The 112,066-nt window shown below is 62.2% G+C and carries 108 protein-coding genes, 3 tRNA genes, 1 other RNA gene and 2 pseudogenes (2 of these 114 only partly in view); 49 read left to right on the forward strand and 65 right to left on the reverse strand.

The window, feature by feature from the left end; genetic code table 11:
• From FFS13_RS05615 to rsmI, 7 genes are all read right to left on the reverse strand, one after another.
• Positions 1 to 942 carry the 5' portion of a UDP-N-acetylmuramoyl-L-alanyl-D-glutamate--2,6-diaminopimelate ligase gene (locus FFS13_RS05615; RefSeq protein WP_137818127.1) on the reverse strand. It extends 522 nt beyond the left edge of the window, so only the first 942 of its 1,464 coding nucleotides appear in the window; the start codon lies at positions 940 to 942; its stop codon lies off the left edge, out of view.
• Complete coding sequence (locus FFS13_RS05620) at positions 942 to 2,669, reverse strand: penicillin-binding protein 2 (protein WP_137818300.1); 1,728 nt, start codon at positions 2,667 to 2,669, stop codon at positions 942 to 944. The genes FFS13_RS05615 and FFS13_RS05620 overlap by 1 nt, the downstream gene beginning before the upstream one ends.
• Entirely contained in the window at positions 2,669 to 2,962 is a 294-nt protein-coding gene (gene ftsL / locus FFS13_RS05625) for a cell division protein FtsL (RefSeq protein WP_137818128.1), read from the reverse strand. The genes FFS13_RS05620 and ftsL overlap by 1 nt, the downstream gene beginning before the upstream one ends.
• Positions 2,959 to 3,900, reverse strand: coding sequence for a 16S rRNA (cytosine(1402)-N(4))-methyltransferase RsmH (gene rsmH, locus FFS13_RS05630; protein ID WP_137818129.1), 942 nt, complete (start codon positions 3,898 to 3,900; stop codon positions 2,959 to 2,961). The genes ftsL and rsmH overlap by 4 nt, the downstream gene beginning before the upstream one ends.
• A 2-nt stretch (positions 3,901 to 3,902) precedes the next feature.
• Positions 3,903 to 4,358 (reverse strand): division/cell wall cluster transcriptional repressor MraZ, encoded by a 456-nt coding sequence (gene mraZ / locus FFS13_RS05635; RefSeq protein WP_137818301.1) that lies wholly within the window; start codon positions 4,356 to 4,358, stop codon positions 3,903 to 3,905.
• Positions 4,359 to 4,666: 308 nt separating this feature from the next.
• An RNA gene (gene rnpB / locus FFS13_RS05640) (RNase P RNA component class A) lies at positions 4,667 to 5,046 on the reverse strand.
• A gap of 92 nt (positions 5,047 to 5,138) precedes the next feature.
• Positions 5,139 to 5,996, reverse strand: a complete 858-nt coding sequence (rsmI, locus tag FFS13_RS05645) for a 16S rRNA (cytidine(1402)-2'-O)-methyltransferase (protein WP_171006434.1) — start codon at positions 5,994 to 5,996, stop codon at positions 5,139 to 5,141.
• A gap of 142 nt (positions 5,997 to 6,138) precedes the next feature.
• On the opposite strand from rsmI, the gene FFS13_RS05650 reads away from it, so the two are divergent.
• From FFS13_RS05650 to FFS13_RS05665, 4 genes are all read left to right on the forward strand, one after another.
• On the forward strand, positions 6,139 to 7,950 hold the full coding sequence (locus FFS13_RS05650) for a penicillin-binding protein activator (protein ID WP_137818131.1): 1,812 nt from the start codon (positions 6,139 to 6,141) through the stop codon (positions 7,948 to 7,950).
• Positions 7,947 to 8,321 (forward strand): YraN family protein, encoded by a 375-nt coding sequence (locus FFS13_RS05655; RefSeq protein ID WP_137818132.1) that lies wholly within the window; start codon positions 7,947 to 7,949, stop codon positions 8,319 to 8,321. The genes FFS13_RS05650 and FFS13_RS05655 overlap by 4 nt, the downstream gene beginning before the upstream one ends.
• A 230-nt stretch (positions 8,322 to 8,551) precedes the next feature.
• Positions 8,552 to 9,145 (forward strand): phosphoheptose isomerase, encoded by a 594-nt coding sequence (locus FFS13_RS05660; RefSeq protein WP_137818133.1) that lies wholly within the window; start codon positions 8,552 to 8,554, stop codon positions 9,143 to 9,145.
• Positions 9,142 to 9,675, forward strand: a complete 534-nt coding sequence (locus tag FFS13_RS05665) for a BON domain-containing protein (RefSeq protein WP_137818134.1) — start codon at positions 9,142 to 9,144, stop codon at positions 9,673 to 9,675. The genes FFS13_RS05660 and FFS13_RS05665 overlap by 4 nt, the downstream gene beginning before the upstream one ends.
• 49 nt (positions 9,676 to 9,724) lie before the next feature.
• Here FFS13_RS05665 and FFS13_RS05670 read toward each other — a convergent pair whose 3' ends face one another.
• The 7 genes from FFS13_RS05670 to rplM all read right to left on the reverse strand — a co-directional run bounded on the left by FFS13_RS05670 (position 9,725) and on the right by rplM (position 14,546).
• Complete coding sequence (locus FFS13_RS05670) at positions 9,725 to 10,138, reverse strand: ClpXP protease specificity-enhancing factor (protein ID WP_137818135.1); 414 nt, start codon at positions 10,136 to 10,138, stop codon at positions 9,725 to 9,727.
• 23 nt (positions 10,139 to 10,161) lie between these two features.
• Positions 10,162 to 10,779, reverse strand: a complete 618-nt coding sequence (locus FFS13_RS05675) for a glutathione S-transferase N-terminal domain-containing protein (protein ID WP_137818136.1) — start codon at positions 10,777 to 10,779, stop codon at positions 10,162 to 10,164.
• A 91-nt stretch (positions 10,780 to 10,870) separates the two neighbouring features.
• Positions 10,871 to 11,653 carry a cytochrome c1 gene (locus FFS13_RS05680; RefSeq protein WP_137818137.1) on the reverse strand — a complete coding sequence of 261 codons (783 nt, stop codon included), beginning with the start codon at positions 11,651 to 11,653 and terminating at the stop codon, positions 10,871 to 10,873.
• A complete protein-coding gene (locus FFS13_RS05685; RefSeq protein ID WP_137818138.1) occupies positions 11,653 to 12,864 on the reverse strand; it encodes a cytochrome bc complex cytochrome b subunit in 1,212 nt (403 codons plus the stop codon). Before FFS13_RS05685 ends, FFS13_RS05680 begins: the two co-directional genes overlap by 1 nt.
• On the reverse strand, positions 12,864 to 13,457 hold the full coding sequence (petA, locus tag FFS13_RS05690) for a ubiquinol-cytochrome c reductase iron-sulfur subunit (protein WP_137818139.1): 594 nt from the start codon (positions 13,455 to 13,457) through the stop codon (positions 12,864 to 12,866). Before petA ends, FFS13_RS05685 begins: the two co-directional genes overlap by 1 nt.
• A 253-nt stretch (positions 13,458 to 13,710) precedes the next feature.
• Positions 13,711 to 14,103 (reverse strand): 30S ribosomal protein S9, encoded by a 393-nt coding sequence (rpsI, locus tag FFS13_RS05695; RefSeq protein ID WP_122452435.1) that lies wholly within the window; start codon positions 14,101 to 14,103, stop codon positions 13,711 to 13,713.
• Between the two features lie 14 nt (positions 14,104 to 14,117).
• Positions 14,118 to 14,546, reverse strand: coding sequence for a 50S ribosomal protein L13 (gene rplM, locus FFS13_RS05700; protein ID WP_119952216.1), 429 nt, complete (start codon positions 14,544 to 14,546; stop codon positions 14,118 to 14,120).
• 235 nt (positions 14,547 to 14,781) lie between these two features.
• On the opposite strand from rplM, the pseudogene FFS13_RS19995 reads away from it, so the two are divergent.
• Positions 14,782 to 14,856 (forward strand): annotated as a pseudogene (locus FFS13_RS19995) (hypothetical protein); the annotation flags it as partial.
• Between the two features lie 43 nt (positions 14,857 to 14,899).
• Here FFS13_RS19995 and FFS13_RS05705 read toward each other — a convergent pair.
• A complete protein-coding gene (locus FFS13_RS05705) occupies positions 14,900 to 16,036 on the reverse strand; it encodes an acyl-CoA dehydrogenase family protein (RefSeq protein WP_137818140.1) in 1,137 nt (378 codons plus the stop codon).
• 249 nt (positions 16,037 to 16,285) lie between these two features.
• On the opposite strand from FFS13_RS05705, the gene FFS13_RS05710 reads away from it, so the two are divergent.
• Complete coding sequence (locus FFS13_RS05710; RefSeq protein WP_171006435.1) at positions 16,286 to 17,191, forward strand: GlxA family transcriptional regulator; 906 nt, start codon at positions 16,286 to 16,288, stop codon at positions 17,189 to 17,191.
• Positions 17,192 to 17,271: 80 nt separating this feature from the next.
• Entirely contained in the window at positions 17,272 to 18,237 is a 966-nt protein-coding gene (locus FFS13_RS05715) for a hypothetical protein (protein ID WP_137818142.1), read from the forward strand.
• Positions 18,238 to 18,293: 56 nt separating this feature from the next.
• On the opposite strand, the gene zapE is transcribed toward FFS13_RS05715, so the two are convergent.
• From zapE to FFS13_RS05730, 3 genes are all read right to left on the reverse strand, one after another.
• Positions 18,294 to 19,388: a cell division protein ZapE gene (gene zapE / locus FFS13_RS05720; protein ID WP_137818143.1), complete on the reverse strand. Its 1,095-nt coding sequence runs from the start codon at positions 19,386 to 19,388 to the stop codon at positions 18,294 to 18,296.
• Between the two features lie 91 nt (positions 19,389 to 19,479).
• Positions 19,480 to 20,829, reverse strand: coding sequence for a tryptophan--tRNA ligase (locus FFS13_RS05725; protein WP_137818144.1), 1,350 nt, complete (start codon positions 20,827 to 20,829; stop codon positions 19,480 to 19,482).
• A gap of 39 nt (positions 20,830 to 20,868) precedes the next feature.
• Positions 20,869 to 21,504, reverse strand: coding sequence for an alpha/beta hydrolase (locus FFS13_RS05730; RefSeq protein WP_256657826.1), 636 nt, complete (start codon positions 21,502 to 21,504; stop codon positions 20,869 to 20,871).
• A gap of 275 nt (positions 21,505 to 21,779) precedes the next feature.
• Here FFS13_RS05730 and FFS13_RS05735 point away from each other — a divergent pair, with 275 nt between their 5' ends.
• Positions 21,780 to 22,214 (forward strand): YhcB family protein, encoded by a 435-nt coding sequence (locus FFS13_RS05735; RefSeq protein WP_137818146.1) that lies wholly within the window; start codon positions 21,780 to 21,782, stop codon positions 22,212 to 22,214.
• Positions 22,215 to 22,305: 91 nt separating this feature from the next.
• On the opposite strand, the gene cysN is transcribed toward FFS13_RS05735, so the two are convergent.
• From cysN to FFS13_RS05750, 3 genes are all read right to left on the reverse strand, one after another.
• Complete coding sequence (gene cysN / locus FFS13_RS05740; protein ID WP_137818147.1) at positions 22,306 to 24,204, reverse strand: sulfate adenylyltransferase subunit CysN; 1,899 nt, start codon at positions 24,202 to 24,204, stop codon at positions 22,306 to 22,308.
• A 1-nt stretch (position 24,205) separates the two neighbouring features.
• Positions 24,206 to 25,123: a sulfate adenylyltransferase subunit CysD gene (gene cysD / locus FFS13_RS05745; RefSeq protein WP_137818148.1), complete on the reverse strand. Its 918-nt coding sequence runs from the start codon at positions 25,121 to 25,123 to the stop codon at positions 24,206 to 24,208.
• A 134-nt stretch (positions 25,124 to 25,257) separates the two neighbouring features.
• Entirely contained in the window at positions 25,258 to 26,016 is a 759-nt protein-coding gene (locus tag FFS13_RS05750) for a Nif3-like dinuclear metal center hexameric protein (RefSeq protein WP_137818149.1), read from the reverse strand.
• 112 nt (positions 26,017 to 26,128) lie between these two features.
• Between FFS13_RS05750 and algW the strand changes: the two genes are divergently transcribed.
• Positions 26,129 to 27,283 carry a Do family serine endopeptidase AlgW gene (gene algW / locus FFS13_RS05755; protein WP_137818150.1) on the forward strand — a complete coding sequence of 385 codons (1,155 nt, stop codon included), beginning with the start codon at positions 26,129 to 26,131 and terminating at the stop codon, positions 27,281 to 27,283.
• Positions 27,284 to 27,330: 47 nt separating this feature from the next.
• Here algW and hisC read toward each other — a convergent pair whose 3' ends face one another.
• The 10 genes from hisC to FFS13_RS05805 all read right to left on the reverse strand — a co-directional run bounded on the left by hisC (position 27,331) and on the right by FFS13_RS05805 (position 35,359).
• Positions 27,331 to 28,389, reverse strand: a complete 1,059-nt coding sequence (gene hisC / locus FFS13_RS05760) for a histidinol-phosphate transaminase (RefSeq protein WP_137818151.1) — start codon at positions 28,387 to 28,389, stop codon at positions 27,331 to 27,333.
• 3 nt (positions 28,390 to 28,392) lie between these two features.
• On the reverse strand, positions 28,393 to 29,721 hold the full coding sequence (hisD, locus tag FFS13_RS05765) for a histidinol dehydrogenase (RefSeq protein WP_137818152.1): 1,329 nt from the start codon (positions 29,719 to 29,721) through the stop codon (positions 28,393 to 28,395).
• 174 nt (positions 29,722 to 29,895) lie between these two features.
• The gene (gene hisG / locus FFS13_RS05770) at positions 29,896 to 30,522 is read right to left on the reverse strand and encodes an ATP phosphoribosyltransferase (RefSeq protein ID WP_119952231.1); all 627 of its coding nucleotides are present in this window, start codon (positions 30,520 to 30,522) and stop codon (positions 29,896 to 29,898) included.
• A gap of 156 nt (positions 30,523 to 30,678) precedes the next feature.
• Complete coding sequence (gene murA, locus FFS13_RS05775; protein WP_137818153.1) at positions 30,679 to 31,944, reverse strand: UDP-N-acetylglucosamine 1-carboxyvinyltransferase; 1,266 nt, start codon at positions 31,942 to 31,944, stop codon at positions 30,679 to 30,681.
• A gap of 22 nt (positions 31,945 to 31,966) precedes the next feature.
• A complete protein-coding gene (locus tag FFS13_RS05780) occupies positions 31,967 to 32,206 on the reverse strand; it encodes a BolA family protein (RefSeq protein ID WP_137818154.1) in 240 nt (79 codons plus the stop codon).
• Between the two features lie 110 nt (positions 32,207 to 32,316).
• Positions 32,317 to 32,625, reverse strand: coding sequence for a lipid asymmetry maintenance protein MlaB (locus FFS13_RS05785; RefSeq protein ID WP_137818155.1), 309 nt, complete (start codon positions 32,623 to 32,625; stop codon positions 32,317 to 32,319).
• Positions 32,618 to 33,271, reverse strand: a complete 654-nt coding sequence (locus FFS13_RS05790) for a phospholipid-binding protein MlaC (RefSeq protein ID WP_137818156.1) — start codon at positions 33,269 to 33,271, stop codon at positions 32,618 to 32,620. Before FFS13_RS05790 ends, FFS13_RS05785 begins: the two co-directional genes overlap by 8 nt.
• 11 nt (positions 33,272 to 33,282) lie before the next feature.
• Entirely contained in the window at positions 33,283 to 33,750 is a 468-nt protein-coding gene (gene mlaD / locus FFS13_RS05795; RefSeq protein ID WP_137818157.1) for an outer membrane lipid asymmetry maintenance protein MlaD, read from the reverse strand.
• Positions 33,750 to 34,550 (reverse strand): lipid asymmetry maintenance ABC transporter permease subunit MlaE, encoded by an 801-nt coding sequence (mlaE, locus tag FFS13_RS05800; protein ID WP_137818158.1) that lies wholly within the window; start codon positions 34,548 to 34,550, stop codon positions 33,750 to 33,752. The genes mlaD and mlaE overlap by 1 nt, the downstream gene beginning before the upstream one ends.
• Entirely contained in the window at positions 34,550 to 35,359 is an 810-nt protein-coding gene (locus FFS13_RS05805) for an ATP-binding cassette domain-containing protein (RefSeq protein ID WP_137818159.1), read from the reverse strand. The genes mlaE and FFS13_RS05805 overlap by 1 nt, the downstream gene beginning before the upstream one ends.
• A 244-nt stretch (positions 35,360 to 35,603) precedes the next feature.
• Here FFS13_RS05805 and FFS13_RS05810 point away from each other — a divergent pair, with 244 nt between their 5' ends.
• From FFS13_RS05810 to FFS13_RS05855, 10 genes are all read left to right on the forward strand, one after another.
• Positions 35,604 to 36,578: a KpsF/GutQ family sugar-phosphate isomerase gene (locus FFS13_RS05810; protein WP_137818160.1), complete on the forward strand. Its 975-nt coding sequence runs from the start codon at positions 35,604 to 35,606 to the stop codon at positions 36,576 to 36,578.
• Between the two features lie 14 nt (positions 36,579 to 36,592).
• Positions 36,593 to 37,117, forward strand: coding sequence for an HAD family hydrolase (locus FFS13_RS05815; protein ID WP_256657830.1), 525 nt, complete (start codon positions 36,593 to 36,595; stop codon positions 37,115 to 37,117).
• 8 nt (positions 37,118 to 37,125) lie between these two features.
• On the forward strand, positions 37,126 to 37,695 hold the full coding sequence (gene lptC, locus FFS13_RS05820; protein WP_137818162.1) for an LPS export ABC transporter periplasmic protein LptC: 570 nt from the start codon (positions 37,126 to 37,128) through the stop codon (positions 37,693 to 37,695).
• Positions 37,682 to 38,239 (forward strand): lipopolysaccharide transport periplasmic protein LptA, encoded by a 558-nt coding sequence (gene lptA / locus FFS13_RS05825; protein WP_137818163.1) that lies wholly within the window; start codon positions 37,682 to 37,684, stop codon positions 38,237 to 38,239. The genes lptC and lptA overlap by 14 nt, the downstream gene beginning before the upstream one ends.
• Positions 38,239 to 38,964 carry an LPS export ABC transporter ATP-binding protein gene (gene lptB / locus FFS13_RS05830; protein WP_137818164.1) on the forward strand — a complete coding sequence of 242 codons (726 nt, stop codon included), beginning with the start codon at positions 38,239 to 38,241 and terminating at the stop codon, positions 38,962 to 38,964. Before lptA ends, lptB begins: the two co-directional genes overlap by 1 nt.
• A gap of 146 nt (positions 38,965 to 39,110) precedes the next feature.
• On the forward strand, positions 39,111 to 40,619 hold the full coding sequence (locus FFS13_RS05835) for an RNA polymerase factor sigma-54 (protein ID WP_137818165.1): 1,509 nt from the start codon (positions 39,111 to 39,113) through the stop codon (positions 40,617 to 40,619).
• 83 nt (positions 40,620 to 40,702) lie between these two features.
• Entirely contained in the window at positions 40,703 to 41,011 is a 309-nt protein-coding gene (gene hpf, locus FFS13_RS05840; protein ID WP_137818166.1) for a ribosome hibernation-promoting factor, HPF/YfiA family, read from the forward strand.
• 15 nt (positions 41,012 to 41,026) lie between these two features.
• Positions 41,027 to 41,491 carry a PTS IIA-like nitrogen regulatory protein PtsN gene (gene ptsN, locus FFS13_RS05845; RefSeq protein ID WP_137818167.1) on the forward strand — a complete coding sequence of 155 codons (465 nt, stop codon included), beginning with the start codon at positions 41,027 to 41,029 and terminating at the stop codon, positions 41,489 to 41,491.
• Positions 41,492 to 41,510: 19 nt separating this feature from the next.
• On the forward strand, positions 41,511 to 42,365 hold the full coding sequence (rapZ, locus tag FFS13_RS05850) for an RNase adapter RapZ (RefSeq protein ID WP_137818168.1): 855 nt from the start codon (positions 41,511 to 41,513) through the stop codon (positions 42,363 to 42,365).
• Between the two features lie 19 nt (positions 42,366 to 42,384).
• A complete protein-coding gene (locus tag FFS13_RS05855; RefSeq protein ID WP_137818169.1) occupies positions 42,385 to 42,657 on the forward strand; it encodes an HPr family phosphocarrier protein in 273 nt (90 codons plus the stop codon).
• Between the two features lie 53 nt (positions 42,658 to 42,710).
• On the opposite strand, the gene pmbA is transcribed toward FFS13_RS05855, so the two are convergent.
• The gene (gene pmbA / locus FFS13_RS05860; protein ID WP_137818170.1) at positions 42,711 to 44,057 is read right to left on the reverse strand and encodes a metalloprotease PmbA; all 1,347 of its coding nucleotides are present in this window, start codon (positions 44,055 to 44,057) and stop codon (positions 42,711 to 42,713) included.
• A gap of 237 nt (positions 44,058 to 44,294) precedes the next feature.
• Between pmbA and yjgA the strand changes: the two genes are divergently transcribed.
• On the forward strand, positions 44,295 to 44,813 hold the full coding sequence (gene yjgA, locus FFS13_RS05865) for a ribosome biogenesis factor YjgA (protein WP_137818171.1): 519 nt from the start codon (positions 44,295 to 44,297) through the stop codon (positions 44,811 to 44,813).
• A 53-nt stretch (positions 44,814 to 44,866) separates the two neighbouring features.
• Here yjgA and tldD read toward each other — a convergent pair whose 3' ends face one another.
• From tldD to mreB, 8 genes are all read right to left on the reverse strand, one after another.
• Positions 44,867 to 46,324, reverse strand: a complete 1,458-nt coding sequence (tldD, locus tag FFS13_RS05870; RefSeq protein WP_137818172.1) for a metalloprotease TldD — start codon at positions 46,322 to 46,324, stop codon at positions 44,867 to 44,869.
• A gap of 26 nt (positions 46,325 to 46,350) precedes the next feature.
• A complete protein-coding gene (locus FFS13_RS05875) occupies positions 46,351 to 47,190 on the reverse strand; it encodes a carbon-nitrogen hydrolase family protein (protein ID WP_137818173.1) in 840 nt (279 codons plus the stop codon).
• Positions 47,191 to 47,245: 55 nt separating this feature from the next.
• On the reverse strand, positions 47,246 to 51,073 hold the full coding sequence (locus tag FFS13_RS05880; protein ID WP_137818174.1) for a YhdP family protein: 3,828 nt from the start codon (positions 51,071 to 51,073) through the stop codon (positions 47,246 to 47,248).
• Between the two features lie 68 nt (positions 51,074 to 51,141).
• Complete coding sequence (rng, locus tag FFS13_RS05885; RefSeq protein ID WP_137818175.1) at positions 51,142 to 52,599, reverse strand: ribonuclease G; 1,458 nt, start codon at positions 52,597 to 52,599, stop codon at positions 51,142 to 51,144.
• Positions 52,596 to 53,198 carry a nucleoside triphosphate pyrophosphatase gene (locus FFS13_RS05890; RefSeq protein WP_137818176.1) on the reverse strand — a complete coding sequence of 201 codons (603 nt, stop codon included), beginning with the start codon at positions 53,196 to 53,198 and terminating at the stop codon, positions 52,596 to 52,598. Before FFS13_RS05890 ends, rng begins: the two co-directional genes overlap by 4 nt.
• A 55-nt stretch (positions 53,199 to 53,253) precedes the next feature.
• Positions 53,254 to 53,745 (reverse strand): rod shape-determining protein MreD, encoded by a 492-nt coding sequence (gene mreD / locus FFS13_RS05895; protein WP_137818177.1) that lies wholly within the window; start codon positions 53,743 to 53,745, stop codon positions 53,254 to 53,256.
• Positions 53,742 to 54,692, reverse strand: coding sequence for a rod shape-determining protein MreC (gene mreC, locus FFS13_RS05900; protein WP_371922936.1), 951 nt, complete (start codon positions 54,690 to 54,692; stop codon positions 53,742 to 53,744). The genes mreD and mreC overlap by 4 nt, the downstream gene beginning before the upstream one ends.
• Before the next feature lie 275 nt (positions 54,693 to 54,967).
• On the reverse strand, positions 54,968 to 56,005 hold the full coding sequence (gene mreB, locus FFS13_RS05905; RefSeq protein WP_137818179.1) for a rod shape-determining protein MreB: 1,038 nt from the start codon (positions 56,003 to 56,005) through the stop codon (positions 54,968 to 54,970).
• 238 nt (positions 56,006 to 56,243) lie between these two features.
• On the opposite strand from mreB, the gene gatC reads away from it, so the two are divergent.
• From gatC to FFS13_RS05930, 5 genes are read left to right on the forward strand one after another with little or no spacing between them, the layout of a single operon-like run.
• Positions 56,244 to 56,531, forward strand: a complete 288-nt coding sequence (gatC, locus tag FFS13_RS05910; RefSeq protein ID WP_137818180.1) for an Asp-tRNA(Asn)/Glu-tRNA(Gln) amidotransferase subunit GatC — start codon at positions 56,244 to 56,246, stop codon at positions 56,529 to 56,531.
• 5 nt (positions 56,532 to 56,536) lie between these two features.
• Positions 56,537 to 57,988 (forward strand): Asp-tRNA(Asn)/Glu-tRNA(Gln) amidotransferase subunit GatA, encoded by a 1,452-nt coding sequence (gatA, locus tag FFS13_RS05915; protein WP_137818181.1) that lies wholly within the window; start codon positions 56,537 to 56,539, stop codon positions 57,986 to 57,988.
• A 12-nt stretch (positions 57,989 to 58,000) separates the two neighbouring features.
• Positions 58,001 to 59,446: an Asp-tRNA(Asn)/Glu-tRNA(Gln) amidotransferase subunit GatB gene (gatB, locus tag FFS13_RS05920; protein ID WP_137818182.1), complete on the forward strand. Its 1,446-nt coding sequence runs from the start codon at positions 58,001 to 58,003 to the stop codon at positions 59,444 to 59,446.
• Positions 59,447 to 59,506: 60 nt separating this feature from the next.
• A complete protein-coding gene (locus tag FFS13_RS05925; protein ID WP_137818183.1) occupies positions 59,507 to 59,896 on the forward strand; it encodes a septal ring lytic transglycosylase RlpA family protein in 390 nt (129 codons plus the stop codon).
• 13 nt (positions 59,897 to 59,909) lie between these two features.
• Positions 59,910 to 60,293 (forward strand): carboxymuconolactone decarboxylase family protein, encoded by a 384-nt coding sequence (locus FFS13_RS05930; protein ID WP_137818184.1) that lies wholly within the window; start codon positions 59,910 to 59,912, stop codon positions 60,291 to 60,293.
• Between the two features lie 12 nt (positions 60,294 to 60,305).
• On the opposite strand, the gene FFS13_RS05935 is transcribed toward FFS13_RS05930, so the two are convergent.
• The 4 genes from FFS13_RS05935 to FFS13_RS05950 all read right to left on the reverse strand — a co-directional run bounded on the left by FFS13_RS05935 (position 60,306) and on the right by FFS13_RS05950 (position 65,025).
• Positions 60,306 to 61,247 (reverse strand): AEC family transporter, encoded by a 942-nt coding sequence (locus FFS13_RS05935; RefSeq protein WP_137818185.1) that lies wholly within the window; start codon positions 61,245 to 61,247, stop codon positions 60,306 to 60,308.
• 133 nt (positions 61,248 to 61,380) lie between these two features.
• Complete coding sequence (locus FFS13_RS05940; protein ID WP_137818186.1) at positions 61,381 to 63,117, reverse strand: ABC transporter ATP-binding protein/permease; 1,737 nt, start codon at positions 63,115 to 63,117, stop codon at positions 61,381 to 61,383.
• A gap of 88 nt (positions 63,118 to 63,205) precedes the next feature.
• Positions 63,206 to 63,766, reverse strand: a complete 561-nt coding sequence (locus FFS13_RS05945; protein ID WP_137818187.1) for a response regulator transcription factor — start codon at positions 63,764 to 63,766, stop codon at positions 63,206 to 63,208.
• An 11-nt stretch (positions 63,767 to 63,777) separates the two neighbouring features.
• A complete protein-coding gene (locus tag FFS13_RS05950) occupies positions 63,778 to 65,025 on the reverse strand; it encodes an ATP-binding protein (RefSeq protein ID WP_137818188.1) in 1,248 nt (415 codons plus the stop codon).
• A gap of 210 nt (positions 65,026 to 65,235) precedes the next feature.
• Here FFS13_RS05950 and FFS13_RS05955 point away from each other — a divergent pair, with 210 nt between their 5' ends.
• The 7 genes from FFS13_RS05955 (at position 65,236) to FFS13_RS05985 (ending at position 73,983) form a co-directional block, all read left to right on the forward strand.
• Positions 65,236 to 65,952, forward strand: a complete 717-nt coding sequence (locus FFS13_RS05955; RefSeq protein WP_137818189.1) for an SIMPL domain-containing protein — start codon at positions 65,236 to 65,238, stop codon at positions 65,950 to 65,952.
• Positions 65,953 to 66,302: 350 nt separating this feature from the next.
• The gene (locus tag FFS13_RS05960) at positions 66,303 to 67,904 is read left to right on the forward strand and encodes an ABC transporter substrate-binding protein (RefSeq protein WP_137818190.1); all 1,602 of its coding nucleotides are present in this window, start codon (positions 66,303 to 66,305) and stop codon (positions 67,902 to 67,904) included.
• A gap of 157 nt (positions 67,905 to 68,061) precedes the next feature.
• Complete coding sequence (locus FFS13_RS05965; RefSeq protein ID WP_137818191.1) at positions 68,062 to 69,663, forward strand: ABC transporter substrate-binding protein; 1,602 nt, start codon at positions 68,062 to 68,064, stop codon at positions 69,661 to 69,663.
• Positions 69,664 to 69,810: 147 nt separating this feature from the next.
• Positions 69,811 to 70,821: an ABC transporter permease subunit gene (locus tag FFS13_RS05970; protein ID WP_137818192.1), complete on the forward strand. Its 1,011-nt coding sequence runs from the start codon at positions 69,811 to 69,813 to the stop codon at positions 70,819 to 70,821.
• A gap of 154 nt (positions 70,822 to 70,975) precedes the next feature.
• Positions 70,976 to 71,881, forward strand: a complete 906-nt coding sequence (locus FFS13_RS05975) for an ABC transporter permease subunit (RefSeq protein ID WP_137818193.1) — start codon at positions 70,976 to 70,978, stop codon at positions 71,879 to 71,881.
• Positions 71,882 to 72,016: 135 nt separating this feature from the next.
• Positions 72,017 to 73,003 (forward strand): ABC transporter ATP-binding protein, encoded by a 987-nt coding sequence (locus FFS13_RS05980; protein WP_137818194.1) that lies wholly within the window; start codon positions 72,017 to 72,019, stop codon positions 73,001 to 73,003.
• Positions 73,000 to 73,983 carry a peptide ABC transporter ATP-binding protein gene (locus tag FFS13_RS05985; RefSeq protein WP_137818195.1) on the forward strand — a complete coding sequence of 328 codons (984 nt, stop codon included), beginning with the start codon at positions 73,000 to 73,002 and terminating at the stop codon, positions 73,981 to 73,983. Before FFS13_RS05980 ends, FFS13_RS05985 begins: the two co-directional genes overlap by 4 nt.
• A 197-nt stretch (positions 73,984 to 74,180) precedes the next feature.
• On the opposite strand, the gene FFS13_RS05990 is transcribed toward FFS13_RS05985, so the two are convergent.
• From FFS13_RS05990 to FFS13_RS06020, 7 genes are all read right to left on the reverse strand, one after another.
• On the reverse strand, positions 74,181 to 75,101 hold the full coding sequence (locus FFS13_RS05990) for a biotin-dependent carboxyltransferase family protein (RefSeq protein WP_137818196.1): 921 nt from the start codon (positions 75,099 to 75,101) through the stop codon (positions 74,181 to 74,183).
• On the reverse strand, positions 75,098 to 75,775 hold the full coding sequence (gene pxpB / locus FFS13_RS05995; protein ID WP_171006428.1) for a 5-oxoprolinase subunit PxpB: 678 nt from the start codon (positions 75,773 to 75,775) through the stop codon (positions 75,098 to 75,100). The genes FFS13_RS05990 and pxpB overlap by 4 nt, the downstream gene beginning before the upstream one ends.
• Positions 75,776 to 75,782: 7 nt before the next feature.
• Complete coding sequence (locus FFS13_RS06000) at positions 75,783 to 76,526, reverse strand: 5-oxoprolinase subunit PxpA (RefSeq protein WP_137818197.1); 744 nt, start codon at positions 76,524 to 76,526, stop codon at positions 75,783 to 75,785.
• Positions 76,527 to 76,730: 204 nt separating this feature from the next.
• Positions 76,731 to 79,292, reverse strand: coding sequence for a sulfite reductase flavoprotein subunit alpha (locus FFS13_RS06005; RefSeq protein ID WP_137818198.1), 2,562 nt, complete (start codon positions 79,290 to 79,292; stop codon positions 76,731 to 76,733).
• A gap of 109 nt (positions 79,293 to 79,401) precedes the next feature.
• On the reverse strand, positions 79,402 to 80,085 hold the full coding sequence (locus FFS13_RS06010) for a Fe2+-dependent dioxygenase (protein WP_137818199.1): 684 nt from the start codon (positions 80,083 to 80,085) through the stop codon (positions 79,402 to 79,404).
• A 69-nt stretch (positions 80,086 to 80,154) separates the two neighbouring features.
• Complete coding sequence (locus FFS13_RS06015; protein ID WP_137818200.1) at positions 80,155 to 82,380, reverse strand: TonB-dependent siderophore receptor; 2,226 nt, start codon at positions 82,378 to 82,380, stop codon at positions 80,155 to 80,157.
• Positions 82,381 to 82,563: 183 nt separating this feature from the next.
• Positions 82,564 to 83,727, reverse strand: a complete 1,164-nt coding sequence (locus FFS13_RS06020; RefSeq protein WP_137818201.1) for a type III PLP-dependent enzyme — start codon at positions 83,725 to 83,727, stop codon at positions 82,564 to 82,566.
• Between the two features lie 433 nt (positions 83,728 to 84,160).
• Here FFS13_RS06020 and FFS13_RS06025 point away from each other — a divergent pair, with 433 nt between their 5' ends.
• Positions 84,161 to 85,744 carry a peptide chain release factor 3 gene (locus FFS13_RS06025; protein ID WP_137818202.1) on the forward strand — a complete coding sequence of 528 codons (1,584 nt, stop codon included), beginning with the start codon at positions 84,161 to 84,163 and terminating at the stop codon, positions 85,742 to 85,744.
• A 127-nt stretch (positions 85,745 to 85,871) separates the two neighbouring features.
• Here the strand turns inward: FFS13_RS06025 and FFS13_RS06030 are convergent, their stop codons facing one another.
• Positions 85,872 to 86,234, reverse strand: a complete 363-nt coding sequence (locus FFS13_RS06030; protein ID WP_137818303.1) for an endonuclease domain-containing protein — start codon at positions 86,232 to 86,234, stop codon at positions 85,872 to 85,874.
• A 176-nt stretch (positions 86,235 to 86,410) separates the two neighbouring features.
• Here FFS13_RS06030 and FFS13_RS06035 point away from each other — a divergent pair, with 176 nt between their 5' ends.
• The gene (locus FFS13_RS06035; protein ID WP_137818203.1) at positions 86,411 to 87,187 is read left to right on the forward strand and encodes a TatD family hydrolase; all 777 of its coding nucleotides are present in this window, start codon (positions 86,411 to 86,413) and stop codon (positions 87,185 to 87,187) included.
• 91 nt (positions 87,188 to 87,278) lie between these two features.
• Positions 87,279 to 88,169 (forward strand): ROK family protein, encoded by an 891-nt coding sequence (locus tag FFS13_RS06040; protein WP_137818204.1) that lies wholly within the window; start codon positions 87,279 to 87,281, stop codon positions 88,167 to 88,169.
• A gap of 86 nt (positions 88,170 to 88,255) precedes the next feature.
• On the opposite strand, the gene ampE is transcribed toward FFS13_RS06040, so the two are convergent.
• From ampE to FFS13_RS06055, 3 genes are all read right to left on the reverse strand, one after another.
• The gene (ampE, locus tag FFS13_RS06045) at positions 88,256 to 89,092 is read right to left on the reverse strand and encodes a regulatory signaling modulator protein AmpE (protein WP_137818205.1); all 837 of its coding nucleotides are present in this window, start codon (positions 89,090 to 89,092) and stop codon (positions 88,256 to 88,258) included.
• A 12-nt stretch (positions 89,093 to 89,104) separates the two neighbouring features.
• Positions 89,105 to 89,653, reverse strand: a complete 549-nt coding sequence (gene ampD / locus FFS13_RS06050; protein ID WP_137818206.1) for a 1,6-anhydro-N-acetylmuramyl-L-alanine amidase AmpD — start codon at positions 89,651 to 89,653, stop codon at positions 89,105 to 89,107.
• Positions 89,654 to 89,762: 109 nt separating this feature from the next.
• Positions 89,763 to 92,093: a DUF1631 domain-containing protein gene (locus FFS13_RS06055; RefSeq protein ID WP_137818207.1), complete on the reverse strand. Its 2,331-nt coding sequence runs from the start codon at positions 92,091 to 92,093 to the stop codon at positions 89,763 to 89,765.
• 318 nt (positions 92,094 to 92,411) lie between these two features.
• On the opposite strand from FFS13_RS06055, the gene nadC reads away from it, so the two are divergent.
• Positions 92,412 to 93,260: a carboxylating nicotinate-nucleotide diphosphorylase gene (gene nadC, locus FFS13_RS06060; protein ID WP_137818208.1), complete on the forward strand. Its 849-nt coding sequence runs from the start codon at positions 92,412 to 92,414 to the stop codon at positions 93,258 to 93,260.
• 159 nt (positions 93,261 to 93,419) lie between these two features.
• On the opposite strand, the gene FFS13_RS06065 is transcribed toward nadC, so the two are convergent.
• Entirely contained in the window at positions 93,420 to 94,118 is a 699-nt protein-coding gene (locus FFS13_RS06065; RefSeq protein ID WP_137818209.1) for a hypothetical protein, read from the reverse strand.
• Between the two features lie 133 nt (positions 94,119 to 94,251).
• Entirely contained in the window at positions 94,252 to 94,767 is a 516-nt protein-coding gene (locus tag FFS13_RS06070; RefSeq protein WP_137818210.1) for a pilin, read from the reverse strand.
• 226 nt (positions 94,768 to 94,993) lie between these two features.
• Here FFS13_RS06070 and pilB point away from each other — a divergent pair, with 226 nt between their 5' ends.
• The 5 genes from pilB to yacG are packed head-to-tail and all read left to right on the forward strand — an operon-like array spanning position 94,994 to position 99,599.
• A complete protein-coding gene (gene pilB, locus FFS13_RS06075; RefSeq protein ID WP_137818211.1) occupies positions 94,994 to 96,697 on the forward strand; it encodes a type IV-A pilus assembly ATPase PilB in 1,704 nt (567 codons plus the stop codon).
• Positions 96,698 to 96,700: 3 nt separating this feature from the next.
• A complete protein-coding gene (locus tag FFS13_RS06080) occupies positions 96,701 to 97,918 on the forward strand; it encodes a type II secretion system F family protein (protein ID WP_137818212.1) in 1,218 nt (405 codons plus the stop codon).
• 3 nt (positions 97,919 to 97,921) lie between these two features.
• Positions 97,922 to 98,794, forward strand: a complete 873-nt coding sequence (locus FFS13_RS06085) for an A24 family peptidase (RefSeq protein WP_137818213.1) — start codon at positions 97,922 to 97,924, stop codon at positions 98,792 to 98,794.
• Positions 98,791 to 99,402, forward strand: coding sequence for a dephospho-CoA kinase (coaE, locus tag FFS13_RS06090; protein WP_137818214.1), 612 nt, complete (start codon positions 98,791 to 98,793; stop codon positions 99,400 to 99,402). The genes FFS13_RS06085 and coaE overlap by 4 nt, the downstream gene beginning before the upstream one ends.
• A complete protein-coding gene (gene yacG / locus FFS13_RS06095) occupies positions 99,399 to 99,599 on the forward strand; it encodes a DNA gyrase inhibitor YacG (RefSeq protein WP_119952301.1) in 201 nt (66 codons plus the stop codon). Before coaE ends, yacG begins: the two co-directional genes overlap by 4 nt.
• 36 nt (positions 99,600 to 99,635) lie before the next feature.
• Here yacG and FFS13_RS06100 read toward each other — a convergent pair whose 3' ends face one another.
• Together FFS13_RS06100 and FFS13_RS06105 are read right to left on the reverse strand one after the other, a co-directional pair.
• Positions 99,636 to 99,851 carry a hypothetical protein gene (locus FFS13_RS06100; protein WP_137818215.1) on the reverse strand — a complete coding sequence of 72 codons (216 nt, stop codon included), beginning with the start codon at positions 99,849 to 99,851 and terminating at the stop codon, positions 99,636 to 99,638.
• A gap of 106 nt (positions 99,852 to 99,957) precedes the next feature.
• A complete protein-coding gene (locus FFS13_RS06105; protein WP_137818216.1) occupies positions 99,958 to 100,647 on the reverse strand; it encodes an energy-coupling factor ABC transporter permease in 690 nt (229 codons plus the stop codon).
• A gap of 180 nt (positions 100,648 to 100,827) precedes the next feature.
• Between FFS13_RS06105 and FFS13_RS06110 the strand changes: the two genes are divergently transcribed.
• The 5 genes and pseudogenes from FFS13_RS06110 (at position 100,828) to FFS13_RS06130 (ending at position 103,778) form a co-directional block, all read left to right on the forward strand.
• Positions 100,828 to 101,262 (forward strand): thermonuclease family protein, encoded by a 435-nt coding sequence (locus FFS13_RS06110; RefSeq protein WP_137818217.1) that lies wholly within the window; start codon positions 100,828 to 100,830, stop codon positions 101,260 to 101,262.
• 18 nt (positions 101,263 to 101,280) lie between these two features.
• Positions 101,281 to 101,910, forward strand: coding sequence for a DUF1780 domain-containing protein (locus tag FFS13_RS06115; RefSeq protein WP_137818218.1), 630 nt, complete (start codon positions 101,281 to 101,283; stop codon positions 101,908 to 101,910).
• Positions 101,907 to 102,199: pseudogene (locus FFS13_RS06120) on the forward strand (MOSC domain-containing protein). The gene FFS13_RS06115 and the pseudogene FFS13_RS06120 overlap by 4 nt, the downstream one beginning before the upstream one ends.
• 40 nt (positions 102,200 to 102,239) lie before the next feature.
• Complete coding sequence (locus FFS13_RS06125; RefSeq protein ID WP_137818219.1) at positions 102,240 to 102,413, forward strand: DUF3094 family protein; 174 nt, start codon at positions 102,240 to 102,242, stop codon at positions 102,411 to 102,413.
• 63 nt (positions 102,414 to 102,476) lie between these two features.
• Positions 102,477 to 103,778 carry an NAD(P)/FAD-dependent oxidoreductase gene (locus tag FFS13_RS06130; protein WP_137818220.1) on the forward strand — a complete coding sequence of 434 codons (1,302 nt, stop codon included), beginning with the start codon at positions 102,477 to 102,479 and terminating at the stop codon, positions 103,776 to 103,778.
• A gap of 177 nt (positions 103,779 to 103,955) precedes the next feature.
• Here the strand turns inward: FFS13_RS06130 and FFS13_RS06135 are convergent.
• The 3 genes from FFS13_RS06135 to FFS13_RS06145 all read right to left on the reverse strand — a co-directional run bounded on the left by FFS13_RS06135 (position 103,956) and on the right by FFS13_RS06145 (position 104,199).
• Positions 103,956 to 104,031, reverse strand: a tRNA-Lys gene (locus tag FFS13_RS06135).
• 5 nt (positions 104,032 to 104,036) lie between these two features.
• A tRNA-Pro gene (locus FFS13_RS06140) sits at positions 104,037 to 104,113 on the reverse strand.
• Positions 104,114 to 104,123: 10 nt separating this feature from the next.
• Positions 104,124 to 104,199 (reverse strand) — tRNA-Asn (locus FFS13_RS06145).
• A gap of 205 nt (positions 104,200 to 104,404) precedes the next feature.
• Here FFS13_RS06145 and FFS13_RS06150 point away from each other — a divergent pair.
• Both FFS13_RS06150 and FFS13_RS06155 read left to right on the forward strand, forming a co-directional pair.
• Positions 104,405 to 106,753: a DUF1631 domain-containing protein gene (locus tag FFS13_RS06150; protein WP_137818221.1), complete on the forward strand. Its 2,349-nt coding sequence runs from the start codon at positions 104,405 to 104,407 to the stop codon at positions 106,751 to 106,753.
• Positions 106,754 to 106,762: 9 nt separating this feature from the next.
• Positions 106,763 to 107,095 carry a PilZ domain-containing protein gene (locus tag FFS13_RS06155; protein ID WP_137818222.1) on the forward strand — a complete coding sequence of 111 codons (333 nt, stop codon included), beginning with the start codon at positions 106,763 to 106,765 and terminating at the stop codon, positions 107,093 to 107,095.
• Positions 107,096 to 107,107: 12 nt separating this feature from the next.
• Here the strand turns inward: FFS13_RS06155 and clpB are convergent, their stop codons facing one another.
• The 3 genes from clpB to rluD form a co-directional block, all read right to left on the reverse strand.
• The gene (gene clpB / locus FFS13_RS06160; RefSeq protein WP_137818223.1) at positions 107,108 to 109,672 is read right to left on the reverse strand and encodes an ATP-dependent chaperone ClpB; all 2,565 of its coding nucleotides are present in this window, start codon (positions 109,670 to 109,672) and stop codon (positions 107,108 to 107,110) included.
• Positions 109,673 to 109,795: 123 nt separating this feature from the next.
• A complete protein-coding gene (gene pgeF / locus FFS13_RS06165; RefSeq protein WP_137818224.1) occupies positions 109,796 to 110,533 on the reverse strand; it encodes a peptidoglycan editing factor PgeF in 738 nt (245 codons plus the stop codon).
• A 10-nt stretch (positions 110,534 to 110,543) separates the two neighbouring features.
• The gene (rluD, locus tag FFS13_RS06170; protein ID WP_171006429.1) at positions 110,544 to 111,518 is read right to left on the reverse strand and encodes a 23S rRNA pseudouridine(1911/1915/1917) synthase RluD; all 975 of its coding nucleotides are present in this window, start codon (positions 111,516 to 111,518) and stop codon (positions 110,544 to 110,546) included.
• Positions 111,519 to 111,664: 146 nt separating this feature from the next.
• Between rluD and FFS13_RS06175 the strand changes: the two genes are divergently transcribed.
• On the forward strand, positions 111,665 to 112,066 hold the 5' end (the start) of the coding sequence (locus FFS13_RS06175) for an outer membrane protein assembly factor BamD (protein WP_137818225.1). 615 nt of this gene lie beyond the right edge of the window; only the first 402 of its 1,017 coding nucleotides appear in the window; its start codon is at positions 111,665 to 111,667; its stop codon lies beyond the right edge, outside the window.

Genomic DNA, 112,066 nt, shown 5'->3' on the forward strand with positions numbered 1-112,066 from the left:
CAGCGGGTACTCCATCCCGAGCAAGGCGCCGACCACCGCCAGCAGGTTGCTCAAGTTGAAACGCCCGAGCAGCGGGCTGCGCAGGCTGCCCTCACCTTTCGGCGTGACCAGCTTGGCGCGTACGCCGTGATCGTCGAACTGCGCTTCGCTGCAATACAGGTAAGCGCTGGGGTCTTCCAGGCTGTAGGTGATCAACCGGGACTCCTGCACCGCGGCAGCCAGTTGGCGGCCAAAGGCATCATCCAGATTCAGCACCCGGCAACGCAGACCTGGCCAGCTGAATAGCTTGGCCTTGGCCGCACCATAGGCCGCCATCGAACCGTGGTAATCCAGGTGGTCGCGCGACAGGTTGGTGAACACCGCCACATCGAACGCCAGGGCAGCGACGCGGCCTTGCTCCAGGCCGTGGGAGGACACCTCCATCGCCACCGCTCGGGCGCCGGCCTGTTTCAGGTTGGCCAGCACCGCCTGCACGCCTATCGGGTCCGGCGTGGTATGGCGACCCTGTTCCAGGGCATTGTGAAAGCCCGTCCCGAGGGTACCGACAATCCCGCAGCGCTCGCCGAAGTGATCCAGCGCCTGGGCGAGCAACTGGCTGACACTGGTCTTGCCGTTGGTGCCGGTCACGCCGACCAGATGCAAGGCGCGGCTCGGCTCACCGTAGAAACGCCCGGCAATGGCTGACAACTGCCCCGCCAGGTTCTTCAATGGAATCAACTGCGCACTGCTGGCCGTCATCACCGCTGCGCCTTCGGCTTCATAGGCCACGGCAGCGGCACCACGCGCGATGGCGTCGCTGATATGCACACGGCCATCCTGCTGGCCGCCCGGCACGGCGAGGAACAGATCGCCCGGACGCACCTTGCGGCTATCCAGGGTCAATTCGCGGATCAGCACCGAGCTTTCCGCCTCGGGCAACAACTGATTGAGCGGCATGGGCATCAGATCCGCCCTCCTTTACCAGCGCTTGCCACAGCCGTCTGAGGTACGACTGGCGGCGGCAAATTATCGGGAACGACGTTCATCAGGCGCAGGGCGCCGGCCATGACTTTGGCAAACACCGGCGCGGCGACCAGACCGCCGTAGTAACCGACTTTACTCGGCTCGTCGATCACCACCACCATGGCAATCTGCGGGTTGGAGATCGGCGCCAAGCCGGCGAAAACCGAGCGGTATTGGTTAGGCGCATAGCCGCCGCCCGGCAAGGTTTTGTGCACTGTGCCGGTCTTGCCGCCGACCTGATAGCCAGGAACCCGCGCGCGCGAAGCCGTACCGCCGTCTTCGTCGACCACGGTACGCAGCATTTGCAGCACTTCGCGGCTGATGGCCTGGTCAATCACCTGCACCGGTTGCGGCGCGCGGTCTTGACGGATCAGCGACAGTGGAATGCTGCCACCATAGTTACCGAGCACGGTGTAGGCATGTGCCAACTGCCCGGCAGTCACGGACAGGCCATAGCCGAAGGCCATGATCGAGGTTTCCAGTGGCTTCCAGACGCGGAAGTTCGGCAGGTTACCGACCCGCTCACCGGGAAAGCCGAGGCCCGTGTCCTGCCCCAGGCCGACCTGCTGCAAGATCGCGTAAAGATTTTCGCCACCGACATCCAGGGCGATTCGCGCGACCCCGACGTTGCTGGACTTCTTGATCACCCCAGTGACATCCAGCACACCGTAGTTATGCGTGTCGCGAATGGTTTTGCGGCCGACCTGCATATAGCCCGGGCGGGTATCCATCACCGTATCCGGCCGGTATTTACCCGAGGCCAGGCCCATCGCCACGGTAAACGGCTTGACCGTCGAACCGGGCTCGAACACATCGATCAGCGCCCGATTACGCATCGCCGCCGGTTGCAGGTTGCGGCGGTTATTCGGGTTGTAAGCCGGCTGATTCACCATAGCCAACACTTCGCCGGTCTTCACATCGACCATCACCAAGCTGGCAGCCTTGGAGCCGAACTCGATCATGGCGTTGCGCAGTTCACGGTGCGCCAGATACTGCAAACGCAGGTCAATCGACAACGCCAGCGCCTTGCCCGCCTTGGCGTTCTGCGTGACCTGCACATCCTTGATCAGCCGGCCGCGACGGTCTTTCAACACCTGCCGCTTACCCGGCACACCCGCCAGCCAGTCTTCGAAAGCCAGCTCGACGCCTTCTCGGCCCTTGTCATCCACATCGGTAAAGCCCACCACATGCGCGGCAACTTCACCGGCCGGGTAGAAACGGCGGAACTCTTCGATGGCGTAGACACCCGGCACCTTGAGGTCGAGCACGACCTGACCTTGCTCGGGCGTCAAGCCGCGCACCAGATACATGAACTCGCGCCCAGCGTTCTGCTCCAGACGCTGAGCTAAGGCTTTCGACTCCTGGCCAAGCGCCGCCGCCAAGGCCGGCCAACGATCACGCGCGACTTGCAGCTCTTTACCATTTGCCCACAGGGTGGTGACCGGAGTGCTGACCGCCAGAGGCTCGCCGTTGCGATCGGTAATCAAGCCGCGGTGCGCCGGAATCGGCACATGCCGCACGCTACGCGCATCACCCTGCCCCTTAAGAAAGTCATGGTCGACCACATGCAGATCAATGATCCGCCAGGCAATGGCACCCACCATCACCGCGAGCAAGGCCAGCACCACGCGAAACCGCCAGGGATAAAGTGCGCCTTCGAGCTTCATCATGGCGCCACCATGCGCACTTCGGCCGGCTCAGGAATGCGCATTTTCAGCTGCTCACTGGCCAGGGTCTCGATGCGGCTATGCGCAGTCCAGGTACTTTGCTCGAGAATCAGGCGGCCCCACTCGGCCTGCGCCTTATCACGCACGCTGAGCTCGGCATAGAGCGCATTGAGCAGCTGGCGATTCCAGTGCGCGCTGTAGGACACGGCAATCGCCGAAACCAACACGCCGACAAACAGCGCCAGCATCAGCAGGCTGCCGCCCGGCAAGGGCTTGGCGAAGGCGCGACTCACCGCAGCTTCTCCGCCACACGCATGACCGCACTGCGCGCACGCGGGTTGGCCTTCAACTCGGCCTCAGATGCGAATTGTGGCTTGCCAAGCACCTTGATCCGCGGCTCGAAGGCAGCGAAACGAACCGGCAGATCACGCGGCAGATTGTCCGCCTCGCCTTTAACATGACGCCGCATAAACAGCTTAACGATGCGGTCTTCCAGCGAGTGGAAGCTGATCACCACCAGCCGCCCACCGACCTCCAGAGCCTCCAACGCGGCATCCAGGCCACGCTCAAGGTCGCCCAACTCGTTATTCACATGAATGCGCAGGCCCTGAAACGCACGGGTCGCCGGGTTTTTGCCCTTTTCCCAAGCCGGATTAGCGACCTTGAGCACCTCGGCCAGGTCGGCCGTGCGCTCGAAACGCTGAACTTCCCGACGCTCCACGACGGCGCGAGCCATGCGCTTGGCAAAACGCTCTTCGCCATATTCCTTGAACACCCGGGCAATCTCTTCCGCGGAAGCGCTGGCGATAAAGTCAGCCGCACTAATGCCGCGAGTCGGATCCATGCGCATATCCAGCGGGCCGTCATTGAGGAAGCTAAAGCCACGCTCGGCATCATCCAACTGCGGCGAAGAAACCCCCAAATCCAGCAGCACCCCTGCCACCCGACCGGTCATATTACGCGCCGCGACTTCCTCGCCCAGCTCGGCAAAACTGCGCTGCACAACGACAAAGCGGCCGTCTTCGGCCGCCAGCGTTTCCCCAGTCGTGATCGCCTGCGGATCTTTATCAAAACCGAGCAGGCGCCCATCCGGGCCGAGCTTTTCGAGGATCAAGCGGCTATGCCCGCCGCGCCCGAAGGTGCCGTCCAGGTAGCAGCCATCCGCGCGCACGGCCAGAGCCTCAACGGCTTCGTTAAGCAGTACGGTGATGTGCTGAAAGCCGCTAGTCATAGTCACAGGATCAAATCACGCAGTTCGTCCGGCAGACCGCCGGGTTGTTTAATGGCCGCCAGGTCCGCATCAGCAACAGCGTTCCAGGCGTCCTCGTCCCACAATTGGAATTTATTCAGCTGGCCCACCAGCATCACGTGCTTGTCCAACTTGGCGTACTCACGCAAGCGCGGCGGCACCAGGAAGCGACCACTGCCGTCCAACTCCAGATCCACGGCATTGCCGATCAGCAGGCGTTGCAGGCGACGGGTTTCTTCACGCAGAGAGGGCAGTTCACGGAGCTTGGCTTCAATCAGCTCCCACTCGGGCAGCGGGTAAACGCACAGACAAGGATCGATAGCATCGATGGTGACGATGAGCTGACCATTCGAACGCGAAACGAGCTCGTCCCGATACCGACTTGGCATCGCGAGCCGCCCTTTGGCGTCGAGAGATATGGCGTTAGCTCCGCGAAACAAGGTTGCGCTCCCCCACTTTGATCGGCTGTCCATGCCTAAAAAACCCACTTCATGCCACTTCATACCACTTACACACACTATAGGAATGCGGCCACCCCACCGTCAAGGCGCGCCAAGAGGGAAAAATCCTTATAGGACGGCAATTTAGCGAACTCAGAAGGGGGTTTAGCGAGGCTTTGCGAGGTCTTTTTTAAGACAAAACTCAACGGACTCAGGGAGCTGAACTTCAAACTTAAAGTAGTTTGTTAAGAGTAAGATTTTTTCGGCATTAGAAATGCGATGCGGGAGGTGAGGCGGATAGAAAAAAGGTGGAGAGTCGATCTGTAAGCCGGGTTCTGTCGAGGACAGTCATTCCTCTACGACGGCCATCACTGGACGCCTTTAGCAACCTACCCGGATCCAGCGCGGGCCACGCCAATGGATCCCTATTTGGTCTTGCTCCGAGTGGGGTTTACCTAGCCACGCACTGTTGCCAGACGTGCGGTGCGCTCTTACCGCACCTTTTCACCCTTACCGGCGCCGAAGCGCTTAGGCGGTTATTTTCTGTGGCACTTTCCGTAGGCTCACGCCTCCCAGGCGTTACCTGGCACTCCGCCCTATGGAGCCCGGACTTTCCTCCCTTCCACTTCGCGCAGCGCCCAATAAAGAACGCGGAACGAAATGGAACAGCGACTGTCCGATCGACTCTCCGCCGCCAAGGGTAGCGATACGCGCGCGCGAGAACAAGCCCAAGCGTCTTTTGAGAAGCAAATCACATTTCCATATTGCGAAAACCCGAACCTAGCCGGAGGCTTTTTGCCGCTCCAGCGCCACCTGATAGAGCAGATTCTTGCGCACCCCGGTGATCTCCGCCGCCAGCGCCGCCGCACGCTTCAGCGGCATCTCCTGGAGCAATAGATCGAGCACTCGCAAGGACTCCGCACTCAAGGCCTCATCGCCTTCCGGTGCCTGCCAGCCCGCCACCAGCACCACGCACTCGCCACGCTGCTGATTGCTGTCGGCCTCGACCCAGGCGCGCAACTCTGCCAACGGCAGGCCCTTCAAGGTCTCGAAGGTCTTGGTCAGTTCGCGCGCCAACACGGCCATGCGCTCCCCCCCAAAGACCGCCTGCAGATCTTCCAGGCACTCCAATATTCGATGCGGCGCCTCGTAGAAAATCAGCGTGCGCGGCTCCTCTTTTACCAACTCGAGCCGGGCGCGGCGCCCCACCGCCTTTGCCGGTAAAAAACCTTCGAAGATAAAACGATCCGATGGCAAACCTGCCGCCGACAGTGCGGCGATGAGCGCACAAGGGCCAGGCACTGGCACGACGGCAATGCCTGCCGCCCGCACCTGGCGAACTAGGTGGTAGCCAGGATCGGAAATCAGCGGCGTACCGGCATCGGAAATCAGCGCGACATCCTCACCCGCCTGCAAGCGAGCCAGGAAGCGCCCACCTTCGTCGCGCTCGTTATGTTCATGACAGGCCGCCAGCGGCGTGGCAATGCCGAAATGCTGGAGCAAACGAATCGAGTGACGCGTGTCCTCGGCGGCAATCAGCGCCACGCCACGCAGCACCTTGAGCGCCCGCGCACTGATGTCATCCAGATTGCCGATGGGCGTGGCCACCACATAAAGCGTGCCGGCAGCGGAATTCAGAGCACCTGGAGCGGTCACAACGCACACCTCATGAATCACATAAAGCGCGCATTGTAGCCCGATTCACACCATCAACATCGCGCCCCCGGCGGGGCTTGGGTACAATTCGCCATTCATTTGATCAAGTATCAGGAACGCTTACATGATCGCCTGCCTGCGACCGCTCTCCGCCCTCTGCCTCGCCGGCCTGCTGGCTGCCTGTGCCAGCTCGCCCTCGTCCAGTCTTGGCGAACTGCCACGCCCCCCTGAAGCCAGTATTGAGCAGTTGCTGCAGCAGGCCACTGAAAGCCAGCCAGAGGAAGCCGCTCTGCTACGCTTAGCCGCTGCCGACCTGGCCTATAACCAGAAGGATCTGGGGCGCGCCGCCCGCATCCTTGAGCAGGTGCCATTGGATAGCTTGAAACCTGCCCAGCAGATTTTCGCCAACACCTTGGCCGCCGAACTGGCACTCGCACGCAACAAACCAAAATCCGCACTGCAAGCACTTGACCATCCAAGCCTGGGCCGCCTGAGCGAGCTACCCGTGGAACAGCAGGCGCGCACCCAACTGGTGCGTGCCCGCGCCCTTGAGGCCGATGGCCAGACGCTGGCGGCAACTCGTGAACGGATCTATATCGCACCGCTGCTCAGCGGCGAAGCCGCCAATGCCAACCATGAAGCCATCTGGGTGCTGGTCGCAGCACTGCCGCCCGAGCAACTGCAAGACAGCGGCGATGCCGACCTGACTGGCTGGTTGCAACTGGCGCAAATCTCGAAAAGCGCCGGCACCCTCGAACAACAGCAGGCCGCCATAGACACCTGGCGCCAACAAAATCCGCAGCACCCAGCCGCCCAACAACTGCCGCTCCCATTGAGCAAACTTAAAGAGCTGGCCAGCCAACCGCTGACCAAGATCGCCCTGCTGTTGCCGCAGGAAGGCCAACTGGCCTCGGTCGCTCGCGCCCTCCGCGACGGCTTCCTCGCCGCCCACTACCAAGCCCAGCAAGCCGGCCAAAACCCTCCCGCCATCGAACTGTACGACAGCTCGCAGCTGACTTCGCTGGATGACTTCTACCGTCAAGCCCAAGCCGACGGCGTACAACTGGTGGTCGGCCCGCTGGAGAAGCCACTGGTCAAACAGCTCAGCGAGCGCGAGCAACTGCCAATGACCACCCTCGCCCTCAACTACAGCGAAGCCGGCCAGGAAGGCCCAGCGCAATTGTTCCAGTTCGGTCTCGCGGCCGAAGACGAGGCCCGCGAAGCAGCCCGCCGCGCCTGGACCGACGGCATGCGCCGCGCCGTGGCGCTGGTGCCACGCGGCGAATGGGGCGACCGCGTACTCGGCGCCTTCCGCCAAAGCTGGCAAGCCGCCGGTGGCAGCCTGATCGCCGCGGAGCACGTCGACCAGCCCGTCGAACTGGCCCAGCAGATCGCCGATCTGTTCCAGCTGCGCCAGAGCGAAGCCCGCGCCAAACGCCTGCAAAGCACTCTCGGCGTAGCGATTGCCGCGCAACCGGCACGCCGTCAAGACGTCGATTTCATTTTCCTCGCCGCCACGCCGCAGCAAGCGCAGCAGATCAAACCGACTCTGGCCTTCCAATACGCCGGCGATGTCCCGGTCTACGCCACCTCTCACCTGTTTACCGGCGGCAGCAATCCGACTCAGTACCTCGACCTCAACGGCATCCGCTTTTGTGAAACGCCCTGGCTACTCGACGCCAATGATCCGCTGCGGCAACAAGTCAGCACTCAATGGCCCCAGGCGGCCGGCAGCCTGGGTAGGCTCTATGCCATGGGCGTCGACGCCTATCGCCTGGCACCGCGTCTGAGCCAGCTCAAAGCCCTGCCAGACAGTCGTGTCGACGGCCTCTCCGGCAGCCTCAGCCTGAACCCGACACAACGCATCGAACGCCAGCTCCCTTGGGCCGAGTTCCGCGACGGCCAGGTCCAGCGCCTCCCCGACAGCCTCAATTGATCGATAACAGCAGTCGTCAAACCAGCGGCCGGGCGGCCGAAGTCCTGGCCCGCCAGCACCTGGAGCAACACGGACTGCGCCTGCTGGCGCAGAATTGGCTGTGCCGGCGCGGCGAGCTCGATCTGGTCATGCTCGACGGCGATACAGTAGTATTCGTCGAAGTCCGCTACCGGCGGCATGCCGCCTGGGGCGGCGCACTGGAGAGCGTCGATGCGCGCAAGCGCGGGAAACTCGCCGCCGCCGCCGCACACTTTCTGCAACAAGAGTCGCGCTGGGCTAAACATCCCTGCCGTTTTGATGTCGTAGCCATCGGTGCCGACGGCAACCCAGCGGCACGACTGAACTGGATCCAGAACGCCTTTGACACCTGAGCAAGCCCAGCGCAATTCAGCCTGACACGATAAGAGAACTGCAGGCCCGGTCAGCACAGACGCCCCATGCGTCCCAGCTGCCTGGGCCGCGCAGAGCAAAACCCGAACTCAGCTTCGGCGACACCACAGACCCCGGTCTGCGCTTGCCGAGCGATACACCCTTGCAGCCGGTGGCCTCGGATACAAGCCTGAAGCCACCTGATCAGCCGCCACACTGAAGGTCATATCTGATGGACATGCAATCCCGTATCCGCCAGCTTTTCCAGGCCAGTATCGATACCAAACAGCACGCCATGGAAGTGCTAGTGCCATTCATTGAGCAAGGCAGCCTGGCGATGGTCCACGCCCTGCTCAACGAGGGCAAGATCCTTTCCTGCGGCAACGGCGGCTCGGCCGGCGACGCCCAACACTTCTCCTCCGAACTGCTCAATCGCTTTGAGCGCGAGCGCCCGAGCCTGCCGGCGATAGCCCTGACCACCGACAGCTCGACCATCACCTCGATCGCCAACGACTACAGCTACAACGAAGTGTTCTCCAAGCAAATCCGCGCCCTCGGTCAGCCGGGCGATGTACTGCTGGCGATCTCCACCAGCGGCAACTCGGCCAACGTGATCCAGGCCATCCAGGCGGCCCACGACCGCGAGATGGTCGTGGTCGCCCTCACCGGCCGCGACGGTGGCGGCATGGCCTCGCTGCTGCTACCAGAAGACGTGGAAATCCGCGTACCGTCGAAAGTCACCGCACGTATTCAAGAAGTCCACCTGCTGGCCATTCACTGCCTGTGCGACCTGATTGATAGCCAACTGTTTGGGAGTGAAGAATGACCCGTTCCCCGCTGATCCTAATCGCCCTGGCATTGAGCCTCGCCCTCGGCGGCTGCGGTAGCCGCAGCGTCGGCAACAAGATCGACGACCAATTCGTCGGCCCGAATGTCAGCAACAGCATTTCCCGCGCCCACGCCGATCTCAGCAGCCCGACCTCGCACATAGTGGTCAGCAGCTATAACGGCATCATCCTGCTCGCCGGCCAGACGCCGCGCAGCGAGCTGAAGGAGCGCGCCGAACAGGCCGCACGCGCGGTACAAGGCGTGCGCAAGGTGCACAATGAGCTGCAGGTTCTGCCACCGACGTCGGTTCTAGCGCGCAGCAACGACAGCCTGCTGACCACCAAGATCAAGGCGCAGATGCTCGCCGACAACGCCGTGCCCAGCTCACGTATCAAGGTGATCACCGAAAATGGCATCGTCTACCTGCTCGGCCTGGTGACCCGCATGGAAGCCGCCAGTGCCACCAGCGTGGTGCAGAGCGTGTCTGGCGTGCAGAAGGTCGTGAAACTGTTCGAGTACACCAACTGAGCAACCCGCAAGCCGCAAAAAGGCGATCCACTGGATCGCCTTTTTTATTTCACTTGACCACTTTCAGACTGGGTCGCCCACTCGGTCTGGGCGGCTCGCCACCGGACGGCCCCTCATCGTCCGGCCCGGAGTCAGGTTCTTCATCCACCACCGGCGGCTCCAGGTCGAAGACCATGCCTTGGCCGTTTTCGCGAGCATAGATCGCCAGCACAGCCGCTGCGGGGATATACAAGGTATGCGCCACCCCCCCGAAACGCCCCTCGAAGCTCACCGCTTCGTTATCCATATGCAGATGGCGCACGGCACCCGGCGAGACGTTCAGCACTATCTGGCCGTCGCTGGCAAAGCCCTGCGGCACCTGCACGTTGGGATACTCGGCATTGACCAACAGATGCGGTGTGCAATCGTTATCAACAATCCATTCGTAAAGCGCACGAATCAGATAAGGACGACTGGAGTTCATCGAAAGCTCCTTCAGCTTCAGCTTTAGCGCATATCGCGCTCGGCGCCAGACAGACTGACCTGGAAGGCCTCGCGGGCAAACTGACGCTCCATGTAATCCAGCAGCGGTTTGGCCGGCTTCGGCAACTCGATTCCTAGTTTCGGCAAGCGCCAGAGGATCGGCAACAGGCAGCAATCCACCAAACTCAGCTCATCGCTGAGAAAGTATGCCTTGTCGGCGAACAGCGGCGAAACACCCGTCAGGCTTTCACGCAGCTCCTTGCGCGCCTGAACGCGGGCCGGCTCTTTGCTGCGCGGATCGAGAATCAGGTCCACCAGCGCACACCAGTCACGCTGGATACGATGAATCAGCAGCCGGCTATTGGCTCGCGCCACCGGATAGACCGGCAACAGGGGTGGGTGCGGATAGCGTTCGTCCAGATATTCCATCACCACAGTCGATTCATACAACGCCAGATCACGATCGACCAGAGTTGGTACGCTGCCGTAGGGGTTCACCTCTATCAGCTTGGGCGGTGTGCGGCCCTGCTCGACATTGATGATCTCGGCGCTTACACCCTTCTCGGCGAGCACGATACGTACGCGATGGGAATAGTGGTCGGCGGGGTCGGAGTAACAGGCCAACCGGTTGGTCACGCCCATGGCGGTCCTCCTCGCTTGTTAAAGTTATCAGAAGCAGAAAGACGTGCGCGCCCAAAGCGGGCGCGCACGTCAACAGCGGAAATACAGCTTATTAATGCACGTCCTTCCAGAATTCGCGCTTGAGCAGGTAGGCAAACACGAAGAAGAAGGCCAGATAGAGCAGCACATAGGTACCAATGCGCTGGCTTTGCAGCTTCACCGGATTGGCCGAGTATTCCAAGAAGGTCACCAGATTCTTGACCTTCTCGTCGAACTCGGCCTCGTTCAACTTGCCGGTTTTCGGCACGATGGTCAGCTGATCACAGGCTTCATGAGTCAGCGGCGTCCCGGTCAAGGGGTCGTACTGCTTCTTGCCTTCGTCGACCACTTGCACTTGCTTGCAACCCACGACCTGGCGCCCTTGCAGGCCAACCAGCACGTTGGGCATGCCCACGTTGGGGAACACCTTGTTGTTCACACCCCAGGGACGCGCCGGGTCTTCATAGAAGTTGCGCAGATAAGTGTACAGCCAGTCGGTACCACGCACACGAGCCACCAGGGTCAGGTCGGGCGGCGCAGCGCCGAACCAGCTCTTGGCATCGGCCGGCTGCATGCCGATCTTCATCAGGTCGCCGATCTTGGCACCGGTGAACACCAGGTTGCTCAGCATCAGCTCGTGCGGAATCCCCAGATCATCGGCGACCCGCTCGTAACGCTGAAACTTGGCGCTATGGCAACCCATGCAGTAGTTGGCGAAAGTCCGCGCACCATCCTGCAGGGCAGCCTTATCGGTCAGGTCGATATCGACCTCATCCAGCGCGTGACCACCACCAGTACTGGCAAAGGCAATAGCCGGCAATACAGCGAAAATCAGTGCAGCAAATAGCTTTTTCATCAGCCAGTCACCCTTTCCGGAACCGGTTTGGTCTTCTCAAGCTTGGTGTAGAACGGCATCAGGATGAAGTACGCGAAGTACAGGAACGTACACACCTGCGACAACAGCGTCCGCTCCGGAGTCGGCGCCAGAACACCCAGCACACCGAGAATCACGAAGGAAACACAGAACACCAGCAACCAGATCTTGCTCAGCCAGCCCTTGTAGCGCATGGACTTGACCGGACTACGGTCGAGCCACGGCAGCACGAACAGCACTGCGATAGCGGCGCCCATAGCGATTACACCCATCAGCTTGTCCGGAATCGCCCGCAGAATCGCGTAGAACGGCGTGAAGTACCAAACTGGCGCAATGTGCTCGGGGGTCTTGAAAGCGTTAGCCACTTCGAAGTTGGGCTTCTCGAGGAAATAACCACCCATTTCCGGGAAGAAGAACACGATCGCGCAGAAGATAAACAGGAACACCACCACGCCGACGATATCTTTCACGGTGTAGTACGGGTGGAACGCGATACCGTCCAGCGGCACACCGTTGGCATCCTTGTGCTTCTTGATATCCACACCATCGGGGTTGTTCGAACCCACTTCGTGCAACGCCAGGATGTGCAATACCACCAGGCCAAGCACCACGATCGGCAACGCGATCACATGCAGCGCAAAGAAACGGTTCAGCGTGATCCCCGAAATCAGGTAGTCACCACGGATCCACTGGGTCAGATCGTCACCGATCACCGGAATCGCACCGAACAGCGAGATGATCACCTGGGCACCCCAGTAGGACATCTGCCCCCAAGGCAGCAGGTAGCCCATGAAGGCCTCTGCCATCAATGCCAGGTAGATCAGCATGCCGAACACCCAGACCAACTCACGCGGCTTCTGGTAGGAGCCATAGAGCAGGCCGCGGAACATGTGCAGATACACCACGATGAAGAATGCCGAAGCACCGGTCGAGTGCAGCAGACGCAAGATCCAGCCATATTCCACATCACGCATGATGTATTCGACGGAGGCGAAGGCCTCTTCCGCCGAAGGGGTGTAACTCATCGTCAGCCAGATGCCAGTGACGATTTGGTTGACCAGCACCAACAGTGCCAGGGAACCAAAGAAGTAGAAAAAGTTGAAGTTCTTCGGTGCGTAGTACTTGCTGAGATGGTCTTCCCACATCTTGGTGGCGGGAAAGCGCGCATCAACCCACTCCATGAATTTGCTCATCAGGCTTTCTCCTGGTCCACACCGATGACAATGACATCGTCCGACTCATATGAGTGCGGCGGCACTGGCAGATTCAAGGGGGCGGGCTGCGACTTGTAGACGCGACCGGCGAGGTCGTAACGAGAACCGTGGCACGGGCAGAAATAACCACCCACCCATTCGGCACCGAGATCGACTGGCGCCACTTCCGGGCGGAAGGATGGGGAGCAACCCAAGTGCGTGCAGATACCGACCAGCACCAGAATTTCCGGCTTGATCGAGCGCACTTCAGGGTCCACGTAGGTGGGCTGAGTCGATGCTTTGGATTCCGGATCGGCCAGGGTCCCCTCGATCTTGACCAGGTTACCGAGGATTTCCTCGGTACGGCGCACGATAAACACCGGCTGACCACGCCACTCAGCAATCATCTGCTGGCCAGGCTCAATCTTGCCGACATTCACCTTCACCGCCGCCCCTGCGGCCTTGGCCTTGGCACTCGGGAACCATGACCCCACGAACGGGACCGCAGCACCCACCGCTCCAGCAGCACCCACCACGGAAGTGGCCGCTACCAGGAAGCGACGTCGGCCTGCATTCACGCCGTCATTGCTCATTCAGTCGTCTCCCATCAGCTTTGTGGCCTGTTATTCAGGCATCTACTAAGTAAAAATCAAGCCGCGCAAAAAATTTGCCAAATGGTAAAGAAAAGCCCCATTTCTGACAAGGCAATTACTGGATACAAAATGGCTGAAAGCCTTGTCGGGCGCGGCATTTACCGGTGCGGCAAGTTGTCGCAACGCTAACCAGCGCCCATAAAAAACGCCCAGCTCCGAAAGGAAACTGGGCGCTTTTGAACGCAGGAGCGAATTAACGCTTCGAGTACTGCGGACGCTTACGCGCTTTACGCAGACCGACTTTCTTACGCTCAACTTCACGGGCATCGCGAGTCACGAAGCCAGCCTTACGCAGAGCAGGACGCAGAGCTTCGTCGTAGTCCATCAGGGCACGAGTGATGCCGTGGCGGATTGCACCAGCTTGACCGCTAACACCACCACCGAGAACGGTGACGTAGATGTCGAACTTCTCGACAGTCTCAGTCAGCTCCAGCGGCTGGCGAACTACCATGCGGGCAGTTTCGCGACCGAAGAAGTTTTCCAGGGTGCGGTTGTTGATCGAGATCTTGCCAGTACCTGCACGCAGGAAAACGCGAGCGGTTGCAGTCTTGCGACGGCCAGTGCCGTAATTTTGAGTCGCCGACATAATGAACTATTCCGTTAAAACTTCAGTTCTTGGGGCTGCTGAGCAGTGTGTGGGTGCACGGCACCCTTGTACACTTTCAACTTACGGTACATGTCGCGACCCAGCGGGTTCTTCGGCAGCATGCCCTTGACCGCGGTCTCGAGCACACGCTCAGGCGCCTTGGCGATCAGCTTTTCGAAGTTGATCGACTTGATGCCACCCGGGAAACCGGAGTGAGAGTAGTACATTTTGTCGGTGGTCTTAGCACCGGTCACACGCACCTGCTCGGCATTGATAACGACGATGTAGTCGCCAGTATCAACGTGCGGGGTGTATTCGGCTTTATGCTTGCCACGCAGACGGCTAGCGATTTCTGTGGCCAGACGACCCAGAGTCTGACCTGCAGCGTCGACGACAAACCAGTCGCGCTTAACAGTTTCCGGTTTAGCAGTAAAAGTTTTCATTCTTTAATAGCCTCAGGGGCCGCCCTGAAATGAGACGGCGGATCTTACTGAATAGTGCGCGCTTTGACAAGTCAAAGACAGCCAGAGACGGACGCTATCGGGGGCTCGGGTCATCACGTCCGTACGGCCAGTTCGGCAGGCTAGGCATCCCCCGCCGAAAATAGCTGCGGAATTATGCCGATTGCACGAAAAATTTCAACCTGATTCGATGCAACTTTTGCGCATGGAGATATTTATGGAACTTCGTAAGCTCGGTCGTACCGACCTGGAAGTGAGCGCTTTGTGCCTGGGCAGCATGACCTGGGGTGAGTAAAAACAGCCAGGCCTAAGCCTGGCTTTTTGCTATGCGCGCCTTACAACGAGCGCGCGATGATTTCCTTCATGATCTCGTTAGTGCCGGCATAGATCCGCTGCACCCGCGCATCCGCCCAGGCCCGCGCCACCGGATATTCCCACATGTAGCCGTAGCCACCGTGCAACTGCACACACTCATCCAAGACCTTGCACTGCAAATCGGTAGTCCAGTATTTGCACATCGCCGCGGTCGGAACGTCGAGCTTAGCTTGCAGGTGCTGCTCGAGGCAGCGATCGACGAAAACTCGCCCGATCTGCACCTCGGTGGCGATCTCCGCCAGCTTGAAACGGGTATTCTGGAAGTCACCGATGGCCTTGCCGAAGGCTTTACGCTCACGGGTGTAGTCCAGCGTCCACTGCAACGCGGCCTCGGCCGAGGCCAGGGCGCCGAGCGCCACTGTCAAACGCTCCTGCGGTAGCTCCTGCATCAGATAAGCGAAGCCCATGCCCGCCTGGCCCAACAGATTCGCCTTTGGCACCCGCACATCCTGGAAGAACAACTCGGAGGTGTCCTGCGCCTTCATGCCGACCTTCTCCAAGCGCTTGCCCTTGGCGAAGCCCGGAGTCCCCGCCTCCACCAGGAACAGACTGGTGCCCTTGGCGCCGGCCTTGGGATCGGTCTTGGCGACCACAATCACCAGATCGGCCAGATAGCCATTGGTGATAAAGGTCTTCGAGCCATTGATCACATACTCATCACCATCCAGTACGGCAGTGGTCTTCACGCCTTGCAGGTCGGAGCCCGCCCCCGGCTCGGTCATGGCGATGGCCGTGACCATCTCGCCGGAAACCAGCTTCGGCAGGTACTTATGCTTCAGCTCTTCGGAGCCGTAATGCAGGATGTACGGCGCGACGATGTCCGAGTGCAGGGAGAAACCGATGCCGCTCAGCCCCAGACGACTGATTTCCTCGATCACCACCGCGCTATAGAGAAAATCCGCGCCTATGCCGCCGTACTCCTCGGGAATATGCGAGCAGAGCATTCCGGCCTCACCGGCCTTATTCCACAGCTGACGGTCGATATGCCCATCCTTTTCCCACTGATGATGGAAAGGCACCGCCTCCTGCTCAAGGAACTTACGCACGCTGTCGCGAAAGAGCTCATGGTCAGAGCTGAACAGGGTTCTTGGGATCATGATTGCACCTGCGAGGAGACGTCTAACGCCAGGATTGGCAGGTCCAGACTGTAGGACAGTCAAACGCCCGGACGCACTGGACACATGCGACAAAAAATAAGACGATCCAGCCAGCCATTGACCACTTTCCCCTGATAAGAACAACAACCCATGCTTACCGCGCAGTCCGCCCCCCTGAAACGAGTCAGCATTCTCGCCACTGAAGGCGTGTTCGCCTCCACCCTGATGCAGGCTAAAGACTTCTTCCACATGGCCAGCCTGCGCTACGGCAGGCAACAGGGGCAGGGCCTGACACCGGCGTTCGAGATTCAACTGGTCAGCCCCGACGGCCAGCCGGTACGCAGCTTCAGCGATGTAATCCTGCCCGTGGATGGCGCGCTGGAGCCGGCCGATGTGATCATCCTCCCCGCCTACTGGGGCGACTTTGATGCGCTCTGCAGCCGCCATCCGCAAGTCCTGAGCTGGCTACGCAGTCAACACGCCGCCGGCAGCGTGCTCTGCGGCGAAGCCATGGGCGTATTCTGGATCGCCCAGGCCGGCTTGCTCGACGGCAAGGAAGCGACCACCTACTGGCGCTTCTTCCGCGAATTCGCCGAGCGCTTCCCCAAGGTGCTGCTGAATCAGGAAAAGCACCTGTCCGATGCCGACAACCTCTACTGCGCCGGCGGCACCACCTCCGCCTGCGACCTGTACATCTATTTGATCGAGCGCTTCTGCGGCGCCAGCGTCGCCCAGGCCGTAGCCCGCGACATCCTCTATGAAGTGCAACGCAACTACACGCCTGGGCGGATCGGCTTCGGCGGCCAGAAGCTGCACCAGGACGTGACCATCCTGCAGATCCAGCAGTGGCTGGAAGAACACTTCGCCGCCAAGTTTCGCTTCGAGGATGTCGCGCGCGAGCACGGCATGAGCATTCGCAACTTTATGCGGCGCTTCCAGGCCGCCACCGGCGACAAGCCGCTGCATTACCTGCAACGGCTACGGATCGAAACAGCCAAAGGCCTGCTCAGCGCCACCCGCAAGAGCATCAAGACCATCAGTTACGAGGTCGGCTACGACGACGCCAGCTTCTTCGCCCGGCTGTTCCGCCAGCACACGGAACTATCGCCCAACCAATACCGCCGGCAGTTCCAGCACAAGGACAGCCATTCCTAGGATGGGGTGGGTCGCCAGCCGCTGCGACCTATGATCGGCGCACCCCTTGCGGGAACCTCTAACAAGAACAGGTCATCGCCATGCGCCGCTATCTACTTGCCCTCCTCGCCGTCTGCAGCCTCAGCGCCGTGGCGGACGACAACTGGCAACCCTTCCCCTACGAGCAAAGCGCCTTCGACTACTCGGGCGACAAACTGCGCCAAGCCTGGCCACAGCTGATCCGTGGTTTTGGGGCCGACTATCCGTTCCCGGACGCCGCCTGGGTGGCGAGCATGGCCGCCACCTATCCGCAAGCACTGGAGCTGACCGTAACGGGCAACACCGGCTTCACCGGCAAACCGGAAGAGGCCGAGCTTTATGCCAGCAAGCTGCAAGAGGTTTGGCGCCTGATGTTTCGCGGCGATTTTGCCGAAGCGAAAAAACAGGGCCTGGCGCTCGGCGGCGGCGGGCAAATCCCGGCGATGTTCGCCCAGGTGGTGTACGCCATGTTCCTGGTAGCGAACCAGGAGGAAAAACACCGCCTGCTGGAAGAAGTGATCGACTACACCGACCAGGCCGGCAGCCTGGTACAGGCCGACACTGTTGCCCTGTTCGGCCGCGTCTATGCCAAGGCGCGCCTGGGCGAAGAGTTGTCGGTTGCGGTGGTGCTGAAACGCGGCTACACCAGCCAGATCCCCAAGGAGCTGGATGCCCTGCTGGCCAAGCAGCCGCAACAACCCTTCGCCCTCGCCCTGTATGGCGGCTATGAAGCCGGGGTGATCCGCAAGGTCGGCAAACTCGTGGGGAACATGACCTACGGAGTCAGCGCGGACAAAATGGAAACCTACTTCGCCCGCTCCTTCAAAGCCTCCGACAACCTGCCGATCGGTCACTACGAATACGCCAACGCGCTGGGTTACCTGTATGGCGAGGATGAGGAGCAGAAGATCGTCGAGCATCTCAAGCGCGCAGTGACGATCAAGCCGATCAATGCCATGGAGGCGCTGGAAGTGGCGCACGCCAAGCAGCTGCTGAAGCAATACGAGCAAAAGCTTGCGCAAAACTAAATGCGACCGAAACAAAAAAGGCTGCCCATCGGCAGCCTTTTTCATCGGCACGCACCCTAGGGCTTGTGCGCCCGCGAGAGGAACTCGTGGGACTGCATTTCCAATAGGCGACTCAGGGTCCGCTGGAACTCGAAGTTCAGCCGGCCGCCTTTGTACAGGTCCTTCAACTCGACTTCGGCCGAGAGGATCAGCTTGACGTTGCGATCGTAAAACTCGTCGACCAGGTTGATGAAGCGCCGCGCCAGGTCATCCTCGTTCACGCCCATCTGCTCGACGTTGGAGATCAGCACCGCGTGGAAAATCTTCGCCAGCTCGATGTAGTCGTTCTGGCTGCGCGGGCCATCGCACAACTCGCGAAAATCGAACCAGGCGACGTCCTCGCACACTTTGCGCGAGCGGATTTCCCGGTTTTCGATCATCAGCACTTCATTCAGCTGAGCCTGCTCGCAGTCCGGCACCAGGCTGACAAAGCTCTTGTTCAGACTGACTTCGGCGCCCTCGTTGAGCGGCCAATAGTACAGCTCGGCCTGCTCGAGGGCGCGCAGACGATAGTCGACGCCGCTGTCGACATTGACGATGCTGGTGTGCTCTTTCAGCAGGGCAATCGCCGGCAGGAAGCGCGCGCGCTGCAGACCATCCTTGTACAGGCCGTCCGGCACGATGTTCGAGGTCGCCACCAAGCTGACACCATTCTTGAATAGTTCGTCGAGCAAGGTCGCCAGGATCATCGCGTCGGTGATATCCGAGACGAAAAATTCGTCGAAGCAAATCACCCGCGTTTCCGCAGCAAAGCGCTTGGCGATCAGCGGCAACGGGTTTTTCTCACCGCTCAGGGTGGTCAGCTCTTCATGCACCCGCTTCATAAAGCGGTGGAAGTGCGTGCGGGTCTTCTGCTTGAACGGCAACGCATCGAAGAAGGTATCGACCAGATAGGTCTTGCCGCGACCGACACCGCCCCAGAAATACAGGCCCTTTACCGGCCCCGGCGATTTCGTGCCGAGCAGCTTGCCGAATAATCCGGGCTTGCTCTTCTCGCTGGCGATCAGATCATCGTAGAGCCGCTGCAGATGGCGCACGGCCGTTTCCTGCGCCGCATCATGGAAGAAATCGGGACGTTTCAGGTCCGCCTGGTATCGCGCAAGGGGAGTCATAATCGGCAGCTAGGCAACAAAAACGGGGTCGCCACTTTAGCGGCGACCCCGTTGCTTGGCAATCGGCCAGCAGTGCCGGCCGACCGATAAATCACTCCGACTGCGGTGCCAGAGCCTCGCGCAGACGCTGCATAGCGGCCTCGCAAGCAGTGGAATCGGCAAACGCCGGGCTTTCGCCAATGCTTTCAGCGTCCAGCCAGAGGGCGAACCCTTCGCCCTGCACGCGCAGATCCAGCCCACTGCCGTCCTGCAAACGCTTGCTGGCCTGACCGGCCGACTTGCCATCGGCAAAGCGCTTGGACAGCAGCAACTGTTCGCCATCGGCGGCCAACAGGCGGAAGCGGAAGCTGCCATCGTCATCGCGGAAGCTGACGAAACGTGCACCTTTGGCGGCTTTCTTCTTGCTGCCCTCGCCGACCTGCACGTTGCTGCGGAAGGAGCGCAGGCCAACGGCCTCACGCAACTCACCGAGGAACGGCGTGGCCGTCTTGCGGGCCTTCGCGGCACCGGCGAGAAGGATGTCTTCCAGGTCGGCCGGCCTCTCGATCAGCGCCTGGTAACGCTCGCGCGCCTCGCCCAGTTCGTTGTCGAGCAGCTGGAACAGGCGCTGTTTGGCTTCGCCCCAGGCCAGGCCGGCGAGCAGTTCGGCACGGAACTCCGCCTGTTGCGCCGCAGTGGCGAAGGCCTGATAGAGGGTGAACAGGTGCGAATTATCCGGATCTTTCGCCTCACCCGGAGCACGGGAGTCGGTGATGATGCGCGAGATGGCCTCCTTCAACTGCTTGGCGCTGCCAAACAGCGGGATGGTGTTGTCGTAGCTTTTCGACATCTTGCGCCCGTCGAGACCCGGCAGGGTCGCCACGCTTTCCTCGATCAAGGCCTGCGGCATGACGAAGAACTCTTTGCCCTGGCCGAACAGATGATTGAAGCGCTGGCCGATATCTCGGGCCATTTCCACGTGCTGGATCTGGTCGCGACCGACCGGCACCTTATGCGCGTTGAACATCAGAATGTCCGCAGCCATCAACACCGGATAGCTGTAGAGGCCCATGCTCACACCCGCATCCGGGTCTTCGCCGGTTTCGACGTTCTTATCCACCGAGGCCTTGTAGGCATGCGCACGATTGAGCAGGCCCTTGGCCGTCACGCAGGTCAGCAGCCAGGTCAGTTCGGGGATTTCCGGGATGTCGGACTGGCGGTAGAAGGTCACCCGCTCGGTATCCAGGCCACAGGCCAGCCAGGTGGCGGCGATCTCCAGACGCGAACGCTGAATGCGCAGCGGATCGTCGCATTTGATCAGCGCGTGGTAATCGGCGAGAAAGTAGAACGAATCCGCGTCGACCTGACGACTGGCAATGATCGCCGGGCGAATCGCCCCCGCATAATTGCCGAGGTGCGGCGTACCGCTGGTGGTGATACCGGTAAGGATACGAGTGGTCATGGCTATCGCTTATAGGGTTAGGCGCTTATCAGGCTGCAGTCAGTTCGCAAGGCGCGGCAAGACCAGATCCTTCAGTTCGGTCAGCCTGCCGTGAAAAAAGTGCCCGCATTCTGCCACTTTCAGCAACTCATGGGCACGCTCCAGGGATTCGGACCAGGCGAATACCGCTACCGGGCTGATCACTTCGTCGTTTTCCGGCTGAATCACCGTCAAGCTGCAGCGCTGGGCAAAGGCCGCATCGGCGCCGAGTCGCGTTACCGCAGGGGCGACCATAAACAGTTTATCCAGCTCAATATCCTTAGCCTCCAGACGCGCAGCCAGGGATGCCGCGACGAAGCCGCCAAAGGAAAAACCGAACAGACTCAACGGCAGTTCCGGATGCTGGGCCAGCAGCCAGTTCGCCGCGGCCTCGGCATCATCGACTTCGCCGCTCGCCATATCGTGCGCGCCGGCACTCGCCCCGACACCCCGGTAGTTGAACCGCAAGGTGGCGAAACCCGCATCGCGCGCGGTGCGCTGCAAGGTGGAGACCACCTTGTTGAGCATGGTACCGCCCTGCACCGGGTTGGGATGGCAAATCAGCGCCAGGCCTCGGGCTTCGGGCAGGTCAAGATAAAGCGCTTCCAGTGGGCCACTGGGGCCAGCGAGCAATAGAGAAACTTCACGAGTGGACAACGGGGAACTCCGTGACCCTGCACAGGGTCGACACGTCTTGGTTAAGAACCTGCTTAATCTCTGCTGCGCTTGGTGATGCGGCGTTGAAAACCGGCTCGGACTGCTCATTTACAGCTCGTAAACTCCGCGTCCTCGCCTGCTTTCGCCTTGCCTGACCTGCGCTCGCGACGAGCTTAAGCAAGTTCTAATAACTTACCTACAGGGCTTGCGTCGCGCTATACAGCGCAGGTTAGAGCCGTTAACGTAAAGCAAAGCCGTTTATAGAGGAAGGACTCGTGGAACAGACGCTCTTGGCCTGGTTACTACCGGCACTCGCCCTGCTCGCTGGCATCACCATCGGTTTCCTGGTGGCCCGCCTGGTTCCCAGCGCCGCGCCCAGCCGCACACAGCGGCAACTGGATGAGATCCAGGAACGCTTCGAAAGCTATCAGAGCGAGGTCGTGACCCACTTCAATACCACCGCCAACCTGGTGAAGAAACTCACCCAGAGTTATCAGGAAGTGCAGGAACACCTGTCCGAGGGCGCCAACCGCCTGGCCCTCGACGAGTTGACGCGCCAGCGCCTGCTCGCGGCCCTGCACAACGACGAACAGCCGGGCCCACGCGAGCGCCTGACGCCACCGAAAAGCTCCGAAGCCCCGAAGGACTATGCGCCCAAGGCGGCCGACGCTCCGGGTACGCTGGACGCGACCTTTGGCTTGAAGAAGTAAGTCGCAACGGCCATCGCCAAAACGATGGCCCAGCTGAACTGACACGCAATAAAAAGCCCCGCCGAAACGGGGCTTTTTAGTGTGCAGGCGATTAGATCGCGCCGCGGCTGCGCAACAGCTCGAGCACCAGTTTGACGCCCTCATCCAGCGAAACGCTCTGCGTATCGACCACCAGGTCGGCATTCAGCGGCACATCGTAGGGGAAGGACTCGCCGGGAATATTCTCGCCAGCGGCGGCATACAGGCCTTGCGGGTCACGCTCACGGCACGCCTGCGGCGAGGCCTGCACATAAACGGTGAGCAAGCGCTCGGCCCCGATCAGCGCCTTGGCCTGTTCGCGACCTTCCGCATCCGGCGCCACGAACGCCGCCAGGGTCAACAGACCGGCCTCATTGAACTGCCGCGCCACATGGGCGGCACGCCGCCAGTTCTCGGTACGCCCGGCACGATCCTGCGGCAAGCCCTTGTTCAGGTCGTGGCGCAGGTTCTGGCCATCCAGCACATAGACCGCGCGCCCCATATCGAACAGCTTGCGCTCCACGGCATAGGCCAGGGTGCTCTTGCCGGCACCGGACAGGCCACTGAACAGTACGGTAGCCGGCTGCTGGCCGAAACGTGCGGCACGCTCTTCGGTGGCCACATGGGCCAGCTTGCCGTGATGGCTGCCGCCTTGGGTATTCAGCGGCTCGGCGATGATCATGCCAGCGCCGACGGTGCCGTTAGTCAGGCGGTCGACGATGATGAACGCGCCCGTGGTGCGGTTGCGCTCGTAGCCATCGAGGGCGATCGGCGCATCCAGGCTGAGCTTGACCTTGGCGATCTCGTTCAGCTGCAGGCTGCTCGCCGCCCCCTCTTCCAGGGTGTTCACATCGACCTTGTGGACGATGCTGGCAATCGAGCCCGGCACATAGCTGGTGGCACGTTTGATGTCGTACTTCTTGCCCGGCAACAGCGGTTCTTCCGCCATCCACACCAGCATGGCCTCGAAGCTGTCGGTGACCCGCGGCTGGTTATCGGCATGCACCAACAGGTCGCCACGGGAGATGTCGATCTCGTCTTCCATGGTCAGGGTCACGGCCTGGCCGGGACCGGCCTGCTCCAACTCGCCGTCGAAAGTGACGATGGACTTGACCCGACTGCTCTTGCCGGACGGCAGCACCACGACCTCATCGCCCTTGTGCACGATGCCGCTGGCCAGGGTACCGGCGAAGCCGCGGAAGTTCAGGTTCGGACGGTTGACGTACTGCACCGGGAAACGCATGTCGGTGAAGTTGCGATCACCGGCGACCTCCACGGTTTCGAGAATCTCCATCAGCGATTGGCCGCTGTACCAGGGCGAGCGCTCGCTCTTGTTCACCACGTTGTCGCCCTTCAGCGCCGACATCGGCACGAAGTGGATCGAGGTCGGGTTGAGCTTGATGCGGTCGGCGAACTGCAGGTAGTCGGCCTTGATCGTCTCGAAAACGCCCTGATCGAAATCCTTCAGGTCCATTTTGTTGATCGCCACGACTATGTGCTTGATCCCCAGCAAGGAGGCGATATAGCTGTGACGGCGAGTCTGGGTCTGCACGCCGTAGCGCGCGTCGACGAGGATAATCGCCAGGTCGCAGGTCGAGGCGCCGGTCGCCATGTTGCGCGTGTACTGCTCATGGCCGGGGGTGTCGGCGATGATGAACTTGCGCTTGGCGGTGGAGAAATAGCGGTAAGCCACATCGATGGTGATGCCCTGCTCGCGCTCGGCCTGCAGGCCGTCGACCAGCAGCGCCAGGTCGATATCGTCACCTGTGGTGCCGACTTTCTTCGAGTCGCGGGTGATCGCCTCCAGATGGTCTTCGTAGATCATCTTGGAGTCGTGCAGCAGGCGCCCGATCAGGGTGCTCTTGCCGTCGTCGACGTTGCCGCAGGTGAGGAAGCGCAGCAGTTCCTTGCGTTCGTGCTGGGCCAGGTAGGCGAGGATGTCCTCGCTGATCAAATCGGACTGGTGCGACATCTTAAAAGTACCCCTGACGTTTCTTGTCTTCCATCGAACCCGCTTGGTCGTGATCGATCACGCGACCTTGGCGCTCGGACGTTCGAGTCAGGAGCATTTCCTGGATGATGTCAGTCAGGGTAGTGGCTTCGGACTCCACCGCGCCGGTCAGCGGGTAGCAACCGAGGGTGCGGAAGCGCACTTTTTTCTTCACGATGCGGGCTTTGTCCTCGTCACTCAGGTGCTCGAGGATGCGCTCATCGTCGATCAGGATCAGCGTGCCGTTCTTCTCGATCACGTCGCGTTCGGCGGCGAAGTACAGCGGCACGATGGGGATGCCTTCGAGGTAGATGTATTGCCAGATGTCCAGCTCGGTCCAGTTGGACAGCGGGAACACCCGAATCGACTCGCCCTTGTTGACCTTGCCGTTGTAGACGTTCCACAGCTCGGGGCGCTGGTTCTTCGGGTCCCAACGATGTTTGCTGTCACGGAAGGAATACACGCGCTCCTTGGCACGCGACTTCTCCTCGTCGCGGCGGGCACCACCGAAGGCGGCATCGAAGCCGTACTTGTCCAGAGCCTGCTTGAGGCCCTCGGTCTTCATGATGTCGGTATGCTTGGCACTGCCGTGGGTGAAGGGGTTGATACCCTGGGCCACGCCTTCCGGGTTGACGTGTACCAGCAGGTCCAGGCCCAGCTCTGCGACCATCTTGTCGCGGAACGAGTACATCTCCTGGAACTTCCACTGGGTATCCACGTGCATGACCGGAAACGGCAGCTTGCCGGGGAAGAACGCCTTGCGGGCCAGATGCAGCATTACGGCGGAATCTTTACCGATGGAGTACAGCATCACCGGGTTATCGAACTCGGCGGCTACCTCGCGGATGATGTGGATGCTTTCCGCCTCCAACTGTTTCAGATGCGTCAGTTTATCGAGCATGGCTACTCACGGCTTTCTCTCTGGGGAGAGCTTATTGGACGGCCTACGGGCCGTGGACGAAGGGCGCACTTTAGCACAGCGCCCTATTCTAATCAGGCGGCCATTTAGACCTAAACGATCTAGTTATATGCCGCCTAAACGGGGTTCGGGCAGTCGATAAACAGGTGCTCGATGGCAAAGCGCCGCGCCAGATAATCGCCCAACGCCTGCACGCCGTAACGCTCGGTCGCGTGGTGGCCGGCGGCGATGAAACTGATGCCATTTTCCCGCGCGCTATGCACCGTTTGCTCCGACGCCTCACCGCTCAGGTAGAGATCCACGCCTGCCGCGATGGCCTGATCGATATAGCCCTGGCCACCACCAGTGCACCACCCGATCCGCCGGATCATCTGCGACCCCTCCACCAGCAATGGCTCGCGCCCCAACACTTCTTGGACGCGGCGGGCAAAATCGCGCGCCGTCATGGGTTCCGCCAGAGAGCCGATCAACCCCACGGTGCGCGGATTTTCCGGCTCTAGCGGCCCCTCGACGACGATCTCCAACTGCCGCGCCAACTGTACGTTGTTGCCCACCTCCGGATGCACATCCAACGGCAGGTGGTAGGCCAGCAGACTGATGTCATGGCTCAGCAAGGTTTTCAGCCGGCGCTGCTTCATGCCGGTCACACAAGGATTCTCGCCCTTCCAGAAATAACCGTGATGCACCAACAGCACGTCGGCCTCGGCCTCGACCGCCGCATCCAGCAGCGCCTGGCTGGCCGTCACCCCGCTGACGATGCGCCGCACCTGCGGCCGGCCTTCGACCTGCAGGCCATTCGGACAGTAATCACTGATGCGCGCCGCATTCAGGTAACGCTCGGTTTCTTCCACCAAAGTGCTCAGGGCAATGGCCATAAGAATTCCTCACTAGAGCTGTTGCAGGCCGCTCCTTTAATTGACCAACGGCCTCTATAATGGCGCCACCTTAAGGGCCTCTCTGCGCCCTCGCAACCCTCGGGATTTTTCGATGTTCAAGGCCCTGCGTTTCCTCGGCTGGCCCCTGCTAGCCGGCGTGCTCCTAGCACTGCTGATTATTCAGTACTACCCACAGTGGGTCGGCTTGCCGCGCCAGGATGTACACATGCAGCAGGCGCCACGCTACGGCCTCGCCCAGCAGGGCCCGGTTTCTTATGCCGACGCGGTGAGCAGCGCGGCACCCGCAGTGGCCAACCTCTATACCACCAAGATTGTCAGCAAACCGGCTAACTCGCTGTTTGAAGACCCGCAGTTCCGGCGCTTCTTCGGTGACAACCTGCCCAAGCAGCGGCGTATGGAGTCCAGCCTGGGCTCGGCGGTGATCATGAGCCCGGAAGGCTATCTGCTGACCAACAACCACGTCACCGCCGGCGCCGACCAGATTGTCGTGGCGCTGAAAGATGGCCGCGAAACCCTGGCCCGAGTGATCGGCAGCGACCCGGAAACCGACCTGGCGGTGCTGAAAATAGACTTGAAGGAGCTCCCCGCCATCACCCTCGGGCGCTCGGACGCCATCAGCATCGGCGATGTGGCGCTGGCCATCGGCAACCCTTTCGGCGTTGGCCAGACCGTCACCATGGGCATCATCAGCGCCACCGGGCGTAATCAGCTCGGCCTGAATACCTATGAAGACTTCATCCAGACCGACGCCGCGATCAACCCCGGCAACTCCGGCGGCGCACTGGTGGATGCCCAAGGCAATCTGATCGGTATCAATACCGCAATCCTGTCCAAGTCCAACGGCTCACAAGGCATCGGCTTCGCGATCCCGACCAAGCTGGCGCTGGAAGTGATGCAAGCCATCATCGAGCATGGCCAGGTGATCCGCGGCTGGCTGGGCATCGAGGTCCAGCCGTTGACCCCCGAACTGGCCGAGTCCTTTGGCCTGGAAGGCCGTCCCGGGATTATAGTTGCCGGTGTGTATCGCGATGGCCCGGCGCAGAAAGCCGGGCTGCAACCGGGCGACCTGATCCTCAGCATCGACGGCGAACCGGCCAGCGATGGCCGTCGCTCGATGAACCAAGTCGCACGCGCCAAGCCGGGTGAAAAAACCAGTATCGAAGTGATGCGTAATGGCAAGCCCCTCGAGCTAATGGCCGAAATCGGTCTGCGCCCACCGCAGGCCACTAACGGCGCGAGCAAGTAACAGAAAACACGGCGCCCCAAGGCGCCGTTTTTTACTACGGACATGACCTAGCCCAGGCAAACCTTCAGCGCCTCGACCAGCGCCTGGTTCTGCGCCGGCGTGCCGATGCTGATGCGCAGGAACTGGGCGATCCGCGCCTGTTTGAAGTGCCGCACGATCACGCCCTGCTCGCGCAGGCTGGCGGCCAGCGCTGCCGCATCCTTTTGCGGATGGCGGGCGAAGACGAAGTTCGCAGCCGACGGCAGCACCTCAAACCCCAAGTCGTTCAACGCAGCGACCAGCTGCTCACGACTGTCGATCACCGCCTGGCAGCTCTGCCGAAAGTAGGCTTTGTCCTCGAAGGCCGCGGCCGCCCCGGCAATCGCCATGCGATCCAGCGGGTAAGAGTTGAAGCTGTTTTTGATCCGTTCCAGCGCCTCGATCAAGTCCGGGTGACCGACCGCCAGACCGACCCGCAGCCCGGCCAACGAGCGGGACTTGGACAGGGTCTGGGTGACCAGCAGGTTCGGGTAACGATCGACCAGCCTGATCGCGGTCGCGCCGCCAAAATCGACATAAGCCTCATCCACCACCAGCACCGAATCCGGATGGCTCTTCAGCAGTTGTTCGATGGCCTCCAACGCCAACAAGCAGCCGGTCGGCGCATTCGGGTTGGGGAAGATGATCCCGCCATTGGGCCTGGCGTAATCCGCTATGCGAATCTGGAACTGCTCATCCAGCGGCACCGCCTCGAACGGAATGCCATACAGGCCGCAGTACACCGGATAAAAGCTGTAGCTGATATCCGGGAACAGCAGCGGTTTGCCGTGCTGGAACAGACCGTGGAAGGCATGCGCCAGCACTTCGTCCGAGCCGTTGCCGAGAAACACCTGCGCCGGCTGCACGCCGTAGTAGTCGGCGATGGCCTGCTTCAGGCGCTCACCGTTCGGGTCAGGGTAAAGCCGCAGGTTGTCATTCAACTCCGCCTGCATCGCCGCCAGGGCTTTGGGCGAAGGACCGTAGGGATTTTCGTTGGTGTTCAGCTTGACCAGTTTGGCCAGCTTCGGTTGTTCGCCCGGCACATAAGGCACCAGGTCTTTAACGAAGGGGCTCCAGAATTTGCTCATGGTTCACTCACCCTTCGCTTGATTAGCAGCAATACGGTATTCGGCACTGCGGGCGTGGGCGGTCAGCGATTCGCCACGGGCCAGCACGGAAGCGGTTTTGCCCAGTTCCGAGGCGCCCTCGGCCGAGCAGTGGATGATCGACGAACGCTTCTGGAAGTCGTACACCCCCAGCGGCGAAGAGAAACGCGCGGTGCCGGAGGTGGGCAGCACGTGGTTCGGCCCGGCGCAGTAGTCGCCCAAAGCCTCGGCGGTGTAGCGCCCCATGAAGATCGCACCGGCGTGGCGAATCTGCGGCAACCAAGCCTCTGGATCGGCGACCGACAACTCCAGGTGCTCGGGTGCGATGCGATTGGCCACCTCGATGGCTTGCTGCATGTCGCGCACCTGGATCAGTGCGCCGCGACCTTCGATCGAGGCGCGGATGATCTCGGCGCGCTCCATGCTCGGTAGCAGCCGGGCTATGCTGGCGGCGACCTTGTCGAGGAACGCGGCATCCGGGCTGAGCAGAATCGCCTGGGCGTCTTCGTCGTGCTCGGCCTGGGAAAACAGATCCATGGCGATCCAGTCCGGATCGGTCTGGCCATCACAGACCACCAGGATTTCCGAGGGCCCGGCGATCATGTCGATGCCGACCTTGCCGAACACATGACGCTTGGCGGTCGCCACATAAATGTTGCCCGGGCCGACGATCTTGTCCACCGGCGGCACGCTCTCGGTGCCATAGGCCAGCGCCGCCACCGCTTGCGCCCCGCCGATGGTGAACACCCGATCGACCCCTGCGATGCAGGCGGCCGCCAGGACGATTTCATTGATCTCGCCACGCGGGGTCGGCACCACCATCACCACTTCCGGCACGCCGGCAACCTTGGCCGGGATGGCGTTCATCAACACCGAGGACGGATAAGAGGCCTTGCCACCCGGCACATACAGCCCCGCGCGATCCAACGGCGTGACCTTCTGCCCTAGCACCGTGCCATCGGCTTCGGTATAGCTCCAGGAGTCCTGCTTCTGCTTCTCGTGGTAACTGCGCACGCGCTCGGCGGCGACTTCCAGCGCCTGGCGCTGCGCCGCGGTGATGCGCGTCAGCGCCAGCTCCAAACGCTCGCGTGGCAGGATCAGATCCGCCATGCAAGCGACGCTGAGGCCATCGAAACGCTGGGTGTACTCCACCAGCGCCGCATCGCCGCGTTCACGTACCGCGGCGATGATCTCCAGCACGCGCAGATTGACCGACTCGTCGGACACGCTTTCCCAGCTCAGCAGATGATCCAGATGACGAGCAAAGTCCGGGTCAGCAGCGTTGAGTCGGCGGATAGCAGTGGAAGCGGTCATAGCGGGCCTCAATAGATTGGCGATTGCTCGGGCGTCGCTAAGGCTACCAAAGCCTGCCGTGGCGACGCCCGAGAAATTGGCTATGGCACGGGTAGGCAGGTGCGGCGTGAAGCCGCACCAGGTATTAGCGTCGGTGGCCGAACCAGGCCGCTGCTGCGCTGCCAATCATGACGGTCATTTGGACTCGACAGCCTCACGCAGGGTATCGATCAGCGCCTGGATACGGGCGTGCTGCATCTTCATCGAGGCCTTGTTGACGATCAGCCGCGAACTGACGTGAGCGATCAGTTCCTGAGCTTCCAGGCCGTTGGCTCGCAAGGTATTGCCGGTGTCGACCACGTCGATGATCTTGTCCGCCAATCCCACCAGCGGCGCCAACTCCATCGAGCCGTACAGCTTGATCACCTCGACCTGACGACCCTGCTCGGCGTAGTAGCGCTTGGCGACGTTGACGAACTTGGTCGCTACGCGCAGGCGCCCTTTCGGCTCCGGCACGCCTACCGCACCGGCGGTCATCAGCTTGCACTTGGCAATCTGCAGATCCAGCGGTTCGTACAGGCCTTGGCCGCCGTATTCCATCAGCACATCCTTGCCGGCCACACCGAGATCGGCGGCGCCATGCTCGACATAAGTCGGCACGTCGGTGGCACGCACGATCAGCAGGCGCACATCCTCCTGCGTGGTCGGAATGATCAGCTTACGGCTTTTGTCCGGATTCTCGGTCGGCACTATGCCCGCCTTGGCGAGAAGCGGCAGGGTGTCGTCGAGAATCCGGCCTTTGGATAGGGCGATGGTCAGCATGAAACACGGTGTCCTTAGAGACTCGCCCGATCAAGGGCTATGCACAACTACAACAGCCGGAGCTAAGCGTAGGTTGGTGCTGAACGTAGCGAAGCCCAACACTGTCGCGTCCATCGATGAGCGCAGGTTGGGCTTGGGCTTTGTTGCGGCGCCGACCTAGCCCGGTACGCGACGAATCTTCGCACCGAGTAACTGCAGCTTTTCTTCGATGCATTCGTAACCACGGTCGATGTGGTAGATGCGGTCGATCAACGTGTCACCCTCGGCCACCAAGGCGGAAATAACCAGGCTGGCGGAGGCCCGCAGGTCAGTCGCCATCACCGGAGCGCCCTTCAAGGACTGCGTACCCGTGACTATGGCCGTGTTGCCTTCGACCTGGATCAACGCACCCATGCGAGTCATTTCATAGACGTGCATAAAGCGGTTTTCGAATACGGTTTCGATCACCGTGCCGGTTCCTTCGGCTATCGCATTCAGCGCGATGAACTGCGCCTGCATATCGGTGGGGAACGCCGGATAGGGCGCGGTACGCAGGTTCACCGCCTTCGGCCGCTTGCCTTTCATGTCCAACTCGATCCAGTCAGGGCCGGTGGTGATTTCGGCGCCCGCCTCCTGCAGCTTCGACAGCACGGCTTCAAGAATGCTCGGATCGGTGTCTTTCAGTTTGACCCGACCGCCGGTCGCGGCCGCAGCCACCAGATAGGTGCCGGTTTCGATACGGTCAGGCATCACGTTGTAACGCGCGCCGCCCAAACGCTTAACCCCATCGATGATGATGGTGTCAGTCCCGGCGCCCTGAATCTGCGCGCCCATGGCGATCAGGCAGTTGGCCAGATCGACCACTTCCGGCTCGCGGGCGGCGTTTTCCAGCACGCTGCGGCCGTTGGCCAGGGTGGCGGCCATCATGATGTTTTCGGTGCCGGTCACGCTGACCGTATCGAAGAAGAAGTGCGCGCCACGCAGGCCGCCTTCTGGCGCCTTGGCCTTGATGTAGCCGCCTTCCACGTCGATCTGCGCGCCCATGGCTTCGAGGCCGCGGATGTGCAGGTCAACCGGACGCGAGCCAATGGCGCAACCGCCTGGCAGCGCGACTTCGGCCTCACCGAAGCGCGCGACCATGGGGCCGAGCACCAGGATCGAGGCGCGCATGGTTTTCACCAACTCATAGGGCGCGATCAGGGTCTTGATGGTACGCGGATCGATTTCAACGCTGAGCTTCTCGTCGATCACCGGCTCGATACCCATGCGCCCGAACAGCTCGATCATGGTGGTGATGTCGTGCAGGTGCGGTAGGTTGCACACGGTGACTGGCGCATCGGCCAGCAGGGTCGCGGCCAGGATCGGCAGGGCGGAGTTCTTCGCCCCGGAGATGCGGATTTCGCCATTCAGGCGAACGCCACCGGTAATAATCAATTTATCCATAGGAGTCTCGTCGCCCGTGGGCTTAGGAACGCTCGGCCCAAGCGGCGCGGCTGAAGAATTTCATGGTGACCGCGTGGATGCTGCCATCGGCAATCCAGGCGTTCAGGTGGGCATAGATCTGCTGTTGACGCTTAACCGGACTCAAACCAGCCAACTCGTCACTGATCAGATTCAGCTGGAAGTTACAGCCTTCGCCTTCCACTTCGACCTGAGTATCCGACAGCTTTGCCTCTAGGAGGTTTTTTACTTCTACGGCCTGCATGCTTAACCTCAATCGGCGCCCTACGCGCGCGGGTCGGCCATCATACAAAAAAGCCCCCCGCCTGCGAACCCCGGATTGCGGAACACTGACGGAGGGCCTTATGCACTGACTCAAGCGTCCAGCGGTAACAGCTCGGTCAACCCGGACACTTGCGCGATCTGGCGCATTTCGATCGGCAGTGCGCGCACGGTCAAGGTTTTGCCGGCCGACTGGGCAACCCGCATGAAGGCCAGCAACAGTGACAGACCAACACTACTCGAGTGCACCACCGCCGCGCAGTCCAGCACCAACGCAGTAGGCTCGGCGGCACGAATCAAGCGTTCGCCCTCTGCCCGCAACAACGGCCCGGAACGAAAATCGAGCACTCCCGCCAAGTGCAGCACACCGTCCGCCGCCTGGCGAATAGTGGCATCACTCATGACCGGCAGCCTGCTGGCCGGCATCGGTGCTTTTGGCGTTAGCCACCACTTGCGCCCAACCGTTGATGGTCTTGTCGAGATCGTTGTCATTTTTCTGCATGGCATCCGCGAACTGATCACGGAACAGCTTGCCGATGTTGATGCCGTTGATGGTCACGTTACGCAACATCCATTCGCCCTTGACCTTCGTCATGGTGTAGCTCACCGGGTAGACCGTGCCCTTACTGTCGCGCACTTCCATGTTCACACTGGTGCGCTCGGGGTCGGACTGCTTGCCGGAAGCCGGCAGGACACGAATATCCTGGTTGTTGTATTCCAGCAAGGCATTGCCATAGAACTGCATCAGGCTGCGCTTGAAGTTTTCCTGAAAACGCTTCATCTGCTCGGGAGTCGCACCGCGCGAGTATTTGACCGTCATGATGCTGCGCGAAATGCCATCCGCATCCACCACCGGGCCGATAATGCGATTCAAGGAGTCATAGAACTCGCTTGGATTGCTGCGGTACTGCTCTTTATTGGCCTTCAAGTCGTTCAATAGCTCATCCGTTGTCTGCTGCACCAGCTCCTGCGCCGAAGGTGCAGCCAGGACAAACAACGGGAAAACCGCCAGCAGGACCAGCAGGCCGCGTCGTAGAGCGTTAACCATGGTCAAACCCCTCATTTGGCTTCTTTATTCACCGAGTTGATCAGGAATTTTCCAATCAAATCTTCCAGAACCAGTGACGACTGAGTGTCGCGAATAGTTCCGCCATCTTTGAGCAGTTCTTCATCACCACCCACGCTGATACCGACGTATTTCTCGCCGAGCAGACCCGCGGTGAGAATGGAGGCGGTCGAATCGGTCGGCAGATTGTCTACCCGGCTCTCCAACTCCATGGTCACCCGCCCGGTGTAGCTATCACGATCCAGGTCGATGGCCGTGACCTTACCGATGGTCACACCCGCCATGGTCACCTTGGCTCGCACGGTTAGACCGGCAATATTGTCGAAATGCGCATACAGCTTGTAAGTGTCCTGGCCAGTACCCATCGTCAAACCACTGACACGCAACGCCAGCAACAGCAAGGCCAACATCCCAGCCAGGAGGAACAGGCCGACACCAATTTCCAGGGTGCGGTTTTGCATCAGAAATCTCCAAACATCAAGGCCGTCAGGATAAAGTCCAGCCCCAGCACGGCGAGCGAGGCATAAACCACAGTTTTTGTCGTTGCGCGACTGATGCCTTCCGAAGTCGGCTCACAGTCATACCCCTGAAACACGGCGATCCAGGTCACCACAAAGGCAAAGACAACACTTTTGATTACACCGTTGAGCACGTCATCGGTGAACGACACCGTGTTTTGCATATTGGCCCAGAACGAGCCCTCGTAGACGCCAAGCCAGTCGATCGCCACCATGGCGCCGCCCCAGATGCCGACCACGCAGAAAACCATCGTCAGCAGCGGCAGCGAGATGAACCCGGCCCAGAGGCGCGGAGCAATGATGTATTTCAGCGGGTCGACGCCAATCATCTCCAGGCTGGAGAGCTGCTCGGTAGACTTCATATTGCCGATTTCAGCGGTCAGCGCCGAGCCGGCGCGGCCAGCGAACAGCAAAGCGGTGACCACCGGCCCGAGCTCGCGCAGCAGAGTCAGCGCCACCATCTGCCCGACCGCCTGCTCGGAGCCATAGTCGGACAGGATACTGAAGCCCTGCAACGACAGCACCATGCCGATGAAGACGCCGGAGACCACGATGATCACCAGCGACATCACCCCGACCGAATGGAGCTGTTTAATGAGCAAGTGCAGAAAACCATTGCCCAAGTTGCCGCGGCCAAATATGGCCCGCAACAGGAACAAGGTCGAGCTGCCGAGCGACTCGACTACATCGATACCGGCCCGGCCGAGCAGGCGAATCCGCTCGAGTATTGGCGTTTTGCGCATCAGCGCGCCCCCAGAAGATCATCGCGGTAATCCACCGCCGGGTAATGAAACGGCACCGGCCCATCCGCAATCCCCTGCATGAACTGGCGGATACGCGGGTTATCGGAATCCATCAATTCAGCTGGCGTACCCTGACCCAGCACCTGCGTGTCACCCACCACGAACAGGTAATCGGCGATGCTCGCGGTCTCTGCCAGATCGTGGGAAACCACGATACTGGTGATACCCAAGGCATCGTTAAGCAGGCGAATCAAACGCACCAAGATGCCCATGGCAATCGGGTCCTGGCCAACGAAGGGTTCGTCATACATGAGGATTTGCGGGTCCAGCGCGATCGCCCGAGCCAGCGCCACTCGACGTTTCATGCCGCCCGAGAGCTCATCCGGCATCAGCTCGATGGCACCCCGCAGGCCGACCGCCTGCAGCTTCATCAACACGATGTCGCGGATCATTTCCTCCGGCAACTGGGTATGCACGCGCAACGGGAAGGCGACGTTCTCGAACACATCGAGATCGGTGAACAGGGCGCCGCTCTGGAACAGCACGCCCATTTGCTTGCGCATATCGAACAAGGCGCTGCGTGAGAGATCGGGCAGGTTCTGGCCATTGACCCAAATCTCACCGCCGGCTGGGCGCAATTGGGCGCCAATCAAGCGTAACAGCGTGGTTTTACCGCACCCGGAAGGTCCCATGATGCCGGTGACCTTGCCACGCGGAATACGAATATCGACATTATTGAAAATGCTGCGCGAACCGCGCTTGAAGGACACGCCCTTCAGCTCGACCGCATAGGCGTTATCGGCACTCATCTGGACTCCTTGCGATGCAGCCTCCCTTTCAGACGCCACATCCCTCGGCGGGGACACCACGCTAACTGAACGGGCCGAATTAGCCGCGCACTATAACATTGCCGCCTTGCGCCACCCAAGATCGAAACAGCCTTCGTTCAGCATTGCGACGGCTCTGGCAAACAGGGTCCAGCGATGGAGGGTGAGCGCTTTGGCCTTTACGGCTATAATCGCCGCCTTTTCATCCGGCCACTGTATTTACGATATGAGCCAGTCCAGCGACCTGATCCAGTCCGCGCAGCGCACCATTCGCCTCGAACTCGAAGCCGTAGAGGGCCTGCGACCCCGTATCGATGCCTCTTTCGTGCGTGCCTGCGAGCTAATTCTGGCCAGCAAGGGCCGCGTCGTCGTCGTCGGCATGGGTAAGTCCGGGCATATTGGCAACAAGATCGCCGCCACCCTGGCCAGCACTGGCACCACGGCGTTCTTCGTCCACCCGGCGGAAGCCAGTCACGGCGACATGGGCATGATCACCCGCGACGATGTAGTGCTGGCCCTGTCGAACTCCGGCTCTACCGCAGAAATCGTCACCCTGCTGCCCTTGATCAAGCGACTCGGCATCACCCTCATCAGCATGACCGGCAACCCTGATTCGCCGCTGGCGAAAGCCGCCGAAGCCAATCTGGATGCCCGCGTCGCCCAGGAAGCCTGCCCACTGAACCTGGCGCCGACCTCCTCCACGACCGCCTCCCTGGTGCTCGGTGATGCCCTGGCGATTGCCCTGCTGGAAGCCCGCGGCTTTACTGCGGAAGACTTCGCCTTCTCCCACCCGGGTGGCGCCCTCGGCCGCCGCCTGCTGCTGAAAGTGGAAAACGTCATGCACGCCGGCGCCAGTCTGCCGCAGGTCCAACGCGGCACCTCGCTTAAAGGGGCTCTGCTGGAAATGACCCAGAAAGGCCTGGGCATGACCGCAGTACTCGAAGCGGATGGGCGCCTCGCCGGAATCTTCACCGACGGCGACCTGCGCCGCACCCTGGATCGCAGCATCGACCTGCGCCAAGCCAGCATCGACGAGGTCATGACGCCACATGGCAAAACCGCACGCCCGGAGATGCTGGCCGCCGAAGCGCTGAGGATCATGGAAGACCATAAAATCAGCGCGCTGGTGGTGGTCGATGAGCATGACCGCCCGGTGGGCGCCTTGAACATGCACGACCTGCTACGTGCGGGGGTAATGTAATGAGCAGCCCCGTGATAAACGCCGATCTGTTAAAGCGCGCTAAAAACGTCAAACTGGCGATTTTCGATGTCGACGGCGTACTCACCGACGGTCGTTTGTACTTCCTCACCGACGGCGGCGAATTCAAAACCTTCAACACCCTGGATGGCCACGGCATCAAGATGCTGATCGCCTCTGGAGTGCGCACCGCCATCATCAGCGGGCGCAAGACCCCAGTGGTCGAGCGTCGTGCACAGAACCTGGGCATCCAGCATCTGTACCAAGGCCGCGAAGACAAACTGGTGGTGCTCGACGAGCTACTGGGTGAACTCGGCCTAAGCTACGAACAGGTCGCCTACCTCGGCGATGACCTGCCCGACCTGCCAGTGATTCGCCGGGTCGGCCTGGGCATGGCCGTCGCCAGCGCCGACAGCTTCGTCCGCCAGCATGCCCACGGCGTTACCCACGCCCGCGGCGGCGAAGGTGCCGCCCGCGAGTTCTGCGAGTTGATCATGCGCGCCCAGGACAGCCTTGAAGCCGCCCAAACCGCCTATCTATAGAGCCGATCATGCTGCGCAAACTGCTTCTCTCCGTGTTTTTCACCCTCGCCGCCCTGCTGCTGGCGGCGCTTGGCTATTGGAATCTCAACCCGGACAGCCTGCTGGAGCAAACGCCCACAGCCAGCGCGGAACACGCCATCGACTTCTATGTGGTTAACGCCCGCACCGTGCAATATCAACCGGACGGCAAGCTGCATTACGAAATGACCTCCGACAAGGTCGAACACCTCAAAGCCAGCGACACCAGCCTGATGACCCGCCCAGACCTGCAACTTTATCGCGGCACCCCACAACCTTGGCATGTAAGCAGCGCCCGCGGCGAAGTGTCGCCGGGGGGTACCGAAGTCGAACTGATCGACGCCGTGCGCGTCGAGCGCACGGACGCCAAAGGTCGTCCGACCCTACTCACCACCAGCCGATTGACCCTGTTCCCCGACAAGGAATATGCGCAGACCCAGCAAGCCGTTAGAATCGAGGCGGCCAACGGGGTGACCACGGCACAAGGAATGAAAGCGTACTTGAATGACGGCAGGATGCTCCTGCTGTCCAACGTAAGAGGCCAGCATGAGGTTCGTTAATACTTTGTCTCTCCGGACCCTCCCCCTTCTGCTCAGCTTGAGTGCCGCACTTGGAAGCGCGAGCGCCTGGGCACTGCCGACCGACCGCGAGCAACCGATTCGCGTGCAAGCCGACAGCGCAGAACTCGATGACAAACAAGGCGTAGCGGTATACCGCGGCGACGTCGTCATTACCCAAGGCACCCTGAAGATCACCGGCCACACCGTGACCATCACGCAAACCGCCAGCGGCGATATCGAGGTCTTCACCGCCGTCGGCACACCGGCGTATTACGAGCAGAAACCTGCTGCCGACAAGCAGATCGTCAAGGCTTACGGCCTGACTATCCAGTATTTCGCCGCCAACGAGCGCATCGTGCTGATTGATCAAGCCAAGGTAGTTCAGGAAGGCAATACCTTCGAGGGCGAGAAAATCGTCTACGACACCCAGCGCCAGATCGTCAACGCCGGCCGCGCCACCGGCGCCAACGTGACCTCGCCGCGCCCGCGCATCGATATGGTGATCCAGCCGAAGAACAAACCCGCCGAGCAGAAGGCGCAGTAATGGCCATCCTGAAAGCCCAACACCTGGCCAAGAGCTACAAGGGCCGCCAAGTCGTGCGCGACGTCAGCCTGTCGATTGAGAGCGGGCAGATCGTCGGCCTGCTGGGCCCGAACGGCGCCGGCAAGACCACCTGTTTCTACATGATTGTCGGCCTGGTTAACGCCGACCAGGGCCGCGTACTGATCGATCAGCAGGACGTCACCCATCTGCCCATGCACGGCCGTGCCCGCGCCGGCATTGGTTATCTGCCGCAAGAGGCCTCGATTTTCCGCAAGCTCTCGGTCGCCGACAACATCCTGGCGATCCTCGAGACCCGTAAGGATCTCGATCGCACCGGCCGCCGCCAGGCCCTGGAAACCCTGTTGCAGGAGTTCCATATCAGCCACATTCGCGACAGCCTCGGCATGAGCCTGTCTGGCGGTGAGCGCCGCCGCGTGGAGATCGCCCGCGCGCTGGCCACCTCACCCAAATTCATCCTGCTCGATGAGCCCTTTGCCGGCGTTGACCCGATCTCGGTCGGCGATATCAAGCAAATCATCCACCACCTCAAGGCCAAGGGTATCGGCGTTTTGATCACCGATCACAACGTGCGTGAAACCCTGGATATTTGCGAAACCGCCTACATAGTCAACGACGGCCAATTGATCGCCGAAGGTGATGCCGAGACCATCCTGGCCAACCAACTGGTGAAAGAAGTCTACCTGGGCCATGAATTCCGCCTGTAGTTCGCCTAGCCGCCCACTACAGAAAATGTGCGAGGGCTAGGCAAAACCCTCGAGGTCAGGCATATAATTTGCTTCCTGGTGGCGCTTTGGCGCCCTGTAGTTGGATAGCGCATGTGCGCCGGCGAATAAGGTCCTAAGCCCCCTCCATGAAACCATCGCTAGTCCTTAAAATGGGCCAGCAGCTGACGATGACACCGCAGCTGCAACAGGCCATCCGCCTCCTCCAACTGTCTACCTTGGATCTGCAACAAGAGATTCAAGAAGCCTTGGAGTCGAATCCGATGCTCGAGCGCCAGGAAGACGGCGACGACTTCGACAACACCGACCCCCTGGCCGATGGTGCGGAGAGCGCCCCCGCCGCGCCCAACCCGGAGGAGTCCTACCAGGAAACCAGCTATCAGGAGTCCGCCCCCACGGTCGACAACCTGGAAGAGGGCGAATGGAACGAGCGCATCCCCAGCGAACTGCCAGTCGACACCGTCTGGGAAGACATCTACCAGACCAGCGCCAGCAGCCTGCCCAGCAACGATGATGACGAGTGGGATTTCACCACCCGCACCTCGGCCGGCGAGAGCCTGCAAAGCCACCTGCTCTGGCAGCTCAATCTGGCGCCGATGTCCGACAAGGATCGCCTGATCGCCGCCACGCTGATCGACTGCATCAACAATCAAGGCTATCTGGAAGAAACCCTGGAAGAGGTGCTAGAAGCCTTCGACCCCGAACTGGATATCGAACTGGACGAAGTGGAAGCGGTACTGCATCGCATCCAGCAGTTCGAGCCCGCCGGTATCGCCGCCCGCGACTTGCGCGAATGCCTGCTGCTGCAACTGCGCCAGCTGCCCGCCAAGACGCTCTGGCTGAGCGAAGCCCAGCGCCTGGCGGGCGACTACCTGGATTTGCTCGGCAGCCGCGACTACAGCCAGTTGATGCGCCGCATGAAGCTCAAGGAAGACGAGCTGCGCCAAGTGATCGAGCTGATTCAAAGCCTCAACCCGCGTCCCGGCTCACAGATCGAAGCCAGCGAACCGGAATACGTGGTACCCGACGTCATTGTGCGCAAGCACAACGAACGCTGGCTGGTGGAGCTTAATCAGGAAGCCATGCCGCGCCTGCGGGTCAATCCGCAATACGCAGGCTTCGTGCGCCGTGCCGACTCCAGTGCCGACAACACCTTCATGCGCAACCAGTTGCAGGAAGCCCGCTGGTTCATCAAGAGCCTACAGAGCCGCAACGAAACCCTGATGAAGGTCGCCACGCAGATCGTCGAGCACCAACGCGGCTTCCTCGATTATGGCGACGAGGCGATGAAGCCTTTGGTCTTGCACGACATCGCCGAAGCCGTGGGCATGCACGAGTCGACCATCTCGCGGGTGACCACGCAAAAATTCATGCACACCCCGCGCGGCATTTACGAGCTGAAATACTTCTTCTCCAGCCACGTCAGCACCTCCGAAGGCGGTGAATGCTCGTCTACCGCGATCCGCGCAATCATCAAAAAACTGGTTGCCGCGGAAAATGCGAAAAAGCCGTTGAGTGACAGCAAGATCGCTGGTTTACTGGAGGCACAGGGCATTCAGGTGGCCCGCCGCACAGTCGCCAAATACCGCGAATCCCTCGGGATAGCGCCTTCCAGTGAACGTAAGCGACTGCTGTAAGGGCTACACTGATCCAAGCCAAAGTGTTCCGGTGGCAGGCCCGTTAGCCTGTCTCTTACACACGGCAATAAGGAGAAAGCGGTATGCAAGTCAACATCAGTGGACATCAACTGGATGTGACCGACGCCCTACGCGCCTACATCGTCGAGAAACTCGAACGGGTGGAGCGCCACTTCGGAAAAATCACCAACGTGCAGGTCACCATGGAGGTCGAGAAGCTCAAACAGAAAATCGAAGCGACCCTGCACATCGCGGGCGGCGAAGTGGTCGCCCGCGCCGAACATGACGACATGTACGCCGCTATCGATCTACTCACCGATAAGGTCAACCGCCAACTTATCAAGCACAAGGAAAAGCAGCAGGGTCGCCTGCAAGGCGCCACCGCTCGCTGACACCATCCCCTACCCATGATTCGACTTGAAAACATACTGACCCCCGGCCGTTCCCTGGTGAGCGTGCCGGGAGGCAGCAAAAAACGTGTCCTCGAACAGATCGCCAACCTGGTCGCCCGCGAACTGCCCGACCTGGATGGACAAGACATTTTCGAGAGCCTGGTCGCCCGCGAAAAGCTTGGCTCAACCGGTTTCGGCAATGGCATCGCCATTCCACATTGCCGTCTGCCTGGCTGCGTATCGCCGATCAGCGCCCTGCTGCGCCTCGACGCCCCGGTAGACTTCGATGCTATCGACGGCGCCCCAGTAGACCTGCTGTTTGTCCTGCTAGTGCCAGAGGCCGCCACCGATGAGCACCTGGAGCTCCTGCGCCAGATCGCCAGCATGCTCGACCGTAGTGAGGTACGCGCACAGCTGCGCCACGCACACAGCAGTGACCGCCTGTACCAGGTAGTAGTGGACGTGCAGAACGGCCGCTAGGCGGAGGCGGAGCCTAATCATGCGTTTGATCATCGTCAGCGGCCGCTCCGGCTCGGGTAAGAGCACCGCCCTCGATGTCCTCGAGGACAACGGCTTCTATTGCATCGACAACCTGCCGGCCGGCCTACTCCCGGAACTGGCCGAGCGCGCCCTGTTGCACACCGAGCTGTTGCAGCCGCTGGTGGCCGTGTCGATCGATGCGCGCAACCTGCCGAGCCAGCTCAAGCGCTTTCCCGAACTGCTCGACGAAGTGCGCGCCCGGCACATCCAATGCGACGTGCTGTACCTCGACGCAGACGAAGAAACCCTGCTCAAGCGCTTCTCCGAGACCCGTCGCCGTCACCCACTGACCACCGCCGAGCGCTCGCTGGCCGAAGCCATTCACGACGAAAGCCTGCTACTCGGGCCGATCATCGATCTAGCCGACCTGAAGATCGACACCACGCATCTCAACCTCTACCAACTGCGCGACACACTCAAGCTGCGCTTACTGAATAAGCCGGAACCGGGTACCGCGTTCCTGGTCGAATCGTTTGGCTTCAAGCGCGGCATGCCGGTAGATGCGGATCTGGTCTTCGACGTGCGCTGCCTGCCCAATCCGTATTGGAAGCCGGAGCTGCGCGAGCACTCGGGCCTCGAGCCATCCGTCGCGCAATACCTGGCCGCGCAGCCGGATGTCGAAGAGATGTTCCAAGACATCCTCGCCTACTTGGTAAAATGGCTGCCGCGCTTCGCCGCAAGCAACCGCGCCTATGTCACCATCGCCATTGGTTGCACGGGCGGACATCACCGCTCGGTGTATCTGGCCGAGCGACTTGGCCAAGCGTTGAAAAAAACCTTAAAGAATATTCAGGTTCGCCACCGCGACCTTTAGTAGAAGGACTTAAACAGCGATGCCCGCCTGTGAAATCACCATCATCAACAAGCTTGGCCTACACGCGCGCGCGGCCGCCAAGTTTGTCGGCGTGGCCGGGCGCTTTCCTTGCCAGGTGCGCGTCGGTCGTGCGCCGGAATGCTACGTGGATGGCAAAAGCATCATGGCGGTCATGATGCTGGCCGCCGGTAAAGGCACCGCGATCCACCTGCACACCGAAGGTGAGCAGGACGATGACGCCTTAAATGCGCTGATCGAATTGATCAACAACCGCTTCGACGAAGGCGAATAGCTCAGCCGCGAGGTGGGCAAATCGCCACAGCGCTATGCCCACCCGAGGTTCCGTCAGCTCCCCGCCACCATCATCCGCTCGATCAAGACCGAACCCGTACGCACATTGCTGCGCAGTTCCAGGTCGCTACCCACCGCCAGAATCTGCTTGAACATATCACGCAGATTGCCGGCGATAGTGACTTCCTGCACCGGGAACTGGATCTCACCGTTCTCGACCCAGAACCCACCGGCACCGCGCGAGTAGTCGCCGGTCACCAGATTCAGCCCCTGCCCCATCAGCTCGGTGACCAATAGCCCGCGGCCCATGCGCCGGATCAGCGCCGCCTGGTCATCCTCGCCATGGCTGACGAACAGGTTATGCACGCCGCCGGAATTCGCCGTACTTGGCAGACCCAGCTTGCGCCCGGAGTAGGTACCCAGGATGTAGGAACGCAACTCACCGCCCTCGACGAAAGACTTGGCGTAGGTCGCCAGGCCATCGCCATCGAACGCCGCGCTGCCCAGCGCCCGCGGGATATGTGGACGCTCATCGAGGCTCAGCCACTCTGGAAACAGCTGCTGACCCAGGGCGCCTTCGAGGAAGGACGATTTGCGATACAGGTTGCCGCCGGAGATCGCCGAGAGGAAATGGCCGAACAAGCCGGTGGCCAGTTCCGCGGCAAACAGCACCGGCACCTCGCAGGTCGGCACCGGACGCGCACCCAGGCGGCTGACCGCCCGCTCGGCGGCACGCCGGCCGATACTGCCGGCATCGGCCAGATCCTCGCCACGCCGGTTGACGTCATACCAGTAGTCGCGCTGCATCAGCCCGTCAGCCTCGGCGATCATCACGCAACTCAGGCTCTGCCGGGTGCTGGCGTAACCACCGACAAACCCATGACTGTTGCCATACACGCGGCAGCCCTGGTGCGTATTGAGGGTGGTGCCGTCGGCGTTCTTGATCCGCTTATCCGCGGCAAAGGCCGCCGCTTCACAGCTCAGCGCCCGCTCGATGGCCTGCTCCGGGGTGATATCCCAGGCATGGTAGAGATCCAGATCCGGCAAGTCGCGCGCCATCAGCTCAGGAGCGGCCAGCCCGGCACAGTCGTCCTCGGAGGCATGCTTGGCGATGGCCAGGGCCGCGGCCACCGTCTCGCGGATCGCCGAGTCACCGCTCGCCGAGGTGCTCGCCGAGCCCTTACGCTGACCGACATACAGGGTGATGCCAAAGCCCTGATCGCGGTTGAACTCCACAGTCTCCACTTCGCCCTGGCGCACCGAGGTGGACAAGCCCTGCTCCACCGATACCGCGACCTCACAGGCACTGGCGCCTTGCTGCTTGGCCTCGGCAATAATCCGCGCGACCTGCGCCTGCAATTCCGGCAAGGCCTGGGGGCCGACTACCTCTGCTGCACTCATAACCCACTCCACTTCTAAGAACCTGCTCAATGTCTGCTGCGCTTGGTGATGCTGCGTTGAAAACAGGCTCGGACTGCTCATTTACAGCTCGTAAACTCCGCATCCTCGCCTGTTTTCGCCTTGCCTGACCTGCGCTCGCGGCGACCTTGAACAGGTTCTATGGTCAGTCACCCGACCGGGCCGGACAAGCGGCCCTCGACTCGTTATCATGGCGGCGTTTCCAACTGGATCAGCCCCATGTCTGAATATTCCGACGACTTCTCCGAGGAGAAGAGCAAAACCCAAGTCAAACGCGAGCTGCATGCTCTAGTCGACCTCGGCGAGCGCCTGACAACCCTCAAACCCGACCTGATCGCACGCCTGCCGCTGACCGACGCCCTGCGTCGCGCCCTGGCCGAAGCGCCGAAGCATACGGCGAACATCGCCCGTAAACGGCATATCCAGTTCATCGGCAAGCTGATGCGCGATCAGAACATCGACGAAATCCTGGTCCTGCTGGACCAACTGGATGCGTCTACCCGTCAGTACAACGAACGTTTCCATGGTCTGGAACGCTGGCGCGACCGTTTGATCAACGGCGGCGACGACGTTCTCGAAGCCTTTGTCGGCGATTATCCGCAGGCTGACCGGCAGCATTTGCGCCAACTGATCCGTCAGGCCCAGCACGAAACGGCACACAACAAGCCACCCGCCGCCACGCGCAAAATCTTCAAATACATCCGCGAGCTGGACGAGAGCAAACGCGGGTTGCGTTAAGCGAACTCTCGCGCAATCCCGGGTGGGTTAGCCGCATCGCGGCGTAACCCGCCCTAGGCCCCTGTCCCGCCCACGGTAATCGCATCGATCTTCAGCGTCGGCTGACCGACGCCCACCGGCACCGACTGACCGTCCTTCCCGCAGGTGCCGACCCCGCTGTCCAGCGCCAGATCGTTGCCAACCATCGACACCCGGCCCATGGCTTCCGGCCCGTTACCAATCAAAGTGGCCCCTTTGACCGGCGCGGTGATCTTGCCATCCTCGATCAAGTAGGCCTCGCTGGTGGAGAACACGAACTTGCCGCTGGTGATATCGACCTGACCACCGCCGAGGTTGGCGCAGTAAATGCCCTTCTTCACCGAGGCGATGATCTCTTGCGGGTCGCTCTCGCCGGCCAACATATAGGTGTTGGTCATCCGCGGCATCGGCAGGTGCGCGTACGACTCACGCCGGCCATTGCCGGTGGCGGCCACGCCCATCAGACGCGCGTTCAGCTTGTCCTGCATATAGCCCTTGAGCACGCCGTTTTCGATCAGCGTGGTGCACTGGGTCGGCGTGCCTTCGTCGTCCAGGCTCAGCGAGCCGCGGCGCCCCGCCAGGGTCCCGTCGTCGACTATGGTGCAGAGGCTGGAGGCCACTTGCTGGCCCATGCGCCCGCTATAGGCCGAACTGCCCTTGCGATTGAAGTCACCCTCCAGGCCATGGCCGACCGCCTCATGCAGCAGGACGCCAGACCAACCAGCGCCCATCACCACCGGGAAGGTGCCGGCCGGTGCCGGGATGGCTTCCAGATTGACCAGCGCCTGACGCAACGCCTCACGGGCATAACCCATGGCGCGGTCTTCGTTGAGGCTGTCCTTACTGAGAAAGTAGCGATAATCGGAGCGACCGCCGCCACCATGGCCACCGCGCTCGCGACGACCATTCTGCTCGACTATCACGCTGACATTGAAGCGCACCAACGGCCGCACATCGGCGCCGAGGCTGCCGTCGTTGGCGGCGACCAGAATCCGCTCCCAGACGCCCGCCAGACTGACGGTGACCTGTTTGATCCGCGGGTCCAGCGCCCGCGTAGCGACATCCACCCGTTTGAGCAGCTCGACTTTCTCCGCCCGGCTGAGCACTTCCAGCGGGTTCTCCGGTGCATACAGGCGTGCAACTTGCGGGCTGGCAAAGGCCTGCACGCGGCCATGCTGGCCGGCGCGGGCAATCGAGCGTGCGGCTCGGGCGGCCTGACTCAAGGCTTCGGCGGTGATCGCATTGCTATAGGCGAAGCCGGTTTTCTCACCGGACTGTGCGCGTACGCCGACACCCTGATCGAGATTGAAACTACCTTCCTTGACGATGCCGTCCTCCAGTACCCAAGTCTCCGAAACCTGGCCATGGAAATACAGGTCAGCCGCATCGATCCCCGGGCCGGCCAATTCGCTTAGCACCGCTGGCAGGCTTTCGATGCTCAGACCGCCAGGGCCCAACAGGTGCTCACTGACGGATAACAACAACTCACTCATAGTCACTCCATAGGCTCTCAGAGCCTTTAGGTCGGCCGTACGACGGACGACACAGAAAATCGGCGGTGGCTGTACACCGGCATACGTTGACGGATCGCCGCCTGCTCGGCTGCATCGCGACTGGCCAAGAGCAGCGCCTCGCCCTGAGCCTGCTCGGCCAATACTCGCCCCCAGGGGTCGATGATTGCCGAATGGCCAAAAGTTTCGCGCCCCTTCGGGTGCATGCCGCCCTGGCCGGCGGCCAACAGGTAACACTGCGTCTCGATGGCCCGCGCGCGCACCAGGACTTGCCAATGCGCGGCGCCGGTCACCGCGGTAAACGCCGAAGGCGCGCTGATCAATTCAGCGCCAGCCTCCCGCAGCGCGCCATACAACTCGGGGAAGCGCAGGTCGTAGCACACCGTCAGCCCCAAGCGCCCCACCGGAGTATCCGCCACCACGAGCTGCGAACCATGGGCGTAATCGTCGGACTCGCGGTAGCGACCGCGGCTGTCGGCCACATCCACATCAAACAGATGCAGCTTGTCGTAACGTGCCACCCGTTCGCCCTGCTCATCGATCAGCAACGAACAGGCATGCGCCTTAGCCTCCGGTTGACCGTCGGGCGGCAGCGGCAAGGTGCCGGCCACTATCCATAACTTGAGGTCACGGGCGGCCTGTTTCAACCAGGGCAGGATCGGGCCTTCACCCAAGGCTTCGGCCCGCCCGAGGACGGCCAGGTCACGGCGGCCCATGGCGGCAAAGTTTTCCGGCAGCACCGCAAGCCGCGCACCACCGGCGGCGGCTTGCTCGAGCAGGCGACGGGCATGGATAAGGTTGGCCAGTACATCGTCCTGGCTAACCATCTGAATCACGGCGAGGGACATACCGCGCTCCCAGAAAGACATAACCGCATGCTAACCCATGCAGCGAGCCGCGGCGTTAGCGAGGTTTTTCAAAAGGCTTATCGAAGCTGATTTTCGGATCCTGCCAGGGGCCTTTCACGCTGTACTGCACGCTGGCGAAACGCGCCACCTGCTTGCCCAGCAGCTTGTCGACCACGAACAACGCCCCACCGATGGCCGGAGCGCCGACGATCAAGGCGGCCAGCGGCAAGTTGTTGCTCAATGGCAGCGTCACCAGCAGCTTGGCATCGATTTGATCGCTGGCCATGTCCAAGGTGCCATTCAGCTCGAGGTTACTCGACGGCCCGGTCAGGGTAATAGGTTTACGCGTCACGTAGACACCATTGCTGGCCACCAGCAGGCCTTTGACTCGGTCGTAACTCAGACCCTTGCCCAGCAGGTCGGAGAAGTCCAGGCGCAGCCGCCGACCGATTGAGTTGAAGTTGAGCAAGCCGAACACCCGCAGCGCCGCGGCTGAGCCTTGCGCCTCGACGAACTGGCCCTTACGCAGACTGGCATCGAGCTCACCCGACAACCGCTTGAGGCTGACCCAGGCCGGCGACCCGGGCCAGCGCCCATCGACATCCAGGTGGAAACTTTCGCTGGTGGCCGTCGGCGCGAAATTCCAGGCGAGCAGCACATCGGCCAAGTTCTTGCCCTCTAGCCGGCCTTTGTACCAGCTACTGCTGGCGCCGGGCGCGCCCTCCCAGCCAGCAGTGCCACCCAGCTGCATGCCCTTGAGGCCCAGATTCAACTCGCTGAACGTTACCCCGTTGGCAGTCGGCCGCGCTTTCAGCGACCAGGCCCCCAGCAGACTGTCACCCTGCAAGACTTGGGCGATCTGGATATCCAGCGCCGGAATCTGCCGCGGATCGACCGCCGCGAGCGGGTCAGGCCCAGCCACCTCGGTGGGCGGCTTGGGCTTGGCGGCGGGGAAGCGTAGGCGCTCGAGGTTGACCGTGATGGCCGCCGCGCTGGCATCCGGCAAACCGATCCGGCCTTTGAGCTGAGCGTTGTCGAGGTCCAACGTCCAGCCCCCATTGGCACGGGCCAACTGCACACTCAGGTTCTCCAGCGAGGCGCCGAAGCCACGGAAGCTGCCGATCTGCAGTTCGGCACTGCTGAGCAACTGCTTGGCGCCATCGCCCTGGTCAGCCGCATAGCGTTTGCCCAGCGCCTGCCAGGCCTCCCAATCCAACTCACTCAGGCTACCGCGTACGCGCAGCCCTTTGCTGCTCGGCAAACTGGACGGCTCCTGGCCCAAGCGCAGTTCAGCCCGGCCATCGGCCAAGCGGCCAAGCGGCGCCGCCAAGGTCAGGCTGGCCAGCTTGGCATAGTCCAACCAGTAACGCCGCTCCGCACCCTGCAGGGTCATGCGCCACTCGGTCGGGCGCTCATCGGCGGCCGCTTTGCCAAAGGGTGCCGGCAGGTCGATCGCCAGCCCTTTCAGGCTGGAGTCGACGCGCAGCTGGCTGTCGGCACCCTCCAGGGTCAGCCACAATTGATAGGGCAACTCGCCGGACAACGGCAGTGGCTGGGTCGCACCCAGCCAATCGGTCAGGCTGTTCAGCGCCACTTGACCGCCCGCCTCGATCCGCGTCAGCGGCCGACCGCGCGCGCCAGCGGCGATGGCTTTGCCGCGAACCGCCCGGCCAAAGACCTGAGCGCGGATATCCGGCGCACTCAGGCCGCTGGCCGTATCGAAGCGGAACGCGCCTTTCAGTTGAGTCAATTCGAGGTTGGGGTTAGCCAGCTTGAGGCGCGCACCGTCGGCCGAAAAGTCGACCACTACAGTGGGCGGCACACCATGGCTCAGTGGAATATCCAGGTTGAGCTTGCCGCTGAGCGCGCCCTCACCCTGCCAGCCGGCGAAGGTTTCAGCGGTGCCCAGTGGCGTGTCCTGAAGAATTTTCAGCGCATCGGCCACATTGCTCCGCACCTCGCCAACCAGCAGCAAGCGCGGCGTCTGGCCCGGCTCGACATGCGCAATGTCGACGCTGACAGCACTCACAGTACTGTCGAGCAAACGCCCTTCCGGCACCTGCACGCGCACCCCGCGGTCCTCGATAAACACATCACCGCGCGCGCCGCGCAGTGCTGGCCAGCCGGGCTGGAAGGCCAACTCGGCGTCATGCACCTTGAAGAACAGGCTGAGGCTGCGCGCCGCATCCTCCGCGCCCTTGTTCAGCGAGCCCTGATACTGAAAATAGCCCTCGTCGATGGCGCCAGCACGGATCGCCGTCTTCAGCCAGTTGGCCAGCTCCGGGCTGAGCCCAGTGGCCAGCGTCGGTAAGTATTTCTCGGTGTAGCGGGCGTCGCCCTCGCGCAGGCCGACACGCAGGTCCATATAGTCTTCCGTCGCCGGATCGCGCATCAGGCGGATCAGGAAATCGCCGGCGAGCTTACCCTCGTCACCCACTACTTGCAGGTAGGGGCTGATCAGGGTGAAGGCCTGCTCGTCGAGGCGCCAAGTCAACCGGGCATTGGCCTTCTGATAGCGCCAGGGCTTGGGAAACAGGTGATCCAGGTGCAAGGCGAAGTTCTCGGTCGCCAGGCGCAGCTCGCCCTGACCCAGGTCGCCACTGATGCTGCCGCTGACATTTTCCACCGCCGGCGCCCCGCCATAGGCATCGAAGCTGATGTTTTCCAGGTTGCCGGCAAATTGCACACGCTGGTCGGCGCTGGCCTGCGGCCGGTACGCCAGTTGCAGGTTGCGCAAGACACCCTGGGGTTGCAGGCCGCCCAACACCGCGGCGAGGGTTTCCGGCAACGGTGCCAGCGCCTCGATTGCCGGAGCCAACGGCGTCAGGTTGAGACGATCCGCCGTGAGTTGCCAGCGCTCCTCGCCATCCGCGCTGGCGGCCTGATGAGTGAGGCCCAGCTGCGCCTCACCCCAACGGGTCTCACCGAAGCTCACGGCGAGCGAGTCGAGCAGCAACTGAAAACCTTTAGGCGTCCGGTCGAAGTAGCCCGTGAGTGCCAAATCCTGCAGCTTCACCGGCTTGCGCTGGGCGTAAGCGGCGCTCAGCTCGGGCGCATGCACACGCGCCACCGCGCGCTGGATGCCGCCCTTGGCCCAGGACAGCCAGAATTCGCCGCCTGCCTGGAGGCGCTCGACGTGCCAGTCGCGCGTCAGGCCCGCCGGCAGCCAGCGCGCCCAATCGCTCTGCGGCAGGCTGAGATACAGCTCGGCCTCCGCCTCCTGCCATGTTCCCGGGCGCAAGTGGGTGCGCAGGCTCAGGGCCAACGGCTGGCCATCGGGTAGGGTCAAACGGCCGTCCAGGCGCTGACGGCTTATGCCATTACGCAGGCTCAAGTTGACATAGGTGAGGGTCAACGGCGCCTCGCCATGAGGCTCGAGGGTCAGTTGGCTATCCAGCAACGAAATGCGCGCGACCATTTGCAGGCCGGCGAGCCATTGCGCCGGATCCACCGGCGCGGATTCGGCACGCGCCGGCAAGCCTTCCAGCGACCACCGGCCGTCGGCGTCCTGTTGCACACTGAGCTGCAGGCCCTCCAGCTCCAGCCGGGCAACCCGCACCTGACGCGCCAGCAAGCTGGCCACTACATCCGGCACCACCCGCACCTGATCCAGCCGCACCGCACTGGCGCCTTCGCCAACCTGCACGTCATGCGCCAGCAGCAGCGGCGCCCATCCCTGCCAACGGCCTTCCAGACTACCGATAGTCAGCGGCAAACCCAGAGTCGCCTGCACCTTGCTCTCGACTTCGCCGCGATACTCGGCGACCCAAGGCACCAGCTCGCGGCCGAGGCTGACATACAGCGCCGCCAGCACCAGACCTAAGGCACAGAGCTCCCAACTCCAGCGCAGCAGAGTGGCGAACAGGCGGGCGAGACGTTCCATTTCAGTTCGGCTCCACAAGCAAGTGCACATCCCGGCACTGAGAGTGCCCGGCGTCAAGCGGAGCACTCTCAGAGCAGAACCACATCGTATTGCTCCTGCGAATACATGGTCTCGACCTGAAACTTGATGGTGCGGCCAATAAAGCTTTCCAGGTCGGCCACGTTGCCCGACTCCTCGTCCAACAGCCGGTCGACGACTTTCTGGTTCGCCAGCACGCGGTAGCCTTCGGCCTGATAGGCACGGGCCTCACGGAGGATCTCGCGGAAGATTTCGTAGCAGATGGTCTCCGCGGTCTTCAGCTTGCCGCGCCCCTGGCAGCTGATGCAGGGCTCGCAGAGCACCTGTTCGAGGCTCTCACGGGTGCGTTTGCGGGTCATCTGCACCAAGCCCAACTCGGTGATGCCAATGATATTGGTCTTGGCGTGGTCGCGCTCCAGCTGCTTCTCCAGGGTCCGCAGTACCTGGCGCTGGTGCTCTTCGTCTTCCATGTCGATGAAGTCGATGATGATGATCCCACCCAAGTTGCGCAGGCGCAGTTGCCGGGCAATCGCGGTGGCGGCCTCGAGGTTGGTCTTGAAGATGGTTTCTTCCAGCGTGCGATGGCCGACGAAGGCGCCGGTGTTCACATCGATGGTGCTCATCGCCTCGGCCGGGTCGATGATCAGGTAACCGCCGGACTTGAGCGGCACCTTGCGCTCCAGCGCCTTCTGGATCTCGTCCTCGACGCCATACAGATCGAAGATCGGCCGCTCGCCAGGGTAGTGCTCCAGGCGGTCGGCGATTTCCGGCATCAGTTCATCGACGAACTGGGTGATTTTCTGGAAGGTCTCGCGCGAGTCGATGCGCAGCTTCTCGGTGCGCAGGCTGACCAGATCCCGCAGGGTGCGCAGGGCCAGGCTGAGATCCTCGTAAATCACCGACGGGGTGGGCGCCGTTGTCATCTGGGTGCCGATCTGCTCCCACAACCGACGCAGATAACGAATGTCCGCGATGATTTCGTCGGCACCCGCGCCATCGGCGGCGGTGCGCAGGATAAAGCCACCGCTCTCCTCTATCCCCTCGGCCGCGATGCAGTCGGCCACCACCCGCTTCAGGCGCTCACGCTCGACTTCATCTTCAATCCGCAGCGAGATCCCGACATGACTGGTGCGCGGCATATAGACGAGATAGCGCGAGGGAATCGACAGCTGCGTGGTCAGGCGCGCGCCCTTGCTGCCGATCGGGTCCTTGGTCACCTGCACCACCAGGCTCTGGCCTTCGTGGACCAGCGCACTGATGCTCTCCACGGCACTGCCTTCGCGGCTGGAAATCTCCGAGGCATGGATGAACGCCGCACGCTCCAGGCCGATATCGACGAACGCCGCCTGCATCCCCGGCAGCACCCGTACCACCTTGCCTTTATAGATGTTGCCGACGATGCCGCGGCGCTGGGTGCGCTCGACATGCACCTCCTGCAGCACCCCGTTTTCCACCACCGCCACGCGCGACTCCATCGGCGTGATGTTGATCAGAATCTCTTCGCTCATGCTTGCGTCTCGCTCAGGTGCTGCCAACAGGGAATGCCGAAATCGGCGAGCAGCTCCGCGGTTTCGCACAGCGGCAGGCCGACCACCGCCGAATAACTGCCGCGCAGAGCGCTGACGAACACCGCCGCCAACCCCTGGATAGCATAACCACCGGCTTTGTCCTGCGGCTCACCGCTGGCCCAATAGGCTTCGGCTTCGGCGCGCGACAGCGGACGAAACGCCACCTGGCTTCGCACCACTCGCACCTCACTACGCTGCGCCGAAGCGACGGCCACGGCGGTCAGCACTTCATGCTCGCGCCCCGCAAGGACCGCCAGCATGGCCAGGGCTTCCGCCCGATCCTGCGGTTTACCGAGAATGCGCCCATCGAGCACCACCGCCGTATCGGCACCGAGCACCACCGCACCGGCAAGGGTTTCCAAGGCAGCCAGCCCGGTCGCCGCCTTGGCGCAAGCCAAACGCTCTACATAGGCCTTTGGCGCCTCATCTGGCAATGGATTTTCATCGATAGGAGCGCTGAGCGTGAAGAAGGGCACACCGATTTGCGCCAGCAATTCTCGTCGGCGCGGCGACCCGGAGGCCAAGTAAAGCGTGGCCATGCAGACCTCTCCCTGTCGAACAGTGCAGGTCGGCAGCCCGCTGGCCGCAACCCGTTTAATTGACGTTTAAGCGCTGATGCAAGCCGCGCAGGGCAACACACACCCAGGGCCAGAGTAACGCACTGACCAAGGCCGGCAAGAGGAACGGCAAGGTTTCCGGCGGGCGATGGCCGGTCAGGGCAAACAGCCATAGCTGAACCAGCTGGGCCAGGCCGAACACCACCAGCAGCACCAGGCTCTGTTGCCACACCGGGAACATGCGCAGGCGCTGATGCAGGGTCAGCACCAGAAACGTGATCAGGCTCAGAATCAAGGCGTTCTGCCCGAGCAAGGTGCCGTACAGCACATCCCCCGCCAAGCCCAGCAGCCAGGCCGTGGTCATCCCGACCCGATGCGGCAGGGCCAAGGTCCAGTAGGTCAGAAACAGGGCCAGCCAGAGCGGCCGACCGATTTCCATAAAGCTCGCCATCGGCGCCACGCTGAGCAGCAAGGCCGCCGCCAAACTCAACCAGATCACCCAGCCATTACGCGGACGCAAACCTATCATCGGTGCTCCCCTGCAGTTGCAGCCGGGGTGGTCGTTGCCGGTTGCGCGAGCGGGGCGACTGGCGCTTGAGTGCTCGGCACGGCGCCGGTCGGAACCGCGGCGGGATTTTGCCCGGCCTGGCGATCGACTTTTTCTTGCGCCTCTGCAGAGTCCGTGGCGCGCTGCTCGGGCGAACGGGCATCGGTAAACACCAGCAACATATAGCGGCTACGGTTCAATGCCGCGGTAGGAATGGCACGCACAATGGCGAACGGCTGCCCGGAGTCGTGAATCACCTCTTTGACCGTCGCCACCGGATAACCCGCCGGGAAGCGCTGACCAAGCCCGGAGCTGACCAGCAGATCGCCTTCCTTGATATCGGCGGTATCCGCCACATGCCGCAGCTCCAGGCGCTCGGGGTTGCCGGTACCGCTGGCGATGGCCCGCAGGCCATTGCGGTTGATCTGCACCGGAATGCTGTGGCTGGTGTCGGTCAGCAGCAGAACCCGCGAGGTATAAGGCATGACCTCCACCACCTGGCCCATCAGGCCGCGCGCATCCAGTACTGGCTGGCCAAGGAACACGCCATCCTTGCCGCCCTTGTCGATCAGGATGCGATGGGTGAAGGGATTAGGATCGACGCCAATCAACTCGCCGACCAGCACCTTCTCGTCGACCAGCGCGGAAGAGTTGAGCAACTCGCGCAGACGCACGTTCTGCTCGGTCAATGTGGCCAGCTTCTGCAGACGCCGCTGCATCAACAGCGCCTCGGCCTTGAGCTTCTCGTTCTCGCCGAGCAATTCGCTGCGACTGCTGAACTGCTGCGTCACCCCATCCCATATGCGTACCGGCAGATCGGCCAGCCAATAGAACGGCGTCAGCACCAGGCCCAGCTGGCTGCGCACGGGCTTGAGCGCCTCGAAACGAGCATCGACCACCATCAGCGCAGCCGAAAGCACGACCAGCACCAGCAGGCGCACACCCAATGAGGGGCCCTTGGCAAAGAGCGGCTTAATGGCTTGCTGCTCCGACGCTGTGTTTAGAATGGCTGCGCTTATTCATGCGGCATTGGAAACCGGATCGAGTGCTGACTTACGGATTGTAAACGCGACTTCTGCGCCGACTGTAGCTTTATGCCCCACATGAATGCAGGAAATGCGACGAGCCCACCGAGGTGGGCACGGCCCCGAGAAACGCCCAGGGCACTGCAAAAGCGTTGCGGGCGCAGCGGAACTCGCCAGTCTTATTCGCTGGAGAGCAGATCCATGGTGTGCCGATCCATCATCTCCAGCGCCTTGCCACCGCCCCGCGCGACGCAGGTCAGCGGGTCTTCGGCAACGATCACCGGCAGGCCGGTTTCTTGCGCCAGCAGCTTGTCCAGGTCACGCAGCAGGGCGCCACCGCCGGTCAGCACCAGGCCACGCTCGGCGATATCCGAAGCCAGTTCCGGTGGCGATTGCTCCAGCGCGCTTTTAACCGCCTGCACTATAGTCGCCAGGGACTCCTGCAGCGCTTCCAGCACTTCGTTGGAATTGAGGGTGAAGCTGCGCGGCACGCCTTCCGCCAGGTTACGGCCACGGACGTCGACTTCACGGATTTCGCCGCCCGGATAGGCAGTACCGATTTCCTGCTTGATGCGCTCGGCGGTGGATTCGCCGATCAGGCTGCCGTAGTTGCGGCGCACATAGGTGATGATGGCTTCGTCGAAGCGGTCACCGCCAACCCGCACGGATTCGGCGTAAACCACGCCGTTCAGCGAGATCAGCGCAATTTCCGTAGTACCGCCGCCGATATCGACGACCATCGAACCACGCGCTTCTTCCACCGGCAGGCCGGCACCGATAGCGGCGGCCATCGGTTCTTCGATCAGGAACACTTCGCGGGCGCCGGCACCGAGGGCCGACTCACGAATGGCCCGACGCTCAACCTGAGTAGACTTGCACGGCACACAGATAAGGACGCGTGGGCTCGGCTGCAGGAAGCTGTTTTCATGCACTTTATTGATGAAGTACTGCAGCATCTTCTCGCAGACGCTGAAGTCGGCGATCACACCATCCTTCATCGGACGAATAGCGGCGATATTGCCGGGAGTACGGCCGAGCATACGCTTGGCTTCGGTTCCGACCGCTACGACACTCTTCTGGTTGCCGTGGGTACGGATGGCGACCACCGATGGTTCATTCAGCACAATGCCGCGTTCGCGTACATAAATCAGGGTATTGGCAGTGCCCAGGTCGATCGACAGATCGCTGGAAAACATGCCACGCAGTTTCTTGAACATGGGATAGGGACCCTAGGCAACGCGTGGGTAAAAAAGTGCGGCAAACTCTAACAACGACGGGGATTTTGGGCAAGGCGCCAATATGTTAAATTGGCGCCTTTTCCGGGCTTTACGGCCCATCATAGCGGCTTTTGACCGCTCGCCCGCGGTATCCGTTCCGCACAGTTTTTTCGTACGGTCTTCCGCCCGCCTGCCACTGGCCGCTCTTAATTGGCTGCTCTTAATTGGAGAATCCCCGATGGCGCTTGAACGCTCCGAGGTGGAAAAAATCGCCCATCTGGCCCGACTGGGTCTGAATGACGCCGATATTCCACGCACCACCGAGACCCTCAACACTATTCTCGGTCTGATTGATCTGATGCAGGCGGTCGACACTACCGGCATCGAGCCCCTGGCTCACCCGCTGGAAGCCACTCAGCGCCTGCGCGCCGACGTTGTGACCGAGGAAAATCACCGCGATGCCTACCAGGCCATCGCCCCGGCAGTACAAGACGGCCTGTATCTCGTGCCGAAAGTGATCGAGTAATGGATATGCACCAACTGACTCTGGCCGAGATCGCCCGCGGCCTCGCCGACAAACAATTCTCTTCCGAGGAGCTGACGCGCAACCTGATCGCGCGCATTCAGCAACTCGACCCGCAGCTGAACAGCTTTATCAGCCTCACCGAAGCGCTGGCCCTGCAACAGGCCAAGGCCGCCGATGCCCGCCGCGCCGGCGGTGAAAGCGGCGCCCTGCTCGGCGCGCCGATCGCCCACAAGGATCTGTTCTGCACCCAGGGCATTCGCACCAGCTGCGGCTCGAAGATGCTCGACAACTTCAACGCCCCCTATGACGCCACCGTGGTCGCCAAACTCGCCGCGGCGGGCACCGTGACGCTGGGCAAGACCAACATGGATGAGTTCGCCATGGGCTCCTCGAACGAGTCCAGCTATTACGGCGCGGTGAAGAACCCCTGGAACCTCGCCCACGTACCGGGCGGCTCCTCCGGCGGCTCGGCCGCGGCGGTGGCGGCCCGCCTGTTGCCGGCGGCGACCGGCACCGACACCGGCGGCTCGATCCGTCAACCGGCGGCGCTGACCAACCTCACCGGGATCAAGCCGACCTACGGCCGCGTCTCGCGTTGGGGCATGATCGCCTACGCCTCCAGCCTCGACCAGGGCGGCCCACTGGCCCGCACTGCCGAAGACTGCGCGCTGCTGCTGCAGGGCATGGCCGGCTTCGACCCTAAAGATTCGACCAGTGTCGATGAGCCCGTGCCGGATTACAGCGCCAGCCTGAACCACAGCCTGGAAGGCCTGCGCATCGGCCTGCCGAAGGAATATTTCGGCGCCGGCCTCGACCCGCGCATCGCCGAGCTGACCCTGGCCTGCGTCAAGGAGCTGGAAAAACTCGGCGCGGTGGTCAAGGACATCTCCCTGCCGAACATGCAGCACGCGATTCCGGCCTATTACGTGATCGCCCCAGCCGAGGCTTCCTCCAACCTGTCGCGTTTCGACGGCGTGCGCTTCGGCCATCGCTGCGAGAACCCGGTCGACCTCACCGACCTGTATAAGCGCTCACGCGCCGAAGGCTTCGGCATTGAAGTGCAGCGGCGGATCATGGTCGGTGCCTATGCGCTGTCCGCCGGTTACTACGACGCCTACTACCTGCAGGCGCAGAAGATTCGCCGGCTGATCAAGAACGACTTCATGGCGGCCTTTAAAGAAGTGGACGTGATACTCGGCCCCACCACGCCGAACCCGGCCTGGAAACTCGGCGAGAAGAACAACGACCCGGTGGCGCAGTACCTGGAAGACATCTACACCATCACCGCCAACCTCGCCGGCCTGCCGGGCATTTCCATGCCTGCGGGTTTCGTCGAAGGTCTGCCGGTTGGCGTGCAGTTGCTGGCCCCCTACTTCCAGGAAGGCCGCCTGCTCAACGTAGCCCACCGCTACCAGCAGGTCAGCGGCTGGCACCAACAATCGCCGGCCGGTTTCTAAGGGGTTTATGACATGCAATGGGAAACTGTGATCGGGCTGGAAATCCACACCCAGCTCGCCACCCAATCGAAGATTTTCTCCGCCAGCTCCACCACTTTTGGCGCCGAGCCGAACACCCAGGCCAGCCTGGTCGATCTCGGCATGCCCGGCGTGCTGCCGGTGCTCAATGAGGAAGCGGTGCGCATGGCGGTCAAGTTCGGTCTGGCGATCGATGCCGAGATCGGCGCCAGCAACGTCTTCGCCCGCAAGAACTACTTCTATCCGGACCTCCCCAAGGGCTACCAGATCAGTCAGATGGAACTGCCGATTGTCGGCAAGGGCCACCTGGACATCAGCCTGGAAGACGGCACGATCAAACGCGTCGGCATCACCCGCGCGCACCTGGAAGAAGACGCCGGCAAGAGCCTGCATGAAGACTTCAGCGGCATGACCGGCATCGACCTCAACCGCGCCGGCACGCCGCTGCTGGAGATCGTCTCCGAGCCGGACATGCGCAGCGCCAAGGAAGCCGTGGCCTACGTCAAGGCCATCCACGCCCTGGTGCGTTATCTGGGGATTTGTGACGGCAATATGGCCGAAGGCTCGCTGCGCTGCGACTGCAACGTCTCGGTACGGCCGAAAGGCCAGGCCGAGTTCGGCACCCGCTGCGAGATCAAGAACGTCAACTCGTTCCGCTTTATCGAGAAGGCGATCAACTCCGAGGTGCAGCGGCAGATCGAGCTGATCGAAGACGGCGGCAAGGTCATCCAGCAGACCCGCCTGTACGACCCGAACAAAGACGAAACCCGCGCCATGCGCAGCAAGGAGGAAGCCAACGACTACCGTTACTTCCCCGACCCGGATCTGCTGCCGGTGGTGATCAGCGCGCAATTCCTCGACGCCACCCGCGCCACCCTGCCGGAACTGCCGCCGCAGAAGCGCGAGCGTTTCCAGGCCCAGTTCGGTTTGTCCGCCTACGATGCCAGCGTGCTGGCCTCCAGCCGCGAGCAGGCGGATTACTTCGAACAGGTCGTCAAGATCGGCGGCGACGCCAAGCTGGCGGCCAACTGGGTGATGGTCGAGCTGGGCAGCCTGTTGAACAAGCAAGGCCTGGAGATCGAACAAGCGCCGGTATCCGCCGAACAACTGGGCGGCATGCTGGTGCGCATCAGCGACAACACCATCTCCGGCAAGATCGCCAAGATGGTCTTCGAGGCCATGGCGGGCGGCGAAGGCAGCGCCGATCAAGTCATCGAAGCCCGCGGCCTGAAACAGGTCACCGACAGCGGCGCCATCGAGTCGATGCTCGACGAGATGCTCGCCGCCAACGCCGAGCAGGTCGAACAGTACCGCGCCGCCGATAAAGCCAAGCGCGGCAAGATGTTCGGCTTCTTCGTCGGTCAGGCGATGAAGGCCTCCAAAGGCAAGGCCAACCCGCAGCAAGTGAACGAATTGCTCAAGCAAAAGCTCGAAGGGTAAGCAGTTCAACACCGCACAACGCCGGGCTCGCCCGGCGTTGTTTTGTCCAGAGGTATAAGTATGTGGCGTTTACTGACTCTCAGCGCACTGTTCGGCCTGCTCGCGGGTTGCGCCGGTCTGCCGTTCGGCCTCGGCTCAGGTGGTGACAGCGAAAGCCGCTACAACGCCGAGGGCAAAGCCTCCTATTACGGCGCCAAGCACCACGGCAAACGCACCGCCAGCGGTGAGAGATTCGACCAGCACCAACTGACCGCCGCGCACCGCAGCCTGCCCTTCGGCACACGGGTGCGGGTGACCAACCTGAACAACGACAAGACCGTGGTAGTGCGTATCAACGACCGGGGCCCCTACGCCCGCGGGCGCATCATCGATGTCTCACGCAAGGCCGCCCAGCAACTCGACATGCTGCGCGCCGGCGTGGCGCCGGTGCGGGTGCAAAGCCTCGACTAACAGGAGTAGAGCCATGAGCGAACCAGCGAAAGCCGGCGAACAGGTACGCCGCCAAGTGATGGGCGATGCCTTCGTCGATCGCGCCCTGGGCAATGCCAGCGAGTTCACCCAGCCCCTGCAAGACTTCGTCAACGAACACGCCTGGGGCGGCGTCTGGACCCGTGAAGGTCTGCCGCTGAAGACTCGCAGCCTGATCACCCTCGCCGCGCTGACCGCGCTGAAATGCCCGCAAGAGCTGAAAGGCCATGTGCGGGGTGCGCTGAACAACGGCTGCACGGTCGAGGAAATCCGCGAGGCGCTGCTGCATTGTGCGGTGTATGCCGGCGTACCGGCGGCGATCGACGCCTTCCGCGCGGCCCAGGAGGTGATAGACGCCTGGCAGGGCGCAGGCGAATAAGCGGCGCTGCGCCTAGATCCAGCCGCCCCACTGCAACACGAAGATGCCGATATTGGTGGTCAGCGCCGCCGCCAGGGTGGTGATCACTATGATCGCCGCGGCCAGCTCCTGGTTGCCGTTCACCGCCTTGGCCATGACGAAGCTGGCGGCAGCGGTGGGGCTGGCGAAATAGAGGAACAGGATGCCCAACTCGGCGCCGCGGAAACCGTAGAGGAACGCCCCGAGGGTGCAGAGCAGCGGCAACCACACCAGCTTCATCAGGCTGGCGCTGATGGCCAGACCGCTGCTCGCCCGCAGGGACGCCAACGACAGGGTGCCGCCGATGCAGATCAACGCCAGCGGCAGGGTCAGCTGCGCGAGGTATTCACCGGACGTGGTCAGCCAGACCGGCAGGCCTATCTGCCAATAGGCGAAGGGGATGGCCGCGAGCACGCCGATGATCAAGGGGTTGCGCAGAATGCTCTTGATAATACTCCAGGCATCCGACTTGGAGCTTGGGCTGTAGATCGCCAGCACTACCGCCGACAGGCTGTTGTAGGACAGGATCACCACCCCGGCCAAGACCCCGCCCAGCGACAAGCCGTAGTCGCCGTACAGGCTGGTCGCCAGCGCCAGGCCGACAATGCCGTTGTTGCCACGAAAGGCGCCCTGGGTATAGACCCCGCGATCGGCCCTGGGGCAACGCCAGATCGCCCAGCCCCAGGCCAAGAGAAACCCCAGCAGCGTCGCGACGACGAAATAGCCCAGTACCGCCGGCTGCAAAGCCGTGCGTAGATCGGCATGCAGGATGGCGAGAAACAGCATGACCGGCATGCTGACGTTGAACACCAGCGCCGATGCCGTGCCGATAAACGCCGCATCGATCAGCCCCAGGCGTTTGAGCAACACGCCGAGAAACAACATGGCGAAAACCGGCGCGGTGATGCCGAAGGTTGCAGAGATGAGCGCGAGCATGTCGTGTGCTGAGCCAGGCGGGTGTCGTTAGGCGGCTAATGATAAGTCAGCCGCAGCGCCAGCGCATGCAAACAACTGCCGCGTGCAAAGCCCTTTTGCTCGCTCCTACATTTTGCCCAAGAGCACTTTATTTCTAAGCCGGCAACACCACTGGCGCTTGCTCCAGCTGGCGATTTTCCAGGCGCAGTTGCCGCCCATGGAAACGTTTCAGGCTGGAGCGGTGACCGATGCTGATCAGGCTGGTGTCTGGCAATTCATCGACCAGCAACTGATAGAGCGCCGCCTCATCGACCTCATCGAGGGCAGACGTCGCCTCGTCGAGGAACAACCAGCGCGGCGCGACCAGCAAGGCCCGGGCAATCGCCAGCCGTTGCAGCTCGCCGGGCGAGAGCACCCGCTCCCAGTGATCTTCCAGGTCCAGACGGGCGACCAGATGTTCCAGCCGGCAGTCGCGCAGCACCTGCTCCAGGCGCTCCTGCGGGTAGCACTCGGCTCGGTCGGGGTAACTCAGGGCGCCGCGCAGACTGCCAATCGGCAGATACGGTTTCTGCGGCAGGAACAGGCTGCTGTCCGGCAGGCTCAAGGCGCCGCTACCGAACGGCCAAAGCCCGCTCAGCGCCCGCAGCAGCGTGCTCTTGCCGCTACCCGAGGCGCCGCTGATCAACACGTGCTCACCGGGAGCGATGCGCAACGAAGTCGGCTCGAGCAGCGTGCGGCCATCGGCCAGGCTCAGCCGGACGCCCTCCAGCGATAGCTGTTCAGCCTGAGTCTGCCGGCGAATAGCCGGCGCTTGTTCTTGCGCCTGCCCCTCGGCCAGCGCCTGGCGGAAGCTCAGGATCCGGTCGCAGGTGGCGCGCCAGGCCGCCAGACTGGCGTAGGCGTCGATGAACCAGCTCATGCTCTCCTGCACATTGCCGAACGCCGAATTGATCTGCATCAGATCGCCGAGCTGGATCTTGCCGGCGAAGTAGCGCGGAGCGGCGACCACCAGCGGAAAGATGATCGCGATCTGCGAATAGCCGGCGCTGAAAAAGGTCAGGCGCTTCTGCACCTTCATCAGTTGCCAGAAGTTGCTCCAGACACTCTGGAAACGCGTCATCAGCCGTTGTTGCTCGTTGGCTTCGCCGTTGTAGAGGGCAATGCTTTCGGCATTTTCACGGATGCGTACCAGACCGAAACGCAGGTCGGCCTCGAAGCGTTGCTGGCGGTTATTCAGCCCGATCAGGCGCCGCGCGACCAGGTGCACCAGCCAGCTGCCGACCATGGCATAGAGCAAGGCGGCCCAGAACATATAGCCGGGTATCTCGACCCCGAAGACCTCGATGCTGCCCGACACGCCCCAGAGGATCACCGAGAACGACACCAGGCTGACCACATTGCGAATCAGCCCCAGGCCCAGGCCCAAGGTGTTGTCGGTAAAACTGTTCAAGTCCTCGGCCAGACGCTGGTCGGGGTTGTCGGTGTAGCCACGCTGCTCCAGGCGGTAGAAGTTCTTGTGCTGCAACCAGGCATCGAAATGCTGCTCCGTCAGCCAGCGCCGCCAACGGATGGTCAACATCTGGGTCAGGTACAGGCGATAGACCGCCACCAGAATCGCCACCGCGGCGATCCCGCAGAAATACAGAATCAGCTGGGTAAAGGCCGGCAGGTCCTTATTCTGCAGCGCGTTGTAGAACTCGCGGTACCAACTGTTGACCGCCACCGAGATGGCCACGCCGACCAGCGACAGTGCGATCACCACGATCAGCAGCAGCCAGGCCATGGCCTTCTCCTCACTGCGCCAATAGGACGCCGTGAGCAGCCAGACCCGCGCGAAGAAGTTGCTCTGCACCACATCGTTGACCGCTGAATATTCGGCGTTCTTGCTCATTTAACAGACTCAGGCTCGCTGTGCGGTTATAAAAAAGAGCGCCTCAAGTGGCGCTCCCTGACTCATCTGGTTACCCGCGCTGGCGCACTCAGCGCCGAACCGGGCGCTTCTGCAACTTGCGCTGCAAGGTACGCCGGTGCATGCCCAGCGCGCGAGCGGTGGCGGAGATGTTGCCATCATGTTCGGCAAGCACGCGCTGAATATGTTCCCACTGCAGGCGATCGACCGACATCGGGTTTTCCGGCACCAGGCTGTCGAGGTCGGCGTGTTCGGAAACCAGGGCGGTCAACACATCATCGGCATCCGCCGGTTTGCACAGGTAGTTGGCCGCGCCGCGCTTGATCGCTTCCACCGCGGTGGCGATGCTCGAGTAGCCGGTGAGGATCACCACGCGCATTTCCGGGTCCAGCGCCAGCAACTTCGGCAACAACACCAACCCCGAGTCGCCTTCCATCTTCAGATCCAGCACCGCGTAGTCCGGCAGGTCCTGCTCGGCCAGGGCGAAGCCCTCTTCGGCGGAACCGGCGATCGACACGCGCAAGCCGCGGCGGCTCATGGCGCGGGCCATCACCCGGGTGAAGGTGGGGTCATCGTCGACCAGCAGCAGATGCGGCTGTTCTTCGCCTTCGATCAGGTTCTCTTCGCTCATAACATTCTCCATTACGCGGGCAGACGCGGCAGGCGCAACTCGGTGAGCGTGCCGCCGTCCTCATGGTTATAGAGTTTCACCGAACCGCCGGCCCGCGTCACGCTGGCCTGACTGAGGAACAGGCCGAGGCCGAAGCCTTTGCCCTTGGTGGTAAAGAAGGGTTTGCCGAGCTGCTCGGCAATCGCCAGCGGCACGCCGGCGCCATGGTCACGAATGCTGATGCACAACTCGGCGGCATTCCAATTCAGGCGGATCTCGAGCTGCTCGGGGCAGGCATCCGCCGCATTGTTCAGCAGATTGAGCAGCGCCTGGGTCAGCTCCGGCGGCGGCGACAAGCGCGGCACGGCGCCCGTGCCCAGCAGTTGGTAGCGATAACTGGCTTCCGGACGCATCAGGTGCCAACGATTCAGCGCGGTCTCCAGCCAGACGCCCACCGCTTGCTCCTCGACCGTCAGACGGCGGTCGGCTTCGGCGGCGCGCACCAACTGTTGCAGGGTTTCCTTACAGAGTTTGACCTGTTCCTGCAGCACCGCCAGATCCTCCTGCAGCAGCGGGTCCGGGTGTTCGCGCCGAATCTCCTTGATCAGCACGCTCATGGTCGCCAGCGGCGTCCCCAGTTCATGGGCGGCGCCCGCGGCCTGGGTCGCCACGGCGAGCAATTGCTGGTCACGCATGCCTTCCTCGCGACGTTGCGCGCGCGACTGTTCCTGGCGGCGCAACTCCTCGGCCATCTTCGCCGCAAAGAAGGTGATCAGCGCCGCCGCCAGCGCAAAGCTCAGCCACATGCCATAGATCAGCAGCTTCTCGCGCTCCACCAGCTGCATATCCAGCGGGTGGTACCAGACCAGCAGCAGCGTGTAGCTGGCCAGCGCCAGGCCGCTGAGGATCACCGAATAGAGCCACGGCAAGGTGGCCGCGGCGATGGTCAGCGGCACCAGGTAATAGGAGACGAAGGGGTTGGTCGAGCCGCCGGAAAAATACAGCAGCACGCTGTGGATGATCAGGTCACAGGCCAGCTGCCCGGCGTATTCCAGCTCGGTCACCGGCCACGGCCCGCGCAGGCGCAGGGCCGTCAGCACGCAGAGCAGGGCGGAAAGCCCGAGGGTGATGCCCAGCGCCAACCAGGGCAGCGGCAGGAAGTCCGACAGGTAGGCGAAGCCCACCGAGCCGGCCTGAGCGGCCAGCACCAGGATGCGGATCAGCGTCAGGCGCCAGAGATTCTGGTGGCTGGCCGATAACAATTGAACGGGCGCGAGCATGAGCTCTCCTGATGAGTGCTCCAGATGACCGGGGCGAGTATAACCATGCGGCGGGCCAGCCTGCCCAGCTGCGGCAACGCGCCGCAGTCAGCGCTGACGGAACCCGGCCACGCGGGCTAGAGTCTGATACTCGTCGCCCACCCAAGGAAGCGCTATCGCGGTATCTGTCTAAATTGCCACGCAGTGCCGAAAACCTCACAAGGAGTTGTCATGCAATCCCTCACCCGCCTTGCCGCCACCCTCGCCCTCACTTCTGCCGCACTCATCAGCTTGCCGACCCTGGCCGACGAGGCGCGCTACAACCAAATCGCCCTGCGCGCCGAGGTCAGCCAGGACGTGGCCCACGACCTGATGCACGTCACCCTCTACAGCGAGGCGCAAAACAGCGACCCGGCCAAACTCGCCGCCGAAACCACCCAGACCCTGAACAGCGCCGTGGAACAGGCCCGCCAGGTCAAAAACGTCAGCGTCAAACTCGGCAGCCGCAACAGCTACCCGGTCTACGACGACAAAGGTCAGCAGATCGCCGGCTGGCGTGAACGCGCCGAACTACGCCTGGAAAGCGCCGACTTCGCCGCGCTCTCCAAGCTGACCGGCGAGCTGCTGAAGGACTTGAAGATGGGCAGCATGGACTTCGCCATCTCCAATCCTTCCCGCAAAAAGACCGAAGACGAGCTGCTGAAGGAAGCGGTCGCCGCCTTCAAGGCCCGGGCGCAGCTGGCCACCGAAGCCCTCGGCGGCCAGAGCTACAAGTTGGTCAACCTGAGCCTCAACAGCGCGGGCTTCCAGCCGATCCGGCCGATGCGCATGGAGGCCATGGCGAGCGGCATGTCGCTGGCCAAAGCCGCGCCGATACCGGAAATCGAGGCCGGCACCAGCGAGGTCACGGTCAACGCCGATGGTGTCATCGAAGTGCAGATGCCCTGATCCACCCCATAGGCGCACCAAGGCGGTTCTGATCGACTCGCCACGAGTCGATCAGAGACCGTACAGTCACTAAGTGAATTTAAATAAGTCTATATAAATCAATATATTACATTCCATCTCGGCACGACCCGTAATTTCCCCGGCTCGGCCCCTCTAGCCGGCTCAAGAACCCACAACCCCCTCCGCCCTGCCCGATTTTTTACAGAAATGCGACATCTACGGACGAACTCGCCGCAGCTTCTACGCTGATTGGACCGCGTGACTTGCACTGGGCACACGCCCTGCATAGTTTCACCCGGGTCGGCTCACGAGGCCGTACCTCAAACAATGACAACAAACCTGAGGCCATCATGCATAAACACGTCGTCATTCCGTTCATGCTCACCGCTGGACTGATCGCCAGCGCGCCCTTCGCCCATGCCGCCAGCAACCTGGTGTATTGCTCCGAAGGCAGCCCCGCCGGTTTCGACCCGGGCCAATACACCACCGGTACCGACTTCGACGCCTCGGCAGAAACCGTGTTCAACCGTCTGACCCAATTCGAGCGCGGCGGCACCGCGGTAATCCCCGGCCTGGCGACCACCTGGGATGTTTCCGAAGATGGCCTGACCTACACCTTTCACCTGCGCGACGGCGTGAAGTTCCACACCACCGAGTACTTCAAGCCGAGCCGCGAATTCAACGCGGACGATGTGCTGTTCACCTTCCAGCGCATGCTCAATAAAGACCATCCGTTCCGCGTGGCCTACCCGACCGAGTTCCCCTACTTCACCGACATGGGCATGGACGCCAATATCACCAAGGTCGAGAAAGTTGACGCCAAGACCGTCAAGTTCACCCTGGCCAGTGTCGACGCGGCCTTTATCCAGAACCTGGCGATGAGCTTCGCCTCGATCCAGTCCGCCGAATACGCCGACCAGCTGTTGAAACAAGGCAAGGCCGCCGACATCAACCAGAAGCCGATCGGCACCGGCCCCTTCGTGTTCAAGCGTTACCAGAAGGACGCGCAGATTCGCTTCACCGGCAACAAGGACTACTGGGTTCCGGGCGATGTGAAGGTCGATAATCTGATCTTCTCCATCAGCACCGATGCCTCGGTGCGCATGCAGAAGCTCAAGGCCAACGAGTGCCAGATCACCCTCAACCCGCGCCCGGCCGACCTGGAGTCGCTGCAGAAAGACCCGAACATCCAGATGCCGTCGCAGCCGGGCTTCAACGATGGCTATATCGCCTACAACGTCCTGCACCAACCGCTGGACAAGCTGGAAGTGCGTCAGGCGCTGGACATGGCGGTGAACAAGCAAGCGATCATCGACGCGGTGTACCAGAGCGCCGGCCAGCTGGCCGTGAACGGCATGCCGCCGACCCAGTGGTCCTACGACGACAGCATCAAGGACGCCGGCTACAACCCGGAGAAGGCCAAGGCGCTGCTGAAGGCCGCCGGCGTCAAGGAAGGCACCGAGATCACCCTCTGGGCCATGCCGGTGCAGCGCCCGTACAACCCCAACGCCAAGCTGATGGCCGAGATGCTACAGAACGACTGGGGCAAGGTCGGGATCAAGGCGAAGATCGTCACCTACGAGTGGGGCGAGTACCTCAAGCGTTCCAAGGCCGGCGAGCACGACGCCATGCTGATCGGCTGGAGCGGCGACAACGGTGACCCGGACAACTGGTTGGGCACCCTGTACGGCTGCGATGCGGTGGAAGGCAACAACTTCTCCAAGTGGTGCCATGCCGACTACGACAAGCTGATCAAGGAGGCCAAACGCACCACCGACCAAGCCAAACGCACCGAGCTGTACAAGCAGGCGCAGCACATCCTCAAGCGTGAAGTGCCGATCACCCCGATCGCCCACTCCACCGTGTACCAACCGATGCGCAAGAGCGTGCAGGACTTCAAGATCAGCCCGTTCGCCCTGAACTCCTTCTATGGTGTCAGCGTCGGTAAGTAACCCCACAGAGCCTGTTCAAGAGCATCGCCAAAGCAGCAGATATTGAACAGGTTCTAAGCCTATTGCCGAGCCGGTTACCCACCGGCCCGGCAACCGTGCAGCGGCGGCCCACCCGGCCGTCATCTGCATGAACCGTCGTACCCTGGGGGAATATCCGATGCCCAGCCGCAATTTTCTGTTTTCCAGCCTGCTGTTGGCCGCGCTACTGGCCGGCACTGCGCAGGCCGCTTCCGACACCCTGGTGGTCTGCACCGAGGCCAGCCCCGAAGGCTTCGACATCGTTCAATACACCGCGGCAACTACCGCCGATGCTTCGGCGGAAACGGTGTTCGACCGGCTGGTGAGTTTCGTACCCGGCAGCACCGAGCTGCGCCCCGGCCTGGCCGAGCGCTGGGACATCTCCGCAGACGGCTTGAGCTACACCTTTCACCTGCGCCAAGGGGTGAAGTTTCATCACAGCAAGGCCTTCAACCCAAGCCGCAACCTGAATGCCGACGATGTGCTGTGGAGCTTCCAGCGCCAGCTCGACCCGCAGCACCCCTGGCACCAACTGGCCGGCCGGGGCTTTCCCTACGCCGAGTCGATGGGCATGGCGGCGCTGATCGAGCGCATCGACAAGCTCGACGCCAGCACCGTACGTTTCACCCTGAAGCATCCGGAGGCGCCGTTCCTGGCCGATCTGGCCATGGGTTTCGCCTCCATCTATTCCGCGGAATATGCCGCGCAGTTGCTCGCCCAGGGGCAGCCGGACAGGCTCAACCAGCAGCCGATCGGCACCGGGCCCTTTGTCTTCGAGCGCTACAGCAAGGACGCGCAAGTGCGCTTTCGCGCCAACCCCGATTACTGGGACGGTGCGCCCAAACTGGCGCGGCTGATCTTCGCCATCAGCCCCGACCCCAACGTGCGCCAGCAACAACTCAAGGCCGGCGACTGCCAAGTCGCGCTCTACCCGCGGCCGACCGATATTCCGGCCCTGCGCGGCGATCCCGAGCTCAAGGTGTTGGAACTGGACTCGCTGCTGGTTGCCTATGTCGCCCTGAACACTCGGCATCCGCCCCTGGACGATGTGCGCGTGCGCCAGGCGCTCAATCTGGCCTTCGATAAAACCGTCTACCTGCGCGCCCAATTCGGCGCAGGCGGCGCCAGCCCCGCAGTGGCGCCCTACCCGCCGACGCTGTGGGGCCACGATGCGAGCCTCAAAGGCTGGCCACACGACCTGGAGCGCGCCCGCCAGTTGCTCAAGGCGGCCGGCCAGCAAGACGGCTTCCACCTGTCGATCTGGACCCGCCCCGGTGGCGGGCCGACTAACCCCAACCCCGGCATCGGGGCGCAAATGCTGCAGGCCGACCTGGCGAAGATCGGCATCCAAGCGGATATCCGCGTGTACGAATGGGGCGAGCTGATCAAGCGGGCGAAGCACGGTGAACATGATCTGGTGTTTATGGGCTTGGCCGGCGACAACGGCGACCCGGACAACTGCCTCACGCCGAACCTGTCCTGCGCCGCCGCGGAAAGTGGCGAGAACCAGGCCGGCTGGTGCGATCCGCAGTTCGACGCGCTGATCACCAAGGCCCGCCAGGTGCCTGAGCAAGCGCAGCGCGCCGAACTGTACCGCCAGGCACTGGCGATTTTCCATAAGCAAGCGCCGTGGATTCCCCTGGCCCATCCCAAGCAATTCAGCGCACTGCGCCGCGACGTGGACGGTTTCGTCCTGAGCCCGCTGGGCTCGAATAACTTTTCCAGGGTAGAACTTAAATGAACCTGTAGGAGCGGATTTATCCGCGATGCGCTTGGGCTACCGAGGCGCCCTCTTCGCGGATAAATCCGCGCCTACACAAACATAACGAACCGACCGGCCTATGCAGCCAGTCGAGCAGATGAACCTGATGTGGAGTGCCGAAACACCATGCTGTCCTTTATCGCCCGCCGCCTGGGGCTGTTGATCCCCACCTTCTTCGGCATCACCTTGCTGACCTTCGCGCTGATCCGCCTGATCCCCGGCGACCCGGTGGAGGTGATGATGGGTGAACGCCGCGTCGACCCGGAAATGCACGCCCAGGCCCTGGAGCGCCTGGGCCTGAACAAGCCCCTGTATGAACAGTACCTGAACTACATCGGCGACCTCGCCCAGGGTAATTTGGGCGAATCGCTGCGCACCCGCGAGAGCGTCTGGCACGAGTTCCTCACCCTGTTTCCGGCGACCCTGGAGCTGTCCCTCGCCGCCCTGCTGTTCGCCGGCACGCTCGGCCTGCTGGCCGGGGTGATCGCGGCGTTGAAGCGCGGCTCATTGTTCGACCATGGGGTGATGGGCATCTCCCTGGCCGGCTACTCCATGCCGATTTTCTGGTGGGGCCTGCTGCTGATCATGTTCTTCTCCGTCGGCCTCGGCTGGACGCCGGTCTCCGGCCGCATCGACCTGCTCTACGACATCGAGCCGGTCACCGGCTTCATGCTCATCGACACCCTGCTCGGCGATGAGGAAGGGGCCTTTATCGACGCCCTCCGGCATCTGATCCTGCCGGCCATAGTGCTGGGCACCATCCCCTTGGCGGTGATAGCACGGATGACCCGCTCGGCGATGCTCGAAGTGCTGCGCGAAGACTACGTGCGCACCGCGCGCGCCAAGGGCCTGTCGCCGGCCCGCGTGATCTTCGTGCATGGCCTGCGCAATGCGCTGATCCCGGTGCTGACAGTGTTCGGCCTGCAGGTCGGCACGCTGCTGTCCGGCGCGGTGCTGACCGAGACCATCTTCTCCTGGCCGGGCATCGGTAAATGGCTGATCGAGTCGATCGGCGCCCGCGATTACCCGGTGGTGCAGAACGGCATCCTGTTGATCGCCTGCCTGGTGATCCTGGTCAATTTCGGCGTGGACATCCTCTATGGCCTGGTCAATCCACGCATCCGTCATCAACGCTAAGAAGCTGTTTCAAACTGTCTGCGCATCGGTGAGGCGGCGTTAAAAATGGCTTCGGACTGCTCATTTACAGCTCGTAAACTCCGCGTCCTTAGCCATTTTTGCCTTGCCTGACCTTCGCTCGACGATTTTGAAAACACCTTCTGTGGAGGCAAACATGAATACCACTACCACGCTGGCCGACCCGAGCGCCCTCTATCCCTCGCCGCTGAAAGAATTCTGGCAAGCCTTCGCGCGCAACAAGGGCGCGGTCGCCGGCCTGCTGTTCATGCTGCTGATCCTGTTCTGCGCGCTGTTTGCGCCCTGGGTGGCGCCGCACGATCCGAGCGAGCAGTTTCGCGAGTTCCTGCTGACCCCGCCGGTCTGGCTGGAGGGCGGCAATGCGCAGTTCCTGCTGGGCACCGACGAGCTCGGTCGTGACCTGCTGTCGCGCTTGATCCATGGTTCGCGCCTGTCGCTGCTGATCGGTTTGAGCTCGGTGCTGATGTCGCTGATTCCGGGGATTTTCCTCGGCCTGCTCGGCGGCTTCTTCCCGCGTGTCCTCGGCCCCGCGATCATGCGCGTGATGGACGTGATGCTGGCCCTGCCCTCGCTGCTGCTGGCGGTGGCGATTGTCGCCATCCTCGGCCCAGGACTGATCAATACGGTAATCGCGATCGCCGTCGTGTCGCTGCCGTCTTATGTGCGCCTGACCCGCGCCGCGGTGATGGGTGAACTGAACCGCGACTACGTCACCGCCGCGCGTCTGGCCGGCGCCGGCTTGCCGCGCCTGATGTTTATCACCGTGCTGCCCAACTGCATGGCCCCGCTGATCGTGCAGGCCAGCCTGAGCTTTTCCTCGGCGATTCTGGATGCCGCCGCGCTGGGCTTTCTCGGCCTCGGCGTCCAGCCGCCCACCCCGGAGTGGGGCACCATGCTGGCCTCGGCGCGCGACTACATAGAACGCGCCTGGTGGGTGGTCAGCCTGCCCGGCCTGACCATCCTGCTCAGCGTGTTGGCGATCAACCTGATGGGCGATGGCTTGCGCGATGCACTCGACCCGAAACTCAAGAATGCAGTCTGAGGAGCCCGTCATGAGCAGCCAAATAACCAAGCGCCAAACCCTGGTGCGCGCGGCGCACCCTACAGCGATGCCCCGTATGCGCCCGACGATCTGTAGGGTGCGCCGTGCGCACCACAACGGACAGGAGCACCGCGCATGAGCCTTCTGGATATCAAGAACCTCAGCGTGCGCTTCGGCGACGCGAATGCCGTGCCGGTGGTCGACGGCCTCGATCTGTCCGTCGAGAAGGGCGAAGTGCTGGCCATAGTCGGCGAGTCCGGCTCCGGCAAATCGGTGACCATGCTGGCGCTGATGGGGCTGATCGACGCCCCCGGCATAGTCCAGGCCGACAGCCTGCAATTCGATGGCACCGACATGCTCACGCTGAAAGGTCGGCAACGTCGACGGATCATCGGCAAAGACCTGGCCATGGTCTTCCAGGACCCGATGACCGCCCTTAACCCCAGCTACACCGTGGGCTTCCAGATCGAGGAAGTGCTCCGCCAACACCTCGGCCTGTCCGCCAAGGCCGCCCGCCAACGGGCGCTGGAACTGCTCGAACGGGTCGAGATTCCCGGCGCCGCCAGCCGCTTGAACGCTTATCCGCACCAGCTTTCCGGCGGCATGAGCCAGCGCGTGGCGATCGCCATGGCGATTGCCGGCGAGCCGAAACTGCTGATCGCCGACGAGCCGACCACCGCGCTGGACGTCACCATCCAGGCGCAAATCATGGACCTGCTGCTCGATCTGCAACGCGACCGGAATATGGCCCTGGTGCTGATCACCCACGACCTCGCGGTAGTGGCGGAAACCGCCGACCGCGTCTGCGTGATGTATGCCGGCCAGGCGGTGGAAGTCGGCAAGGTGCCGGAGCTGTTCGATGCGCCGGCGCACCCCTACACCGAAGCCCTGCTGGCGGCGATCCCCGAGCATTGCCAGGGTGCCGCGCGCCTGTCCACGCTGCCGGGCATAGTCCCCGGCCGTTACGACCGCCCCCACGGTTGCCTGCTTGCGCCGCGCTGCCCCTATGTCCAAGAGCGCTGCCGTGCCCAACGCCCGAGCCTCGACCCGAGCGCGCTGGGGGCCGTGCGTTGCTTCTTCCCACTGAACCAGTTGCCATCGAATCAGGAGGTGACGCGATGAGTGTCGTACTGACCGCCCGCGATCTCACCCGCCATTACGAGGTGTCCCGCGGCCTGTTCAAGGGCCATGCCACCGTGCGCGCCTTGAACGGGGTGTCCTTCGAACTGGAGGCGGGCCAGACCCTGGCCGTGGTTGGCGAGTCCGGCTGCGGCAAGTCCACCCTGGCCCGTGCCCTGACCCTGATCGAGGAACCCTCGTCCGGCTCACTGCAGATTGGCGGCCAGGAAGTCACAGGTGCCAGCAAGGCCGAACGCAAGCAACTGCGCCGCGATGTGCAGATGGTCTTCCAAAGCCCCTACGCCTCGCTCAACCCGCGGCAGAAGATCGGCGATCAACTGGCCGAACCGCTGCTGATCAACACCGCGCTGTCGCGCAGCGAACGACGCGAGAAGGTCCAAGCGATGATGCAGCAGGTCGGCCTGCGCCCCGAGCATTACCAGCGCTACCCGCATATGTTCTCCGGCGGTCAGCGCCAGCGGATCGCCCTGGCGCGGGCGATGATGCTCCACCCCAAGGTGCTGGTGGCGGACGAACCGACCTCGGCACTCGACGTGTCGATCCAGGCCCAGGTGCTCAACCTGTTTATGGACCTGCAGGAAGAGTTCAACACCGCCTACGTGTTCATCTCGCACAACCTCTCGGTGGTGCGGCATGTCGCCGATCAGGTGCTGGTGATGTACCTCGGCCGCCCGGTGGAGATGGGCCCGAAGGCGTTGATCTACAGCCGCCCGCTGCACCCCTACACCCAGGCGCTGCTCTCGGCCACGCCGACCATCCACCCGGACCCGCTGAAGCCGAAGATCAAGATAGTCGGCGAACTGCCCAACCCGCTCGACCCGCCTTCGGGCTGCGCCTTCCACAAGCGCTGTCCCTATGCCACCGAGCTGTGCAGCGTGGAGGAGCCGGCGCTACGTCTGCTGGATGCGCGGCAGGTGGCTTGCCACCATGCCGAGCGGATCAACGCGGTGGTCTTGCCGTAGCCCCTCTCGGATTGCGCCGCGCTTTGCCCCCCCCTCTCCCTAACCCTCTCCCCCAAGGGGCGAGGGGATGGAGTGTGCGTGCTGCAACTGTAGAAACGTAGGGTGGATGGCGCTTTTCCATCCACCATCGAGGCTGAACGAGAGAAGGTGGATGAACAGAGCGTCATCCACCCTACGCCTACATCCGTCACTCTCTTCTAGCACCCGAAAAATCGGTAGAACTCGCGCAACTCGGCCTGCGCATCGCTCAGGCTGATCACGGTGAAGCGCAGGTTCTGCTGCGCCGGGCATTGCGCCAGTCGCCCCAGATCCAGCGGATGTAGCCAACCGAGCAGCGGATAACCGCCCATGGTCTGCCGGTCGGCCAGCAGCACGATCGGCTGACCATCCGGCGGCACCTGAATGGCGCCCGTCGCCACCCCCAACGACCATTGCCGCGCCGGCACGCTCAACGCCTGCCCCTGCAAGCGTGCGCCCATGCGGTCGGACTGCGGGCTGAGCTGCCAGTGTTGGGCGAAGAAGGCTTGCACCTGGTCTTCGCCGAAGCTGGCCGCATCGCCGCCCGTGATCACCCGCAGCAAGGGCAGCTGCCGATAGTCCGGGACATAGGGCCAGGGCACGCTGGCCGGACAGGGCAACTGCGCCGGCGCACAACCCAGGCAGTCGCCGGCCAGCAGCGCGCGGCCATCGGCGTGCACACCGCCCAACCCCTCGCGCACCTGACAGGCGACACTGCCCAGCACCGGCGGTGCGCTAAAGCCACCGACCGCCGCCAGATAACCGCGCTGGCCGCTGCGGGCAAACCCCAGGCTCAAGCGCTGGCCGGCCCGTAGCGGAAAACGCGACCAACCCGGCCGCACCTGCCCCGCCACCTGGATCGGCAGATCCGCGCCGCAGACGGCGACCCAGGTATCCACCTGGCTTTCCAGCTCCAGCCCGCCGAGCGCGACCTCCAACAGCGGCGTGCCCCACGCATTGCCCAGCAGCCGATTGGCCCAGGCCGCCGCCTGCTGATCCACTACCCCGGCTGGGGAGACGCCGAGATGCTGCCAGCCGAAACGCCCGGCATCCTGCAACAGGCTCAAGGGGCCCGGCTTGATGACCTTGAGCCCCCTCACAGCTCCCCCCTCTCGGCGAGGTAGGTGTGCCGATCGATCGGTACGAAGCGCACTCGGTCGCCCAGCGCCAGCGGGCACACTGGCGTCGCCTGGGCATCGAACAGGCGCCACGGGCAACGGCCAATCAGGTGCCAGCCGCCTGGCGCGGCTTGTGGGTAGATCGCGGTCTGGCGTTCGGCAATCGCCAAGCTACCGGCCGGCACCCGCGTGCGCGGAGTGGCACGGCGCGGCAGCGCCAGACGCGCGTCCAGCTCGCCGAGGTAGGCGAAGCCCGGGGCGAAACCTATGGCGCCGACCCGGTATTCGCCCGCGCTGTGCAACTCGATCACCTCGGCCACGCTCAAACCGCAGGCGGCGGCCACGGCGGCGAGGTCTTCGGCGGCGTACCAGATAGGGATTTGCTGTAAGCGCCCGGCATTGCTGGGCGGCGGCTCGGCCTGCCAAGCTTCCAGCAGGGGCGCCAGCTGCGCCGCCAAGTGCAGGTGATCGGTGCGCATCAGGTCGTAGTGCAGCAGCAGGCTGGTCCAGCCGGGCACCAGGTCGATCAGCAGCGGGCCTAGACACTGACGGATACGCTCGGCCAGCCGCGCGATGCGCAGCGGCAGATCCGCATCCGGGGCTTCGGCCAGCACCAGCAACAGCGCTTGCGCACCGGCCGGTTCGATGCGCATCATCGCCGGCTCATGCCGCGTCCAACAGCGCGCGCAGACGCCGCAGCACGGCCAGCGACTCGGCATTATCGCCATGCACGCAGAGGCTGTCGGCGCGCAGTTGCAGCGGCGCGCCATCCAGATCGGGGAAGGGTTCGGCGCGGGCAATCGCCAGGGCCTGCTGCAAGATCCGCTCGGGATCATGGTGCAGCGCACCGGCCAGGCGGCGTGGCGCCAGTTGGCCATCGGCCAGGTACGCGCGGTCGGCGAAGGCCTCGAACAACAGCGGCACCCCGGCGGCCGCGGCCAGGCGCTGTTCGCGACGGTTGTCGGCCAGGGCCAGCACCATCAGCGGCAAGCCCGGGCGAAAGGCGGCACAGGCTTGCAGCACCGCGGTCAGTAAGCCGTCGTCGCGGACCAGGTCGTTGTACAGCGCGCCATGGGGTTTGACGTAGGCCAATTGGCTACCCGCGGCGCGGCAGAAGGCCTCCAGCGCGCCCAACTGATACAGCACCAAGGCCTGCACCTCCTCCGCCGAACAGGCCAGATGACGGCGGCCGAAGCCCAGCAGATCCGGATAAGCCGGATGGGCGCCAATCGCCACGCCGTGCTGCACCGCCAGGGCCACGGTGCGCTGCATGGTCAGCGGATCGGCGGCGTGGAAGCCACAGGCCAGGTTGGCCTGATCCACCAGCGGCATGGCGTGAGCATCGTCGCCCAGGCTCCAGACGCCGAAGCTTTCACCCATATCGCAGTTCAAGAGGATTCTATTCATGCCCTCAAGCTTAGAGCCGCGGCGGCGTGGCGGGAAGCGTGCAACAACAAAGCAGAGCAAAGCGCGGCGGTGTAGGGCGGTCTCGCCGCGCAGCGGCAGCCCGCCAACCCATGGCTCTTCGGCGTACTGCGCAGGGTGGCTCGTGCTCCTGGCGTACTGCCTGCGGCGAGTACACCCTACCTATGCGCTCGGCCGGCCACCACGTCAGTAAACGTCGCGACGGTAGCGGCCCTCTTCCGTCAGTTGCTGCACCGCCTCGACGCCGAGCAGTTCGTGCAACACCCGGTCGACGCCCTCGGCCATGCCCAGCAGGCTGCCGCAGACATAGATCGCCGCACCCTCGGCCAGCCAGTTGCGCAGCTCATCCGCGGCCTCGCGCAGGCGGTCCTGCACGTAGATCTTCTGCGCCTGATCACGGGAGAAGGCCAGGCCCAGGCGGGTCAAATCGCCGTCCGCCAACCAGCCTTGCAGCTCAGTGCGACAGAAGAAGTCGTGGGCGGCGTTACGCTCGCCGAACAGCAGCCAGTTGCGTGTGCTGCCCTCGGCAATCCGCGCCTTGAGCAGGCTGCGCAGGCCCGCCAAGCCGGTGCCGTTACCCAGCAGGATCAACGGCCGCGGCTCTGCCGGCAGATGGAAGCCGCTGTTGCGACGCAGGCGCAGGCTGACCGTCGTACCGACCGACGCGTGCTCGGTCAACCAGCCGGAACCCAGGCCCAGGCTGCCGTCCGCGTGGCATTCCTGACGCACTATCAGCTCCAGCGCGCCATCGCTGGGCAAGGAGGCTATCGAGTATTCGCGCGCGGCCAGCGGAATCAACGCATCGACCAGGGCTTGCGCATGCAGGCCGACCAAATGCTCGCGGCTGCTCGGCAGTTGCCGGCTCGCCAGTGCCTGGGCCAGGGTTTCGCTCAGGCCGGCCAGTTGCACCGAGGTCTGTGCCGCCACGCCCAGGCCGGCGAGAAAGGCCTCGACCGCTGTGGCGCTGTTGCGCGGCAGCACCTCCACCAGGTCGCCAGCCAACCAATCGGCCACCGTACCGTTCGGCACCAACAGCCGCACCAGGAAGGTCGGCGCACCCGCGCTGCCCGCGTTCAGCAACTCACGCCCGCTCAAGGTCCAGTTGGCGAAGTCTGGCGCCTGCCAGACCGCAGGCGCCAGGCTGCCGGTCAATTGGCCGAGCTGCTGTTGCCAGTGCTGCAATGCGCTGCCGTCACCGTTATCCACCTCCACCGGCGCGAACAGACTCTGGGCGCCCTGCTGGTCGAGCCAGGCGTGCAAGCGCCGGGCAAAGCCGCAGAATTGCGCGTACTGCCGGTCGCCCAGGGCCAGTACGGCGTACCTCAGGTTGTCCAGGGTCACGGCTTGGCCGAGCAGCTTGCGCTCGAAACCGCGGGCGCTGTCCGGTGCCTCGCCGTCACCGAAGGTGCTGACCACGAACAACGCGTTCTGCGCCTGGCGCAGGCTCTGCTCGTCCAGCGTGGCCAGCGGCTGCACCCGCACCGGATGGCCGGCGGCCTGCAGTTGCCCGGCCGTCTGCCAGGCCAGCTGTTCGGCGAAACCGCTCTGGCTGGCGAAGCCGATCAGCCAACCCTCGGCGGTGCCGACACTGACGGCCAAGCCACCACGGGCGGCGCGCACCTGGCGCTGCTTGCGGCGACGATCGAGGTAGAGCAACCAGCCGGTGATCGCAAACAGTGGCATCGTCAGGCTGGCGAGCATCATCAGGATGCGCCCGAGCAGGCCGAAGTAGCTGCCGACATGCAGGGCGTAGATGCTGGCGAGCAGCTGACCGCCGAAGGGTTGCTCGGCATAACGCTGATGCCGGGCGATCTTGCCGCTGACCGGGTCCAGCTGGAGCTGGTTGAGCGCCCGTTCATGCGGCGAGTTTTCCAACAGATAGAACACAGTCGCCGGCTGGCCGGCCACCGGTGGCAAACGCAGGTTGTAGGCGCTCAGCTGCGGGCCGGCGGCGGTCTGGATGCTGCTCCAGAGCGCCGGGTAATCCACCACCGGCGGCGGGCCGGATGGCGTCTGCATACCGGGTTTGCCACCGTCGCGGCGGCCCTCGCCCTTGCCGCGCTGCTCGCCGGCGGGTGCATCGCTCAGCAGCCGGGTCAGCCCCGCGCGATACCAGTCGTAGGACCAATACAGCCCGGTCAGCGACGCCAACAGATAAAACGCCAGGCACCAGGTCCCGGCCACCGAGTGCAGATCCCAGTTGAAGCTCCGCCCCTTGCGCGCCCAATCCAGGCACAGCCAGGCGCGCCAGTTCAGCGCCTGGCGTGGCCAGCGCAGATAGAGGCCGGATAGGCAGAAGAAGATGAGAATCAAGGTGCAGGCCGCGGTGATCTGCTTGCCGAACTCACCCAGGGCGAGGAAGCGGTGCAGCTGCAGCATCAGGCCAAAAAACTGCTGCCCCGTCGGCTCGTCCAGCAACTCGCCGCTGTAGGGGTCGAAATAGCGCATCGGCCCGCGCCGCTCGCCCGGCGGCGGGCTGAAGAACACCCGTGCGGCGTTATCGCCGTGGGTTTCCAGCCATAGCCCGGAAACCGTCTTGCCTGCGGCGGTCTCGATCTTCTGCACCAACTCGGCCGGCGCCAGCACGCCGGACTCACGCACCTGAACCCGCAAGCTGTCCGGGTTGAGGGCGCCCATGATCTCGCCTTCAAAGGAGTACAGCGCGCCGGTCACGCCCATCAGGGCCAGGACCAGGCCGGCAGTGATACCGAAGAACCAGTGCAGCTGAAACAGGATTTTCTTCAACACGACGAACACCTTGCACAACGAAAGCCGGAGCCCATGGAGAGGCGATTCTAGTTGCGAATCAGTTGCAACAGTACGCTTTTACCTAGTCTTTACTCTGCACCGGCCGGGCTCAGACATCGGCCCAGCGCCGCAGCAGGTTGTGGTACACCCCGGTCAGCTGCACGCTGCTGGCATGCCCGGCACCCAGTTCGCGGTTGAGCTGCTGGATGCTGCTGTCCAGATCGAACAGCAAGGTGCGTTGGCCGTCGTCGCGCACCATGCTCTGCAGCCAGAAGAACGAGCAAACCCGCGCACCGCGGGTCACCGGATTGACCCGGTGCAGGCTGGTGGACGGATAGAGGATCAAATCGCCGGCCGCCAGCTTGACGCTGTGGGCGCCGTAGGTGTCCTCCACCAACAGTTCGCCGCCGTCGTACTCGTCGGGACTGGTGAAGAACAGGGTGGCGGACAGGTCGGTACGAATCTTCTCGCCAGTAGCGCGCACCTCGCGCACTGCGTTATCCACATGCAGGCCGAACGACTGGCCGCCCTGGTAGCAATTGAACAGCGGCGGGAACACCTTGCTCGGCAACGCCGCCGAGACGAACAACGGGTTGCGGCTCAATGCTTGGAGAATCAGTTCGCCCATCTGCCGGCCCTCGGGGCTGTCCTCGGGCAGCTGCAGATTGTCCTTGGCCAATGCCGACTGGAAACCGGCCGTGGCCTTGCCATCGATCCACTGCGCCTGTTGCAGCAGGCGCCGGCAATCGGCGACCTGTTCGGGGGTCAACACCTTGGGGATATGCACCATCATCGCGACGATCTCCTGATACGCCAAAACCCCGCCGAATGGGCGGGGCTTTGATTGCAACGGTTTTAAGCTTTAGAACGAGTAGTTGGCGGTCAACACGGCGGAGCGACCGTCGCCGGGGACCATACCGCCCGTCGTGGCGTTAGTGCCAACGCTGGTACGCAGGCGGTCGTAATACTCCTCGTCGAACAGGTTGTTGACGTTCAACTGCAAGCCCAGCTCTTTGCTGGCCTGGTAGCCCAGCATGGCGCCGTGCACCCAGTAGGAGTCGACCTTCGCAGTGCCGGCGTTGGCGACGTTGCGCTCATCGACGAACTGCACCCCATAACCCAGCTCGAAATCAGCCGGCAACTGGTAGGTGTTCCACAGGCTGAAGGAGCGCGGCGGGGTGTTGGCCAGCGCTTGACCTTCCTGCGCCTGATCGGCAACAGAGGCGCCCGCCTTGACGATTTCGCTGCTCAGTTGGGTGTAGGTGGCGAACGCCTGCCACTTGTCGGTGATCTTGCCGGACACCCCCAATTCTATACCGTCGACGCGCTGCACGCCCTCCAGGACGAACTGGGTGATATTGCTGTTACCCGTGACGTCGGCATCGATCCGGCCATTGGTCTTCTCAACTCGGAAGATCGCCGCGTTAAGCGACAGGCGCTGATCCAGCAGTTCCCACTTGGTCCCCAGCTCCCAGGTTTCGTTCTTCTCCGGATCGAGATTCTCATTGTCCGCGCTCAGGCCGGTACCGGTGGTGGCCACACCTTGCGCCGAAGGGTTGAAGGAGTTGCCCCAGGCCACATAAACCGTGCCGTTCTCGACCGGCTTGTAAGCCAGCCCAACTCGACCGCTGACCACTTCATCCGAGGACTCGAACTGGGTGCGCGGCGGATTGTTCGCGAACACCACGCTATCGCTCTCGCCTTCGAACTTCTCATAGCGCACGCCGAGGCTCAGGTCCCACTGATCATTCAGCGCCAAGGTGTCAAAGGCATACAAGGCCTTGTCGGTCAGCTCGGAGTCCAGCGTCGAGGTCTTGGTCTTATTGGTCGGACCGCTGTAGTAACCCGGCGGGTTATGCAGGGCGTAGACCCGGCTCGTATCCAGGTTGTAGCTGATACCGAAGCGGTCCAGGGTCTCGCGGGAGACTTCGGCGCCAGTCACCAGCGTATGGTCGATAAAACCAGTGGCGAAGTTCCAGGTCAGGTTGGTCTGGTTGATCGCCAGCTTGGTGGTGGTGTCGCGGCCCACGCCGGCGGTGTTATTGCGATAGCGGTACTGATCGGTGCCGACCAGGGTGACGTAGCTGCGCGTGGTGATGGTGCGGTTATCGGTTTCGCTGTAACGCGCGAGGTTGCTCAGGCTGACCAGCTCGTTGAAGTCATGCTCGAACTTGACGGTGAGGGAGTCGACATCGACCTCTTCGGTATCGATATTTCTGAAGCCGAAATAAGTATCACGGTCCACATCCCCCACCACCTTGCCATTGATGGCCGGCAGACCGTAGTCCGGCAGATTCTGGTCGGACTGGTGCAGGTAGCTCAGGGTCAGGCGGGTCGGGGTGCCGAGGCCGAAGCTGACCGAGGGCGCGATGCCCCAACGCTCGTAGTTGATCTGCTCGCGACCGGCCACGTCGTTCTCGTGGGCCATCAGGTTGAGGCGGAAGGCCGCACCTTCGATGCCGTCCAGCGGCTGGTTGATATCCGCCGCCAGGCGATGGTAGCCGTCCGTGCCGAGGCCGGCTTGGAGGTTATTCGAGGCGCGGAGTTTCGGCGTTTTGCTGACCATATTGATCGAGCCCGCCGTGGCGCCGGCACCGGCGTAGACCGAGCTCGGGCCCTTGACCACTTCCACCTGTTCCAGGTTGAAGGTGTCGGAACGGGTGATGTTGGCGCTGTCGCGCAGGCCATCGAGCATGATGTTGTTGGTGGCGCTGAAACCGCGGATGTTGATGCTGTCGCCATAGGCGCCGCCCTCGCCGGCCCCGAAGGTGATGCCGGAGACGTTGGACAGCACCTGGCGCAGGCTCAACGCGTTCTGCTCCTTGATCACGGCGGCCGGCACTACTGTGATGGTCTGGGGAATGTCCAGCAGCGGCGCGGTGTACTTCGGCGAAGAGGCTTGCTCGACTTTGTAGCTCTTTTCCTGGTCCTGCTTACCTTGCACCTTGACCGCGCCCAGCTCCACCGCTTGGCTCTTGCTGCCTTCTGCCGCCAGGCCTGTACAGGCGAAGGACGCAATGGCGAGACCGATAGCGGAAGCCAGCAGACGAGGCTGTGGCAAATTGGAGGACATCGCTTTCTTGTTCATAAGAATCACTCCCCAAGCAAAATGAGGCGCGATTCTATTTGAGAAATAATCTCAATCAACATCAAATAGCAATCTTTACAAACTCTTTACATATTTCCACGGAACTGCGCGTACCCACCGACTCCCCCTGGCCCATAACGACAAAACCCCGCCATGGCGGGGTTTTGTCATCTGACTCAAGGCTTACAAATAGAAGGCCTTCAGCGGCGGAAAGCCGTTGAACTCCACCGCGCTGTAGCTGGTGGTATAGGCCCCGGTGGACAGCCAGTAGAGACGATCGCCGATCGCCAGGTTCAGTGGCAGGCCGTACTTGTAGTTCTCGTACATGATGTCGGCGCTGTCGCAGGTCGGGCCGGCAATCACCACCTCCTCCATCTCGCCCTTCTTCTCGGTCCAGATCGGGAACTTGATCGACTCATCCATGGTTTCGATCAGGCCGGAGAACTTGCCGACATCGACATAGACCCAACGCTCAACGGCGGTGCGCGACTTACGCGCGACCAGCACCACTTCACTGACCAGCATGCCGGCGTTGGCGATCAGCGAGCGGCCCGGCTCGAGGATGATTTCCGGCAGCTCATCGCCAAAGTCTTCCTTGAGGAAGCGGATGATCTCCTCGGCATAGGTTTCCAGGCTGTTGGTCCGGGTGATGTAGTTGGCCGGGAAGCCGCCGCCCATGTTGATCAGCTTGAGCTCGATGCCGTCTTCTTCCTTCAGGCGCTCGAAGATCACCTTGACCTTGGCGATGGCCGCGTCCCACACGCTGATGTCGCGCTGCTGCGAGCCGACGTGGAAGGACACGCCGTAGGGCACCAGGCCCAGCTCGCGGGCCAGGATCAGCAGATCCATGGCCATGTCGGTCTGGCAGCCAAACTTGCGCGACAGCGGCCAATCCGCCGTGGTCGAGCCTTCGGTGAGGATGCGCACATAGACCTTCGAGCCCGGCGCGGCCTTGGCGATGTTGCGCAGGTCGGCTTCCGAGTCGGTGGCGTACATACGCACGCCCTTCTCGAAGAAGTAGCGGATGTCCCTGGATTTCTTGATGGTGTTGCCGTAGCTGATGCGCTCCGGGCCAACGCCCTGGTTCATCACCTTGTCCAGCTCGTAGATCGAGGCGATGTCGAAGTTCGAGCCCTTGTCCTTGAGCAGATCGATGATCTCGACGGCCGGGTTGGCCTTCACCGCGTAGTAGACCTTGGCGAACTCGAAACCGGCGCGCAGGTCGTCGTAGGCCTGGCTGATGATCTGGGTGTCGATCACCACGAAGGGGGTTTCGTGCTGATCGGCGAATGCCTTCATTTTCTGGAAGGTTTCACGCGCGTAGTAGTCTTCGACCTGAATCGACATGCTGGGACTCCATCTGGCAAAACAAACAAAAGGTGGTTAAGGGGTGGCTTTCAGTAGAAAAGCCGCGAACGTCTAATCCGTTTCCCCACTTTGGTTCGCCTACTTCCCAAGGCATGTCGCCGAGGATTACCTGCCCAAAGGGGCCTGCAACCTCTCGTCGTCAGTACTTGAGCCGCATGGATCGTTTCCAGCATGGACGTTCGGGCGCGAACTTTAGGACCATGGGGAGCTGAGATCAATCAAAAATTGCCGCGCTGCTACCTCAGTTTGTCGCCTTGGCGATTGGCCGTTTCAGATTCCAAACGAAGCGTCATGGAATGCTGCACAAGCCCCGCGCAACCTGACCGCCGGTCGGCCGCCGCCGAGGGCGCGCTTGCGTTATAATCGCCGCCTTTTTTGACAGACCGACTATCCGTCGAGGCGTTCCCCTCCTATGACCACTCAGGCCGCCGAAGTCGCGAAACGCCGCACCTTCGCCATCATTTCCCACCCCGACGCGGGTAAAACCACCATCACCGAGAAACTCCTGCTGATGGGCAAAGCCATTGCCGTCGCCGGTACGGTGAAATCGCGTAAATCCGACCGCCACGCCACCTCCGACTGGATGGAGATGGAGAAGCAGCGCGGCATCTCCATCACCACCTCGGTGATGCAGTTCCCCTACCGCGAGCACATGATCAACCTGCTCGACACCCCCGGCCACGAGGACTTCTCCGAGGACACCTACCGCACCCTGACCGCGGTGGACTCGGCGCTGATGGTGCTCGACGGCGGCAAGGGCGTCGAACCGCGCACCATCGCCCTGATGGACGTCTGCCGCCTGCGCGACACGCCCATCGTCAGTTTTATCAACAAGCTCGACCGTGACATCCGCGACCCGATCGAACTGCTCGACGAGATCGAGGCGGTGCTGAAGATCAAGGCCGCGCCTATCACCTGGCCGATTGGCTGCTACAAGGACTTCAAGGGCGTCTATCACCTGGCCGGCGACTACATCATCGTCTACACCCCGGGCCACGGGCATGAGCGCACCGAGGTCAAGATCATCCAGCACCTCGACTCGGACGAAGCCCGCGCCCACCTGGGCGATGAGTACGAGCGCTTTATCGAGCAGCTGGAGCTGGTGCAGGGCGCCTGCCACGAGTTCGACCAGGAGGCCTTCTACCAAGGCCAAATGACCCCGGTCTTCTTCGGCACCGCGCTGGGCAACTTCGGCGTCGATCACGTGCTGGACGCCGTCGTCGACTGGGCCCCACGCCCGCTGCCGCGCGCCGCCCATGAGCGCGTGGTGGAACCGACCGAGCACAGGTTCACCGGCTTCGTGTTCAAGATCCAGGCGAACATGGACCCGAAACACAGGGACCGGATTGCCTTCATGCGCATCTGCTCGGGCAAATACGACAAGGGCATGAAACTGCGCCACGTGCGAATCGGCAAGGAGGTGCGAATCGGCGATGCGCTGACGTTCTTCTCCTCCGAGCGCGAGCAGTTGGAAGAGGCCTGGGCCGGCGACATCATCGGCCTGCACAACCACGGCACGATTCAGATCGGCGACACCTTCACCGAAGGCGAGAGCCTGGGCTTCACCGGCATCCCGCACTTCGCCCCGGAACTGTTCCGCCGCGTGCGCCTGAAGGACCCGCTCAAATCCAAGCAACTGCGCCAGGGCCTGCAACAGTTGGCCGAAGAAGGCGCCACCCAGGTGTTCTTCCCCGAGCGCAGCAACGACATCATCCTCGGCGCCGTCGGTGTGCTGCAGTTCGATGTGGTCGCCAGCCGCCTGAAGGAGGAATACAAGGTCGAGTGCGCCTACGAGCCGATCACCGTCTGGTCCGCGCGCTGGATCGACTGTGACGACAAGAAGAAGCTCGAGGACTTCAAGGTCAAGGCCCTGGAAAACCTCGCCATCGACGGAGGCGGTCACCTCACCTACCTGGCGCCAACCCGGGTCAATCTGGCGCTGATGGAAGAGCGCTGGCCGGACATCAAGTTCCGCGCTACGCGCGAGCATCACTAAAAGCCCAAAGCCCCTCAAGAGCTCAAAGCCCCTCTCCCCCGCCCCTCTCCCGCACGCGGGAGAGGGGTTCTATTCGTGCGCAATCGATCGTCTGCGCTCGGGCTCTGGCTTTGCTCCCCTCTCCCGTTTACGGGAGAGGGGCCGGGGGAGAGGGTCGCTTCTGCTCCACCCACATCCGAATCCTCTCTAGCACCGCATCCGTTTGTTGCAGCACTTCGTGATTCCAGAAGCGCAGCACCGTGAAACCCTGCCCCTCCAGCCAGCGATCCCGACGCCGGTCATAATCAGCCTGTGTGGCATGTTGGCCGCCATCGAGTTCGATGATCAACCGGAACTCCATGCAGACAAAGTCCACGATGTAAGACCCGAGAGGCTTCTGTCGCTTGAACTTCAACCCCATAAAGCGGTGAGCCCGCAACTGATACCAAAGACATAACTCTGCGTCCGTCATGTCCTTGCGCAAATCCTTGGCATACTCAAGAGTCGACATATCCATTTACTCTCTCCCTTGCCCCACTCTGTGCCCCAACCACTGCGCATGCAGGCGCAGTGGTTGGGGCGGGGCGAAGCATGCTTTGCCTATTTCCGCCTCACCCCGCAAGCGGGAGAGGGGTTCACTCGTTCAGCACGGTATATCTTGCAACTCCTGCTCGAGAAAAGTAGCCCATGCGCCTGATCGACACCCACACCCACCTGGACTTCCCCGACTTCGCCGCCGACCGCGGTGAGGTGTTGGCACGCTGTCGTGCCCTGGGGGTGGAGAGACTGGTGGTGATGGGCGTCTACCAGGGCAACTGGCAACGGCTGTGGGAGCTGGTCAAGGCCGAGGCGGGCCTGTATGCCGCCTTCGGTCTGCACCCGGCCTATCTGGATCGACACCAGCCGGAGCATCTGCACGAGCTGCGGCGCTGGCTGGAACGGCTCGCCGGGCACTCCAAACTCTGCGCCGTCGGCGAGTTCGGCCTCGACTATTACCTGGAAGCCCTCGACCGCGAGCGCCAGCAAGTGCTGTTCGAGGCGCAGCTGGCACTGGCCGCCGAGTTTCAGTTGCCGGCCCTGCTGCATGTGCGGCGCAGCCATGCCGTGGTGATCGCGACGCTGAAGCGCTTCAAGCTCAAGCGCGGCGGCATCATCCATGCGTTTGCAGGCAGCGCGGAAGAGGCCAAGGAATACCTCAAACTCGGCTTCAAACTGGGCCTCGGCGGGGCGCCGACCTGGCCGCAGGCCCTGCGCCTGCGCAAGGTGGTCACCGCACTGCCGCTGGAGGCCCTGGTGCTGGAGACCGACGCCCCGGATATGGCCCCGGCCATGCACCCGAACCAGCGCAACAGCCCGGAATACCTGCCGCAGATCTGCGCGGCGCTGGCCGAGCTGAAGGGCATCAGCCCGGACGAACTGGCGGCGGCCAGCAGCCGTAACGCCCTCGAACTGTTCGGCTGGTAGGCTCAAGCGGAGCACGATCGCAAAAACCGCTCCGAGCGCGGCGCCCTGCATACTCGATATCGACCCAATCCTGCGTAACTCAAGGTTAAGAATGCGTCCATCACTGCGGTTCGGCATCGATCTGGGTGGCACCAAGATCGAAATTGTCGCCCTGAAAAATAACCAGCCAGTCCACCGTCGCCGGCTACCCACCCCGCAAGGCGACTACGCCGCCACCCTGGCGACTATTGCTGCGCTGGTGGCGCAGGCCGAGCGTGAACTGGGCGCCAGCGGCAGCCTTGGGGTCGGCATTCCGGGGACTCGCTCACCGGATCACGGGCGGATCAAGAACGCCAACTCGATCTGCCTGATCGACCAGGATCTGCAAGGCGACCTCGAGCGTTTGCTGCAACGCCCGGTGCGCCTGGCCAACGACGCCGACTGCTTCGCCCTCTCGGAGGCCAGCGACGGCGCCGGCGCAGGGGCGGCAACGGTATTCGGGGTCATCCTGGGCACCGGGGTCGGCGGCGGCGTGGTGGTTAATGGCCGCCTACTCAGCGGGCCGAACGCGATTGCTGGCGAATGGGGACACAACCCGCTGCCCTGGCACCGCCCCGAAGACGGCCCGGCCCGCCGCTGTTATTGCGGGCTGGAGGACTGCATCGAGACCTTCTTGTCCGGCCCCGGCTGGGCGGCCCGCAGCGGCCTGGCGCTGGACGCCGCAGCCTTGGCGCTGGCGGCCACGCGCGCCGACGCCGCCGCCCAGCAGGCGCTCGAACGCTATTGCGACCAGTTGGCGCGCGGACTGGCCGCGGTCATCAACCTGCTCGACCCCCACGTGATAGTGCTGGGTGGCGGCCTGTCGAATATCGCCGCGCTGTATGAACAGGTGCCACGGCTATTGCCGCGCTACGTGTTTTCCGATCGGGTCAACACCCGCCTGCTGCCCGCCCAGCACGGCGACTCCAGCGGAGTCCGCGGCGCGGCCTGGTTGTGGAAGTGAAGCTTTCGCGCTCGCCGTAGGCTGGGTAGAGCGCAGCGAAACCCAGCTTGAGTGCAGCCACGTAGCTCAGATGCAAGCCGGGCTACTCAGAGCAACAGCGTCCACACCGCCAGGCCGGCGTACCAGAGCACCGCGGCGCGCACCAGCAACTGCCAGAGCCCGTCCAGGCTAGCGACGCCGGCCTCACCCAAAACCGGCTCGGACACCTCCGCCGCCGCGCGCCCGGCATGCACCACCAGCTGCGCGGCGGAAACATCCCAGTTCAGCAGCTCATGCAGCAACACTCGGCTGACCGCGACGAAGTTGCCCACCAACGCGAAACTCCCCGCCAGCAGCCGCACCGGCAGCCAGTCGAAGGCGTGCCGCCACTGCACCGCGCGCTCGCGCACGATCGGCTGCTGGGCATGCTCGGTCATCAACGCCAGGAGCCGATAGGCCAACGCCGCCACCGGCCCGAGCAAGGCGTACCAGAAGATCACCGCGAAGAAGCTCTGATAGGCCTGCCAGAGCAGATAGCTCTGCACCTGCTGTAGCAGGGCGCCCTCTTCCTCGGCCTGGAGCGCCAGATCGCGGCGAGCGACCAGATAGGCCGCCTCCGCATCGCCGCGCCGCCAACTGTCGCGGAAGGGGCCGAGCGCCGCCAGCGGATCGCCGCGCCCCAGGCTATAGATCAGCACCAGCAGATGCACGGGCAAGGCCAGCCAGCCATAAGCCAATGGTTCGAGCAGGGTCAGCAGCAGGGCCAGCGCCACCAGCGGCAGCAGCACCAGCAGCAGCACCGCCAGCCAGGGGCTCTCGATGAAGTCCGCCTGCCGCTCGACCCACGCCAGCAGACGCAGCCAGGGACCATCCTGCTGGATCCTGGCTCGCCAGGCCGAGAACTTCTCCACCCACAGCACCAACAGCAGCACCAGAAAGCTCATTGCCCATCCTCCTTAATCTGTTAACGCCGCCCGCAGACGCAGCCAATCGAAAGCGGGCCCCGGATCGGTTTTGCGCCCCGGCGCAATATCGCTGTGGCCACAGATACGCTCCAAGGTGATCGCCGGATAAGCGTTCCGCAACACCCGGCTCAACTCCACCAGCGCCGCATATTGCGCCTCAGTGAAAGGCAACTCGTCTGTCCCCTCCAACTCGATCCCGAGCGAGAAGTCATTGCAGTTCTCCCGCCCCTCGAACCGAGAAATCCCGGCATGCCAGGCACGCTCCAGGCAGGAGACAAACTGGGTCACCGCGCCGTCACGCTCAATCAGAAAATGCGCCGACACCTGGAGCGCCGCAATTCCAGCGAAGTACGAGTGCTCATCCGCCGTCAGCCGATTTTGAAACAACTCTTGCACCTTGCCGGTGCCGAATTGGCCTGGCGGCAGGCTGATGTTATGAATCACCAGCAGGGAAATTTCCCCCTGAGGGCGATCATTGCAATTGGGCGAGGGGCAGCGGCGCACCCCCTCACACCAAGCATTTGAACTATCCAACTGCATAGCGGCTCCTTAGCTGCCAACCACTCTAGAACAGGCCGACGACAGGGCCAAGCGCCGCAAACAACAACGCCCGACAGGATGCCGGGCGTTGTTGATGGCTAACCGTGAATCAACTGTGTTTCAGACGGCGCAGATTGCCAATCACCGACTCCAGAGCACGGTCGAACAACAACGCATCATCGAGCAGGCGGATAGCGCTGCGGCGAAACTCTACGGCCAGGCCCATGCGGGTCTTTTCCAAGACCTTCATGCCGGTACGGTTGACGAAGATGTACTTGCCCGTGGGCTTGATCACCGCCGCCAGCTTGCAACGCAGCTTATGCTCCTCATCCTCCTGGAGTTCCACCCAACTGCCGACGCGCAGGTTGTCCACCTGTAGCAGCGCCTCATCGTCGTCGGCCAGGCTGGCCTCCGGCTCCGGCAGCCGGCTTTCGCCCGGCGCAGCCAGGACAATTTCTTCAATCACCTCGACCATCGCCGGCTCATCAACCTGCTCAGCCAGATCCGCCGGCGACAGTTCCAGCAGCGGCAACTCATTCGCCAATACCTCAGCAGCCCCGGCAACAGCCACCTGCTCAGTAGCCGGCCGCTCAATCACCGACAATTCGGCTTCTGGCAGCTGCCGCTTGAAGCGTTGGAAGGCCTGAACATGCAGGGCCTCCAACTGGCTGAAAAACGCGCTGGTGGAGAATGGATCGAAAGCGGCGCTGGCCATCCCTTCACGTAATGCCTTGAGCAGTCCCGGCACCAACTCCAGCAAGCGCAGGCGCGCCTCCGGATCTTCGTGCGGCGCAACGCTCCAGACCAAGTCATCCATGGTCGCCAAGGCCGCCAGCCACTCTGGCGAGCCAACGCCGTGCTTGAGGCACGTCAGCATCAGCACCTTGCTCCAGGCCTCTTGCAGCAAGCGCACCACCACCTCCGGCAGAGTCCGGCCAAGCAGACGCTCATTCAACGCCTGCTCCACCTGCCGGCGTGCCAGTGCGGCCTTGGCACTGCCCTCTTCAGCATCACGAGTGCGCTGCTCGAGGAGCTCGCTACGGCGGCGCTCATCGCCGGTAAAGGCCAGGAAGTCCGCCAGCAGCTCGGAAAAAATCGCCGGGTCATCGACAAAGTCATTCAGCAGGCGTTGCACCACCTGCTCGATCTTCTGATACAGGCTGTCACGCTGGGTATTGTCGTGCTCAGCCCAACCCAACGCGGCCGAAGCAATTTCGTTGAGCAGGCGGCGAGCCGGATGGCTACCGCGACTGAAAAAGGTCTTATCCAACACCGCCACTTTCAGCATCGGGATCTGTAAACGCCCGATCAGCGCTTTCAGCGAGTCCGACAGCGTGCGGTCATCCAAGATGAACTCGAACAGCATGGAGACCAGATTGATGACGTCCTCATCAACCTCGCCAACCACACGCGCCTTGCCCGCTTTAACGCTGGCGCGGCTCAGCAGCTGCTCCAACTGCTGACGCAGATCGAGGTCATCCATGGCCGCTGGCGCGGGCGCGCGCTGCTGCAAGTGCGACAGCAAGCGCAGCAGATCATTGCTGGAAATCGGTAGCGCATCCGCCGGCAGCTCGCGCCGCGGCAAGCCTGTACTGCGAACCTGCGCAAGCAGCTCCTGAAGTACGCCGAACACCTCCTGCACGCCTTCGGCAGTGTAGCTGCCAGCCTCCGCGGGCAGAGCCGCCCCCTCCTCACGCCCAGAACGCGAGCCCGATGTTGGCACCTGTCCGGGCTGGCGGCGAGTAGGCGCCGACTTCAGCTCCGGCAGCACACCCGCCGCCACCAACTGCTGGTTGGCCTCGGCGTAGAGTTGATCGAGATCACTCAGTACATACTTTTCGAATAACTTGAGAATGATCAGCTTGACCTTGATCTCCACTCCCAGACCACTGCAGGCCTCGAGGAAAAAGCCGCACAGCACCACAGGCCCGAGGGGGGTGGACTTGTTATCGAGCTTTTTGCTGACCACCGCATTCAGGCGAGTGGTCAGGTGGCCTAGCGCGACACCGTCGCGACTCATCACCTTGACCACCATGGAGTCCAGGGCTACCGACTCCTCCAGCTCATCGTTCTGGATCAGCGCGAGCGTGTCGAAAGACACCGCATCCAACTGCGGCGCTTTGCCAATTTCGTATTGATTGAGGGTAGCGAAAGACTCGAAGACTTTTTGCAGGAAGCCACGCTCAATGCTTTTGCGCTTCAAGCGCAAATCACGCATGGCTTCGAAGAAGGTGTTCTGCTCAGCATTGCTGGTCGCGCGATCGGCCATCTCGAAAAGCGTGTCGTCCGCGTTATCGAACAGCGCTTGCAGCGCCTGCTTGAGCTGCTGAGCAGCCTTATCGCGGATCTGGATCAGCGCCACGGGCAGCCTTCCCGCCGACGGAGTGGGCGAGTGCTCAGGGGCAACCTTGTTCAGATGCACCACTTTCGCATCGGTCATTGCAAGTCTCCCGCAGACGGCCCCTCTCGGGCTTATTCGTCTGCACAACGATCAACGGGGCCTCACCCGCAACGTCAAAGGCCTGGCGCCAATATTAAGCAGACAGAGCGTCATTATAGAGACCAATCCCGACCTTCAAGCCGACTTTTCCTCCAAGCATGACCCACGTCACAGATGTACCGCACCAGCCTCCCAGCGGCCACTCATTCATGACCAACGCACTATCGGCCTCGCAAAAAGACCCAGCCTGCTCTCAATCACGCTGCGCCCGCCGTCGACCCTCCCTATAATCGCCCGATCTAGACAGTGGAGCCCGCCATGCCGAACCTCATCCTCGCCGACCTGAGCGCAGAAATCGAAGCCAACGTCCGCCGCGCCCTGCGCGAGGATATCGGCAGCGGCGACATCACCGCCCAGCTGATCCCCGCCGAACGCCTGGCCCACGCCACCGTCATCACCCGTGAAGCGGCCGTGCTCTGCGGCAGCGCCTGGGTCGATGCGGTGTTCCGCCAGCTCGACCCACGCGTCGCCGTACACTGGCAGGTGCAGGACGGCGAGCGCGTAGCGCCCAACCAAACCCTCTTCCACCTGGAAGGCCCGGCCCGCGCGCTGCTCAGCGGCGAACGCAGCGCCCTGAACTTCCTCCAGACCCTCTCCGGTGTCGCCACCCGCTGCCAGCACTATGCCGACCTGGTGGCAGGCACCGCCGTCAAACTGCTCGACACCCGCAAGACCCTGCCCGGCCTGCGCCTGGCGCAGAAATACGCCGTCACCCGCGGCGGCTGCCACAACCACCGCATCGGCCTCTACGACGCCTTCCTGATCAAGGAAAACCATATCGCCGCCTGTGGCGGCATCGCCCAAGCCGTGCAAACCGCCCACAAAATCGCCCCCGGCAAGCCGGTGGAAGTCGAAGTGGAGAGCTTGGAAGAGCTGCAACAGGCACTGGCTGCGGGGGCCGACATCATCATGCTCGACGAACTCAGCCTGGAGGAGATGCGCACCGCGGTAAGACTCACCGCCGGCCGCGCCAAGCTCGAAGCCTCCGGCGGCATCAACGAAAGCACCCTGAGGACTATTGCCGAGACAGGCGTGGACTATGTTTCGATTGGCGCACTGACCAAGGACGTCAAAGCCATCGACCTGTCGATGCGCCTCAGCCTCTGACGCATAGGGTGGATTAGCCGCGCAGCGGCGTGATCCACCGAACCAAGGGCAAGAGGATTGACGAAAAGCCCGGCAGCCAGAAACCACAAACCCCGCTTCGGGAGCAGGGCTTGTGACGCTTCAGGCTAGGCCTGAAGACTTTGACAAAGAGGGGTATCGCTAGCCCTTGCCGTCCGGAATAAAGTCCAAGACCTTGCGCGCGTCCGGGTCAAAACATACCGAACCACTCTGGTAAGAGGATTCGATATCGACCCGTAAACAGGCGTTCTCCCCACCCTCGCCAGCGCCACGCAGGATCTTCACTAGCGCCTGACGATCGGCAGGCATTTCACGGTACAGATCCACACGCTGCTGAAGAGGCATCTCGCCATCGAGCAGTGCTTTCGTATGCTGGGCCAGAAACTCCGCAGCGCTCGACGGAACCTCGACATAAAAGAACTTCGGCGCCCATCCGCTGAGACCGTCCAGAACCTGCGGTTCGACATTCAACTGACGGTAATCCTCACGGTTGACCACGTAGAACGTATCGAACACATGCACGACCGCCAGCGGCCGCGCATTGCTCACGACATAACAACCGGCAACCAGCGCCAGGGTCTGCACCAGGACAACCAGCGACAGATCCCTGACCAGCTCCAGCCTCGGCTTCAGCGGGTTGAACACTATCAGGGTCAGGCAAGGCCCCAGCACAAGATCCACAGCGAGGATGATTCTCAGCCCTTCCCAGCCTCCGGCGGCCAGAAACAACGCCCCGGGGAAAAACAGGAACAGCGCAAGCGACGCCAGCAGCACAAAGACCATCAGGCCGAGCAGCAAATGCAGCGCAGAAGCGCGCCAGCGACTCATCGACTTCGTCATATCTCCATCCCAAGTAAAAAACCAGACGATCTGAAAGCTGTATATCCGACAACCACACAACAAAAAACCCCTTAGTTAAGGGGTTTTTTGTTTATCTCAAGAGCAACGGCTCAAGATACCGAGTGCCTCCCGATTAACGGCACTCGCTCGGCGCGAACTGAGCTGGCAAGGTGCCGGCGGTAATTTGGCCCAGGCCGCGACCGGCGGAAAGGGTGTTAAGAGTAGAAGCACAGCCCCAGTCGATGGAACCGGTCAGGCCGCTACCGAAGTTGGCAGCCAGCTGAACCGGAGCACCAGCCACTTGCACGTAAGGGATGTAGACCAGAGTGGCGGCAACCGGAATATTACCCACGTTTAGCTCGTTGAAGGTCACTATCACTTCGCCGGTGGCGGCAGTAATTGTCACGGAAGTCACGTACTTACTGGTGGCACCAGGCCAAGCGCCAGCGACTGCGTTCAGCTCAGGCTGGGTATTTGCTTCGGCGATCAGGGATTTGGCGCTGGAAGCCAGGCCCACACCCTCGGTTACCCGGGCACGGATGGTGTAATCCTGATAAGCCGGCAAGGCCACGGCCGCCAAGATCCCGATGATCGCCACCACGATCATCAATTCAATCAGGGTAAAACCCTTTTGCAGTTGAGCTTTCATTTGAATCTCCATGAGTTGTTAGGCCTTCCGCCTGTTAGAAACGCAGCAAATAGCGCGCCAACTCAAAAACCCCCGCAGAGCGCCTTAAATCCGTGCCGATCCGCCCCTACAGCTACAACCATTAATCCGCACCTTGTGACACTTTTTGCCACCCGCTTGCTCGCCGTTTGGCAGTCTCGGGCATCTGCGCTATAAGGCAGGGCATTGTGTCTATGAGTTCCTTGTCATGAATGACGCCGTATCCCTCTCGGGCCTGGCCAGGCAGATGGTGCTGGCCGAACTGCTGGATGAAAAAAGCGCCCAGCAGGCGCAGCAACAGGCCCAGCGCAACAAGCTGTCGCTGGTCACCTACCTGGTGCAGAACAAGCTGGTGAAGAGCCGCGCCCTGGCCGAGCTGGCGGCCGAGCAGTTCGGTGTGGCCTTTCTCGACCTCGGCAGTCTCGACAAGGAAGGCCAGCCCAAGGATCTGGTCAGCGAGAAGCTGATTCGCCAACACCGCGCCCTGCCCTTATGGCGCCGTGGCAACAAGCTATTCGTCGGCGTATCCGACCCTTCCAATCACCAAGCCATCACCGACATCCAGTTCAGTACCGGGTTGAATACCGAAGCCATCCTGGTCGAGGACGACAAGCTTGGCGATGCCATCGAAAAGTTTTTCGATAACGCCGCCAGCGGCATGGAAGATCTCGGCGATGTCGACCTGGACGGCGTAGACATTCAAGCCGTCGATGATGACAAGCAAGATACTGCCGAGGGCAATTCGGCGGACGATGCGCCGGTGGTACGTTTCGTTAACAAAATGCTGCTGGACGCAATCAAGGCCGGCTCGTCCGACCTGCACTTCGAGCCCTACGAAAAAACCTATCGGGTGCGTTTTCGTACCGACGGCATCCTGCATGAGATCGCCCGCCCCCCCATCCAGCTGGCGCCGCGTATTTCCGCGCGACTCAAGGTCATGGCCAGCCTGGATATCTCCGAACGGCGCAAGCCTCAGGATGGGCGGATCAAGATGCGCATCTCGAAAAACAAGTCGATCGATTTCCGGGTCAGCAGCTGTCCGACCTTGTGGGGCGAGAAGATCGTGATGCGGATTCTCGACCCTTCAAGCGCACAGATGGGCATCGATGCCCTCGGCTATGAAGAGTCGCAAAAAGACCTGTATATGGCCGCACTGAAACAGCCACAAGGCATGATCCTGGTCACCGGCCCCACCGGCTCAGGCAAGACCGTTTCGCTGTATACCGGGCTGAATATCCTCAATACGGTGGATGTGAACATCTCCACTGCCGAAGACCCAGTCGAGATCAACCTGGAAGGCATCAATCAGGTCAACGTCAACCCCAAGCAGGGCATGGACTTTGCTCAGGCATTGCGCTCATTTTTGCGCCAGGACCCCGACATCATCATGGTCGGCGAGATCCGCGACCTGGAAACCGCCTCCATTGCCATCAAAGCCGCGCAGACCGGCCATATGGTGATGTCTACCCTGCACACCAACAGCGCCGCCGAAACCCTGACCCGCCTACGCAATATGGGTGTGCCCTCTTTCAACATTGCCACCTCGGTCAACCTGATCATCGCCCAGCGCTTGGCCCGCAAGCTCTGCACCAGTTGCAAGAAAGAGGTACAGATTCCACGCGAGGCTCTGCTAGAAGAAGGCTTCCCGGAAGACCAGATCGGCACCTTCAAGATTTATGCTCCTGTCGGCTGCGAAAATTGCAACGGCGGCTACAAGGGCAGACTCGGTATTTATGAAGTAGTTAAAAACACGCCCTCCCTGCAGCGGATTATCATGGAAGAAGGTAACTCCATTGATATTTCAGTACAAATGCGCAAAGACGGCTTTAATGACCTGCGCACCTCGGCTCTGCTGAAGGCCATGCAGGGTATTACCAGCCTCGAAGAAGTAAACCGCGTGACTAAGGACTAAGCCATGGCCGTGAAAGCGATAAAAACCAGCACCTTCAGCTGGGAAGGGACTGACAAGAAAGGCTCCAAGCTCAAGGGCGAAACAAGCGGCCATAACCCAGCCCTGGTCAAAGCACAATTGCGCAAGCAAGGCATCAACCCGACCAAGGTGCGCAAAAAGTCAGCCTCACTGTTCAGCGCCGGCAAAAAAATCAAGCCTATAGACATCGCCCTGTTTGCGCGGCAGATGGCGACCATGATGAAGGCCGGCGTGCCACTGCTGCAGTCTTTCGAGATCATCGGTGAGGGGCTCGACAACCCGAACATGCGCAAATTGGTGGACGACATCAAACAGCACGTTGCGGCAGGCAATAGCTTCGCTGCGGCCCTGCGTACACGCCCCCTCTACTTCGATGATCTTTTCTGCAACCTGGTGGATGCGGGCGAGCAAGCCGGCGCCCTGGAAGACCTGCTCGACCGAGTTGCCACCTATAAAGAAAAGACCGAAGCACTCAAAGCCAAAATCAAAAAAGCCATGAACTACCCGATTGCGGTGGTGTGTATCGCGGTGATTGTTACTTGCATCTTGCTGCTAAAAGTTGTTCCTCAATTTGAATCTGTATTCTCTAGTTTCGGTGCAGAATTACCAGCATTCACTCAGTTGGTTGTCGCCTTATCGAGAGGACTTTCAGAGTGGTGGTATATTCTTCTAGCCTGTCTAGTTGGATTTGTTTTCAGTTTCAGTGAAACGAAAAAACGCTCAGAAAAATTTCGCGACTGGCTTGACCGGGTTGCACTCAAGGCACCGCTTGTAGGCGACATCATCTACAAATCCTCAGTGGCGCGCTATGCACGCACCCTGGCAACTACCTTTGCTGCTGGCGTGCCGCTGGTTGAGGCACTGGACTCGGTGGCTGGTGCGACCGGTAATATCGTGTTCAAGAACGCCGTAAACAAAGTCAAACAAGACGTCACTTCGGGTATGCAGTTGAACTTCTCGATGCGTAGCACGGGTGTATTCCCCTCGATGGCGATTCAGATGACCGCCATCGGTGAGGAGTCCGGCGCCTTGGATACGATGCTGGATAAAGTCGCCAGCTATTATGAGGCCGAGGTCGATAACGCCGTCGATGGTTTAACCGCGTTGATGGAACCCTTGATCATGTCTGTACTGGGCGTACTGATTGGCGGCCTAGTTATTGCCATGTACCTGCCTATATTCCAACTGGGTGCCGTGGTTTAACTCATGTCCTTGCTCGATTTTTTGGCCAGCCATGTGCTGGCCTTTGTTTTATGTGCGCTGCTATTGGGCCTGCTTATCGGCAGTTTCTTGAATGTCGTGGTCTATCGCCTGCCCAAGATGCTGGAGCGCGACTGGAAAGCTCAGGCGCGCGAAATTCTGGGCATGCCGATTGAAGCGGGCGGTGAAACCTTCAACTTGATTCTGCCCAACTCGCAATGCCCGCACTGCGACCACGAAATCAAGCCGTGGGAAAATATCCCGGTCTTCAGTTACCTGTTCTTGCGTGGCAAATGCTCGTCCTGCAAAGCACCGATCAGCAAGCGCTACCCATTGGTGGAGCTGGCCTGTGGACTACTGTCAGCCTATGCAGCCTGGCACTTCGGCTTCAACTGGCAGGCCGGCGCCATGTTGTTGCTGACCTGGGGCCTGTTGGCGATGAGCCTGATCGATGCCGACCACCAGTTGCTGCCGGATGTCTTGGTACTGCCGCTGCTGTGGCTGGGCCTGATCCTCAACTACTTCGGCCTGTTTACCAGCCTGGAAGATGCGCTCTGGGGCGCGATTGCGGGCTATCTGAGCCTGTGGTCGGTGTATTGGCTGTTCAAGCTGGTGACCGGCAAGGAAGGCATGGGCTTTGGCGACTTCAAGCTGCTGGCCATGCTCGGCGCCTGGGGTGGCTGGCAGATTCTGCCGCTGACCATTCTGCTCTCGTCGCTGGTAGGTGCCGTGCTCGGCGTGATCATGCTGCGCCTGCGCAATGCCGAAACCAGCACACCCATCCCCTTTGGCCCTTATCTGGCGCTTGCTGGCTGGATTGCGCTGCTCTGGGGTGATCAAATAACCGGGACCTATCTTCAATTCGCCGGTTTTAAATGACTAAACCCTGGATTCTTGGCCTGACGGGCGGCATCGGCAGCGGTAAAAGCGCGGCGGCTCAGCACTTTATCGACCTGGGTGTGCATACCGTAGATGCCGACCACGCCGCGCGCTGGGTCGTGGAGCCCGGCCGGCCGGCCTTGGCGCAGATAGTTGAGCACTTCGGTGCAGGCGTGCTGCAAGCGGATGGCCAGTTGGATCGTGCGGCTTTGCGCGCACGCATTTTCCAGCACCCGGAAGAACGGCGCTGGCTGGAAGCACTGCTGCATCCGCTGATCGGGCAGGAGATCCTCAGCCATCTGGCCCGCGCCGAATCCCCCTACGCCATCCTGGTCTCGCCACTGCTGGTGGAATCCGGCCAACACCAGTTGACCCAGCGGGTGCTGGTGGTGGATGCCCCTGAAGAGTTGCAGCTGCAACGCACCATGCAGCGCGACCAGGCGCCCGCAGAACAGGTGCAGGCCATTCTCAAGGCCCAGGCCAGCCGCGAAGAACGCTTACGCCACGCCGACGATGTACTGCTCAATGACCGCGATCTAAACTGGTTGCAGACTGAAGTCGAACGCCTGCACCACTTTTACCTGACACTGCGCGGAGGCCAGTCATGAGCCAAGCCCCAACCGTTACCTGCCCCACCTGCGGCGCCCCAGTCGAATGGGGTCCGCAAAGCCCGAGCCGGCCCTTCTGCTCCGAGCGCTGCAAACTGATCGACCTGGGCGCCTGGGCGGCGGAAGAGCACGCGATTCCCGGCGACCCGCTGGAAGACGACATTTTCTCCGGCGATCTACCGCCACGGCAGCATTGATCAGCCCCGCCCCATAGCTGCCCAGCAGCAAGCGGATCAAGGGCGCATAAAGCTGTAATCGCGCCCGTCATCCAGGTTTTCCGCCAAGAACTGCAGCTCTTGCGCCAGGTCAGCTGCGCTGCGCCCCTGCTTGCTCCGCTCCACCACGGCGCTGAGCAAGGCGCGCAAGCACAGCTGCTCGTCATACCCCGCCTCCCGTGCAGCAGCCAGACTGCGCTGCAGCTCCTGTTTCGCCCATGCATGAACACCCATCGCCCATCCTCCCGCAGTGATTCGCCTCAGAATGGCGGCTATGCCGTGACGGGACTTGATGCAGATCAACTGGCACGCCGCCATCCAGCGGCTGAATCAGTGGGAATCAGCGCGGCGGCTCGTCATCCTTCCAAGGCGCCTGCAGGTAACGGCAACGGTTGAAGGTTTCCAGCCAGTCCGGCTGGAACACCACCAATGCGCTCACCAGCATGCCGTTGATAAACGCCTCGGGAAACATCACCAACCAGAGATAACCGACAAAATCCCCCAGCCAGGCCGGCATGGGAAAGCGCCCGTCTAACCAGAGCACGCCGAGCCCAGCCAGCACACAGAACAGCGCCGCCAACGCCGCAGGAAAGAAGCCCGAGCAGAAGATGTAGACGAACAGGTTACGCGGCTGCGCACGCTCCACCAGCAGCGCGCAGAGCTCGGTGACCAGCACCGGGATCAGCACCAGCAACACCCCATTCAGCCCCAGCGCGGTGAGCTCCTGACGACCGATGGCGAGCAGACCGAGCTGCGCCGCCAGCCCAGCGAGCACGGCCAGCGGCCAGTCGAGCAGCAGAGTCACGGCCGTCATGCCGATGAAGTGGTAGGACACCCCGACCTCAAAGTCGCGCCGCACCAGCCACAACAGGAACAGCGCCAGCACCGTGCCAAACAGAAGGTGCTGGCGCCGAGCGTCACTGAACAACTCCAGCCACGGCGCACGCCAGGCGGCCCAGAGCAACACCGGCAGATAAAGCGCCCAGCCCCCGAAAAGGCTGGTCGGCGACAGCAGCTCGGCGGCAATCATGGCACCACCTGCGCTAAGCCAATGGCCACTGCAACGGAGCGAATCGACATAGGCAACTCCCTAGCGCGTAGCGGCTCAGTCTACACCGAGGTAAAGCCCGCTACAGAGCCGCCCGTTGCCGCTGCAAGGAATGTGAGAATCAGCTAAAGTCGCGCACCCTTTGGCAGCCACGTATTCGCCATGCAACCGCTTTTGCCCCGCCTTGCTTTAGTTTTCACCCTCCTCTGCGCTGCACCGCTACAGGCCACCGAAGGCCCTTACGGCAGAGTCCAGGTCGATCAAGTCACGAGCATCTATGACGGCGACACCTTCCGCGTGACCATCCGTGGCTGGCCTGCAGTCGTCGGCCAACGGGTGCCGGTGCGGCTCTACGGCATCGACACCCCAGAAATGCGCGACCAGCGCCCCAAGGTGCGCGATCTGGCCCGCCGCGCCAAGCAGTTCAGCGTCGAACGCCTGCGCAACGGCAAACGCATCGAGCTGCGTGAGATTCGCCGCGACAAATACTTCCGCCTGCTCGCCGAAGTCTGGATCGACGGGCAAAGCCTCGGCGGCCTGCTGCTCAAGGCCGGCCTGGCCAAGCCCTACGACGGGGGTACCAAGAACACTTGGTAGCGGGCTAAGCTTGCAGACATGGATGACTCCGACTATTTACGCCTGCTGACCCATCAGGCCGAACAAGCCAACGCCTTCCTCTCCAATGCGCGCAAGTGGGAGCGCGAGCGCTGGGTCTGCCAACGCCTGTTACAGGCGCTGAATGTCCCACACCGGCTCGAGGAGTTTGGGGTCGCCAGCCAGGAGCCGCCGGATGTGCTGTTTCGCGAAGCCAGCTTCGAGGTGTTTTTTGTCCTCGACGAGGGCCGCCGCCTGAATGACGAATGGCGCGCCGAGCTGGAGCGGCGCCGCAGCGCCTTCTCCCTCAGCCAGCTGGTGCGCCGCGAAACCCGCCCACGGCGAATTCCCGCAGCCGAACTGCAGGCCCGCCTGGCACCGACTCTGCGCAAGAAGGCCCACAACTATCGCGAACGCGGCCTCGATCTCGGCGAGCTGGACCTGCTCGCCTGCGTCAATCTGAAACGCGCCATCGCCGACTTCAACAGCTCCTTTCCACCCCCCACCGAGTTTCTGCGCCAAGGCTGGCGCTCGCTCTCGCTAGTCGGCCCGAACTTCGCGCGCGTGCTGTTCGCCCACTCGGGTGCGCCAGACTTTCTGCGCAACAACCTCGGCCGCAGTGTGCTGCTGGATGTCGGGATCAGCCTGTGAGCCCGCTGCAGGAGCTGCTCGCCGACGTCCCGCAACCGGGCCGCGTACGCTGGCTCGGCATAAATATCGCATCAGCGGGATCAATCTGTTCAGCCTGAAGAATCGGCGCTTCCGGATTGGTCAGGCCGTGTTAGAAACTACCGGCTGGTGTCAGCCCTGTGCGCGACTGGAACAGCGCCTGGGTCGTAGTACCTTCCAGGCCACGCGCGGCCATGGCGGAATTACCGCCCGTGTACTACAAAGCGGCATTATTCGACTGAATGACGACCTCTGCGTTGAGCCCTTGTGAGGCGCGCAGCTAGAATGCATCACCCCCTATCGAGGCATTTATGTCCAGCCGACTGAGTCCTGACGACCAACAACGCGTCGAGCAGTACCTGAGTGCCCCCCAGCACCAAGTCGAACGCCGGCCCTTTCGGCCCTGGTTTCTGCTGATCATTGTATTGGCCCTGGTCATCGGCCTCGGCCTGTTAAGCCGCCTGCTGAGCCGTTTAGTGCTATGAGCTGCCTCGCGCTCGCCTATCCGGCCACCTCCCGAATCCCTGAAAGCCTTATGAGATATCAGCATGTCCCATCGCATTGTGATTGTCGGCGGCGGCGCCGGCGGCCTGGAGCTTGCCACCCGCCTGGGTAGCACCCTGGGCAAACGCGGCCAAGCCAAAGTCGTACTGGTCGACGCCAACCTGACCCATATCTGGAAGCCTCTGCTGCACGAGGTGGCCGCGGGCTCGCTGAATTCGTCGGAAGACGAGCTGAACTACGTCGCGCAGGCCAAATGGAACCACTTCGAGTTCCAGCTCGGGCGCATGGCCGGGCTGAATCGGGCGAATAAGCAGATCCACCTGGCGGCCACCCTCGATGAACAGGGCGAGGAACTGATGCCCGAGCGCGCGCTCAGCTACGACAGCCTGGTCATCGCCGTCGGCAGCACCACCAATGATTTCGGCACCCCCGGCGCCGCCGAGCACTGCCTGTTTCTCGATACCCGCGAGCAGGCCGAACGCTTCCACCGCCAGTTGCTCAGCCACTATCTGCGCGCCCATGCCAGCCAAAGCGACGCAGCCGAACACATCAGCGTGGCTATCGTCGGCGCCGGCGCCACAGGCGTCGAACTGGCCGCCGAACTGCACCACGCCGCCCACGAACTGGCCGCCTATGGCCTGGATCGCATCCAACCGGAAAACATGCGCATCACCCTGATCGAGGCCGGCCCGCGCGTGCTGCCGGCACTCCCCGAGCGCATTGGTCAGCCCGTACACCAGACCCTAGAGAGGCTCGGCGTCACCGTACTGACCAATGCCGCCGTTAGCGAAGTGACCCGCGAAAGCCTGAAGACCGCCCAGGGCCAGACCATCTCCGCCAGCCTCAAAGTCTGGGCCGCCGGCATTCGCGCCCCGGACTTTCTGCAGGGTCTGGACGGCCTGGAGAGCAACCGCATCAACCAGTTGCAAGTCCGCCCGACCCTGCAAACCACGCGCGACGACAACATCTTCGCCTTCGGTGATTGCGCCGCCTGCCCGCAACCGGACAGCGCTGGCCGCAACGTACCGCCACGCGCGCAAGCGGCGCACCAGCAGGCCTCGCTGCTGGCCAAGTCGCTCAAGTTACGGATTGAAGGGCAGGCGCTGCCGGAGTATCGCTACCGCGATTACGGCTCGCTGATCTCCCTGGCGAGCTTTTCCGCGGTGGGCAACCTCATGGGCAACCTAACCGGTAGCGTGATGCTCGAGGGCTGGCTAGCGCGGATGTTCTATGTCTCGCTGTACCGCATGCACCAAATGGCGCTGTACGGCATCTTCCGCACCCTGATGCTGATGCTCGGCGACCGTATCGGCCGCAGCACCGAGCCGCGCCTAAAGCTGCATTAAAGCGCTTGCAGGGGCGAATTTATTTCGCCCTTGACCTGCAAGAGTGAAAAAAACCACCTATACAACACATACCGCGAAAACAAAAAAAGCGCCCCGAGGGGCGCCTTTTTTGTCGGCTACGATGCTTTTAACATCTCGCCTTAAGATTCAACCCTTTAATGCAACAAGGGCAGAAAATGGTGGGTCGTGTGGGATTCGAACCTACGACCAATTGGTTAAAAGCCAACTGCTCTACCAACTGAGCTAACGACCCAAAAATGGTCGGGGTAAGGGGATTTGAACTCCTGACATCCTGCTCCCAAAGCAGGCGCGCTACCGGACTGCGCTATACCCCGGTTGAAAGATTGGCTCCGCGACCAGGACTCGAACCTGGGACCCAATGATTAACAGTCATTTGCTCTACCGACTGAGCTATCGCGGAACTACAAGCCTTCATCTCTGTTACGGCTTAGGTGTTATCCGTTTCCCGTATCAGAGGCGCGCCATTTTACGGTTCTCGGCGACGCTGTCAACCCCTTAAATAGCTTTTAAGACAATGCTTTGCAGCTGAGTGATGGACTGCTATATCTTTCCTTAAGATCTCATCGCAGGACGCACCAGCCGCTTGGCTTGAACTAGGACAGTCCATGAGTAACCAGGACACACCACCTACCACCCCGAAAGCGCTCCAGACCTTGGCCAGCCGTGGCATTCAGCCACGCTTTGGTGAATTAGTGCAGGGCTGCCGCATGCTCGCCATGAACCGCCTGGCCGAACACCTCTCCGGGGTCTTTGGCCAGGTCGATGACACGCTTTTCGAGTGTGCGGAGAAGGCCGAAAATAACCAGGTGCAGACGCTGTTTTTCGACAACATGCGCGAAATCCGCAAGCAGCGTCCGCAAATCGAGCGCGCCTACCACCAACGCGTGGCACAAAATTTCTCGAACTTTCTCGACGGCACGCTAAAAACCCAAGATCCACTAGAAGAACTGACAGCCGAGCAACTGTCGCTGGTACAGAACGAGGAATATGAGGAAAGCCTGCAAGTCACCAACATGGTCAGCCGAGTCAAAGCGCGCTGCGCTCATCCGCTATTTGCCTTGGAGCAGCGCCTGGCAGTGCTGAACAACGGGCAGAAACTCGGCGAAGACAGCAATCCTTTTGGCCCCCAGGCCATCGCCCAGGCCTTCCGTGAAGCGCTGGCGCCCAACCCCTTCCCGGCGCAGATCAAAACCATCCTCTATATGCTGTTCGACCGCCACGTCATGCAGAGCCTCGACCGACTCTATGACGCGATGAATCAGCGGCTGATCGACGCCGGCGTACTGCCCAACCTGAAATACAGCGCGCAACGTGCGACCAGCAGCAGCCGACCGCCACCCTCGACCGCCCCCGAATCCAATGTTGCGACTTCGACTGACGGCACCCGCCCGAGCAGCCCGCAGCCTGCCGCCAGCAGCAGCGGGGCAGCTCCAGTGCCGGCGCCAGTCGACCTTAGCGACCCACCCCCGAACGATCCTGGCGCCCTGTTCAGCGGCCTGGCGGCCCTACTCGGCGAGCGCCGCCAGCACGATGCGGACGCCCCACTGCTCGGCGGCACCCGCAGCATTGCCAGCTTCGCCCCGCGCGGCGCGACTCGCACCTATAGTGCCAATGAGCTGCTGGATGCCCTCAATCGCCTGCAACAACAGTCGGCCCATGACCTCTCGCAGCGCCTACAACGCCCACAACAGGTAGAAGAGCTCAAGGTCGATCTGCAGCAACAACTGGAGACCCACAGCAGCCTGCCCGGCCAACAGAAACTCTCCGACCAGGAAGCCGATGTCATTGACCTGGTGGGAATGCTGTTCGACTTCATCCTCGACGACGACAACCTGCCGGACAACTGCAAGACCGCCCTCTCTCACCTGCACACGCCTTACCTGAAGGTCGCGCTACAGGACAAAGCCCTGTTCACCCAGCATCACCACCCGGCCCGCCGCCTGCTCAACGCCATGGCCCAAGCCTGCGTACTGTATGGCGGTGAGGCCGACGAACGCGGCCTGCTGGCGAAAGTGCAGTGGGTGGTCGAGCGGGTGATTCAGGGTTTCAGCGGCGATCTGCTGCTGTTCGAAAGCCTGCTCGAAGAGTTCAACGAATACGCCAGCAACCTCCAACACAAGGTCGAACTGCGTGAACGCCGCGCCGTGGAAGCGGCCAAAGGCCGCGATAAACTGCTCGGTGCCCGCCAACAGGCAGTCGAGGTAATCGACCGCACCCTGACCGGTCGCGAGCCCCCCGCCCTCATCCGCAACTTCCTTGAGCTGACCTGGGCTGACACGCTGGTGTTCGTGCTGCTCCGGCACGGCGAGCGCAGTGCCGAATGGCAGCGCGCGGGCGAAGTAGCCGAACAGCTGGCCTGGAGTAGTACCCCGCTGAATGCCGCTGGCCGTAAGCGCTTGCAAGGGTTACGCGTGGCCCTGCTGGACGACCTGCGTAAAGGCCTTGAGCTACTCGGCGGTTATCATGAAGACGGCATCCGCCGCCTGCTGCAAGACATAGTCGCCTGCCAGCATGCGGTGCAGGCGAAACAGCCGCAGGTCGCCGCCCAGCTCAATCCCATCCTCTCGGAAAGCCCGCTGGGCGCCATGCTTGGTGAGGACGCCGCGCTCGCCACCACCGCCCCACGCGCCTCTGGTCTGTCGCCACGGGCACAGTTGCTGGCCAAGGAACTGACGCAGATCGAGTTCGGCACCTGGTTTGAGTTTGTCGAGGGAGAACAGGTTCGCACTCTCAAGCTGTCCTGGTTCAGTCCAACCACGCACAACTATATGTTCGTCGATCACAGCGGCCAACGTGTGGCGATCAAACCCCTCACGCTGCTGGCCAGTGAGATGGAGCAGGGCTTGGCGCGCATCGTCCCCCATGAACGCAGCGCGCCCCTGGTGGATCGCGCTCTCACTGCTATCTATCGCGTGCTGCAGCGCTTTTCCGGCCGCACAGCAGACCCCACTTAAGGAGCCGCAATGGAAGATCGTCGTCAGCACAGCCGCCACAGGCCCGAGCTGCAGCTGGAAGTCTTCGACCTGCATACCGAAAAACGCCTCGGCCGCGTGGTCGACCTCTCCGCCGATGGCTTCATGTTGTTCAGTGACCGCCCGCAGATGGCCGACTCCCTACTCGAATGCCGCCTGGTAGCGGCGCAGGCGGTAGAGGGGGTCAGCGAGGTTAAGCTCGGCGTTGACTGCCTGTGGAGCCGCCCCGGCGCAGACGGCCAGCACTGCTGGGCCGGCTTCCATATCATCGACCTGGCGGAAGACCAGGCCGCCGCGCTAGAGGTGCTGCTTCGACACCTCTGAGCACCAACAGCCTTAGGCGAAGACGATCTCGTCACCCTCAACCGTACCCGTAACGCTCGCCCCAGGGGCGAACCTGCCGGCCAGGATCAGCTGCGCCAGCGGGTTCTCGATCCAGCGCTGGATCGCGCGCTTCAACGGCCGCGCGCCATACACCGGGTCGTAGCCAATGGCGATCAGCTTATCCAGCGCCTCGCTACTCAACTGCAGATTCAGCTCGCGCTCAACCAGGCGCTTACGCAGGCGCCCCAGCTGGATCTCGGCAATACCGGCGATCTGCTCCCGCGCCAGTGGCTCGAACACCACCAGCTCGTCGATCCGATTGACGAACTCCGGGCGAAAATGCGTACTCACCGCATCCATCACTGCGGCACGCTGCGCCTCACGATCACCGACCAACTCCTGAATCTGCACCGAACCCAGATTGGAGGTCATCACTATCACCGTGTTGCGAAAATCCACGGTACGCCCATGGCTGTCGGTCAGGCGGCCATCTTCCAGCACCTGCAAGAGCACGTTGAACACATCCGGGTGCGCCTTCTCCACCTCATCCAGCAGCACTACGGAGTAGGGCTTACGGCGCACCGCCTCGGTCAGGTAGCCACCTTCCTCATAGCCCACATAGCCCGGCGGCGCACCGATCAAGCGCGCCACCGAGTGCTTCTCCATAAACTCGGACATGTCGATCCGCACCAGCGCCTCTTCGGTATCGAAGAGGAACTCGGCCAGCGCCTTGCACAACTCGGTCTTACCGACTCCGGTGGGGCCAAGGAAGAGGAACGAACCACTCGGCCGATTCGGGTCGGACAGCCCGGCGCGCGAGCGGCGCACGGCGTTAGCCACCGCGATCACGGCTTCGTTCTGACCTATCACCCGCTGATGCAGCAAGGCTTCCATTTTCAGCAGCTTGTCGCGCTCACCTTCGAGCATCTTCGACACCGGAATACCGGTCCATTTGGAGACGACCTCGGCGACCTCCTCCTCGGTGACCTTGCTGCGCAGCAACTGGTTTTCCGCCTTAGCGTGCTGACCGACCATCTGCAGGCTGCGTTCGAGGTCGGGGATGATGCTGTACTGCAACTTAGCCATCCGCTCCAGGTCGCTCTTGCGCCGGGCAGTTTCTAGCTCCTGGCGCGCCTGTTCGATCTTCTGCTGGATCTGCGCCGTGCCCTGGACTTCGGCCTTCTCCGACTTCCAGATGTCTTCCAGATCGGCATACTCACGCTCCAGCCGAGCGATGTCTTCCTTCAGCTTTTCCAAGCGCTTGAGCGCCGCCTCATCGTCTTCCTTCTTCAACGCTTCACGCTCGACCTTCAGCTGAATCAGCCGGCGCTCCAAGCGGTCCAGCACTTCCGGCTTGGAGTCGATCTCCATGCGAATCCGGCTGGCCGCCTCATCGATCAGGTCGATGGCCTTGTCCGGCAGTTGGCGGTCGGTGATGTAGCGGTGGCTCAACTTCGCCGCGGCGATGATCGCCCCGTCGGTAATCGCCACCCGGTGATGCACCTCGTAGCGCTCCTTGAGGCCGCGCAGTATGGCGATGGTGTCCTCCTCGCTGGGCTCATCCACCAGCACCTTCTGGAAGCGCCGCTCCAGGGCCGCATCCTTTTCGATGAACTGGCGGTACTCATCCAGCGTGGTGGCGCCGACGCAGTGCAACTCGCCACGCGCCAACGAGGGCTTGAGCATGTTGCCGGCGTCCATCGCCCCCTCGGCCTTGCCCGCGCCGACCATGGTGTGCAGCTCGTCGATAAACAGAATGATCCGCCCTTCCTGCTTGGACAGTTCATTGAGCACCGCCTTCAGGCGCTCCTCGAACTCACCGCGGAACTTGGCGCCGGCGATCAGCGCGCCCATGTCGAGCGAGAGCAGACGCTTGTCTTTCAGACCATCCGGCACTTCACCGTTGACGATGCGTTGCGCCAGCCCCTCGGCGATCGCGGTCTTGCCGACGCCTGGCTCACCGATCAACACCGGGTTGTTCTTGGTCCGCCGCTGCAGCACCTGAATGGTCCGACGAATTTCATCATCGCGGCCGATCACCGGGTCGAGCTTGCCCTCTTCGGCACGCCTGGTCAGATCGACGGTGTATTTATCCAGGGCCTGGCGCGCTTCCTCGACGTTCGGATCATTCACCGCATCGCCGCCGCGCAGGTTGTTGACCGCGTTCTCCAGAGCCTTCTTGCTCACGCCCTGGCCGAGCAGCAGCTTGCCGAGTTTGGTGTTCTCGTCCAGCGCGGCGAGCAGCACCAGCTCGCTGGAGATAAATTGATCGCCCTTCTGCTGCGACAGGCGATCCGCCTGATTGAGCAGGCGGACCAAGTCCTGCGACAGGTTCACATCACCGGTCGGGCTCTGGATTTTCGGCAGTTGGTCGAGCGACTGGGTCAGCGCCTGGCGCAGGCTGTTCACATCGAAGCCGACCTGCATCAGCAGCGGCTTGATCGCCCCCCCTTGCTGCTCGAGCAAGGCCTGCATCAGGTGCAGCGGCTCGATCGCCGCGTGATCGAGGCCGACCGCGCTGGACTGGGCGTCGGACAGCGCCAGTTGCAACTTGCTGGTTAAACGGTCAATTCGCATAGCTTCATCCTTCCTTTAAGAGCAGGCCGGCGCGATGAGCGTGCCTCTGACGAAAGCCTGCCGAGATACCAGTCTAGATGAGGACGATTGTGCGAGATTCAAGCCAGGCGGCGTTGATCCAGATCAGTCGGCCAGCCAGATCAGGCTGGCGAAACGACCGGTGCGCGCGCTGCGCCGATAGGAATAGAAGCGCGGATCGCTGTGGGTACAGAAGCCGCCGCCATACACCGCGGTGACGCCACGCGCCGCCAGCCTCAGACGCGCCAAGGCATAGATGTCCGCCATAAAGCGCCCGGAATTCCGACTCGGAAGGAACGCCGCCGCGGTTTGCGGATGAACCGCGACAAAAGCCTCACGGACTTCCGCGCCGACTTCGAAGGCCTGCGGGCCAATCGCCGGGCCAAGCCAAACCAACACCTCTTCGGCCGGCAGCGCCAACCTATCCAGCGTCGCCTCCAGCACCCCGCCGACCAACCCACGCCAGCCGGCATGCGCTGCCGCCACACGACTGCCGGCTCGGTCGCAAAATAGCACCGGCAGACAATCGGCAGTCATTGCCGTACAGGCGACGCCAGGTGTGGCCGTCCAACTGGCATCGGCTTCAGCGACCAAACGCGGATCGGCCTTCGCCACGCTAATCCCATGCACCTGACGCAACCAGGCGGGCTGGCAGCCCAGTCGCGCAGCCAGACGCTGACGGTTTTCTGCCACGGCGACGGGATCGTCCTCGACGTGCTCGCCGAGGTTGAAGGTGTCGAAAGGGGCGATGCTGACACCACCCGCACGCGTGGTGACGCAGGCCTTAACCCGAGCTGGCGCAGGCCAGTCCGGCATCAGCCAGTCACTCGCCCAGGCGCTCATTCAGCAGCACTCAGCCGACAAAGGCTTCGCGATCCTGACGCAGCAGCGTCAGCAACCAGACGAAGTCATCCGGCAAGGGCGACTCCCACTTCATGCGCTGACCGGTGACCGGGTGATCCAGTTCCAGAAAGCGTGCATGCAGGGCCTGGCGCGGGAAGTCCTTGAGCGCCTGAACCATGGTCGGGCTCGCGGCCGGCGGAATGCGAAAACGCCCGCCGTAGGCTGGATCGCCGACCAGGGGGAAGTTCACATGGGCCATGTGCACACGAATCTGATGGGTCCGCCCGGTTTCCAGCTTGACCCGGGTGTGGGTGTGCGAGCGGAAGCGCTCTAGCACTCGGTAATGACTGATGGCTTGCTTGCCGCCCTCCATCACCGCCATGCGCTGGCGCTGCTGACCGTGCCGCCCGATCGGCGCGTCAATCTTGCCACCCGCGGTGATCACCCCGATCACGATGCACTCGTAGATCCGGCTGACCGAACGCTTCTGCAGCTGATCGACCAGATTGGTCTGCGCCTGCAGCGTCTTCGCCACGACCATCAGACCGGTGGTGTCCTTGTCCAAACGATGGACGATGCCGGCGCGCGGCACGTTGATCAGCTCGGGGATATGGTGCAGCAGCGCATTCAGCAGCGTACCGTCCTGATGCCCGGCCGCCGGGTGTACGACCAGGCCCGCCGGCTTGTTCAGCACCAGCAACTGGTCGTCTTCGTAGACGATATCCAGCTCAATGTCCTGGGCGATCCATTCACCTTGGGCTTCCTGCTCGGCTTCCAGCTCCAGCACGCTGCCGCCATGCACGATATCCCGCGGGCGCAACACGGCACCGTCGACCGTCAGGCAGCCGTCTTTGATCCAGGCGGAAAGGCGCGAACGAGAGTGCTCGGCGAAGAGTTGTGCGGCGACTTGATCGAGACGTTGCCCGCCCAGTTCGGACGGCACCTCGGCGCGCAGTTGAATCGCTTGTTTAATAATTGGAGGCATGCTCGGTAACGGCGCGGCGTAGCCTTTGGTTTCGGCTACGCGCTTGTGGTTAAATACGGCGTCTTTGTCCCGGGGGAACCGGGGCGCCCATCATAACAGGACGGCTCTGCCCAAGACAGCCAGCCGTCACAGGGACGCAAGCCGCCATGCAAGTGAAACACCTGCTGCTGATCGCCATTCTCGCACTCAACGTCGCTTGCTCTTCCAATGATGTAGTCGATGAGAACCTGAGTGAGTCCGAGCTGTACCAGCAGGCACAGGCCGATCTGGACAATAAAAGCTACACCAGCGCAGTCAGCAAGCTGAAGGCGCTCGAATCGCGCTATCCGTTCGGGCGCTATGCCGAGCAGGCGCAACTGGAGCTGATCTACGCCTACTACAAGAATATGGAGCCGGAGGCCGCCAAGTCCGCCGCCGAGCGCTTTATCCGCCTGCACCCGCAGCACGCCAACGCCGATTACGCCTATTACCTGAAAGGCCTGGCCGCCTTCGATCAGGATCGTGGCCTGCTGGCGCGCTTTCTACCGCTGGACATGACCAAGCGTGAT

The sequence above is a fragment of the Pseudomonas sp. 2FG genome (assembly GCF_005502935.1).
In the GTDB taxonomy this organism is placed as follows: domain Bacteria; phylum Pseudomonadota; class Gammaproteobacteria; order Pseudomonadales; family Pseudomonadaceae; genus Aquipseudomonas.

Excerpts from the sequence above, each read along its gene's own strand:
- FFS13_RS05620 (WP_137818300.1), bottom strand. The coding sequence starts at position 2,669 with ATGAAGCTCGAAGGCGCACTTTATCCCTGGCGGTTTCGCGTGGTGCTG.
- rsmH (WP_137818129.1), bottom strand. The coding sequence starts at position 3,900 with ATGACTAGCGGCTTTCAGCACATCACCGTACTGCTTAACGAAGCCGTT.
- FFS13_RS05650 (WP_137818131.1), top strand. The coding sequence starts at position 6,139 with ATGATCGCCTGCCTGCGACCGCTCTCCGCCCTCTGCCTCGCCGGCCTG.
- FFS13_RS05660 (WP_137818133.1), top strand. The coding sequence starts at position 8,552 with ATGGACATGCAATCCCGTATCCGCCAGCTTTTCCAGGCCAGTATCGAT.
- FFS13_RS05665 (WP_137818134.1), top strand. The coding sequence starts at position 9,142 with ATGACCCGTTCCCCGCTGATCCTAATCGCCCTGGCATTGAGCCTCGCC.
- FFS13_RS05670 (WP_137818135.1), bottom strand. The coding sequence starts at position 10,138 with ATGAACTCCAGTCGTCCTTATCTGATTCGTGCGCTTTACGAATGGATT.
- FFS13_RS05675 (WP_137818136.1), bottom strand. The coding sequence starts at position 10,779 with ATGGGCGTGACCAACCGGTTGGCCTGTTACTCCGACCCCGCCGACCAC.
- FFS13_RS05680 (WP_137818137.1), bottom strand. The coding sequence starts at position 11,653 with ATGAAAAAGCTATTTGCTGCACTGATTTTCGCTGTATTGCCGGCTATT.
- FFS13_RS05685 (WP_137818138.1), bottom strand. The coding sequence starts at position 12,864 with ATGAGCAAATTCATGGAGTGGGTTGATGCGCGCTTTCCCGCCACCAAG.
- petA (WP_137818139.1), bottom strand. The coding sequence starts at position 13,457 with ATGAGCAATGACGGCGTGAATGCAGGCCGACGTCGCTTCCTGGTAGCG.
- rpsI (WP_122452435.1), bottom strand. The coding sequence starts at position 14,103 with ATGTCGGCGACTCAAAATTACGGCACTGGCCGTCGCAAGACTGCAACC.
- rplM (WP_119952216.1), bottom strand. The coding sequence starts at position 14,546 with ATGAAAACTTTTACTGCTAAACCGGAAACTGTTAAGCGCGACTGGTTT.
- FFS13_RS05705 (WP_137818140.1), bottom strand. The coding sequence starts at position 16,036 with ATGATCCCAAGAACCCTGTTCAGCTCTGACCATGAGCTCTTTCGCGAC.
- FFS13_RS05710 (WP_171006435.1), top strand. The coding sequence starts at position 16,286 with ATGGCCAGCCTGCGCTACGGCAGGCAACAGGGGCAGGGCCTGACACCG.
- FFS13_RS05715 (WP_137818142.1), top strand. The coding sequence starts at position 17,272 with ATGCGCCGCTATCTACTTGCCCTCCTCGCCGTCTGCAGCCTCAGCGCC.
- zapE (WP_137818143.1), bottom strand. The coding sequence starts at position 19,388 with ATGACTCCCCTTGCGCGATACCAGGCGGACCTGAAACGTCCCGATTTC.
- FFS13_RS05725 (WP_137818144.1), bottom strand. The coding sequence starts at position 20,829 with ATGACCACTCGTATCCTTACCGGTATCACCACCAGCGGTACGCCGCAC.
- cysN (WP_137818147.1), bottom strand. The coding sequence starts at position 24,204 with ATGTCGCACCAGTCCGATTTGATCAGCGAGGACATCCTCGCCTACCTG.
- cysD (WP_137818148.1), bottom strand. The coding sequence starts at position 25,123 with ATGCTCGATAAACTGACGCATCTGAAACAGTTGGAGGCGGAAAGCATC.
- FFS13_RS05750 (WP_137818149.1), bottom strand. The coding sequence starts at position 26,016 with ATGGCCATTGCCCTGAGCACTTTGGTGGAAGAAACCGAGCGTTACCTG.
- algW (WP_137818150.1), top strand. The coding sequence starts at position 26,129 with ATGTTCAAGGCCCTGCGTTTCCTCGGCTGGCCCCTGCTAGCCGGCGTG.
- hisC (WP_137818151.1), bottom strand. The coding sequence starts at position 28,389 with ATGAGCAAATTCTGGAGCCCCTTCGTTAAAGACCTGGTGCCTTATGTG.
- hisD (WP_137818152.1), bottom strand. The coding sequence starts at position 29,721 with ATGACCGCTTCCACTGCTATCCGCCGACTCAACGCTGCTGACCCGGAC.
- hisG (WP_119952231.1), bottom strand. The coding sequence starts at position 30,522 with ATGCTGACCATCGCCCTATCCAAAGGCCGGATTCTCGACGACACCCTG.
- murA (WP_137818153.1), bottom strand. The coding sequence starts at position 31,944 with ATGGATAAATTGATTATTACCGGTGGCGTTCGCCTGAATGGCGAAATC.
- FFS13_RS05780 (WP_137818154.1), bottom strand. The coding sequence starts at position 32,206 with ATGCAGGCCGTAGAAGTAAAAAACCTCCTAGAGGCAAAGCTGTCGGAT.
- FFS13_RS05785 (WP_137818155.1), bottom strand. The coding sequence starts at position 32,625 with ATGAGTGATGCCACTATTCGCCAGGCGGCGGACGGTGTGCTGCACTTG.
- FFS13_RS05790 (WP_137818156.1), bottom strand. The coding sequence starts at position 33,271 with ATGGTTAACGCTCTACGACGCGGCCTGCTGGTCCTGCTGGCGGTTTTC.
- mlaD (WP_137818157.1), bottom strand. The coding sequence starts at position 33,750 with ATGCAAAACCGCACCCTGGAAATTGGTGTCGGCCTGTTCCTCCTGGCT.
- mlaE (WP_137818158.1), bottom strand. The coding sequence starts at position 34,550 with ATGCGCAAAACGCCAATACTCGAGCGGATTCGCCTGCTCGGCCGGGCC.
- FFS13_RS05805 (WP_137818159.1), bottom strand. The coding sequence starts at position 35,359 with ATGAGTGCCGATAACGCCTATGCGGTCGAGCTGAAGGGCGTGTCCTTC.
- FFS13_RS05810 (WP_137818160.1), top strand. The coding sequence starts at position 35,604 with ATGAGCCAGTCCAGCGACCTGATCCAGTCCGCGCAGCGCACCATTCGC.
- lptC (WP_137818162.1), top strand. The coding sequence starts at position 37,126 with ATGCTGCGCAAACTGCTTCTCTCCGTGTTTTTCACCCTCGCCGCCCTG.
- lptA (WP_137818163.1), top strand. The coding sequence starts at position 37,682 with ATGAGGTTCGTTAATACTTTGTCTCTCCGGACCCTCCCCCTTCTGCTC.
- lptB (WP_137818164.1), top strand. The coding sequence starts at position 38,239 with ATGGCCATCCTGAAAGCCCAACACCTGGCCAAGAGCTACAAGGGCCGC.
- FFS13_RS05835 (WP_137818165.1), top strand. The coding sequence starts at position 39,111 with ATGAAACCATCGCTAGTCCTTAAAATGGGCCAGCAGCTGACGATGACA.
- hpf (WP_137818166.1), top strand. The coding sequence starts at position 40,703 with ATGCAAGTCAACATCAGTGGACATCAACTGGATGTGACCGACGCCCTA.
- ptsN (WP_137818167.1), top strand. The coding sequence starts at position 41,027 with ATGATTCGACTTGAAAACATACTGACCCCCGGCCGTTCCCTGGTGAGC.
- rapZ (WP_137818168.1), top strand. The coding sequence starts at position 41,511 with ATGCGTTTGATCATCGTCAGCGGCCGCTCCGGCTCGGGTAAGAGCACC.
- FFS13_RS05855 (WP_137818169.1), top strand. The coding sequence starts at position 42,385 with ATGCCCGCCTGTGAAATCACCATCATCAACAAGCTTGGCCTACACGCG.
- pmbA (WP_137818170.1), bottom strand. The coding sequence starts at position 44,057 with ATGAGTGCAGCAGAGGTAGTCGGCCCCCAGGCCTTGCCGGAATTGCAG.
- yjgA (WP_137818171.1), top strand. The coding sequence starts at position 44,295 with ATGTCTGAATATTCCGACGACTTCTCCGAGGAGAAGAGCAAAACCCAA.
- tldD (WP_137818172.1), bottom strand. The coding sequence starts at position 46,324 with ATGAGTGAGTTGTTGTTATCCGTCAGTGAGCACCTGTTGGGCCCTGGC.
- FFS13_RS05875 (WP_137818173.1), bottom strand. The coding sequence starts at position 47,190 with ATGTCCCTCGCCGTGATTCAGATGGTTAGCCAGGACGATGTACTGGCC.
- FFS13_RS05880 (WP_137818174.1), bottom strand. The coding sequence starts at position 51,073 with ATGGAACGTCTCGCCCGCCTGTTCGCCACTCTGCTGCGCTGGAGTTGG.
- rng (WP_137818175.1), bottom strand. The coding sequence starts at position 52,599 with ATGAGCGAAGAGATTCTGATCAACATCACGCCGATGGAGTCGCGCGTG.
- FFS13_RS05890 (WP_137818176.1), bottom strand. The coding sequence starts at position 53,198 with ATGGCCACGCTTTACTTGGCCTCCGGGTCGCCGCGCCGACGAGAATTG.
- mreD (WP_137818177.1), bottom strand. The coding sequence starts at position 53,745 with ATGATAGGTTTGCGTCCGCGTAATGGCTGGGTGATCTGGTTGAGTTTG.
- mreB (WP_137818179.1), bottom strand. The coding sequence starts at position 56,005 with ATGTTCAAGAAACTGCGTGGCATGTTTTCCAGCGATCTGTCGATCGAC.
- gatC (WP_137818180.1), top strand. The coding sequence starts at position 56,244 with ATGGCGCTTGAACGCTCCGAGGTGGAAAAAATCGCCCATCTGGCCCGA.
- gatA (WP_137818181.1), top strand. The coding sequence starts at position 56,537 with ATGCACCAACTGACTCTGGCCGAGATCGCCCGCGGCCTCGCCGACAAA.
- gatB (WP_137818182.1), top strand. The coding sequence starts at position 58,001 with ATGCAATGGGAAACTGTGATCGGGCTGGAAATCCACACCCAGCTCGCC.
- FFS13_RS05925 (WP_137818183.1), top strand. The coding sequence starts at position 59,507 with ATGTGGCGTTTACTGACTCTCAGCGCACTGTTCGGCCTGCTCGCGGGT.
- FFS13_RS05930 (WP_137818184.1), top strand. The coding sequence starts at position 59,910 with ATGAGCGAACCAGCGAAAGCCGGCGAACAGGTACGCCGCCAAGTGATG.
- FFS13_RS05935 (WP_137818185.1), bottom strand. The coding sequence starts at position 61,247 with ATGCTCGCGCTCATCTCTGCAACCTTCGGCATCACCGCGCCGGTTTTC.
- FFS13_RS05940 (WP_137818186.1), bottom strand. The coding sequence starts at position 63,117 with ATGAGCAAGAACGCCGAATATTCAGCGGTCAACGATGTGGTGCAGAGC.
- FFS13_RS05945 (WP_137818187.1), bottom strand. The coding sequence starts at position 63,766 with ATGAGCGAAGAGAACCTGATCGAAGGCGAAGAACAGCCGCATCTGCTG.
- FFS13_RS05950 (WP_137818188.1), bottom strand. The coding sequence starts at position 65,025 with ATGCTCGCGCCCGTTCAATTGTTATCGGCCAGCCACCAGAATCTCTGG.
- FFS13_RS05955 (WP_137818189.1), top strand. The coding sequence starts at position 65,236 with ATGCAATCCCTCACCCGCCTTGCCGCCACCCTCGCCCTCACTTCTGCC.
- FFS13_RS05960 (WP_137818190.1), top strand. The coding sequence starts at position 66,303 with ATGCATAAACACGTCGTCATTCCGTTCATGCTCACCGCTGGACTGATC.
- FFS13_RS05965 (WP_137818191.1), top strand. The coding sequence starts at position 68,062 with ATGCCCAGCCGCAATTTTCTGTTTTCCAGCCTGCTGTTGGCCGCGCTA.
- FFS13_RS05970 (WP_137818192.1), top strand. The coding sequence starts at position 69,811 with ATGCTGTCCTTTATCGCCCGCCGCCTGGGGCTGTTGATCCCCACCTTC.
- FFS13_RS05975 (WP_137818193.1), top strand. The coding sequence starts at position 70,976 with ATGAATACCACTACCACGCTGGCCGACCCGAGCGCCCTCTATCCCTCG.
- FFS13_RS05980 (WP_137818194.1), top strand. The coding sequence starts at position 72,017 with ATGAGCCTTCTGGATATCAAGAACCTCAGCGTGCGCTTCGGCGACGCG.
- FFS13_RS05985 (WP_137818195.1), top strand. The coding sequence starts at position 73,000 with ATGAGTGTCGTACTGACCGCCCGCGATCTCACCCGCCATTACGAGGTG.
- pxpB (WP_171006428.1), bottom strand. The coding sequence starts at position 75,775 with ATGATGCGCATCGAACCGGCCGGTGCGCAAGCGCTGTTGCTGGTGCTG.
- FFS13_RS06000 (WP_137818197.1), bottom strand. The coding sequence starts at position 76,526 with ATGAATAGAATCCTCTTGAACTGCGATATGGGTGAAAGCTTCGGCGTC.
- FFS13_RS06010 (WP_137818199.1), bottom strand. The coding sequence starts at position 80,085 with ATGATGGTGCATATCCCCAAGGTGTTGACCCCCGAACAGGTCGCCGAT.
- FFS13_RS06015 (WP_137818200.1), bottom strand. The coding sequence starts at position 82,380 with ATGAACAAGAAAGCGATGTCCTCCAATTTGCCACAGCCTCGTCTGCTG.
- FFS13_RS06020 (WP_137818201.1), bottom strand. The coding sequence starts at position 83,727 with ATGTCGATTCAGGTCGAAGACTACTACGCGCGTGAAACCTTCCAGAAA.
- FFS13_RS06025 (WP_137818202.1), top strand. The coding sequence starts at position 84,161 with ATGACCACTCAGGCCGCCGAAGTCGCGAAACGCCGCACCTTCGCCATC.
- FFS13_RS06030 (WP_137818303.1), bottom strand. The coding sequence starts at position 86,234 with ATGTCGACTCTTGAGTATGCCAAGGATTTGCGCAAGGACATGACGGAC.
- FFS13_RS06035 (WP_137818203.1), top strand. The coding sequence starts at position 86,411 with ATGCGCCTGATCGACACCCACACCCACCTGGACTTCCCCGACTTCGCC.
- FFS13_RS06040 (WP_137818204.1), top strand. The coding sequence starts at position 87,279 with ATGCGTCCATCACTGCGGTTCGGCATCGATCTGGGTGGCACCAAGATC.
- ampE (WP_137818205.1), bottom strand. The coding sequence starts at position 89,092 with ATGAGCTTTCTGGTGCTGCTGTTGGTGCTGTGGGTGGAGAAGTTCTCG.
- ampD (WP_137818206.1), bottom strand. The coding sequence starts at position 89,653 with ATGCAGTTGGATAGTTCAAATGCTTGGTGTGAGGGGGTGCGCCGCTGC.
- FFS13_RS06055 (WP_137818207.1), bottom strand. The coding sequence starts at position 92,093 with ATGACCGATGCGAAAGTGGTGCATCTGAACAAGGTTGCCCCTGAGCAC.
- nadC (WP_137818208.1), top strand. The coding sequence starts at position 92,412 with ATGCCGAACCTCATCCTCGCCGACCTGAGCGCAGAAATCGAAGCCAAC.
- FFS13_RS06065 (WP_137818209.1), bottom strand. The coding sequence starts at position 94,118 with ATGACGAAGTCGATGAGTCGCTGGCGCGCTTCTGCGCTGCATTTGCTG.
- FFS13_RS06070 (WP_137818210.1), bottom strand. The coding sequence starts at position 94,767 with ATGAAAGCTCAACTGCAAAAGGGTTTTACCCTGATTGAATTGATGATC.
- pilB (WP_137818211.1), top strand. The coding sequence starts at position 94,994 with ATGAATGACGCCGTATCCCTCTCGGGCCTGGCCAGGCAGATGGTGCTG.
- FFS13_RS06080 (WP_137818212.1), top strand. The coding sequence starts at position 96,701 with ATGGCCGTGAAAGCGATAAAAACCAGCACCTTCAGCTGGGAAGGGACT.
- FFS13_RS06085 (WP_137818213.1), top strand. The coding sequence starts at position 97,922 with ATGTCCTTGCTCGATTTTTTGGCCAGCCATGTGCTGGCCTTTGTTTTA.
- coaE (WP_137818214.1), top strand. The coding sequence starts at position 98,791 with ATGACTAAACCCTGGATTCTTGGCCTGACGGGCGGCATCGGCAGCGGT.
- yacG (WP_119952301.1), top strand. The coding sequence starts at position 99,399 with ATGAGCCAAGCCCCAACCGTTACCTGCCCCACCTGCGGCGCCCCAGTC.
- FFS13_RS06100 (WP_137818215.1), bottom strand. The coding sequence starts at position 99,851 with ATGGGTGTTCATGCATGGGCGAAACAGGAGCTGCAGCGCAGTCTGGCT.
- FFS13_RS06105 (WP_137818216.1), bottom strand. The coding sequence starts at position 100,647 with ATGATTGCCGCCGAGCTGCTGTCGCCGACCAGCCTTTTCGGGGGCTGG.
- FFS13_RS06110 (WP_137818217.1), top strand. The coding sequence starts at position 100,828 with ATGCAACCGCTTTTGCCCCGCCTTGCTTTAGTTTTCACCCTCCTCTGC.
- FFS13_RS06115 (WP_137818218.1), top strand. The coding sequence starts at position 101,281 with ATGGATGACTCCGACTATTTACGCCTGCTGACCCATCAGGCCGAACAA.
- FFS13_RS06125 (WP_137818219.1), top strand. The coding sequence starts at position 102,240 with ATGTCCAGCCGACTGAGTCCTGACGACCAACAACGCGTCGAGCAGTAC.
- FFS13_RS06130 (WP_137818220.1), top strand. The coding sequence starts at position 102,477 with ATGTCCCATCGCATTGTGATTGTCGGCGGCGGCGCCGGCGGCCTGGAG.
- FFS13_RS06150 (WP_137818221.1), top strand. The coding sequence starts at position 104,405 with ATGAGTAACCAGGACACACCACCTACCACCCCGAAAGCGCTCCAGACC.
- FFS13_RS06155 (WP_137818222.1), top strand. The coding sequence starts at position 106,763 with ATGGAAGATCGTCGTCAGCACAGCCGCCACAGGCCCGAGCTGCAGCTG.
- clpB (WP_137818223.1), bottom strand. The coding sequence starts at position 109,672 with ATGCGAATTGACCGTTTAACCAGCAAGTTGCAACTGGCGCTGTCCGAC.
- pgeF (WP_137818224.1), bottom strand. The coding sequence starts at position 110,533 with ATGAGCGCCTGGGCGAGTGACTGGCTGATGCCGGACTGGCCTGCGCCA.
- rluD (WP_171006429.1), bottom strand. The coding sequence starts at position 111,518 with ATGCCTCCAATTATTAAACAAGCGATTCAACTGCGCGCCGAGGTGCCG.